Genomic DNA, 115,343 nt, shown 5'->3' with positions numbered 1-115,343 from the left:
GGCGGCTTCTACGGTTCGTAGAACACCGGGAAATGCCGGCGGGTCCTGCGTCGCATCCGGACCGACAGCCGGCCCTCGACCAGGTGCCCGCGGGCGCCACTGCACAGCTGAGGAGCGCACCTTCATGACTTCGTTGCCTGCACCCGATTCCGCCCGATTGGCGGCGTTGAACGAGCATTTCCGATTCGGGTTGTCCGCCGCCGACCTCGACGAGTTCGCCCCCGCCGTCGAGGCCACCCTCACTGCGCCGATCGCGGTCGAGCAGCTCTATCGGCGTGCGGCGTCACCGGCCCCCGAGCGATCCTGGGCGCCGCCGGCACCGGAGCACAACCGTCTCGGAGCGTGGTACGTCACGACCTCGATCGACGGCTCCTCTGGGGGTCCGCTGGCCGGCCGCACCGTGGCGGTCAAGGACAACGTCGCGGTCGCGGGTGTTCCGATGATGAACGGATCGCGCACCCTGGAGGGGTTCGTCCCGCGGCAGGACGCCACGGTCGTCCGCAGGCTGCTCGATGCCGGCGCCACGATCGCAGGAAAATCGGTATGTGAGGATCTGTGTTTCTCGGGCGGGAGTTTCACCTCGCAGCCGGGACCGGTGCGCAATCCGTGGGATACGACCCGCAATTCGGGTGGATCTTCCAGTGGCTCCGGCGCTTTGGTCGCCAGCGGTGAGGTCGATTTGGCCGTCGGCGGAGACCAGGGCGGCTCCATCCGCATTCCTGCCGCATTCTGCGGGATCGTGGGTCACAAACCGACGCACGGGCTGGTCCCCTACACCGGTGCATTTCCGATCGAGAGGACCATCGACCATCTCGGCCCGATGACCCGGACCGTCGCCGACGCGGCCACCATGTTGAGTGTGCTCGCCGGTACGGACGGGGCCGATCCGCGGCAATCACGCCAGGTCGAGCCGGTCGACTACCTGGCGGCGCTCACCGAAACCACCTCCGGGCTGCGCGTCGGAGTCGTGGCCGAGGGCTTCGGCACCGCAGTGTCCGACCCGGAGGTCGACGCCGCCGTCCACGCCGCGGTCGACATGCTGCGCAGCGCCGGACTCACGGCGGAGCACGTGTCGATTCCGTGGCACCTCGACGCGATGCACGTCTGGAACGTGATCGCGACCGAGGGTGCCGCGTACCAGATGCTCGACGGCAACGCCTACGGCATGAACACCGACGGATTCTACGACCCGGAACTGATCGCGCATTTCGCCGCTCAGCGCCTCGAGCGCGGTCACGAGTTGTCCGAGACGGTCAAGCTGGTGGGGCTGTCGGGCCGGTACACCTTCGAGGTCGGCGGCGGAAAGTACTACGCGATGGCGCGCCGACTCGTCCCGGAACTGCGCGCGGCCTACGACGCCGCGCTCACGGACTACGACGTGCTGGTCATGCCCACCGTCCCCTACACCGCGAAGAAGATCCCGGCAGCCGATGTGGCATTGGGCGACTACCTCGACGTCGCGCTGTCGATGGTCGGCAACACCGCCCCGTTCGATGTCACCGGTCACCCGGCCTGCTCGGTTCCCGCGGGGCTCGTCGACGGCCTGCCGACCGGGCTGATGATCGTCGGCAACACGTTCGACGACGCCACGGTTCTACGCGTGGCACACACCTATGAACAGGCCGTCGGCGGTTTCCCCTCCCCGCCGGCCTTGATGAGTTCCGCTCGATGACACCACCACGCTTGTCTCTGGACGACGAGATTCTCGATCTCGCCGTCATGTGGCTTCCCATCGGGGATCCACCGGCCGACAAGATCAGGCGCGACTTCGGCGTCGAGCCGGCCGAATATCGCGCGCGTCTGGCGCGCGCCATCGACCGTTACCTGCAGACCTCGAACGCGAGAACCGCCGCACCACTCGACCGATTCTTCGAGACGTCGATGCTGACAGCCCTGAGACCGAAACAGTCACCACCAGGTGACGAACGGTCCGGTCGCAACTTGTGTCAGAGGGGTGGTGGTCACCCGCTCGACGCTCGTAGCGTCGTAGGTGGGTGTACGCGAGTCGGAACGAACGAGGAGGAGACATCGTGACGATCGACAGAGGAATTCTGGCCCTGCTCGAGGCCAAGCCGGGCAAGGGCGAGGAACTGGCTGCGTTCCTGGAGCAGGGGCGCGCCCTGGCCGCGGCGGAGGAAGGCACCGTCACCTGGTACGCGTTCAAGGTCAGCGACACCACGTACGGCATCTTCGACACCTTCGACAACGAGGACGGCAGGCAGGCGCACCTGAGCGGAGCGATCCCCGCCGCGCTGGCCACCGTCGGCCCCGACCTGCTGGCCAGGGACCCCGACATTCGTCCGGTCGACGTGGTCGCCGTCAAGTAGGGCGCCCGCCGGGTTTCCTACCGTACGGTCAGTCGAATCCTGCCCGTAAACCTACCCGATCGGGTAGGGCCCCGACTGTCCGCGCCGCGGCATACTTGCCCGGCTCGGGGGTTTCCGAAAACGATACGGAGAAACTGATGCTCGACCGGCTGTACGCCGCTGTCCTCGCCGTCGCCGGCCTCGGCTACGGCGGTTACATCCTCCTCGACGAACTGACCGGAGCGTCGGACACACCCGGCGAGGACGACCATCTTCTCCACGAAGTCCCCTCGGGAGCAGGTGTCCACGCTGTGACGTCCCCCTGACACCGCCCTGAGGGCACTGACACCGCCGGCTCACTGGTCGACGGTGAGACCCTTCGCCTCGAGCACCTGGGCGAGGTTGCTGACCTGGATCGGGGTTTCGCCCTTCTTGTACCGCTCGATGTAGGCGGCCTCGGCGGCGTCCCGCTCACGGGAGGCGTCGATGGCGACCTGGACCTCGTCACGCCGGACCACGACCACACCGTCGCAGTCGCCCTTGATGACGTCGCCGGGATAGATGATCTGGCCGCCGAACACCAGCGGCTGATTGACGGGACCGAGGGATTCCTTCACCGTTCCCTCGATGCACACGTGCTTGGAGAAGACGGGGAACCCGAGTTCGCGGATCTCCCGGCTGTCCCGCACGCCACCGTCCGTGACGAGTGCGCTGATGCCCCGCGCCACACACGCATTGGCCAGCACGTCGCCGAACTGTCCCGCCGGCTGGTCGCCGGAGGACACGATGAGCACGTCACCGGGCTGCGCGTAGCTGATGGCGACCTGGAGCATGATGTTGTCGCGCGGATGGCACACGACGGTGAAGGCGGATCCGCAGAACGACATGTCGCGGTCGATGGGCTTGATCCCCGAATCCAGTGCGCCCTTGCGGCCCTGCGCCTCGTGGATGGTGGCGGCCGAGAAGGCGCCCAGGCTGTCGATGGCGGCCTTGTCGGCGCGATCGATCTTGGTCGTGACGTGAACCATGATGTCTCCGTAGTTCTGTGATGGCGGGTGGGTCAGCTGAGCGAAGCGACGGCCTTCTCGACCGCGGCTGCCGCATTCCTGAGCACGTCCTCGGACGTGGCGAAGGAGACCCGGAAATAGGATTCGGCCCCGTACGCAGAGCCCTGGATGGTGGCCACCGACGCGTGGTCGAGGAGGAACAGCACCACGTCCTGGTCGTTCTCGAGCAGTGTGCCGTCGGGTGTCCGCTTGCCCACGAGGCCGGCGCACCCGACGAACAGGTAGAAGGCGCCCTGCGGCAGTACAGGTTCGAGACCGTCTATGCCGGAGAACAATTCGAACGTGACATCACGCCGGGCGCGATAGCTCGCGACGGACGTGGTGACGAAACTCTGATCTCCGGTGAGGGCTTCGGCGGCGGCGGCCTGACTGATCGACGACGGGCAGGACGAACTCTGCGACTGCAGCTTGTTGATCGCGCCGATCAGGCCCTTGTTCCCGACGCCGTACCCGAGGCGCCAGCCGGTCATCGCGTAGGCCTTCGACACACCGTTGGTGACCAGGATCCGATCGCGCAGGTGCGGCGCGGACGACAGCAGGTTCGGAACGGGTGAATCGGTGAACACGATCTCGTCGTAGATCTCGTCGCAGAGCACGTTCACGTGCGGGTTCCGGTCGAGGACCTTCGCGAGTTCCGCCAGTTCGTGCTCGCTGTACACGGCGCCCGTCGGGTTCGACGGCGCGTTGAGGATGACCCACTTCGTCGCCGGGGTGATGGCGGCCTCGAGCTTCTCTGCGGTGAGCAGGAACCGGTCGGATTCCGGGCAGTCGACGACGACGGGTGTCCCGCCGTGCACGGTCACCATGTCGGGGTACGACACCCAGTACGGGGCGGGCACGATCACCTCGGTGCCCTCCTCCACCGTCGCCATCAGCGCGAGGAAGATGACCTGCTTGGCGCCTCCGCCGACGGTGATCTCGTTGTCCGCGAACTCCACCCCGGTGCGGGTCAGCATCTTCTTCGAGATCGCCTCCCGCAGTGCGGGAATGCCGTTGACGGGGGTGTACTTGGTGAGACCGGACTCCATCGCCGCCACGGCCGCGGCCTTGATGTGCTCCGGGGTGTCGAAATCGGGCTCTCCGACCGTCAGGTCGAGGATCTCCCGCCCCGACGCCCGGAGTTCGCGAACCCGTTGCGCGGCTGCCACACTCGGCGACTCACGCATCTGGTCGACTCGCGCTGCTGGAACGAAGGTGGACATAGTTCCTCCTGGTAGAGGGCGTGGGAACGAAAGAAGCCGGGAAGTCGGGGGCGGTATCTCCACACCCACGCTATCGGGTGGGGACCACACCTGTACAAGACCGATTGTATGTCGGGTGATAGCCGTTCGGCATGGCTGAGATCAGAACGCCAGCAACACCTTCGCGGACGCGGACGCGTCCTTCGCGACGGCGAACGCCTCGAGGCCGTCCTCGATGCCGAACTCGTGACTGATCACCGGTTCGACGTTCAGGCTGCCGTCCGCCAGAGCCTCGAGCACCGCATCGATCTCGTCGTTGAACCGGAAGGAACCGACGAGTTCGAGTTCCCGCGTGATGACGAGCGACAGCGGAGCGGGCTGAAGCCCGGTGGGGAGCAGTCCGAGCATGACGATCCTGCCGCCGCGCGTCGCGCCGCGAATGGCCGATTCGAGTCCGAAGCGGTTGCCGGAGCACTCGACGACGACGTCGGCGTCGACGGCGGCGATGCTCACGGCGTCGGCGGCGTCCAGCGTCGTGTCCGCGCCGAGCGCCTTCGCGACCGTGCGGGGATAGTCGTGCACGTCGACCGCGGTGATCTCGCTCGCACCGGCCCGGCGGAGGACGGCCACCACGAGGGCGCCGATGGGGCCGCACCCCACGACGAGCGCGCTCTTCCCTGCCACGTCGCCCGCGCGGGCCACGGCGTGCCACGCCACGGCGGCGGGTTCCGCGACGGCGGCGGTGCGCAGCGGCAGGTTCGCCGGCAGTCGCCGCAGCATCCGCGACGGCAGCACCGCGTACTTCGCGAATGCCCCCTCGGTGTGCGGGAATTGCGCCGCGCTGCCGAGGTAGGTGCATCCCGGCGAGAGGTTCGGGCGGTCGTCGGGGAACCTGGCGCCGCGCCCGCCGGGGGTCGCGGGGTGCACGGCCACGGTGTCACCCGCGGCGGGGCCGGTCCCGTCCGCGGCGGCCTGCACGACCGTTCCCACCACCTCGTGGCCGAGCAGCATGGGCGCCTTCAGGATCGACTCGCCGGCGGCGCCGTGCGTCCAGTAGTGCAGGTCGGATCCGCAGATCCCGCCGTAGGCGATCTGGACGACCGCCTCGGACGGTTCGGGCCGCCGGAGGGGCACCGATTCGATACGCAGGTCGCCTGCGGCGTGCGCCACCACCCCGAGGGTCTCGGTGGGCAGCGGGGCGGAGGAGTGGTGCGGCGCAGTGGTCACGGCCGGCCTCAGTCGTTGCGCCGGACGAAGTCGAGACCACCCGGTACCTGGAAGGTGGGCATGATCTCGATCAGGCCGAGGTTGACGTGGCGCGGGGCGTCGATCGCGAACTCGATCGTGTCGGCGATGTCCTTCGTCGTGATGGATTCGAAGCCTTCGTAATACGTCTCCCACGCCTCCTTCATCGCCTCCGGGGAGCCGCCCAGGTTGCGTCCGAAGATCTCGGTTTCGACCCGGCCCGGGCAGATCTCGGTCACGCGGATGCGCTTGCCGATGGTGTCGTTGCGCAGTTGCCGCGAGATCTGGTGCACCGCGGCCTTCGTGGCGTGGTACGCGGTGTGACCGTAGAAGTTGTACAGGCCGGCGATGGAACTGATGTTCACGATGTGGCCGAGGTCCCGCTCGACCATCCCCGGCATGAGCAACCGGCACAGGTGCAGCACCGCACGGAGGTTGACGTCGACCATGGCGTCGACCGAGTCGGCGGACGCGTCCAGGATGTTGCCGGTGGCCGAGACTCCCGCGTTGTTGATCAGCACGTCGATCTCGAGGCCCTCGACGGCGGCGCTGAGGGCGTCGATGTCGGTGATGTCGACGGCGAGCGGGATCATGCCCGTCTTCTCCGCGATCTCGTCGAGCCGTTCCTTGTTGCGGGCGACGCCGTAGACGGTGAGACCCCGCTTGGTGAGGATCTCGGTGACCGCGGCGCCCATTCCGGTGTTGGCGCCGGTGACGAGTGCGGTCCGGTAGTCGTTGAATGGCATGACGCTCCCTTGCCTTGCTGGTGGTGAAAGTTGGTGCAGCCCGGTGGTCTTCGAGTGGTCAGGAGACCACCGGGCCGAGTCTGGATCCGTCAGAGCGTGTCACGGAGCGGCACGTGCGCCCGGTCGGTGACGGTGCTGACGGCGATGAGGGTTCCCAGTGCGGTGACGACGGCATAGACCGCGGGGACGTAGATCCCGAACTGCGGAATCAGCCAGGTCATCAGCAGGGGCGCGGTGCCGCCGAACACTGCCGAGGAGATGTTGTAGCCCAGCCCGTACGCCGAGTACCGCACCCGGGTGGGGAAGAGTTCGACGATGAGGATGTGGATGACGGCGGTGTGGCCGGCGAAGATCACGGCCATGATGCAGGCTCCGAGCACCGCGAGCGCGAAGTTGCCGGTCGCGATCAGGGCGTAACAAGGGACGGCGCCGACGGCCATGGCGATCGCCGCACCGGCGATGACCCTCTTGCGGCCGACGCGGTCCGAGAGTGCGCCCATGAAGGGAATGGCGAAGCAGATCGCCACCAGGCTCGCCGCGGTCACGAGCAGTGCCGCGCCGGTGGAGAAGCCGATGTTCTCGCCCTTGAGGAACGTCGGCATGTAGGAGAAGAGCACGTAGTAGCCGGAGCCGTTCATCAATGGGATGAACAGCGCGAGCAGCATCGCCTTGCGGTGTTCGGGAGTCGCGAACGCTTCCTTCAGCGGGTTGCGGGACAGTCCGCCTTCGGCCTTGAGCTTCTCGAAGTTCGGGGTGTCACTGATCGCCCGCCGGATGTACCAGCCGATGATGCCCATCGGGATCGCGACGAGGAACGGGACGCGCCACGCCCAGCTCGCCGGTCCGCCGCCCTCGATCGCGGCCTCGTTGAGCCAGGGCGACATCGCGAACGCGACCAGCGTGCCGGTGAGCAGGGCCAGGAACGACGCGATCTGTGCGTAGCTGGTGATGAGTCCGCGCTTGCCCTCCGGTGCGTGCTCGGCGAGGAAGGTCATGGCGCCCGCCGCCTCACCGCCCACGGAGAATCCCTGCAGGATGCGCAGGAGAATCAACAGCGCGGGAGCGGCGACGCCGATCGCGGCGTACGTGGGGAGAACACCGATGCCCGCGGTGGCGACGCTGATCAGCATGATCACGAAGACGAGCATCTTCTGCCTGCCGATCCTGTCGCCCAGGATGCCGCAGACGACCGCGCCGAGCGGTCGCACGAAGAACGAGATCGCGTAACCGGCGAAGACGAGCATCAGCGCGTCGCTCGACTTGGAGACGTCGAAGAAGACGATGGCCAGGGCGGTCGCCATGAAGGCGAAGATGCCGTTGTCGTAGAGCTCGACGAAGATGCCCACGCACCCTGCGAGAACGACCTTGCGTAGCTGGCGGGGTTGCACCTCGTGTTCGGGCGTGTGCCCGGCCGTGTCGGGTGAGATCGCGTTGGTCATGCTGACTCCATCTGGGCTACAGAGTGGTGCTGGGCGGATGTCGTTTCTGGGTGAGTGGGGATCCGAAGACTGGCGAATGCGCTCGCCACGCGGGACCGCAGCAGCGCGATCGAGCGTCGTTGGCTCCGGTAACCGTCCACGGCTTCGGGGACGCTCACCTTTCGGAACCGCACCTCCTGGCCGGGGCGCGCCTGGCCGAGCTGTGACAGTGCGGTGGCGGTCACCACCGCGAGCACCGGATATCCGGCCGTCACTCCCCGGCCCCGGTGCAGGACGAGGATCTCGTTGCCTGCGGGAACCTCGACGGCGCCGATCGGTACCCCGCGGGAGAGCACTTCCGTCGACCGGTCCCGCCGGGGAACGTCGCTCCCCGGATCGGTCGGCGTCAGGCGGAGACCGATGTGGTTCGTGTCGGCACCGATGACGAAGGGGGTGTCGAACAAGCGGGCGGCGGACGCGCCGAACTCGTGCACGTCGGGACCGTCGGTGACGTCGATGGTCCAGCGGCCGGTGAAGGTCGCGGGCTCGGCGCCGAGCCGGAACAGCGGGACCCGGAAGTAGGGGTGGTCGATCGGCGGTCCGTCGACGTCGATGGCGACGGACTCGCCGACCGTCAGTTGCCGGCCGAAACCGAGAACCGAGTCGGGGGCGCAGCTGCCGAGCAGGGACGGCGCGGCGATCGCGCCGTGCACGGCGAGGTACACGCGGAGCCCGTCGTGGATTCCGCGGACGGTGAGTTCTTCGCCCGCGGTCCAGACGAACGGCTCCCACTGGGGGCGGGTGACACCCCCGACCTGGACCTCCGCCGGTGCGCCGGTCACCGCGACGAGCAGGTCGACGCTTGCGACGGCGCCGAAGTCCATCGCCACCATTTCGAGCAGCGGCGCGGTGCGGTGACTTCCGACCAGGGCGTTCGCCACGTCGGCGCTGTACTGGTCGGAGGCTCCCCCGGTCATCTGCCCGAACCGGGAGCCCCGGAGTCGTCCGAGATCCTGGATCGAGGTGAGCCCGGGTGTCGTGACGGTGATCGTCTCAGCCATGCCGGACCCCCTCGTACAGCGGCCACTCGGCCGCGGTGATCGGCACGAAGCGGAACGTGTCGCCGGGCCGGAAGTCGGACAGCGGTTCCGTCGACGGATCGACGATGGTCAGGGGCGTGCGGCCGATCACCGGCCAGCCGCCGGGCGCCGGTCGCGCCGAGATGACGGCCTGCCTGCCCGCGACCGCCACCGCGCCTGCCGGAACGTGCGGCCGCGGAATGGTGCGACGGGGAACGGGCTGCGGGAACGCGGGGCCGTCGAGCATGGGGGCGCCGCCCGGGGACCCGAAGCAGCGCATGGTCAGCGGGCGGGCGCTGTGCAGGCGGATCACCTCGGCCGGGGAGAGTGCGAGGTGTGCCGCCACGTCGTCGAGGTCGGGTCCGAATTCGCCTCCGTAGACGACCGGGATCTCGAATTGTCGCGAACCGCGCGTCGCGGGTTGCGCCGGAAGCTCGATCAGCCGTTCGACCAGCGCGCGAATGGCGTCATGCGTCGTTGCAGCACAGTCGAATTCGACCAGCAGTGAGTCGTAGGTGGGGATGATGCCGGTGACCGCGACGTCGTCGCCGCGTGCGTCGAGCGCGGCGGCGACCGTGTGGACGGCCTGCCAGCGCTCCTCCGCATCGGGGGACAGCGACGTCAGGCGGACCGCGGAGTCCCCGCAGTCCGCGAGGACGAAGTCGCGGTGCGGCCGGGTGCACGTCACGCCGGACACGACGCGGACTCCTTCTCGGCCCTGGCCTCGAGGACCTCGGTGACGGGGGCGATGACGACGCCCGCGCGCAGCAGGGCCTCCCGGATCGCCCGCGCGTTGCCTACCGCGTCGGCGCCGTCGCCGTGCAGCAGTACCGTGTCTGCCTCGATCGGGATGCGCGTGCCGTCGACGGCGTCGACGACCCCTTCGGTCACCATCTGCACCGTGCGCGACACCAGAGCGTCCCGGTCGTGAATCACGGCGCCGGCCTCGGACCGCGGTACCAGGGTGCCGTCCGCCCGGTATGCACGGTCGACGATGGCGACGATGGCAACCCGGAGCCCCCGCGCACGGGCGTGGTCGGCGAGTTCCCCGTCCTGGGCGAGCACGATGAGCCGCGGGTCGAACGCCTCCACCGCATCGACGACGGCGCCCGCGTAGTCGGCGCGGGTCGCGACGAGATTTCCCAACCGACCGTGCGGTGCGATGTGCGAGAGCGATGTGCCGTGGGCCGTCGCGAAGGCGTGCAGTGCGCCGAGTTGGTACAGAACGTCCGTGCGGACCTCGTCGGCGGTGAGGTCCATCGCGCGCCGGCCGAACCCTGCGAGATCGGGGAAGCTGGGGTGTGCGCCGATGCCGATTCCGCGGGCGACGCACCCTCGGACCGTCGCATCCATGGTCCTGGGGTCGCCGGCGTGAAAGCCGCACGCGACGTTGGCGGACGTCAGCACGTCGAGCAGTGCGTCGTCGTCGCCCATCGTCCAAGCGCCGAAGCTCTCGCCGAGGTCGGCGACGAGATCGATCTTGACAGTCACGGTGCCTCCAAGGGGGGCCTGCAGTGGAACCGCGGGTGCCGTTCCAGTGAACTTTCGATGTAAACGGACGCTACGCAGGTTCCGGTTCAGGCGGTTAATACCTGTTTTACGTGAGGCGATAACGAACGTCTATGGTGTTTGAACAGCGACGATGCAAAGACGGAAGAATCGGGCCCCGCACTTGGCTACAGCGGTGTTTCCGCCCGGCAACCTTCTCGAAACCGCGGCGTGCTTGCGTCGCCGCATCGTCAGAAAGGCAGATCGCTCGTGGATACCCGACGCTTGTTCTCATTCGTCCGCATCGTCGACGCCGGATCCATCACGCGGGCGGCGGACATACTGCACATCGCGCAGCCCGCGCTCAGCCAGCAGATGACGGCGTTGGAGACGCACTTCGGTCAGCAACTGCTGATCCGCAGCAAGCAGGGAGTGGAACCCACCGACGCGGGGCGCGCGCTGTACCGGCACGCACAGGTGATCCTGCGACAGGTGGAGAGCGCTCAGGCCGAGGTGAGCGTCGTCGGCCGGGAACTGGCGGGCGGTGTCTCCGTCGGACTCGCGCCGTACAGCACCGTCAGCTCCATCGCGCTGCCGCTCCTCACCGCGGTGCGGTCGCGGTACCCCAGCATCCTTCTGCACATCAACGAAAATTTCGGCGGTGTGCTCAGCGAGGCCATGATGACGGGCCGGATGGACATGGCCCTGCTGTACGACGCCGGGCCGATCAAGGGCGTCAACTTCGAGCGACTGCTCACCGAGGAACTGATGGTCGTCGCCCCGGCGGGCACCGGACTGCCCGGCGACACCGGGACGGCCGTCGCCATCAAGGATCTCGTCGATCTGCCACTGCTGCTGCCGGGTCCGATGCACACGATCCGCAAGGTGGTGGAGCAGGCGTACGAGCACGCCTTCGAGCACGCGCGGGTGGTCGGCGAGGTGGAATCGGTGACGCTGATGGCGCAGGCCGTCCGAAACGGTCTGGGCGCGACGGTATTACCGTTCTCGGTGGCACGCCGGATCATGAACGTGGAGAACCTGGAACTCCGCCGCATCGAACCGTCGATCGAAGTCCAGGTCTCCCTCGGGACACCCGCCAATCAGCCGCTGTCCGGACCGGCGGAGGCGGTGCGCGAGGTGCTGCGCAGTGTCGTGGCCAACTACATCAGGACCAGTTCGGAAGCCGAACGCGGCCCTCAGTAACCCCGGGCCGGATCGATCGGCGCCAGCAGGGGCGCGCCCGCGGCGAAGCGTTCGACGTTGGTCGCGACGTGATCGGCGAGCAACCCGGTCAGTCCGGTCGCGGGATTCGCGACGTGTGGGGTGATGATCGCATTCGGCAGGGTCCAGAGCGGATGCCCGTCGGGCAGCGGTTCGGGGTCGGTGACGTCGAGCGCGGCGCCGCCGATCGACCCGGCGCGCAGCGCGCGGACCAGACCCTCGGTGTCGATGAGGGAACCGCGCGCCACGTTGACGATCCACGCCGTCGATTTCATCTGTGCGAGCGCGGCCTCGTCGACGAGGTGGGCGGTGGCCGACGTCGCCGGTGCGGCGATGACGAAATGGTCTGCTCTGGACCAGATTTCCGAGGTCCGGTCGGCCGGCAGCGTCTCGGACGCACCCGGGACCGGGGTGCCCGACCGAGTGACCGCCAGCACGTCGGCGCCGAACGCGGCGAGCAGCGGGATCATCGCGCGACCGATGCCGCCGCAGCCGACGATGGCGACCCTCGCCCCGCGCAGCGTGCCCACCTGCGGGTCGAACTCGGCCTTGCGCCACGACGTCGCGCGCACCTGCTCGGTGAGGGCCCGAACCCCGGCCAGGAGCAGCAGGACGCCGTGTTCCGCGACGTTGCCGGCGTAGGCGCCGGCCGCGGACGTCCAGGCCCGGTCGGTGTCGACGATGCCCGCGGAGATCCAGGGCTCCACACCCGCCGAGGGCAGCTGCACCCAGCGCACCGAGTCCGGCAGTTCCGCCGGAAACGTGTCGGGGCCCTGCGCCCAGACGACGGCCTCTGCGTCGTCGAGCGGGGCGAGTACGCCGCCGCCCCTCTCGATCCCGCGTATCAGGGCTGCGTCGGGGTTCGGTCCGAGGTGGATGCGGGGCGTTGCAGTGTTCGGCATCTTCGTCTTTCGAGTCGGTCGGATGGGGATCAGACTACGGCGGTCAGTCCGCCGTCGACATACAGGATCTGGCCGTTCACGAAGTCCGACGCCGGCGAGGAGAGGAAGAGCAGCGCACCCACGAGTTCGTCCGTGCGTCCCCACCGTCCGGCGGGCGTGCGTTTCGTGAGCCACGCACTGAACTCGGTATCGTTCACGAGCGCCTCGGTGAGCTGGGTGTCGAAGTAGCCGGGTGCGATGGCGTTGGCCTGCAGTCCCAATGGTGCCCAGTCGGCGCACATTCCGCGGGTGAGCATCTTCAGCCCACCCTTGCTGGCAGCGTACGGGGCGATGCCCGCCCGGCCGAGTTCGCTCTGCACGGAACAGATGTTGACGATCTTGCCGTGCCCGCGTTCGACCATCGCCCGCGCGAACTCGCGGCCGACGAAGAAGGCGCTGCTGAGATTGGTGTCGAGAACACGACGGAAGTCGTCGTCGCCGAACTCGAGCAGGGGGCTGCGGTGCTGGACGCCGGTGTTGTTGACGACGATCTCGACGGGGCCGATCTCGCTCTCGACCCGCTTCGCGGCGGCGGCGACCTCCTCGGGAGCGGTCACGTCGAAGGCGCAGGTGTGGACCGTCGCGCCGGTGGCGTTCACGATCTCGTCGCGACTGCGCGCGAGGGCTGCCGCGTCGCGTCCGTTGAGCACGACCTCCGCGCCCGCCTCGGCGAGCCCGTTGGCCAGTGCGAAACCGATTCCCCGGCTCGACCCCGTGACGAGCGCGATCCTGCCCTCGACGTCGAAGCTCCGATGCGAACTCACTGTGTGGCGACCTTTCGTTCTTCGTGCAGGTATTCGACGGCGGCCCGGGCGATCAGGTCCGGTGCGGGTGCGACGTCCAGGGCGACACCGAATTCGTCGGCGTCGAGCGGTTCGAGGAGCGCGAACTGGGAATCGAGCAGTGCAGGCGGCATGAAGTGCCCGCTCCGTGCCTGCATCCGCCCGCGGATCACCTGCTGGTCTCCCGTGAGGTGCACGAACAGCACCGGGTCGGAGACGTCGCCGAGGATCGTCCGATAGCTGCGCCGCAGCGCCGAGCACGCCACCACACCGCGGCGCCCCTGCCCGGACAGCTCCTGCAGCCGGTCCCGGACGACTCCCAGCCACGGGGCCCGGTCGTCGTCGGTCAGCGGGATGCCGGCGGCCATCTTCGCGACGTTCGACTGCGGGTGCAGATCGTCGGCATCGAGGAACCGGTGGCCGGTCAGTGCGGAAAGTTGCTGCGCGACTGTCGTCTTCCCGCAGCCGGTCACCCCCATCACCACGATGTGGGGTAGCTGATCGCCACTCATGAAATGTTCCTGTCCGCCGGTGTGGAGAGATGCAGTTCGAACATGCCCGACCGCACGACGGCTTGGCAATGGCGGAGGGGATACCGGTTGACGTTGCCGTCATACCGAAGCGCGAGGGATGCCGGTGCTAGCGGCTCACGAGTGTGATCGCCGCGGCCTCGACGGTGTCCTCGGACAGCAGCACCTCGAGCGCGGCGTCGCCGAGTGGGATGAAGCTGTTCTCGCTCGTCACCCGCGCGAGCGGCCCGGTGAAGCCCTCGTCGACCAGTGCTGCGACCACGCCCTCGGACACACCCCCCGACTTGCGGGTCTCGTCGACCACGAGCACCCGGCCGGTGGCGTGCGCCTCCCGGACGACGTCCTGCACCGGCAGCGGTGCGAGCCAGCGCAGGTCCACCACCCGGGCGGCGATGTGCGCACGCTCGAGCTTTCGCGCGACTCGCAGGCTCATCCGCAGACCGTTGCCGTAGGTGACGATCGTCAGGTCGGTGCCGTCACCGTAGGTGCGGGCCGAGCCGATCGGGACGTGGTTCTCGGCCTGCGTCGCGGGGTCCGGATACGGTGCCAGCCACAGCCCGTCGCCGTCGTCGTGCAGATCCCGGATGTGGTACAGCGCAATCGGTTCCAGGAACACGCACACCGCGCCGGCGGTGCGCGCCGCCGCCACACAGGTGTGCATCATGGCCGCGGCGTCTTCGGGGCGGGACGGCGACGCCACCACCACGCCGGGGATGTCGCGCAGTGCGGCGACGGCGTTGTCGTTGTGGAAGTGCCCGCCGAAGCCCTTCTGATACCCGTATCCGGCGATCCGCACCACCATCGGATTGCGGTATTGCCGGTCGGAGAAGAACTGCAACGTCGCACCCTCCCCGCGGATCTGGTCGGCCGCATTGTGCAGATACGCCAGATACTGGATCTCCGGGATCGGCAACAACCCGGACACCCCCGCACCCAGCGCAAGACCCAGGATCGCCTGCTCGTCGAGCAGGGTGTCGAATACGCGCGCCGACCCGGCCTTCTTCATCAGACCCCGGGTCACCCCGTACACCCCGCCCTTGCGGGCCACGTCCTCACCGAACACCAGCGCCTCGGGGCAGCGGGCGAGCACGTCGAGCAGGGCACGGTTGATCGACAGGGCGAGCGTCAGCCTGCCTTCCTCCTCCGGCAGCGGCGATCCGACAAACTCCGCGCGCTCGGCCGGGTCGACGCGCTCCGGCACCGCCGCGGTCGCCTGCTCGGCGGTGTCGATGAGGGGCCTCATCACCGCCGCGGGACTGTCCAGTTGAGATAGCTCGGCGACCTCCCGGGCGAGACCGAGAACCTCCGCGCGTGTGTCCTCGTAGCGCGCGAGGATCTCGGTGGGGCCGAGGTGTCCGCCTTCGATCAGAAGTCTTGCGGTGCACAGCACCGGATCCCGGTCGAAGTCTGCGGTGATCTCGGCGGACGTCCGGTACGCGGACTCGAGATCGGATCCGGCGTGACCCATCAACCGGACGGTCCGCAGATGCAGGAACGCCGGCTTGCGGTGCCCGCGCACCCAGTCGGCGGCCCTCTTCGCGGTGGCGTACGCCGCCGGCAGGTCGGAACCGTCCGCCTCGAAGTACTCCAGACCCGCCCGCTCACCGAAATTCGCGGCGATCCATCCCGTCGGTGTCTTGGTGCTGATCCCGATCCCGTTGTCCTCGCAGACGAACAGCAACGGGAGCGGCAACCCCTGGTAGGCCGAGTGGACGGCGGTGTTGATCGCGCCGACGGCGGTGGAGTGGTTCGCCGACGCATCCCCGAAACTGCACACGGCCACCGCGTCGGCGGGCCACGGCGAGGGCAGGTGGAGCTTGTGTGCCCGGGCGATCGAGAAGGCGACACCAACTGCCCGCGGCAGATGCGAAGCGACGGTGGAGGTCTGGGGAATGATGCCGAGATCGTGGCGGCCGAACACCTTGTGCCGTCCACCCGAGATCGGCTCCTCCGTCGCGGCCACGACACCGAGGAGGACGTCGCGGAGCGGATCACTGCCGTCCACCTGCTGCGCCCGCGCGAGGAAGAATCCACCGGAACGATAGTGCAGCAGAGCGGGATCGGTCGGACGCAGCGCTGCTGCGACGGCGGCATTGCCCTCGTGCCCGGAGGAACCGATCGTGTAGAAACCCATACCCTGCGACCGCAACCACCGGGCCGCCAGATCGAGATGCCTGCTGCCGAGCTGGGCGTCGAAAAGGTCCAGAGTGCCCTGCACCGACAACGGGGACGGGGGCCGGATCGGATCCTCCGGGCGGACCCCGGTGCTGCTTTTCCCGCGGACAAGCCCCGACACGACAGAGATGAAGTAATCGTCGATCTGTTCGGCCATCCCCCGATCATCCTGTGACGCCGAGCGGCGGGCAAGGGTCACCGGACCGGAGTGTCGCGCTCCATGCCGCAGGTGACCGTCGTGTTCAGCTCACCTTCTTGATCAGGTCGGCGAGTTCGGCCAGTTCGACGGCGTCGAGGTCGGTCAACGGTGCACGCACGGGGCCTGCGGGCCGGCCGATGACCTTCATGCCGGCCTTGATGATGCTGACGGCATATCCCTGCTTCTTGTTGCGCAGGTTGCAGTACGGGATCACGAACTCGTTGAGGGCGTTGACGACGAACGCGTTATCTCCGCTGCGGAGGGCGTTGTAGAAGTCGAGTGCGAACTGCGGGACGAAGTTGTAGATCGCCGAGGAATACGTGGTGACGCCCAGGGCGAGATACGGCAGGGCGAACATCTCGGCGGTGGGCAATCCGCCGACGTAGGTGAGGCGGTCACCGAGGCTCGCGTAGATGCGCGTCATCTGCTCGATGTTGCCGACACCGTCCTTGAAACCGACCAGGTTCGGGCAGCTGTCCGCGAGTTCCGCCACGGCCGACTCGGTGTACACGGCGTTGGCGCGACTGTAGATCGTCACACCGAGAGTGGTTGCGGCACATACCCCCTTGACGTGCGCCACGAGGCCGTCCTGGCTCGCCTCCGTGAGGTACGGGGGAAGCAGCAGGATGCCGTGCGCGCCGGCGCTCTCGGCCGAGCGGGCCATCTGTACGGCGGTCGCGGTGCCGTAACCGGCGGGGGCGATGACCGGAAGTCCGTCCGGTGCCTCCTGCACGGCGGCCCGGACCACCTGCTCCACCTCGGGTGGGGTGAGCGAGAAGAACTCGCCCGTGCCACCGGCGGCGAACAACCCGGAGGCGTCGAACTGCCCGAGCCAGCCGATGTTCTCGCGGTACGCGGCCTCGTCGAACGAGTGGTCCTCCGTGAAATGGGTGACCGGGAACGACAACAGACCGGAGCCGAGCTTGTGGGCAATCTCTTGGGGCGACGCTGTGGTCATGGGTTTCGTTCTCCTCGTTCGCAATCGCGTCACTGTCGGTGCGCTGTGTTCACAAGGCTAGGAGCGCTTTCGATTCAAGTCCAACACTTGTTTGGGATCTTTCGATACCTGAACGGTATCGATGGCGCGGATGCTGCAGCGGTGGCGTGATCGTCGAAAGCCCACCAGTGTCCGTCCTTATCCGGACAAGAACGTGTTCCGGCGTGAGAATGTCAGGACGGAGGTGGGGTTCGATGGAGTTGGACGTGACCGGGGTGCCGGAACGGGTCTCGACCGGAGCTCTGCCCGGCTGGGACGACGTGGAGTCGCTTCTGCACGGCGCGTACGAGCGATCTGCCGCCGCCACCGACGGTGTCGTGGCGGATTACATCCCGATTCTCGCGGCAGTCGACCCCGACCTGTTCGGGATCTGCGTCGCCGAGGTCGACGGGGGTGTGCACGCCGTCGGCGACGCGGTGCACGAGTTCTCGATCCAGTCCATTTCCAAGGCCTTCACGTACGCGCTCGTCTGCCAGGAGATCGGCCACGAGGTGGTGGGCGTACGGATCGGGGTGAACAACACCGGCCTGGCGTTCAATTCCGTCGTGGCCCTCGAACTCAACGACGGCCATCCGATGAATCCCATGGTCAACGCGGGCGCCATCGCCACGACCGCACTCGTTCCCGGGGTCACTCCCACCGCGAAGTGGGAGTTCGTCCAGGACGGTCTCTCCCGCTTCGCCGGGCGCCGGTTGACGCTCGACGTCACCGTGTACGAATCGGAGGCGGCGACGAACCTGCGCAACCGCGGGATCGCCCAGCTTCTGGAGAGCTACGGCCGCCTGGACGTCGACCCGTTGGACGCCGTCGACGTCTACACCAAACAATGCTCACTCCGGGTGAACACCCGGGATCTCGCAATCATGGGCGCGACTCTCGCCGACGGCGGCGTCAACCCGGTGACGGGAGAACGCGTCGTCGACGAGTCGATCTGCCGCGACACGCTGTCGGTGCTGGCCGCCACCGGGTTCTACGAACGTTCCGGGGAATGGCTGTTCGAGATCGGCGTGCCCGGCAAGAGCGGCGTGTCCGGCGGCATCGTCACGATCGCCCCGGGCAAGGCCGGACTGGCCACCTTCTCCCCGCGGCTCGATTCCGCGGGCAACAGCGTTCGGGGGCAGCGGGCAACTGCCTACCTGTCCCGGACTCTCGGATTGAACGTCTTCGCGTCCGGGCCCCACCCTCCGCGTGAAAGCAGGTCAGCATGACGATCCCCGCCGATACGTCCCGCCCGCATGATCCCGGCGAGCAGGTGAAGGCGTCGTGGCGTCCGATGATCGGACTCGCCCTGGCGCAGGTGCTCATGTCGTTCAACGTCGCGGCACTGCCGGTCTCGCTGGGTGGCATGGTCGAGGATTTCGGCGTGCCCCCGACGACGGTGAGCACCGCGATCGTCACCTACGGCCTGGTGGTCGCGGCGCTGGTGATGGTGGGTGCGAAGCTGGGACAGCGAGTCGGCTGGGTGCTGATCTTCCGCATCATGGTCGCCGTGTTCGCTGTCGCGGAACTGATGATGGTTCTCGCACCGAGTATCGGCTGGGTGATCGCCGCGCAAGCGCTCGCAGGGGCCTCGGCCGCGATCATCGTGCCCGCCCTCGTCGCCCTCATCGCCGAGAACTATCGTGACACCCAGCAGGCCACCGCGATCGGATCACTCGGATCGGCACGTGCGTTCTCCGGACTGTCCGCGTTCCTGATCGGTGGCGCACTGGGAACTCTCGTCGGCTGGCGGCCCGTCTTCGCCATCCTCATCGTCGTCGCCGTCGCGGTGTTCCTGCTGAGCTTCACGCTTCGCTCCGATCGCGGCAACGACGCCATCAGCATCGATATCGTCGGCGCATTCATCATCGGTATCGCCGTCGTGTCGCTGACGCTGGGTTTCAACAATCTGAACTCGTGGGGTCTGCTGACGGCATCCCCCAACGCGCCCTTCAGCGTGCTCGGCGTCTCCGGCGCCCCGGGCTGATCGTGCTGGGAATCATCCTCGGGCAGGCGTTTTTCGTCTGGACCAGACGGCGCGCCGACAGTGGCCGAGTGCCCCTGATCAGTCTCGAGGTGGTGTCGGCGCCCACCGAGCGCGCGGCCGTGTATGCGATGTTCGTGGTCGTCGCACTCGAAGCGGCCCTGAACTTCACCGTGCCCCTCTACATTCAAATCGTCCAGGGCCGCACCCCGTTCGACACCTCGCTGGCGATGATGCCGTTCAACATCACCGTGTTCGTCACCGCCATGCTCGTCGTCCGCTTCTACGGCCGGTTCAGCCCCCGCGTCATCGCACGCTTCTCCTTCGCACTGACCACCGGTGCCTTGATCTGGCTCTCGTTCGTGGTGACCAACAACTGGGAGACCGTCCCGACCATCCTCGGGCTCATCGTCTTCGGCATCGGACAGGGCGCCCTCGTCACCCTCGTCTTCAACGTGCTGGTCACGGCTGCCCCGAAGGAACTGGCGGGCGACGTCGGGTCGGTACGCGGCACCACCCAGAACCTCGCATCCGCCGTCGGCACGGCCTTCGCCGGCGCGCTCCTGGTGACGCTGCTGTCGATCGGCGTCGGGCAGGCAGTGGCCGGCCACGTCGACCTACCCGAAGACCTCGTTGCACAGGTCGACCTCGACAACATCAACTTCATCAGCAACGACCGCCTCGAGGAGATTCTCGACGCCACCACCGCCTCCGACGTGCAGGTCGACGCCGCCGTGCAGATCAATATCGACGCCCGCCTCGACGCCCTCAAGATCGGGTTGCTCACCCTGGCAGGGCTCAGCGCGATCGCCATGGTGCCCGCGAGCCGGCTCCCGAACTACCGCAAGGACGAGATCCCCGACCCCTCCCCCCACGAGGACTAGACCCACCCGGCAACGGGGTTGTCCCCCGATCGGAGGACAACGCATTCACCCCGGAGAAGGCCCCGTCGGCGGACAGACGTCCGAGCGGCGAGAAGCCATTGTTGTCACATGCCGCGAACACCCGGACGGCGGACAACGAGGGAGCACCATGCAGAACACCCGGAAGTTCTACATCGACGGCGAGTGGGTCGAGCCGATCGGCACCGACACGCTCGACGTCGTCAACCCTGCGACGGAAATGGCCATCACCACCATTGCGCTGGGCGACGAGAAGGACGTCGATCGAGCCGTCACGGCCGCGCGCACAGCCTTCGACAGTTACGCGTCGACGACACGTGCCGACCGAATCGAGTTGCTGAGCAGAGTCATCGAGGTTTACGGGCGGCGAATGAACGACCTTGCCACGACCATCACCCAGGAGATGGGCGCACCTGCCGGGCTCGCCGCGACCGCTCAGGCACCGTGCGGCATGGCACACCTTGCCGCCGCCCTCGATGCGCTCCGCAGGTTCGAATTCGAGGAGAAGATCGGCACCACGACCGTCGTGCACGAACCGGTCGGCGTGTGCGCGTTCATCACACCGTGGAATTGGCCCGTCAATCAGATCGCCGCGAAAGTCGCGCCCGCGCTGGCCGCCGGCTGCACGATGGTGCTGAAGCCGTCCGAGATCGCGCCGCTCAATGCGATCATCTTCGCCGAGATACTTCACGAAGCGGGTGTCCCGGCCGGGGTGTTCAACCTTGTTCACGGTGACGGACCTACGGTCGGAGCCGCCCTGTCGAGGCACCCGGACGTCGACATGGTGTCGTTCACCGGATCGACCCGTGCCGGTGTCGAGGTCGCGCGGAATGCTGCACCGACCGTGAAACGCGTTGCGCAGGAACTCGGCGGCAAGTCGGCGAACATCGTGCTGGTCGACGCGGACTTCGACGAAGTCATCACCCGGGACGTGATGGGCGTGGTCGTCAACGCGGGCCAGTCCTGCAACGCCGGCTCTCGTATCCTCGTCCCGTCGGACCGCATGGACGAAGCCTGCGCGATCGCGAAGGCGGCTGCCGAGAAGATCGTCGTCGGGCCTCCCGACGCCGACGGGACCACCGTGGGTCCCCTTGTGTCACAAGCACAATTCGACAAGGTCCAGCGTCTGATCCAGACGGGCATCGACGAGGGCGGCACACTCGTCGCAGGCGGTGTCGGCCGTCCGGCCGGACTCTCCGCCGGATACTTCGTCCGGCCCACCGTCTTTGCGAACGTCACGAACGATATGACCATCGCACGAGAGGAGATCTTCGGCCCCGTCATGATGCTGATCGGCTACGAGGACGAAGCCGACGCAATCCGCATCGCGAACGACACCACGTACGGGCTCTCCGGAATGGTCTCCTCGCGCGACCCACAGCGCGCACGGAACGTCGCCCGGAAGCTGCGGACCGGAATGGTCCACCTCAACGGAGCACCGCTGGCGTTCGATGCGCCCTTCGGCGGCTACAAACAATCAGGCAACGGCCGCGAGTTCGGCAAATTCGGCCTCGCCGAATACCTCGAAGCCAAAGCCATCTTCGGCGACAACGAGAACTGAGCGGGAGCGTTCCGCATTTCTGCACGACTGCTGTACTGGAGGGACGGATCGTGAATCCGATTATGTGGATGGGCATCGCCGGGATAATCGGCACGGCCGTCTCACCGTGGATCGCGGAACGACTACGCAGCAAGAATGCGAGGAAAGACCAGCTCATGAAACTGCGGCTCGCCATCTATGCCGAGTTGCTGGGAGCGACGGCTCGCCTCGCAACACAAGCACACGCGGGGGCGCCGAATCCCGCTGCCGAGGTGGAGTCGATCGACACCGAAGAATTGGACGGCCTGCTCAGCCAGGCGAAGGTCGTCGCCGGCCCGGACGTGTTGCGACAACTCGAGGAGCTGTCGCAACACACCGAGTCGCTCAACCGAAGCGCAGATCTCGCCGAGATGGCGGGCAGCATCGCCGCAACTCGGGGAAGGTCCAGGACGCCATCCGTAGCGAGATGGTGCGCTGACCGCCTTACCTGGTGGGGGCGCCGCGCCGGGGAACGATCATCACCGGTACCTGCGTGGAACGCGGGGCACAGCCGCGTGGCGCGATTGCCCCGAAGGCAGTCCGCGCTCGATGACCGCAGCGGCGATGATCGTCACTACGCATTCTCTTCTTGTCTCACCGGCGTGGCCACCACATGGGTCACCGGGACTGCCGGGTGTTCGGCCCGTGCCCGATCGACCACATCGAAACGATGCCAAATCGACTCGTCCGGCGGCAGTGTCGCGATCACGATTCGATCGGGATGAAAGTCGTCCACGGACTCCGCGAGCGCGCGCAGCGGGCGGTAATCACCCAGTGCACCGTCGACGTCGAGATCGTCGGCACGCAGTGTGGTGAGTGTGTAGTCCAACCGGCTCTGCGCCGCCGATTGTGTTGCCGCTCGTACGTCGAGCGGACCGTGCGTTGCGGCGACTCCGGTCTCGATCGGACTCTCGGGCACGGTGACGAAGTACTTGGCCTCGCGGTCGGCGCCGATCCGGCGCAACTCGTCCAACAGTTCCGCGGAGTTCGCAGTCTCGTTGGCCATCACCAGCACTCGATGCGGCCGCGCTGTCCCGACCACTTCCTCTGCCACCGGGCGACGTGCGACATACCACTTGTTGAGGAAGTAGAAGCCGACGACGACAGCCCACGACAGCAGGCTCAGTACGAGTTGTGACCGCGATTCCTTCTGCAGGTACATCTGAAGCAGAACGCCCAGGATTGCCAGGACGGTGACGATGGACAGTACCGGGAACAGCCACATCCGAACCCGCAGGTGCGACGATCCGGACCGGAACCTCAGGATGATCTGCGATACGCCGATCAGGGCGTACACGAAGAGAATGACCGCACCACTCGAGTTCAGCAGGAACGCGAAGACCGTTTCGGGCGATATCGCTGCGGCGACGACACACAGGAAACCGACCACCGAGGAGGCGAGGATCGCGACGGCGGGTACCCCACGTCGCGTCACGTTCACCAACTTCGCAGGGGCTTCGCGTCGGGCTGCCAGCACGAACAGCATGCGCGATGCGGTGTACATCCCTGAATTGAGGCAACTCAGCACGGCCGTCAGCACCACGGCGTTCATGATGTGGTCGGCGTAGGGAATCCCCATCTCGGTGAATGCGGCGACGAACGGGGACACGGAGACGCTCTCGTCGTTCCACGGCAGAATCGTCGCCAGCAGGAAGACCGAGGTAACGAAAAAGATCGCGATACGGATGATGACAGAGTTGGCGGCCTTGGCCACGGCCCGCTCGGGATCTTGCGATTCGGCGGCCGCGATGGTCGCGACCTCGGCGCCGGTCATCGAGAAGATGACGGTGACGATACCGGCGGTGATCGCCGCGGCCCCGTAGGGCATGAGGCCACCGTGGCTGGTGAGGTTGGAGAAGTCCATCGACTTCCCGGGCCACAGCCCGAACACGAATGCGCTTCCGAGAGCGAGGAACACGATGATCGCGGCGACCTTGATGCCGGCGAACCAGAATTCGAACTCACCGAAGGAGGACACCGAGAAGAGGTTGGTCGCCGTCATGGCGATCAGCAGCACCAGGGCGCACAGCCAGAGCGGTACGCCCGGCAGCCAGTACTGGACGATCTTCGCGCCGGCGATTGCCTCGAACCCGACGATGATCACCCAGAAGTACCAATAGAGCCATCCGACCGAGAACCCTGCCCAGTCCCCCAGCGCCCGGCGGGAATAATCGGCGAACGACCCCGTCGAGGGGTTGGCGACAGCCATCTCCGCGAGCATCCGCATCACCATGATGACGACGGCCCCGCTGATCGCGTATGCGATGAAGGCCGCCGGTCCGATGTCTCGAATGGCCACGCCTGAACCGACGAACAATCCTGCGCCGATGACGCCGCCGATGGCGATCATCCTCAGCTGACGGTCGTTGAGCCCCTTCTCCAACTTGCCGGGAACACCACTCATCGCAAACCTCCAGTACTACACCGAGGGTCGCTGCGGAATATTGCGCGTGCGGTCCCCCTCAGGCCTTCCTTGGCTGGTGCACACGATCTCCGGAACATGGTGAACCTCCGTTGGCGGTAACGCACCGGCAGATGCCGGCTCTTGATATATAACTGATATAACACTCACCTGTCGGGTGTATGTCAAGAGCTGAGATGGCGTTCTCATCAGTTCGTCATCAGCAGAGGAAGATCGACCACGCTGCGGCCGTCGGGCCGGGCTGATCGGTACGACGTGGACGGGACACACGCGCGCTGGGCAGCGAGGGGGGGGCGGGCGACAGCCCGGACTCGCGATCACCGAATTGAACTCTGCAGCACTGAACTCCGCAGTGGCGGACTCCGCAGCGGCACGCCTCGGGCACGTCTGCGGTGCGCGGACGCACTGCGGTGGGGCATCGAAGGCCCGGCGTACCGACCGTCAGCCGTCGGCACTGCGAAAGGTGAGACGAAAAGCGCGACACCCCTGCAGGGGTGAGCTCCCGCAGGGGTGCCGCGCAGACTCGTCGAGGATCAGACGAGTTCGAACCGGTCGAGGTTCATCACCTTGTCCCACGCGGACACGAAGTCGCGCACGAACTTCTGCTTCGCGTCGTCGGCCGCGTAGACCTCGGCGAGGGCGCGCAACTCCGAGTTCGACCCGAACACCAGGTCGACGCGGGTTCCGGTCCACTTGACCTCACCGCTGACGCGGTCCCGACCCTCGTAGATCTCGGAACCCGAGGACGCCGGCGCCCACGTCGTCCCCAGGTCGATCAGGTTCGCGAAGAAGTCGTTGGTCAGCGCGCCGGGGTTCGAGGTGAAGACACCCTCTTCCGACGTGGTGTTGTAGTTCGCGCCCAGCACCCGCAGGCCACCGACGAGAACCGTGAGTTCGGGTGCGCTCAGGTTCAGCAGGTTCGCCTTGTCGACCAGGAGGAACTCCGCCGGCAGGCGGTTGCCCTCGCCGAGGTAGTTGCGGAAACCGTCCGCCGCCGGTTCGAGCGCGGCGAAGGACTCCACATCGGTCTGCTCCTGCGTCGCGTCCGTGCGACCGGGCGTGAACGGCACCTCCACGTCGTAGCCGGCATTCTTCGCGGCCTGCTCGACAGCAGCAGCACCACCGAGCACGACGAGGTCGGCGAACGAGACCTGCTTGTTCCCGGTCTGTGCCGAGTTGAAGGACTTCTGGATGCCTTCGAGGGTCCGCACCACCTGGGCCAGCTCGTCCGGGTTGTTGACCTCCCAGCTCGCCTGCGGCTCGAGGCGGATCCGGCCGCCGTTGGCACCGCCACGCTTGTCGCTGTTACGGAACGACGAGGCCGACGCCCACGCGGTCGAAATCAACTCTGCGACAGTCAGTCCGGACTCGAGAATCCGGCTCTTCAGGGTCGCGATGTCGCCGGCGTCGATCAGCTCATGGGTGAGCGCGGGGATCGGATCCTGCCACAGCAGCGTCTCCTCCGGCACCAGCGGGCCGAGGTAGCGCACGATCGGCCCCATGTCACGGTGGGTCAGCTTGTACCAGGCCTTGGCGAAGTCGTCGGCGAGCTGATCCGGGTTCTCGAGCCAGTTGCGGGTGATCTTCTCGTAGGCCGGATCGATCCGCAGCGACAGGTCCGTCGTCAACATGACCGGCACGTGCGTCTTCGACGAATCGTGGGCGTCGGGCACGGTGCCGGCTCCGGCGCCGTCCTTCGGGATCCACTGGTACGCACCGGCGGGGCTCTTGGACAGCTCCCACTCGTAGCCGTAGAGGGTCTCGAGGAAGCTGTTGTCCCACTGCGCCGGGGTCGGCGTCCAGGCGCCTTCGAGGCCGCTGGTGATCGTGTCGCCACCCTTACCCGTGCCGAACGCGCTCTTCCAGCCCAGACCCTGCTCCTCGAGCGGAGCGGCCTCCGGCTCGGGTCCGACCAGATCGGCCGGGCCGGCACCGTGCGTCTTGCCGAAGGTGTGACCGCCGACGATCAGCGCGGCCGTCTCCACGTCGTCCATCGCCATGCGGCCGAACGTCTCTCGGATGTCCCGTGCTGCCGCGACGGGATCCGGGTTGCCGTTCGGTCCTTCGGGGTTGACGTAGATCAGACCCATCTGGACCGCACCGAGCGGCTTGTCGAGGTCCCGCTCTCCGGTGTAGCGCTCGTCTCCGAGCCAGGTCAGCTCCGGACCCCAGTAGACGTCTTCCTCGGGCTCCCACTGATCGACACGGCCGCCGCCGAAACCGAAGGTCGTAAAGCCCATCGACTCGAGCGCGACGTTGCCGGCGAAGACGATCAGGTCGGCCCACGACACGGTCTTGCCGTACTTCTTCTTCACCGGCCACAGCAGCAGGCGCGCCTTGTCCAGGTTCGCGTTGTCGGGCCAGCTGTTCAGCGGCGCGAAGCGCTGCATCCCGCCGCCGGCACCACCGCGGCCGTCGGTGATGCGGTACGTGCCCGCGGCGTGCCACGCCATCCGGATGAACAGCGGTCCGTAGTGTCCGTAGTCGGCGGGCCACCAGTCCTGCGAGGTCGTCATGACCTCTTCGATGTCCCGCTTCAGGGCCTCGAGGTCGACGCCCGCGAATTCCTCGGCGTAGTCGAAATCCTCGTCCATGGGATTGCGCACGGCGGGGTTCTTCTGCAGGATCTTCAGGTTGAGCTGGTTCGGCCACCAGTCACGGTTTCCACCACCCCGGGTGGGATGCGCGAGCCGGCCGTGTGCGACGGGGCAACCGCCACTCTGTGCGGGCTCGGTCTGAGCCTCGGCGATCGGCGGGTGTTCTTCCGCGAGAGTTTGGGTGGAGTCAGACACGACTTTCCTTTCACAAGGGGCTGTTTCGGGCTGGGCTGTTTCACGTGTGCGTGTGAAAGTGTGGGGTTAGTTGTGAGGCGAGCAGTCGGGGCACAGTCCCCAGAAGATGACCTCGGCCTCGTCGACCAGGAATCCGTACCCCAGCGACAGGTTCAGGCACGGGGTCTCGCCGATACTGCAGTCGATGTCTGCGATGGCTCCGCAGGACCGGCAGACGGCATGATGGTGGTTGTCACCGACCCGCGACTCGTAGCGCGCCACCAAACCCGATGGCTGAATCCGCCGTACCAGGCCGGCAGCAGTCGCCGCGTGCAGTATGCCGTACACCGACTGCCGGGACACACCCGGCAGAACCGAGCGCACCTCTCCGAGAATCGTCTCCGTGTCAGCGTGCGGATTCGCCTGTACCGCTTCCAGTACCGCGACCCTGGGCCGGGTCACGCGCAGTTCAGCCTCACGCAACTGTTCTGCGTACTTCGATGTCACGGACACTCTCCTACTATTGCCTACAAATCTGGAACGAGTCAAGAGTTTGTGAAAATCTTTGCTGGATGGCGGAACTCGAGCAGTACGAGAAAGCCTCTCGAACACGTGCCGTTCGGTACCACTAATTGCCGCCGCCCGCTTCTGTTGGCACCCAATGACATAACTGAGCCGGCACCTGTCCGGTCCACACAGGCCGGCCGCAACCGATATGTCCCATTCAGCCGCCGATCGCTCCCATGCTGCGCACGGGAGGCGCGAATCCGTCGGCTTCGATGCCGTGCCCCACCCACTTGTTCCACATCGCACCACGCCACAACAGCGCCAGTTCCTCGTCGCCCGCGCCCGACCGCATCGGGCCGCGCAGGTCGATCTCGGAGTCACTGAACAAACACGACCGGACGGTACCCTCGGCGGTGAGCCGGGTCCGGTCACAGTCGGCGCAGAACGACCGCGAGACCGACGCGATGATCCCGACCGTCGACGGACCGCCGTTCACCCGCCACTTCTCCGCGGGCGCCGACGGGTCGTCCCGACCGATCTCCCCGAGGTCGAATCGTTCACCGAGCACCGCGAGGAGCCGGTCCGCCGGAACCATGTTCTCGCGCGCCCACTCGTGGTCGGCATCGAGCGGCATCTCCTCGATGAATCGCAACTGCACGCCCTCGTCCAGGCACCACTGCAGCAGATCCGGTGCACCACCGAGCGTTTCGGGCATGAGCACGGCGTTGATCTTCACCGGCGACAGCCCGGCGGCGACGGCGGCGCGGATTCCGGCGAGCACGGAAGGCAACCGGTCCCTCCTGGTCAGCTTCGCGAACTGCCCTCGCTCGACAGTGTCGAGGGAGACGTTCACGCGGGTCAGACCGGCGGCGGCGAGCCCGCGTGCCCGGTGCTCGAGACCGACCGCATTGGTCGTCATCGCCAGCGGGACACCCGGGACCCGCGCCGCGCAGCCGGCGACGATGCGCTCGAGGTCGGCGCGCATCAGCGGCTCGCCGCCCGTGAACCGCACTTCCCGGACCCCGAGGCGACGCACGGCGACGACGACGAGCCGGACGATCTCGTCCGCCGTGAGCAACCGCTCCGCCGGGATGGCGGGCAGGCCCTCCTCCGGCATGCAGTAGGTGCACCGCAACGAGCACTTCTCGGTGATCGACACCCGCAGGTCCCTGGCCACCCGGCCGAAGCGGTCCACCAGGTGCGCGACGTCCGGCCTCCCCGCCGAAGAGGCCGGCGTCCGTACCGTGGGAATGCCCATCTCCACCGTCGTCATCGCGCTGCCCTTCCCTTCATCAGGGAGCGGAACCCACGAGCGGCCTCGTCACCACGACGTCAGTGAGCGATCTTCGCGCGCAGCCAGTCGTGGAACTCGCCGATGTGATGCTCGCTGGGAACGAGCACACCGCCGTCGCGGTAGCGTCGCGAATCCATCGCAGGCTGGCACCGCTCGCAGGCGTCGAAGTCCTGCTGGTTGACGCGATGGAAGAGTTCCACGGAGCGATCGAGGTCCTTACCGGTCGCCACCACCTCGGGCAGATACAGCCAGTCGCACTCGACGATGGTGTGGTCGGCGGCGAGCGGGAACATCCGGTGGACGATCACGTGGTCGGGCACGAGATTGACGAACACCGTCGGCCGCACGGTGATCGCGTAGTACCGGCGGTCCTGCTCCTCGGCGATGCCGGGAATCACGTCGTGGCCTGCGGAGCCGTCGACGGTGAACCCTTCGACACCCTCACCGAACTCGGCCCCGTGACCGACGTAGTACTGAGCGGCGTATCCGTCGGCGAACTCGGGCAGCACCTCGGTCAGTTCCGGGTGGATCGTCGCGCAGTGGTAGCACTCCATGAAGTTCTCGATGATGAGCTTCCAGTTGGCCTTGACGTCGTACACAATTCGACGGCCGAGGTCCAGGTTCGCGATGTCGTACCGATCGATCGACTCCACGTCGCCGAGCCGGTCGCGGATGTCCTGAACGACGGTGGTGTCGAAGGACGTCGGCTCGTCGGCCAGGTTGAGCCAGACGTAGCCGATCCATTCCTGGACCGCCACGTTCTTCAGCCCGTACTCGACGCGGTCGATGTCGGGCATCTTGGTCAGGTTCGGTGCCGCGACGAGCTTGCCGTCGAGGTCGTAGGTCCATGCGTGGTACGGGCACTGGAAGGAGCGCTTGACTTCTCCGCTCTCCTCCGTGCACAGCCGGGCGCCGCGGTGGGCGCAGATGTTGAGGAAGGCCCGGATCTCACCTGTCCGGGATCGAGTCACGATGACGCTTTCCCGCCCGATCTGGACGGTCTTGAATGCGCCGGGCTTGTCGAGGTCCGCGGCCCGCACAGCGCAGAACCACATCTCCTCGAAGACCTTCTCCTGCTCGAGCTTGAAGATGTCGCTGTCGGTGTAATAGTTTCCCGGGAGCGTGGAGATGAGGCTCTCAGGCAGGTGCGTGGTTGTCACTGGGGGTCTCCCTTAGTGTGTGATCTCGTGGATCCGTGGGCTGAGAAGGTTGTTCAGATCGGGGTCGGCTGAGCGGAGATTTGGCGGCGCCAGCGGGTGAAGAGACGAACCTGATCTACGCCGAGGACCGCAACCGGGTTCCCGTCTCGCCGATAGACGGCGAGGAAACTACCCGCGTCGAGGCTGCCCTCTTCGATGGTGAATTCTGCGTCCGGTCCGGCGATTCCGGCGAACTGGATGCGCGCGCCGTACTGGTCCGACCAGAAGTACGGTGGCTTGACATGCTGGCCCTGGTACTCGCCGGAGAGGAGAGTCGACACCGCGATCGCCGGCCGTTCCGAGGCCCCGGTCCAGTGTTCGACGCGACGGTGAGCGCCCGAGGCGTCCATCCATGCCGCGCAGTCACCGACCGCGACGACATGCGGAATCGACGTAGCGCCGCCCCGGTCGCACAGCACACCGTTGCCGAGTTCGATGCCGCTTCCCTCGAGCCATTCGATGTTCGGTATGCCCCCGATCCCGACGACGACGACGTCAGCGGGAACGTGGCGACCGTCGGCGAGGTCGACGCCGGTCACCCGGTCGGTACCGGTCAACCCTGCGACTCCGACACCACAGTGGAGGGCGGTGCCGTTGTCGCCGTGGAAGCGGGCCACAGCCGTTCCCAACTGCGGACCGAGCGGGCCGATGAGCGGTGACGGAGCGGCTTCGACGACCGTGACATCCAGTCCCAGCTTGCGCGCTGTGGAGGCAACCTCGGCGCCGATGAAACCTGCACCGATGACCACCAGTCGGGCGCCGGAGACGAGGTCGGCGCGCAGCCGGTCTGCGTCCTCGATCGTACGGAGGACGTGCACACCGGCGAGATGCTCGGTCCCTGGCCACGGCCGCGCACGCGAACCGGTCGCGAGGACGAAGCCGTCGGCGCTCAGCTGGGAGCCGTCGCTGAGCGTGACGCTACGGGTGCCGGCATCGAAATTCGTTGCGGACAGTCCGAGAAGCCAGTTCGCCTGCAGGTCTTCGTCATCCGGTTCGAGAGTCAGAGAAGCCTGGTCGATGTCGCCGGCCAGATACTCCTTGGACAGCGGCGGACGATCGTAGGGCCGGTTGCTCTCCGCTCCGACGATGTTCAGCTCACCGGCGAAGCCCTGCGCGCGCAGGGCACGCGCAGCACAGAGACCGGCGAGCGATGCGCCGATGATGGCAATGCTCTTCATGCTTTCCCCTCCGCGTCGAGACGGCTCCGGATGTCGGGTGGCAGGTTGGGCGCTTCGGTGCTGAGCTCGACGTAGATCACGCCGTCCTCGATCACGACCTCATGAGTCCGCACGGGAAGCTTCGCGGGCGGCGCATCGACCGCCCCGGTCCGAAGGTTGAACTTCGAGGCATGCAGCGGGCACTCGACCTCGCAGCCTTCGAGCCAGCCATCTGCCAACGAAGCGTCCTGGTGCGAGCACGTGTCGTCGACGGCGAACACCTCACCATCGTCGGTGTGGAACACCGCGATGGGCGGGGAGGCATCAACACGGCGTGCGTCACCGCGAGGGAGGGACGCTAGTGGGCAGACCTCGAGCATTGAAAGCCTCTCTGTTGTGCAATGCGAAACACGTCGTGTGTTACGCAACAGTGTGACAATCGCCATAGGGCAGTGTCAAGTGGAGATGCACCATCGAAATCCGACGCGTCGCAGCCCTGCCCGGAGGGCGGGCGGGAAGCAGCTTCGGCGCAGCGCATCCGTCGAAGAGGTTGCGCCACAGGATCATCACTCGATCAATCCGCTCGGAAGATCCCGAGACAGACGGCTCGGCGTCGAACGAAGCAAGGCCGACCCTGACGCCGAGAAGACATCCACCCCCACTCGGCGCCCCCGGTCGCCATCAACGTCGGCAGGCCGAGAACCTTTGACCAGCCGCGCCTGGTGAACTACACTCCTTCCATTCTGATATATCAGTTGTCGTCAGACAGTTCCCCATCCTGCACAGACCCGGTTCGGGTCAGCCGTCCCGTGCTGTGACCGCAGACCTACGGCATCGGCTTACATGCACCATTTCGGCGTTCCAGAGAGGGCGTATCCCATGGCAATCGCGACGTTGATCGACGGCAAGGCCGTGAGCGAGCAGATCAAGGATGATCTCGCCGACCGAATCGCCATGCTGCAAGTGCAGGGGATTCGGCCTGGCTTGGGCACCATCCTCGTCGGCGACGACCCCGGCAGTCATGCCTACGTCGCAGCGAAACACCGCGACTGCAGGCGCGTCGGTTTGAACTCCATCCAGGTTCGCCTGCCGGCAACCGCGTCTCAGCTCGACATCGAGGCAGCTGTCCTGCGACTGAACGCCGACAGCGCCTGCACCGGCTTCATCGTCCAGCTCCCGTTACCGAAGCACATCGACACCCACCGGGTCCTCGCGCTGATCGATCCCGCCAAGGATGCGGACGGATTGCACCCGACGAATCTCGGTCGACTCGTGCTGGGGATGGCCGGACCGCTGCCGTGCACCCCGAGAGGAATCATCGAACTTCTCCGCCATCACGATGTCCCGATCACCGGCGCTCGGTTCTGCGTCCTCGGATGTGGCGTCACCGTCGGCCGGCCTCTCGGTCTGATGCTGACGCGCCGAAGCGAACATGCGACCGTGACCCTGTGCCACGAGGCCACCGTCGACACGGCCGCCCACACGCGTAACGCCGACGTCGTGATCGCTGCGGCCGGTGTCGCCCACCTGGTGCAGCCGGATTGGATCAGCCCCGGTGCCACCGTGTTGTCGGTCGGCATCACGCGCACCGTCGAGGGGATTCTCGGTGACGTGCACCCATCTGTGGACCGCGTTGCCGGGAAGATCAGCGGTGCAACCGGTGGCGTCGGCCCGATGACGCGGGCCATGCTGCTCACGAATGTCGTCGAGATGGCCGAAGAAATCGCGGGGTACTGAGGACCCTCGACGAGCTCAGGCGCTGGGTGTGTACGACTCCCGGAAGCCCATGCGTTCACTGATCTCTGCAGCCGCTGCAATGACGTCGGGTACCACGTCCCGCATGCGCTCTTCGCTGAAACGGTAGACCGGTCCGGACACGCTCAATGCTGCTGTGGTGCCGCCTGCGTAGTCCCGGATCGGTGCCGCAATAGCGTTCAACCCGTCTTCATACTCTTCGACGACCACGGCATAGCCGAGGCTCCGCGCCGCGTCCAGTTCCTCGTCGAGTCGAGCGAGCGTGGTGATCGTGTGATCGGTGAACTGCTCGAGCACCGACGAGCTCAGGATTTCGTGTCGTTGCCGCTGATCGAGGTTGGCGAGGAGAACTTTTCCACTTGCCGTCGCATGGAGCGGGGTGGGCTCGCCGATCCAGTTGTGCGTGCCGATAGCCGCGGGCCCTCTGGCCTGATCGAGGTGGACGGCAAAATGCGAACGCAGAACTGCGACGTTGACCGTCTCGCCGAGTTTCATGGCAAGCCGTTCACACACGGCGTGGCCCTGCTCCGTTATCTCGAGCCGTTCGGGCACTGCCGCGGCCAAGCGCAGGATCCCCAGGCTGAGGCGGTACTTTCCCCGGTCATAGGTTTGCGTGACCATTTCGTGCTCTTCCAGGGAGCCCAGCAGTCGAGACACCGTGGACTTGTGCACACCGATTTCGGCGGCGATCGCACTGACCCCGACCTCACCGTTGCGGGCCAGGACCTCCAGCACTCGTACCGCGCGGTCGACCGACTGCACACCGCCGTCGTTCGACCTCACTCCGTCGCCTTTGGTCATGAGGCAACTATACGAAAGTTTTACTGGCGCCGACGCCGCCCTCCGTGTAGGGCCAACGCTCCGTCAGTATCGCGTGAACATCAGTTCGACTCACTGACCCCAGGTGAGTGGCGCGGTGTGCGGGAGCACGCTGTGCCACTCACCTCAGGTGATGCGGTCGGGGTGGGTGTAGAGGTTCATGGTGGTGCCGCGCAGGAACCCGATCAGGGTCAGGCCGGTGTCGTGGGCGAGGTCGATCGCCAGCGACGACGGCGCGGACACCGCCGCCAGGATCGGGATCCCGGCCATCACCGCCTTCTGCGCCAACTCGAACGACGCCCGACCGGACACCAGCAGCACCGTCCCGCGCAGTGGGATGCGGTCCTGCTCGGTGGCCCACCCGATCAGCTTGTCGACCGCGTTGTGCCGGCCGACGTCCTCCCTGACCGCGAGCAGCTCCCCCGTGCGGGTGAACAACCCCGCCGCATGCAAACCCCCGGTCGTCTCGAACACCTTCTGCGCCGCCCGCAACCGGTCCGGCAGTCCCACGATGGTGGCCGAATCGACCCGCACCGTGTCCGCCGCCGGGGAATGCTTCGTGCGTTGCCGGATCGCGTCCAGGGACGCCTTCCCGCACACCCCGCACGAGGAGGTGGTGTAGAAGTTGCGTTCGATCCCCATGTCGGGCAGGAACACCCCGGGTGCGAGATCCACGTCGAGGACGTTGTAGGTGTTGACGCCGTGCTCGTCGACGCTGTTGCAGTACCGGATCGACGCGATGTCCGCGCGGCCGGCGATGATGCCCTCGGTCAGCAGAAACCCCTGCGCGAGTTCGATATCGGAGCCGGGGGTCCGCATCGTCACCGCCAACGGGGTGCCGTTCACCCGGATCTCGAGGGGTTCCTCCACCACCACGGTGTCCGGCCGGGTCGAGTGCCGGGTGTCGGTGATCCGGGTGACCGGGGTCCGGGTCGTCACCCGCCCCACCGGTCAGCCCCGCCTCTCGAGGCGGATCGTGACCGCCTTCGACACCGGCGTGTTCGACTTTTTCGCGACGTGATCGAGCGGGATCAGCGGATTCGTCTCCGGATAATACGCGGCCACGTTCCCGACCGGGGTGGGGTAGGGCACCAGGCGGAAATCCTCCGCCCGCCGCTCCTCCACGCTGCCGTCCGGGGTTTCCCATTCGGAGACCAGGTCCACCCGATCCCCCGCCGCGTACCCGAGGGCGGTGATGTCGAGTTCGTTGATGAACAGCACCCGCCGTCCGCCCTTGACCCCGCGGTAGCGGTCGTCGAGACCGTAGATGGTGGTGTTGTACTGATCGTGCGACCGCATGGTCTGCAGGATCAGCCTGCCGTCCGGCACCGGCACCCAGGACAACTCGTTGACCGTGAAATTGGCCTTCCCCGTGTCGGTGTCGAAGCGGCGCTCGTCGCGGGGTGGGTGCGGGAGTCCGAATCCGTCGGGTTGGCGCACCTTCCGGTTGAAGTCCGCGAACCCCGGGATCACCCGGGCAATGCTGTCGCGGATGCGGTCGTAGTCGGCCGAAAATTCCGCCCACGGCACCGCATGCTCCGGCCCGAACAACGCCTGCGCGATCCCGCAGACGATGGCGACCTCGCTGCGCAACTGCTCGCTCGCGGGGGTCAGGCCGCCGCGGGACAGGTGCACCATCGACATCGAATCCTCGACCGTCACCTGCTGCTTGCGACCGTTCTGCACGTCCTTGTCGGTGCGGCCGAGCGAGGGCAGGATCAGCGCGGCCCGCCCGGTCACCAGGTGCGAGCGGTTCAGTTTCGTCGACACCTGCACCGTCAACGCACAGTGGCGTAGCGCCGCCTCGGTGGTCTCGGTGTCCGGGGTCGCGGAGACGAAGTTGCCGCCCATCCCGACGAACACCGACGCCGTCCCGTCCCGCATCGCCCGAATCGAATCGACGGCATCGAGGCCGTGCGTGCGCGGGGACCGGATCCCGAACTCCGCATCCAACGCGGCCAGGAACGCTTCGGGCATCTTCTCCCAGATGCCCATCGTCCGGTCACCCTGGACGTTGGAGTGCCCGCGCACCGGGCACACCCCGGCCCCGGGTTTGCCGATCATCCCCTGCAACAGCAGCAGGTTCACCGCATCCTGGATGGTCGCCACCCCATGCGTCTGCTGGGTCAATCCCATCGCCCAGCAGATGATGGTCTTCTCCGATCCGATCAACGCGTCCGCCGTGGCCCGGATCTGGTCGAGCGTCAACCCGGTCGCCGCCACCACCGTCCCCAGATCGACCCGCCGCAGGTGCGCCGCGCACGCCTCGAACCCGGCGGTGTGCCGGTCGATGAACTCCCGGTCCAGCACCGTCCCCGGTGCCGCGTCTTCGGCCTCGAGCAGCAACCGGCCCAAACCTTGGAACAGGGCCTGGTCGCCGCCGATCCGGATCTGCAGGAACTCGTCCGCAATGGCCACCCCGTCCCCGACCACCCCGTGCACCTTCTGCGGGTCCTTGAACCGCAACAACCCCGCCTCCGGCAACGGGTTGATCGCGATCACCCTCGCCCCATTCGCTTTCGCCTTCTCCAGGGTGGACAGCATCCGGGGGTGATTCGTGCCCGGATTCTGGCCGGCGATCAGGATCAGATCCGCGTTCTCCAGGTCGGGGACCGACACCGACCCCTTCCCGATCCCGATCGTCTCCACCAACGCACTACCCGACGATTCGTGGCACATGTTCGAACAATCCGGCAGATTGTTCGTCCCGAACGCCCGGATCATCAACTGATACACGAACGCCGCCTCATTACTGGTGCGCCCGGACGTGTAGAACACCGCCTCGTCCGGCGATCCCAGACCCCGCAGCTCCCCGGCGATCAGCGCGAACGCCGCGTCCCACCCGATCGGCTCGTAATGCGTGGCCCCCGGCAGCAGCACCATCGGATGCGTCAGCCGGCCCTGCTGCCCCAACCAGAACTCGGTGCGGCCCAGCAACTCCTGCACCGAATGGGTGGCGAAGAACTCCGGGGTCACCGTCCGGGTCGTGGCCTCCTCCGCGACCGCCTTCGCCCCGTTCTCACAGAACTCCGCATGCTTACGGTGCCCCGGAGTCTCCGGCCACGCACACCCCGGACAGTCGAACCCGTGCCGCTGATTCAGCCGGAAGAAGGTCCGCGCCGTGCGCACCGGACCCATCTGCTCCAAACCACGCTTGAGCGAAACCAACACCGCAGGAACACCCGCCGCATAGGACTTCTCGTGCGTGACGACGACATCGTCCTCGTCGAAGGTGTACCTGTCGGTGGCCTCGGGGCGGTCGGTGGTGTCGGTCATCGAATCAGTGTCCTCGGGCAATCCACTCGGCGAGATGCGGGGCCTCGGTACCGATCGTGGTCCCGTCCCCGTGCCCGGTATGGACGAGCGTGTTCTCGGGCAACGCGAACAACCGGTCCCGGATCGACCCGATGATCGTCGGGAAATCCGAGAACGACCGACCCGTCGCACCCGGACCACCCGAGAACAGGGTGTCCCCCGAGAACAACGCCCCCACCTCCGGCAGATACAGGCACACCGACCCCGGCGAATGCCCCGGCGCATGGATCACCCGGATCTCGGTGCCCGCGATCGCGATCCGCTGCCCGTCCTCGAGGTTCCAGTACTTGCCGTCCGGGTGGCTCATCTTCCACAACACGTCATCACCCGGATGCAGCAACACCGGGGCGTGCAACCGCTCGGCCAGCTCCGGGGCGACGGTGACGTGATCGTTGTGACCGTGCGTGCAGATCACCGCGTTCACGTGCCGGCCCCCGACCGCGTCGACGATCGGCTGCGCACTGTGGGCGGCGTCCACGATCACCACATCGGTATCGTCCCCGACCAGCCAGATGTTGTTCTCGACACTCCACTCCCCACCGTCGAGGGCGAACGTGCCCTCGGTGACGACCCGCTCGATCCGCAACCGCCCGCTCACAGCACGACCACCGAACGCAGCACCTCACCGGCATGCATCCGGTGAAACGCCTCTTCGACCTCGTCGATCTTGATCCGCTCGGTCACGAACTTCTCCAACGGCAACCGGCCCTGCTGGAACAGATCCACCAGCATCGGGAAGTCGCGTTCGGGCAGGCAGTCGCCGTACCACGACGACTTCAACGACCCACCGCGGGAGAAGAAGTCGATCAACGGCATCTCCAACCGCATGTCGGGGGTCGGGACCCCCACCAAAACCACGGTGCCGGCGAGGTCGCGGGCGTAGAACGCCTGCTTCCACGTCTCCGGACGGCCGACCGCGTCGATCACCACGTCGGCACCGAAACCGCCGGTCAGCTCCCGCACCGCCTCGACCGCGTCCACCTCGCCGCCGTTGACCGTGTGCGTCGCACCCAGATCCTTCGCCCACTCGAGCTTCTTCTCGTCCCGGTCGATCGCGATGATCTTGTTCGCCCCGGCCAGCCGGGCACCCATGATCGCCGCATCCCCGACCCCGCCGCAGCCGATCACCGCCACCGAGTCGCCGCGGCCCACATTGCCGGTGTTCACCGCCGCACCGAGGCCGGCCATCACCCCGCACCCGAGCAGCCCGACGACCGCCGGGTCCGCGGACGGGTCCACCTTCGTGCACTGTCCGGCGTGGACGAGGGTCTTGTCGGCGAACGCGCCGATCCCCAGCGCCGGGGTCAGTTCGGTGCCGTCCTCGAGCGTCATCCTCTGCGCCGCGTTGTGAGTGTCGAAACAGTACTGCGGGCGACCACGCTTACACGCCCGGCACTGCCCACACACCGCCCGCCAGTTCAGCACCACGAAATCGCCGACCGCCACCGACGTCACACCCGCGCCGACACTCTCCACGATCCCGGACGCCTCGTGCCCGAGCAGGAACGGGAACTCGTCGTTGATTCCGCCGTCGCGGTAGGTCAGGTCCGTGTGGCACACACCGCACGCCGCGATATCCACCACCACCTCACCCGGACCCGGATCCGGAATATTCACGGTCGCGATCTCCACGGGGGCACCCTTGGATCGGGCGATGACGCCTCGTACCTGCTGCGGCATGGAAGGCACTCCTACATTTCTGGGCCTGTCGGCGCCACGCGGTGCGCTCCGAGGCTGTCGTACCAAGTTGTCGATAACTAATATATCAATACTCGAATGCGAACGGAAGACATTGGCGCATTTACCCGCGCGGACGCATAACCGCTGGCCAACCGGCCGGAGGCACACCTCCGTGCACGACGCGCGTCCGCCGACCACGACGCGGCGGCCCCGCCCGGCGGCGACGCGGTAACCGCACTCGGCGTCGTCGAATCTTGTTGCACAAAAGCCATATCCGCCGCAACATAGCCGACTCACACCCAGCCGGTCGACCCGCCCGGCACCTGCATGACTACGTCGATCACGGGTGGCGAAACTGTGGATATGAGCTGGAGCATTCTACCGTCAGCACTTGACATAGATCACAGTTGCGCTCACTCTTGTTCCCCGTGGAACACCTCGTTGCGTATTAAGCAACAGAGGCCAACCGGGATGATCTCCCGCACTGGCACTCCGCACTCCGTCCACACACCTACTCAGCGACACGCTGCAGGGAGACTGATGTGACAACACAAGGAAACCCAATCGAAGCGGAAACCGAAACGCGGCCTCATCAACCACCCGATCCCGACGTTACCGACCCCCTCGCCGTCAACGAATCGAAGGGCACGACCCCGCACGGTACCGATCGGGTGGTGTTCGGCGTCACGGCCGCCATCGTGGTGGCGATCCTGGCATGGGGACTGCTGTGGCCGGCGAGCCTGACCACCGCGACGTCGTCGATCCTGGACTGGGTGGTGACCAACCTGGGCTGGCTGTTCATAGTCTCCGCCACCGGGTTCGTGCTGTTCGCTGTGTGGCTGGCGCTGAGCCGGTACGGGCGAATTCCACTCGGCGGGGACGGGGAGAAACCAGAGTTCAGAACGGTCAGCTGGGTTGCGATGATGTTCAGCGCCGGCATGGGGATCGGTCTGATCTTCTGGGGCGTGACCGAACCTCTGACCCATTTCGTTCAGCCACCACCGGGAATCGGCGATTCCACGGTGGGCACCGCGATGGCGACCGCACTTTTTCATTGGGGACTGCACCCGTGGTCGATGTATGCAGTGGTCGGTCTGTCGATCGCATACGGCACGTATCGAATGGGGCGGAAGCAGCTCATCAGCTCCTCGTTCATTCCCCTCATCGGCCGCCGCGCCGAGGGACCGATCGGCAAGGTAATCGACATCCTCGCGATCTTCGCGACCATGTTCGGCACCGCGGCGTCACTGGGTCTGGGAGCACTCCAAATCGGTTCGGGAATCAAGGTTCTCGGCTGGATGAGCCAGGCCGGGACGCTTCTGCTCGTCGCGATCGTCGCCATACTCACCCTGGCGTTCGTGGCCTCGGCCGTTTCCGGTATCTCGCGCGGAATTCAATGGCTGTCGAACATCAACATGGTGCTCGCGCTTGTTCTGGCCGTCTTCGTCTTCGTCGCCGGTCCCACCGTGTTCATCTTGAATCTGCTGCCCACCACGTTGGGTGACTACGCCGCCGAAATTGCCAGTATGTCGGCACGCTCGGCTGCATCCGGCGATGCCTCGACCGAAACATGGCTCTCCTCGTGGACCATCTTCTACTGGGCGTGGTGGATTTCGTGGACCCCCTTCGTCGGGATGTTCCTGGCCCGGATCAGCAGGGGCCGGACGATTCGTCAGTTCGTCGTCGGCGTCATCCTCATTCCGAGCTCGGTGAGCCTGGTGTGGTTCGCCGTCTTCGGCGGGGCAGCGATCGGCGAACAGAGTCAGGGCACCGACCTGTTCTCCCGAGGAACCCCGGAATCGCAGCTGTTCGGCATGCTGGATCACCTGCCGCTTGCGGGCGCATCGTCGATTCTGGTGATGGCTCTCGTCGCGATCTTCTTCGTCTCCGGCGCCGACGCTGCTTCGATCGTCATGGGGACGCTGTCCCAGCGCGGCACGTTGGAACCTTCCCGCCGGACTGTCGCGTTCTGGGGTGTGGTCACCGGAGGCGTTGCGGTGCTCATGCTGTGGACCGGAGGAACGGACGCACTGAACGGCCTCCAAACCATGACCATCATCGTGGCAGCACCATTCGTGATCGTGATGATCGGCATGTGTATCTCGCTGTATCGCGACATCACCCGAGATCCCCTGGTCGCGGACAAGCAGAAGACGCCGCGGATTCCCACTTTCCGCCGGTAGCCCGAGCGACGGCGAGGTCCTGTTTCCTATCCGGTGGATATGAAGCAGGACCTCGCCGTTTTCCGCGGCCCGTCTGCGCCGACGCGGCTTTGTCCTATCGATTCAGGAAACCGCGCCGCCGCTTCCGAAGGATCGCCGTCTGCAGCCCCTGACGACGCCCGGTGGCCGGATCGATTGTTGCCGTGGTGTTTCCACCGAACTTGCGCTCCGACGCCGTCTCCGGCGCGTCGTCCGTGGTCGCCTTGAGGTACTTGTTCGGCAACGACAGCTTGGCGATGGTGCGCCACGACTTCGCGTACTGCACCAGGAACGGGCCGGTCGTGTACGGCAGGTCGTATTTCTCGCACAGCGCCCGCACCCGGACGGCGATCTCCGCGTAGCGGTTGCTCGGCAGGTCGGGGAACAGGTGGTGCTCGATCTGGTAGCTCAGGTTGCCGGACATGAAGTCCATCAGCCTGCTGCCCTCGATGTTGGCGCTACCGAGCATCTGGCGCAGGTACCACTCGGGCTGCGTCTCGTTGTCGATGTCGGCCTTCGTGAACTTCTCGGCGCCGTCCGGGAAGTGCCCGCAGAAGATGATCGCGTTCGCCCACACGTTGCGGATGGTGTTCGCCGCGAAGTTCGCCGTGATCGTGCTCTTCCATGCCGGGCCGGTGAGGGCCGGGTAGATCACGTAATCCTTGACCAGCTGCTTGCCGATCTTCGTGCCGACCTCGCGGGCCTTCTGTTTCGTCTCCGGGCTGAGGTCACCCCGCTTGACCACCTTGCCGAGCTCGAGGTGCTGCACAGCGACGCCCCACTGGAAGAACAGCGTCAGCAGGGTGTTGTAGACGAGATTGCCGGTATTGAACGGCCGCCACCGCTGGTCGCGAGTGACCCGGAGCAGGCCGTATCCCACGTCGTCGTCCATGCCGAGAACGTTGGTGTACTTGTGGTGCAGATAGTTGTGCGTCTGCTTCCAGTGCGCGGATGGATCGTGGATATCCCATTCCCACGACGTGGAGTGGATTTCCGGATCGTTCATCCAGTCCCACTGCCCGTGCATCACGTTGTGGCCGAGTTCCATGTTCTCGATGATCTTCGAGACACCGAGCATGCCCGCCCCGAGCAGCCATGCCGGCCGTCTGCGACTCCCGAACAGCACTGCGCGGCCGCCGATCTCGAGCGAACGCTGCAACCTGATGGTGTTCCGCACGTAGCGCGCGTCGCGCTCCCCGCGAGATTCTTCGATATCGCGGCGGATCGCATCCAACTCGCGCCCGAGCGCCTCGACATCGGCTTCGGTGAGATGTGCGTATTCCTTGACATCTGCAATCGCCATGGCAACCCTTCCCGGCTTGGCATGCTCGAACGACGCATGTCGCGTCGTCGGCTCTTCGCGATTCGTAACCTACGGTACCGTAGGTAAGTGTTACCTTACACACCCGAAGCCGGGATCGCGAGGGGGCGACGACGCGAATCCCGCGACCCGGCCACAGCACCCGAAGAGCATCGGAGTGTGAGATACACTGCAAAGGAACAGCTTTGATGCCGATTCGTGTGGTCCACTCCGGACGATGCAGGCCTGGCGCCGCCGCCCGCCGCACACGAGGCCAACCCGCGCCCTCCCGTCGCGGGTACAGATCAGCCTGAGCCCAGTCGGCCGACACCATCCACTACGCGTACAACTATGGAGTCGAAATGTCGCTGCAGAACTTCACGGCAGTCGTGGCACAGCCGGATGGAGTGGACTGGCGCCTACGAGCACGATGCCGATCCGAGGGCATGGACGTCTTCTTCCCTCCGGACGGCGAAAGCAAACCCCGCCGCATCGAACGCGAACGCGCAGCCAAGGACATTTGCGCCACCTGCCCGGTGATCGACCTGTGCAGAGATCACGCACTGGCATCGAAGGAATCACACGGGGTATGGGGCGGGATGTCGGAGTCCGACCGCCGCAAGAGCGCCTCCATCGGGCGAGAAATACGACGTCGGAGTCTGCAACTACTGCAGCGCTACCAGCAGGATTGACGGGCTCCGACCGGCTTCGCCCCTCAGTCGACCTCGACGACGATCTCCACCTCGACCGGCGCATCGATCGGGAGCACGGCAACCCCGACCGCCGAACGGGCATGCACCCCGGCGGCGCCGAAGATCTCCGTGAGCAACGTGTATAGCAGGTCATCGAGCGAGGGTTGACCCGCTACGTGACACACACTACAGTGCTTGATATATCAGTTGTCGACACCGCTCTTCCCGCTTGCCGATCATCCGTTCCCGCTCGCACTTGTCGCGTGTACGACCAAGGCGCAGTGTGCAATACGGACGATCCGCGGAGTGCAGGCGATCGCACATCCACTTCAGGAAGGACCATCATGGGTTCACCGCGCGTCGTGATCATCGGAGCCGGCATCGTCGGTGCGAACCTGGCCGACGAGCTCACCGCTCGTGGCTGGGACAAGATCACCGTCCTCGACCAGGGGCCGCTGCCACTGACCGGCGGCTCCACCTCCCACGCGCCGGGGCTGGTGTTCCAGACGAACGCCTCGAAGACGATGACCGAACTCGCCCGCTACACCGTCGAGAAGTTCCTCAGCCTCGACGTCGACGGCCAGTGGTGCTTCAACCAGCTCGGCGGCCTCGAGATCGCCACCACCGAGGAACGGTTGGCGGACCTGCACCGCAAGCAGGGCTGGGCCACCTCCTGGGGCATCGACGGCAGCGTCCTCGACCCGGCCGAGTGCGCGAAGCTGCACCCCCTCCTCGACCAGAAGCGGGTCCTCGGCGGCCTCTACGTGGAAACCGACGGCCTCGCCAAGGCCGCCCGCGTCGTCGTCGCCCTGGCCCGCCGCGCCGAGGCCCGCGGTGCCGTGTTCCAGGGTTCGACGAAGGTGATCGGCATCGAGCACGCCGGCGGCAAGGTCACCGGCGTCACCACCAACCACGGCGTGATCCCCGCCGACATCGTCGTCTCCTGCGCCGGATTCTGGGGCCCCGAACTCGGCGAACTCGTCGGCATGGACGTCCCCCTCCTGCCGCTGGCGCACCAGTACGCCACCACCGACCAGATCCCCGAACTCGTCGGCCGCAACACCACCCTCGCCGAGGCCGGCTTCCCGATCCTGCGGCACCAGGACCAGGACCTCTACTTCCGCGAGCACGTCGACCGCCTCGGCATCGGCAGCTACGCGCACCGCCCGATGCCGGTGAACACCCGCGAGTTGACCGACAGCGCCGACATCTCCGACTCCGCCATGCCCTCGATGCTGGCGTTCACCGAAGAGGACTTCGCACCGTCGTGGGAGCAGTCCAAGCTGCTGCTGCCCTGCCTCGAGACCGCGAAGATCGAGCACGGCTTCAACGGGGTGTTCTCCTTCACCCCCGACGGCGGCCCGCTGATCGGCGAATCCCCCGACATCACCGGATTCTGGATCGCCGAGGCCGTGTGGGTCACCCACTCCGCCGGCGTCGCCCGCGCCGTCGCGCAACTGCTCGTCGACGGCCGCTCCGAGGTCGAACTGCACGGCTGCGACGTGCACCGGTTCGAGGACATCCAACTCGACCCCGACTACGTCAGCGAAACCTCCCAGCAGAACTTCGTCGAAATCTACGACGTCATGCACCCCCTGCAACCGAAGCAATCCCCCCGTGGCATCCGGGTCAGCCCGTTCCACGCCCGCCAGAGCGAACTCGGCGCCGTCTTCCTCGAGGGCGCCGGCTGGGAACGCCCGCACTGGTACGAGGCCAACGCGCACCTGCTCGACCAGCTTCCTGCCCAGTGGCAGCCGCCGGCCCGCGAACCGTGGGCCGCGATGTTCCACTCCCCCATCGCCGCCGCCGAGGCCTGGAAGACCCGCACGTCGGTGGCGATGTACGACATGACCCCCCTCAAACGGCTCGAGGTCTCCGGGCCCGGCGCCCTGGCCCTGCTCGAACCGCTGACCACCGGCAAGATGGACAAAACCGTCGGCGCGGTCACCTACACCCTCGCCCTCGACACCGCCGGCGGCATCCGCAGCGACCTCACCGTCGCCCGCCTGGCCGACACCGTCTTCCAGATCGGCGCCAACAGCAACCTCGACCTCGACTACCTGCGCCGCCACGCCCCCACCGACGGCACCGTCCAGATCCGCGACATCACCGGTGGCACCTGCTGCATCGGCCTGTGGGGGCCCCGCGCCCGCGACCTGGTCCAGGCCATCAGCCGCGACGACTTCTCCAACGAGAACTTCAAATACTTCCGCTCCAAGCAGGTCCGGATCGGCGGCATCCCGGTCACCGCGATGCGCCTGTCCTACGTCGGCGAACTCGGCTGGGAGCTCTACACCACCGCCGACAACGGCCAACGCCTCTGGGACGTGCTCTGGGCGGAGGGACAGCAGTACGAGATCATCGCCGCCGGCCGGGCCGCGTTCAACAGCCTCCGGATGGAGAAGGGCTACCGCTCCTGGGGCACCGACATGACCACCGAACACAACCCCTACGAGGCCGGACTCGGGTTCGCCGTCCGCCCCCAGAAGGGCGACTTCGTCGGCCGCGACGCACTCGACGGTGTGTCCGACGACACCGTCACGCGGCGCCTCGCCTGCCTGATGATCGACGACCGCACCTCGGTGGTGCTGGGCCACGAACCCGTCTACCTCGACGGCCAACCCGCCGGCTACGTCACCAGCGCCGCCTACGGCCACACCGTCGGCGCCCCCATCGCCTACGCCTGGCTACCCGCCACCGCCGGCACCGGCAGCACCGTCGAGATCGACTACTTCGGCACCCGCATCCCCGCCACCATCGTCGCCGAACCCCTCGTCGACCCCGAAATGAAAAAAATCCGAGCATAAACCACACCGGTGCCGGCCCGCTCCGCGAGTGGGCCGGCACCCTGTTCGGTCATTGCAGCGCCCGCCCACAGAAGAGGAAGACCACGCTGATGCAACAGGAAACCATCAGTTCATTTCTGGACTCACTCGCCGCACGGGTTCCCGCGCCGGGTGGCGGCGCAACTGCCGCGCTGCACGTCGGGCAGGCCGCGGCCCTGGTGGCAATGGTCGCCCGATATACGACCGGAGACCGGTACGCGGAGCACTCCGCTCTGGTCGAGCGGGTGTGCACCAGCGCGGATGCGCTGCGGGGCAAGGCGTTGCAGTTCGCCGAGGACGACATGGCCGCCTTCACGTCCGTGATCGATGCTTACAAACTTCCCAAGGGCACAGACGAAGAGAACGCCGCGCGTTCCGCAGCGATCGAAGGTGCCCTGGTGAACGCGGCTCGGGTTCCCGTCGAGGTGATCGATGCAGCAGCGGCGGTGGTCACGCTCGCCGAAGAACTCGGTCCCGTCGCAAACCGCAATGTCGTCAGTGACGTCGCGGCCGCGACGGAGGCGGCCCGGGCCGCGGCCACGACCGCACGGGTCAACGTCGAGATCAACCTGCCGGGCATCACCGACCCGGCCATCCGACAATCGCTCATCGACAGCGCCGCCGGCGTCGACGCACTCGCCGACCGTGCCGACGCAGTGACTGCCCAAGTGAGAAAGCAACTGAACTCATGACCAGAATTCTGGGTGGCTCCGATCTGGCAGCCGCAATCCGCAACGATGCGTCGGTCGCGGCGGCCGCGCTCACCGAGATCGGGATCCGGCCCAAGCTGGCGGTCGTGCTGGCCACCGCCGACGAGTCCACCGCCTGGTACGTCCGATCCATCGCCGGCGCCGCCCGACGCACCGGAATCGAGTGCGACATCGTCGATTTCGGGCCGGAGGCGACGACCGAAGAGATTCACGCCGTCCTCGTCGAACTCGGCCACGACCCGGATGTGCACGGCATCATCCTGCAGACCCCGCTACCGGACGGCACCGATCTCGACCTTCTGCGGGAAGCGATCAATCCCGGCAAGGACATCGACGGCACGAACCCGGTCAGCCTCGGTCGGCTGATCGCGCACCTGCCGGCCTTCGCGCCCGCCACTGCACAGGCAGTGCTCGCGTTGCTCGACCACCACGGAATCGATCTGCGCGGCAAGACCGCCACCGTGGTGGGACGGTCGACGGTCGTCGGGACCCCCGTTGCGCATCTGCTCGTGCAGCGTGACGCGACGGTGACCGTGTGCCACCGGCACACCGCCGATCTGGTGGCGGGCACCCGTTCTGCCGATATCGTCGTCGTTGCGGTGGGGATTCCGAGACTGATCACGGCGGAGCACATCAGCGATGGTGCGGTGGTGATCGACGTCGGTACGACTGCCACCGACGACGGGCTACTCCTCGGCGACGTCGACGCAGACTCGGTGGACGGGCGCGCCGGTGCGCTGACCCCGGTTCCTGGTGGGGTGGGACCGGTGACGACGGCGCTGTTGCTCAATCACACCGTCGATGCGGCGTCGACCCAGAGCGCCGTGAGGCGAGCCGCGAGCCTCGTCGGGCTGCAGAGCAGCCGCTGAAAGTCTTGGTGGGTAATCGGTCTTTCCGGGGAGGGTTCGCCCGATTACCCACCATCCTGTCGGTGCCGCGCCGCGGCCCGGGTACTAGATGATGGTGCGTACTGCCTGCTCGAACCCGGTGACATGCCGGCGTGCGATATCCGCAGCGAGGTCCGCCTGCCCGCCGGCAATCGCGCGCAACAGTTCTCCGTGCTCTCCGACGTGCTGGGGAACCGACGGCAGCCGTTCGAGAAAGAGGCAGAAGATCCGAGTCGCGAGATTGTCGTACCGGACGAGGACATCTTCGAGGTGTGGGTTGCGTGAGGCCCGATATATGGTCCGGTGCACGGTGAGATCCCACCGCATCAGTTCGTGCCGCTCGATTCCGAGAACGTCGAGCTCGTCTGTCTTGTCGGCCATGTCGAGGAGCAACTGGCGAAGAGTCGGCGAGGCCCCTTCCGCCGCTCGGCGTGCCGCCACGGGCTCGAGGTGGGCTCGGATCTCGGAGATGTGGCCGAGGTCGGCGACGTCGACGCCGGTCGCGAAGGTTCCACGACGAGGAAATGACACCACGAGGCGTTCCGCTTCGAGTCGCTTGAGAGCTTCTCGGACCGGGGTCCGCCCGACACCGAGCTGTTCGGCGAGGTCACCTTCGACGATCGCGTCGTTGGGGCGGATGTCGAGCATGATCAGCTTGTCCTGGATCGCCGTGTAGGCGCGGTCCGCGAGAGAAGTCACGCCGTGCTCCGCTGATACCGCCTCCAGCCTCATGAGCGTCATCCTAGCGTTTCCCTTCTCCAACTCTTGACCCGTTCTTCTACACCTGAAATACTAGTACCAATCTGATATATCAGTCTAGTAGGACTGGGACTCCAGAAGAGCGCATGTGATGCTGACGTCGCCGGCAACGGAAGGTGGGGCGGCGACAGCACCGAACCGATATCCCCCGAACACCGATGCTGCCCGGCAGCGTCCAGCCCCGAGGAGACGCACATGACCGAAACCTTCACCTTGACGCTCAGCAGCGCTCAGCGCCCCGGAATCGTCCACGCCGTCAGTTCCTTTCTGTTCGAGCAGAACTGCGACATCGCCGAGCACCAGCAGTTCGACGACACGCAGAACGACGCCTTCTTCCTCCGCACGTCGTTCGTCTCCTCCGGCAATCTCGACATCGATCGACTGACGAGCGAGTTTCGCAGTGTCGCCGACAAGTTCGGCATGACGTTCAGCTTCAACGGGTGCAGCGTGCCGCGTGTTGTCGTGATGGTCTCGAAGATGGGGCATTGCCTCAACGACCTCATCTTCCGGTGGCGCGCCGGCAATCTCGGAGCAGAGCTGGTCGCTGTCGTCTCCAACCACGAGGTCCTTCGTCCCATGGCCGAAGCGGCCGGCCTGCCTTTCATCCACATTCCCGTGACGGCCGCGACGAAGCCGCAGGCCGAGGCGCAGCTCCTCGACCTCGTGGACGAGTACGACGCAGACCTGGTCGTCCTCGCGCGGTACATGCAGGTGCTGTCGAACGACGCATGCCGCAAGCTCCACGGCCGCGCGATCAACATTCATCATTCCTTCCTGCCCGGTTTCAAGGGCGCCAAGCCCTACCACCAGGCCTTCGACCGGGGCGTCAAGCAGGTCGGCGCCACCGCCCACTACGTCACACCGGACCTGGACGAAGGTCCCATCATCGAGCAGGAAGTCATCCGCATCGATCACAGCCACGACCCCGCACGTCTGGCCACCGTCGGCCAGGATGCCGAAGCACTGGCATTGTCCCGCGCCGTGCGCTGGCACTGCGAGAACCGCGTCCTTCTGCACGGGCACAGGACCGTCATCTTCAGCTGACGAGCTACCGAAAGATTCCACGATGAGACGATTGTCAGTACAGCACGGCGCGAGAACCGACGAGTACTCGACCGGTTTCACCGCTCACGTACTCGACGGCGGCATACTTCGGATCCTCGCCCCGGACAAGCAGATTTCCGCGTCGTATCCACCGGCCAGCTGGACCATTCTGGCCTGTCTGCCGGAAGTCCGTTGAAAACGCCTGCCGGACTTCGACTCGGCGGTTCACGACGGAACCAGAAATGACTGCAGGCCGCCGCTGATGTGCGGCGGCCTGCAGCGTCGGAAGTCGCCTCGTGTGCTGCCTACGTGCGGGACCCGACGAATTCCGCGGGTACGAGCGCCTGCAACCCACCCGACGGAGTGAGGGCATGGGTCATCCGGATGTCGTGCGGCTCGTCCGGAAGCGCATCGACCAGCTCGGCGTCATTGACCACTGCGATCAACGGGACGTCGCCGTCGACCATCGCCAGGCTGCGGTCGTAGTAGCCGGCCCCTCGCCCCAATCGGACTCCCCGACAGTCGACCGCAAGCGCCGGCACGATGATCGCATCCGCGCGGGCCAACCCTCCGGGCCCGAGATCCGGACCGGTTGGTTCACGCAGCCCGAACGCAGCAGGGCTCAGGTCGGCCGGTCCGGTGTACAGGGCCCACGACAGCGGGCTGTTCACGACGGTGAAGGGAAGCAGCACCTGAACCCCCGCGTCCACCAGCGCATCCAGCATCGCAACGGACCCTGGTTCGCTGTCCATCGGAACATAGGCGGCCACAGCCTGTCCCGGCCGCGCCACCTTCCCGATATGGTCGGCGATGCGCCAGCTCGCGCGGTCCCTGTCGTCGATGGTCTGTTGCTTACGCACGTGGAGAACTCGTCGCCTCCATGCGTCCTTGCCATCGATGTCGTGAAAAGTCATGTCGAATTCCACCAGTCGTAGTAAATGATCGGCCTCGGCTACGGCTTCGCCGCCCGTGCGCCTTTTTGGTAGCGGGAACAACCAGAAAGGCGCACGGGCGCGGAGCGCCTACAGCAGGTTTCGGATAGCCGCTTCGAAACCGCTGACGTGCCCGAGCGTCAACGACGTGGCGGTGTCCTCGTCGCCGTCGACGATCGCCCGCAGAAGGGTGATGTGCTCGCGGACGTGGCTGGCGACGTCGGGGAGTCGGTCGAGGAACAGGCACCAGATGCGGGTGGCGTGGGCGTCGAGGCTGACGAGGATGTCCTCGAGGTGCGGGTTGCCCGAGGCCCGGTAGATCTCGCGGTGCACGTGGACGTCCTTGCGCAGCACCTCGCGGGGGTCCTCGGTGTCGGAGATCTCGGCGATGTCGGCGGCGAGCGCGGCGAGTCGGGCCCGGGCGTCCTGGGTCGCGGAGCGCGCGGCGCGGGCGGCGGCGGTCGGTTCGAGTCGTTTGCGGATCTCGGAGATGTCGGCGAGGTCGGTCATGTCGACGGCGGTGGCGAAGGTGCCGCGGCGGGGGTAGGCGACGACGAGGCGTTCGCGTTCGAGGCGCTTGAGGGCCTCGCGCACCGGGGTGCGGCCGAAACCGAGTTCCTCGGCGAGGCGGTCGTCGTTGATCGGCTCACCCGGCCGGATATCGAGCATGACCAGGCGTTCGCGGATGATCTCGTACGCGCGTTCAGCGTTGGTGCCGCCCGCAGATGCGATCTCGATTACCGCCGATTGCGCCATGCTCATATTCGTCTCCGGAAATGTCGTTCGAGCCTTGACTGTGATCCACTACTGATCATACTCTACCTTCAGTTTGATATATCAGTAATTCGGCACTGGTCTCTCAGAAGGGCGAATCTCTTGACTCTCGACATTGACGGCCGCACCGCAGCCGCACCCGTCTCCAATCCGACGTTGACTCGGCGGTTGGTGGATCTCGATCCGGCCGTGCATGCGGCGATCGGGGCCGAGTTGGCGCGGCAGCAGGGCACCCTGGAGATGATCGCCAGTGAGAATTTCGCGCCGCTCGCGGTGATGCAGGCGCAGGGGTCGGTGCTGACCAACAAGTACGCCGAGGGCTACCCGGGCCGCCGGTATTACGGGGGGTGTGAGCACGTCGACGTGATCGAGCAGTTGGCGATCGACCGCCTGACCGCGCTGTTCGGTGCGGGGTTCGCGAACGTGCAACCGCATTCGGGGGCGCAGGCCAACGCCGCGGCGATGGCGGCGCTGCTGACCCCCGGTGATTCCATCCTCGGGTTGGATCTCGCGCACGGCGGTCACCTCACGCACGGGATGAAGCTGAACTTCTCCGGCAAGCTCTACGACGTCGCCGCGTACCACGTCCGCGAGGACGACCACCTCGTCGACATGGACGAGGTCGAACGCCTGGCCCGCGAGCACCGCCCGAAGCTGATCATGGCCGGCTGGTCCGCGTACCCCCGCCAACTCGACTTCCCCCGGTTCCGGGCCATCGCCGACGAGGTCGGCGCCTACCTGATGGTCGACATGGCGCACTTCGCCGGCCTGGTCGCCGCCGGACTGCACCCCTCCCCCGTCCCGCACGCCCACGTGGTCACCTCCACCACCCACAAGACGTTGGGCGGGCCCCGCGGCGGCGTCATCCTCACCAACGACGCGGCGCTGGCGAAGAAGTTCAACTCCTCGGTCTTCCCCGGCCAGCAGGGCGGCCCGCTCGAGCACGTGATCGCCGGCAAGGCCGTCGCGTTCAAGCTCGCCGCCGAACCCGAATTCGCCGAACGCCAGCAGCGCACCCTGGCCGGCGCGAAGATCCTCGCCGACCGCCTCCTGCAAACCGATTCGCGGGCCGCCGGGATCAACGTCGTCTCCGGCGGCACCGACGTGCACCTGGTGCTGGTGGACCTGCGTGAGTCCGAACTCGACGGCAAGCAGGCCGAGGACCGGCTGCACCGGGTGGGGATCACCGTCAACCGCAACGCCGTCCCGTTCGACCCCCGCCCGCCGATGATCTCCTCCGGGGTGCGGATCGGCACCCCGGCGCTGGCCACCCGCGGTTTCGACGAGGCCGCGTTCACCGAGGTCGCCGACATCATCAGCCACGCGCTGCGCCCGGCCACCGACGAGGCCGGCCTGACCGCGCTGCGGGCCCGGGTCGACGCCCTCGCCGCCGCGTTCCCGCTCTACCCCGACCTCACGGAGACGAACTGATGACGACCCTGAGCTCCGGCACTGCAGCGACCCCGCCCGGTGCGCACCTGCCCGATCACCCGGACTTTCTGTGGCGTAACCCGGAACCGAAGAAGTCCTACGACATCGTGATCGTCGGCGGCGGCGGCCACGGCCTCGCGACCGCGCACTACCTCGCCAAGAACCACGGCATCACCAACGTCGCCGTGCTGGAGAAGGGCTGGCTCGCGGGCGGCAACATGGCCCGCAACACCACCCTGATCCGGTCGAACTACCTGTGGGACGAGAGCACCCGCATCTACGAACACGCCCTCAAACTGTGGGAGGGCCTCGAGGAGGACCTGGACTACCCGATCCTGTTCAGCCAGCGCGGCGTCCTCAACCTCGCCCACAGCCTCCAGGACGTCCGCGACAGCGTCCGCCGCGTCGAGGCCAACAAACTCAACGGCATCGACGCCGAATGGGTCGGACCCGACGAGGTCAAAAAACTCTGCCCCCTGGTCAACATCTCCGCCGACATCCGCTACCCCGTCCTCGGCGCCACCTACCAACCCCGCGCCGGCATCGCCAAACACGACTACGTGGCGTGGGGATTCGCCCGCCGCGCCGACCAAGCCGGCATCGACATCATCCAGAACTGCGAGGTCACCGGCTTCGTCACCGACGGCAACAAGGTGACCGGGGTCCGCACCACCCGCGGCGACATCGCCACCGGGCAGGTCGCGCTCTGCGCCGCCGGGCACACCTCCACCCTCACCGACATGCTCGGCATCGCCACCCCCCTGCAGTCCCACCCGCTGCAGGCTTTGGTCTCCGAACTCCTCGAGCCGGTGCACCCGACGATCGTGATGTCCAACGCCATCCACGTCTACGTCTCCCAGGCCCACAAGGGGGAACTGGTGATGGGCGCCGGCGTCGACTCCTACAACGGCTACGGCCAACGCGGCGCCTTCCACATCATCGAACGCCAGATGGCCGCCGCCGTCGAGTTGTTCCCCGTCTTCGCCCGCGCGCATCTGCTGCGCACCTGGGGCGGCATCGTCGACACCTGCCCCGACGCCTCCCCGATCGTCGGCCGCACCCCCTACGACAACGTCTACCTCAACGGCGGGTGGGGCACCGGCGGCTTCAAGGCCACCCCCGGGCTCGGCTGGTGCCTGGCCGACACCCTCGCGAACGACGAACCGCACGACTACATCGCCCCGTTCAGCCTCGACCGGTTCGTCACCGGCGCCCTCGTCGACGAGCACGGCGCCGCCGCCGTCGCCCACTAACCCCAATGCCGCGCAGTTAGGGCGGCGGGTCTGTTGTCAAGTGTGCTGGTATGAGGATGCTGATGCTGATCTCGGCGTGGTAGTTGGTGCGGTCGATGTCGCCCTTGGCTCGGTGTTTGGAGATTGCACGCTTCACTACGCGGGGGCTGACTCGTGTTCTGCGCGTGGGCATTAGATCGGTGAGTACGGCGCGGCCGATGGCGCCGACCAGGTCGATGACGGTACCGGCGATGACGCCGGCGGCGTGGATGAGCTGGTCGCGGGCGGCGTGGAGAGCGACGGTGAAGCTGGCCCGGTCGGGGCTGGCGGTCGGGTCGGTGGCGGTGGCGTCGGCGATGGCCAGACGGAGGGCTTGGTAGGTGGTCAGCAGGGCGTAGACCTCCTGCTCGATGCCGGCGGGGGTGCGTGCGCGCAGCACCCGTCCGCCGAGGATGCTGGACTTCAGCTCCAGGTAGGAGGTTTCGATCTCCCAGCGTTGGTGGTAGAGCTCGACGATCGCCGATGCCGGAAACGCCTGGTGGTCGGTCAATGTGGTGATGAGCCGGTAGCGGCCGACTCGACGTTTGCGCTGGTGATCGCCGGTGCCGGTGATGGCGATCTCGGCGTCGATGACTCGAAGTGTCACTCCGGCGATCACCGTCAGGTAGGACCGGTCCGGGCAGCGCCCGATCCGCGGGAGTTTGCGGTTGTCCTTGCAGCGAATGAGCAGGTCAGCACCTGTGTCGGCGATGCCGGCGATGATGTTCTGTGCGGCGAAGTTGCGGTCGGCCAGTAGCAGCATGCCCGGCCGTAGGCAACCGAACAGGCGTGGTGCGTAGGTGGTTTCGCCGATGAGGGTAGAGCCGAACACGGCGTCGATGACGGTGCGGGTGCCGCACGCGACGATGGTCAACATCCGCATCAGCGGGTATCCGGAACCGCCGTGGGTGCCGCTTTGGCGACTGAAGCAGCGCAGGTTCGCCGCGCTGTCGGGCACCGACATCGTGGTGCCGTCGACCGCGCAGACCAGCAGCCCACGCCAACGCGTCGCCCCCGCCGCCGGCCCGGCGAGCAGCTCGAACAGCGCCCGCAACGGTTTGGCCCCGACCCTGCGGCGAGCCTGGGCGAGCGCGGAACTGCCCGGCCGGGCCGGCGTCAGCGCGTCCAGTCCGGCGGTCAGCCGTGCCCACACCTGCTGGTAGCCGCCCTCGGCGAACAGTCCGGCCGCGAGCAGCAGGTACACCACCACCCGCGAGGGCAGATCGCGCACCCGTTTCTGCACACTCGACGTCGACGCGAGCGCGTCGTCGACCATCTCGAACGGCACGATCTGGGTCAACTCGCCGAGGTGACCGGGCGCGAACCGGCCTACGGCAACCTCGACGGGGCGGCGGATGACAGACTGTGTGGACAGCGGAACTCCCAAGGTAAAGGGTTGTCTTGCGAGGACAAGCCCTCGATACCGGGAGTTCCGCTGTCCCACACGCACCGACACGCCCTTTCCTCACGTGTGTCCCATTTGACCCAACAGTCACACGCCTAACTGCGCGGCATTGCCACTAACCCACCCCCGCACACCAACCAGGAGTCAGCATGCAGTTGATCGAATGCCCGTGGTGCGGGCCGCGTGAGGAAACCGAGTTCCACTACGGCGGCCAGGCCCACGTCGACTACCCCCCGGACCCGGCCGCGTTGACCGACGAGCAGTGGGCGCAGTTCGTGTTCTTCCGCGCCAACCCGAAAGGCCTGTTCGCCGAACGGTGGTCCCATGCCGCCGGCTGCCGGCGCTGGTTCAACGCCGTCCGCGACACCGCCACCTACCGATTCCACAGCGTCTACCGCGTGGCCGAGCAGAAGCCGACGATATCGTGAACGCACCCTTCCGCACCCGCCAGGGCGGTCGCCTCGACCGCACCACCACCCACACCTTCACCTTCGACGGCCAAGAGTTGACCGGCCACCCCGGTGACACCCTCGGCTCCGCGCTGCTCGCGAACGGCGTCCACCAGGTCACCACCAGCATCAAACTCGGCCGCCCCCGCGGCATCACCGCCGCCTGGGCCGAGGACACCGGCGGCCTCGTGCAGATCGAGGAACCCTTCCCCGAGCCGATGCTGCTCGCCACCACCATCGAGTTGTTCGACGGCCTCGTCGCCCGCGGCATCCCCGGCCAGGGCCGGCTCGCGACCATCCCGGACTCGGCGAAATACGACGCCACCCACCACCACACCGACCTGCTGATCGCCGGCGCCGGCCCGGCCGGGCTCGCCGCCGCCCTCACCGCCGCCCGCGCCGGCGCCCGGGTGGTGCTGCTCGACGAGCAGAGCGAAGCCGGCGGCGACCTCCTCGGCTCCACGGATCTGATCGACGGCGCCCCCGCCCTGGACTGGGCCACCGCCGCCGTCGCCGAACTCGCCACCTACCCGGACGTGCTGCACCTGCAGCGCACCACCGCGTTCGGCCACTACGACGACGGCTTCGTCCTCGCCCTGCAGCGCCGCACCGACCACCTCGGTGGCCAGGCCCCGGCCGCGGTCAGCCGGCAGCGGGTGTGGCGGATCCGGGCCCGGCACATCCTCGTCGCCGCCGGCGCCCACGAGCGCCCCGTCGTGTTCACCGACAACGACCGCCCCGGCATCATGCTCGCCCACGGCGCCCGCACCTTCCTGCACCGCTACGGCGTCACCGTCGGCGCCCAGGCCGTCGTGTTCACCACCAACGACAGCGCCTACCAGGCGGCGATCGACCTGCACGACGCCGGGGTCCGCATCAACGCGGTCGTCGAGGCCCGCGACACCGCCCCCGCCCGCTGGCAGCATGAATGCGAGGCCCGCGGGATCCCGGTCCGCACCGGATCCGTCGTGTCCGGCACCCGCGGCAACGGCCGGGTCAGCCACGCCCTCGTCACCCAACGTGACACCACCGGGGAGACGGCCATCCCGCTGGCGTGTGACGCCCTGCTCGTCAGCGGCGGCTGGAACCCGGCCGTGCACCTGTTCTCCCAGGCCCGCGGCACACTGAAGTACGACGACACCCTGGGTGCGTTCGTGCCCGGCGAGACCCTCGACGGCGTCACCGTCGCCGGCTCCGCCAACGGCATCTTCGACCTGGCCGGGTGTCTGCGCGACGGGCAGGTTGCTGCGGCCGCCGCCCTCCGCGATCTCGGATTCACCACCCCCGCAACCGATATCAACCCTGCGGAGGTTGGTGCCGACAATGCGGGTGGTCTGGCGCCGCTGGTGCTGTGGCGGGTCCCCGACCCCGCCGGGCAGGACACCCAGTTCGTCGACGTCCAACGCGACGCCACGGTCGCCGACCTCGCCCGCGCCGTCGGCGCCGGCATGACGTCGATGGAACACATCAAGCGCTACACCACCATCGGCACCGCCCACGACCAGGGCAAAACGTCCGGGGTCATCTCCTCCGGCATCACCGCCGAACTCCTGCACCGCCCGATCGAAACCCTCGGCACCACCACCTTCCGGCCCCCCTACACCCCGGTCCCGTTCGCGGCCCTCGCCGGCCGCGCCCGCGGCACCCTCTTCGACCCCGAACGGGTCACCGCCCTGCACGACTGGCACCTCGGCCGCGGCGCGGTGTTCGAGGACGTCGGCCAATGGAAACGCCCCCGCTACTACCCGCACCCCGGCGAGGACATGGACACCGCGGTGCTCCGCGAATGCGCCGCCGTCCGCGCCGGCGTCGGCATCCTCGACGGCTCCACCCTCGGCAAGATCGACGTCCAGGGACCCGACGCCGGGGTGCTGCTCGACATGCTCTACACCAACATGATGAGCACCCTCAAGGTCGGCATGGTCCGCTACGGACTCATGTGCGGCGTCGACGGCATGGTCATCGACGACGGCACCATCATGCGCCTCGCCGAGGACCGCTACCAGGTGTTCACCACCACCGGCGGCGCCGCGAAAATCCTCGACTGGATGGAGGAATGGCTCCAAACCGAATGGCCGCACCTGCAGGTCCGGCTCACCTCCGTCACCGAACACTGGGCCACCTTCCCCGTCGTCGGACCGCGCTCCCGCGACGTGATCGGGGAGGTCTTCGGCGACCTCGACGTCACCAACGACGCCTTCCCGTTCATGGCGTGGCGCGACACCACCCTCGCCGGCGTGCACGTGCGCATCGCCCGGGTCAGCTTCTCCGGCGAGCTCGCCTACGAGGTCAACGTCGGCGGCTGGCACGCCCCCGCCATCTGGGCCCGCCTCATCGCCGCCGGCGACAAACACCACATCACCCCCTACGGCACCGAAACCATGCACGTCCTGCGCGCCGAAAAGGGCTACCCGATCATCGGGCAGGACACCGACGGCACCGTCACCCCCCAGGACCTCGGCATGAGCTGGGCGGTATCGAAGAAGAAGGCCGACTTCATCGGCAAACGCTCCTTCACCCGGCAGGAAAACCAGAACCCGCTGCGCAAACAGTTCGTCGGCCTGCTACCCCTCGACCAACACACCGTCCTGCCCGAGGGCGCGCAGATCATCGAACACCGCCCCGACGGCACCCTGCCACCGCCGCCCGTCCCGATGCTCGGGCACGTCACCTCCAGCTATATGAGTGCCGAACTCGGCCGCCCGTTCGGCCTCGCCCTCGTCAAGGGCGGCCACACCCGAATCGGCGACACCCTGCACGTCCCCGTCGACGGAAACCTCGTCGCCGTGCAGGTCACCGGCACCGTCCTCGTCGACCCCGAAGGAGCACGCCGCGATGGCTGACACCCTCACCCCGCTGAGCCCCCTGCACAGCTGGAACCACACATTCTCCCACCTCCCCGAGTCGGTGCGCATCACCGAGGAACCCTTCGCCACCATGATCGACCTCTGGGTGAACCCCACCGGACCCGGTGCCTCCGCCGCCGCCGCCGTCCTCGGCGTCGACCTGCCCACCACCGCATCCACCGCCACCACCGGGGACACCGCCACCGCGATCTGGCTCGGCCCGGACGAATTCCTGATCACCACCCACACCCAGGCACCCGAAACCCTCGAGGAGACGCTCCGCAAAGCGGTGACCCCGCACGGCGGCGCCGCCATCGACGTCTCCGGACAACGCACCACCCTCCGGCTCACCGGAGCGCACGCCCGCGACATCCTCGCGAAGGGCTGCTCGATCGACCTGCACCCCACCGTGTTCCGCCCCGGAACCGCCGTGCAGACCATGCTCGGACTCGCCGGCGTCGTCCTCACCGCGCTCGACGACACCGGCACCGACTACCGCATCCTGGTACGAGCCTCCTTCGCCCGCTACCTCGCGGCGTGGCTCATCGACGCCGCCGAGGAATTCGGCGTCGATCCCGTGTAACGCGACAGTTCTCGGCCCCGGGGGACGACATGACGGCGTCCCCCGGGCCGATCTCTGCAATAAGGTTCGCACCACCTCACGTCCCGAGGTGATGCGCGAGGCAGTGACGAGCGCGTTCACACAAGAATTCCGACGGACTGCCGATCCTCGACTCCGAGTACCTTGCACGACGACGCCGCCTTGACCAAGATCTCTTCGTACTCCTCCGCCGGATCGGACAGGGCGGTAATCGCTCCGCCGACGCCGAAGTGAACGTGCGTGTCGGTGACGACCATCGTTCGGATCGCCACCGACAAATCGGCGGTACCCGACAACGAGAGATATCCGATCGCACCGGAATACACTCCGCGCGCGGTCCCTTCGAGTTCGTCGATGATCCCCATGGTCCTGATCTTGGGGGCTCCGGTCATCGATCCCGCCGGAAACAGCGCCCGAATCGCGTCGACGACAGTCGCATCTCGGCGCAGACTGCCCCGAACCGTGGACACCATCTGGTGCACCGATGTAAACGTCTCGATTCCGAAGAGGATCGGTACGTGGACTGTCCCCTGCTCGCACACTTTCGAGAGATCATTGCGAACCAGGTCGACGATCATCAGATTCTCGGCCCGGTCCTTCTCGCTCCGGGCGAGAGCACGGAGCAGTGTGTCGTCCTCGTCGGCCGTGGCGCCGCGCGGGCGTGTTCCCTTGATCGGTTTCGATTCCACTGTCCGGTCGGCCCCGACCCGGAGAAACCGCTCCGGGGAGGCGCTGACCACCGACAGTTCCGGGAACGACAGCAGAGCAGCATGCGGCACCGGGTGTAGTCGCTTGATATTGGTGAAGATTCGTGGTGCATCGACGCCGAACTCGACGGTTGCCCTATTGGTGAGACATACCTCGTACGTTTCGCCGGCGCTGATGAGTTCGAGGCACTCGCCGATCAGCGACTGGTACTCCGCCTCGCTGTTCCTCAGTTGGAATTCCGCTCCCGTCGGCCGCTCCGAGACAGCCGGTGGGCACACCGGGTCGACGGCCGCGTCTCGGCTTTCGATTGCGGCGGTGGCAGTCTCGAACCACGCATTGCTGCGCTCGTCGTTCGGGGCGGTGCTCAAACTCATGACGTACACACACCGTTGATCGTGATCGATCACCACGGCCCGGTCGGCAAAGATCAGGGCCGCATCCGGATGCCCGGACCGGTGTGCGCGAACTCCGCCGGTCTCCCCTTTCAGCTCGTAACCGAGGTAGCCGACGTAGCCGAGGTTGAAGTCGAAGGGAAGAGTGCGGTCCGGTTCCACCGCGCGAAGGCGCAGTTGTGCGTCGAGGTAGTCGAAGAGCGATCCCGCAATCTGCTCGTCGGGCAGCGACTTCCGGCTGATGCGCACTATCGAGGCGTCGACGTCGTAGGTGATGTACTCGGCGTGGGGACCGGAACAGTCCCCCATGATGGTGAAGCGGGAGCCCGGTTCGGGTTGGGCGCTGCCGTCGAGCCAGAAGGTTCCCGAACCGCTTCCGAACAGGGCATGGAACAGTTGTTCGGGGTCCGGGTAGCGGTCTATCCGTCGATACTCGACGGCAAAGCACGGCTGGTGGCCGCGAGGTGGCGGAAGCTGTTCGCGTTCCCCGCACTGGGTGTGCGGTTCGACCGCACTCGGTGCCGTGAGATCCCGGAAATTGGCGAACAGTTCCTTCCCGTATTCGCTGGAGATCGATTCGGGATGGAATTGGACTCCCCAGAGCGGCCTGCTCCGGTGCCGCACCGCCATGACCAGACCGTCTGCCGTCGATGCCAGCACCTCGAGGACGTCGGGCAGGTCCACCGCAACGAGCGAGTGATATCGCACCACGTTCATCGGCGACGGGAGTCCGCGGAATAGGTCGTGGCCGGTGTGCACGATCGGCGAGAGTCTGCCGTGCACGGGCTGCGGCGCCCGCACGATGTCGGCCCCGAACAACGCGCACAGGCCCTGGTGTCCGAGGCAGACCCCGAGGACCGGCAACCCTGCCTCGGCGATGACGCGGGCGCCGATCCCGAAATCGGACGGCTCGGTCGGCGTGCCCGGACCCGGCGAGATGACTACGTTGTCATAGGCCGAGAAGTCGATCGATTCCCACGGCGCATCGTTCGGTACCACGGTCGGACGCACCCCGTTGACGGCAGTGAGTAGTTCGACCAGGTTGTATGTGAAGGAGTCGTAGTTGTCGACCAACAGGGTTCTGACAGACTGCACCATCCATACACCTCCGCTTTCGATGCGACGGACGGATCGCTGGAATACTTTTAGTATACCGTGTATTAACTACTAGTATATCACTAGTTGGGAGTACGGCCATGACCCACTCGATTCCACGTCTGCATCCCGGACGCTCCTTCCGTGACGCCACCGACTACCTCTACCGACTGCCCCGGGGAGCAAAGAGCAGCGGCCTCGCCCGCGCAGGCGAGTTCTACGACCGGTTGGGGACGCCTCAGGATGCGGTGCGCACGGTGCACGTGGCGGGGACTGCCGGTAAGGGCTCGGTGAGCACCTTCCTGGCGTCGATCCTGGACGCCCACGGCTGGCGGGTCGGCGCGCACCTGTCGCCGCATGTCCGTTCGATACTGGAGCGTTTCCAAGTCGCCGGCGCACCGATCACCGAGTGCGCGTTCCTCGACCTCGTCGACCGCATCGCCCCGGTCGCCGAGGGCATGGCCGATTCGGACGTCGGGATGCCGACATTCTTCGAGGTGGCCAATGCCATTGCGTTCGCCCACTTTGCGAGCGTGCCAGTGGACTACGCGGTCATCGAGACCGGTATCGGCGGACTGCTCGACGCCACGAACACCATCCGCCGACCCGACAAACTCGCCGTGATCACCCGAATCGGGTTGGATCACACCGACATGCTGGGAGACACCGAATCCGCGATCGCCCGGCACAAGGCCGGCATCCTTCCGCGCGGCGGTCACGGCATCGCCCTGCGCCACCCCTCCCGTGAGGTGCGGCGCACAATCGCCACCGTGGCGCAGGAGCGTCGGTGCGTGCTCGATCAGCTCGACGATCGGGCGATCTCCTGCGACATCTCCGCCGCAGGCACGCACGTTCGATTGCACGACAGCGAGCCGATGAAACTCGGCCTGGAGGGCCGCCACCAGGGCGTCAACGCCGCTCTCGCGCTACGCGCCGCCGAGTTCCTCGCGGCCCGCGACGGCTGGTCTCTCGACCCCGCCGGGGTTCGAGACGGCTTGGCCGATGCCACCCTGCCCGGCCGGTTCGAGCGACGCACGACCGTCGACGGACAGCAGCTCGTGCTCGACGGTGCCCACAACGCGGTGAAGCTTGCCGCCCTCACGTCGACGCTGCAGGACCTCTATCCGGGGCAGCGCTCGACCTGGGTCCTCGCCTTCAAGGACGACAAGGATATCGACGCCGCTCTTGCCGCACTCGCGCCCTCTGCGGCAGGGATCGTGGCCACCGAGTTCCGCGAGACCGGCGGCGGAACCGGCGCGGCCTCCTGCATGCCCGCACGGAAAGTGGCGGAACGCGCTCGCACGCACGGCTTGCGCTCCATCGCCGTCGAATGCCCCATCGAGGCGGTGACGATGGCGAGACTGGTCGCGGGCGACGCACCGGTGGTCGTCAGCGGCTCGTTCCTTCTTCTCAGCGCCGTCACGTCGGTGCTCGAACCGGCGCGGAGCGCACACCGCTGACACCGTCGACGAACACTTTCCGGAAGTTATCCGGACAATACTTGACCACACCCCCAACCTGACCTACCGTGGTGCACATCACTGATATATCAATCTGCTGATTTGCCACTCCGGTGGGTCGGCTTTGTCCTGCGAAGACCGCCTCACTCCCGCTCAGTACACCGAGGAACTCGGCGAAGCGGTATGAGCGCGCAGTCTTCCTGCTGCCTCCGCTGCTTCCACCGCGTGCCCTCGAGGTGCACAGACACAGGATTGTGATTCCATGACCATCAGCGTGTTCGACCTGTTCTCCGTCGGCGTCGGCCCGTCGAGTTCGCATACCGTCGGACCCATGCGAGCCGCCGCGCGATTCGTCTCCGACCTCCACACGCTCGGCGCTTTCGATGAAGTCGTCGACGTGCGAGTGGACCTGTACGGATCACTCGCGGCGACCGGCGCCGGGCACGGGACGATGTCGGCCGTGCTGCTCGGACTGGAGGGCTACCGTCCCGAGGAGATCGAGACCGAGAAGATGGAACAGCGGCTCGAGATCATCCGCAGCACCCGCCACATCTCGCTGGGCGGATCCCGCGACATCGCGCTCGCCGAGGACGAAATTGTTCTGCGCCCGTTGACCGTTCTTCCGTTCCACCCCAACGGGATGACCCTGACCGCCTACGCCGGCGGGAACGTCGAGGTCCACAAGGAGACCTACTTCTCGGTCGGCGGCGGCTTCGTCGTCACGGAGGCGGAGAGCACCGCGACCACCACCGCCGAGTCCCGTGGCCTGACGTACGGGTCCGCGAAGGAACTCCTCCAACTCTGCGACCGCTACGGATACAGCATCAGCGAACTCATGCTGTCGATCGAACGGGAGTCGCGGTCCACCATCGAAATTTACGACGGGTTGCTGCACATCCGCGACGTGATGGTCGAGTGCGAGCAGCGTGGCATCTCCCGCGACGGATACCTGCCGGGTGCACTGCGGGTTCGCCGACGCGCCCGCGACTGGTTCCTGCGTCTGGATGGCGAAGATCCGGATCGTGCACCGGAATTCGCGGAGGACTGGGTCAACCTCGTGGCGCTTTCGGTCAACGAAGAGAACGCCTCGGGCGGCCGGATCGTCACCGCGCCCACCAACGGCGCCGCGGGCATCATTCCCGCCGTGTTGCACTACGCCGTGCACTACACCCCGGCGGGTAAGGCCGACCCGGACGGCACCGCGATCCGGTTTCTCCTCACTGCCGGTGCCATCGGGTCGCTGTACAAGGAGCGGGCCTCGATCTCAGGCGCCGAAGTCGGGTGCCAGGGCGAGGTGGGTTCGGCGGCGTCGATGGCCGCGGCAGGTCTGGCCGAGATCCTGGGCGGCACACCGGAACAGGTGGAGAACGCGGCGGAGATCGCGATGGAGCACAGTCTCGGCCTGACCTGCGATCCAATCGAAGGTCTGGTGCAGATTCCGTGCATCGAACGGAACGCGATCTCGGCGGGCAAGGCCATCAACGCCGCCCGGATGTCGCTGCGCGGTGACGGGACCCACCGGGTCAGTCTCGACCAGGTGATCGAGACGATGCGCTCGACCGGCGCCGACATGCTCTCGAAGTACAAGGAGACCTCCACCGGCGGCCTCGCGGTCAACGTTCCCGTCAACTATGTCGAGTGCTGACCGGAAGGCAAGTTGCTTCACCCGTTCCGCGTTGACGAACCTGCTCATCACGCTCGACGCAGTTCTGTATCACCAGAACGCGACCCGGGCCGCCGAGCAACTCGGCGTCTCGCAGCCGGCCATCTCGGCAGCCCTTAGCCGACTGCGCAGGCACTTCGACGACGAATTGCTGCGGCGGGTCGGAGATCGGTTTCAGCTGACGCCCCTGGGAATGGAACTGCGCCTGCACACTCGACTCGTGCTGGACGGCGCCGAACGCGCGATTGCGGTTCGTCCCTGCCGCACCGGATCATCTGCCGCCGGCGGAGCAGATCTTGACCGCACTGGACTTGATGCTGGTGCCGGAAGACCTCGGTCGAGACCTGCCGAGTGAGGAATTGTTCCACGACGAATGGGTGATCGTGATGGACCGGCACCACCTGTCCGCACCGCACGGACCCTCGATCGACGACCTACAGGCCCTCCCGTGGGTGCTCGTCCGGCACAGTCGGACCCCGGCAGATTCCGCGGCGCAACTGTTGCGACTGAGGGGGATCGAACCCTGGGTGCAGGTCAGCACGGAGACGTATCTGACGGTGCCGCCTCTGGTTGTCGGCAGCGACCGTCTGGCACTGGTCCCCACACGCCTGTTCGACGCCGCCGTCGACAGTCGTGGGCTGGTGAGCCGCCCGTGCCCCGTCCCCCTCGCACCCCTGGTCCAGCGCATGTGGTGGCATCGGTCCACAACTACAATCCGCAACACCGCTTCCTCCGGCACGTCGTCATGACGACTGCGCAGGAGATGGGTGGTGGCCGTCACCCGCGCATCTGCGGGTGACGGGCACGGGGGGCCGGCGGTCGCCGGTGCTCACATTCGCGGGGAGCCGTCGCGGATTGCCCGGTACCACTGCACGATCGCTTCGGTGGAACTGTCCACTCCCTCGGCGACCCCGTCCCCACCGACTGCCCGGTGTAGTTGCAGGGCTTGATCCTTGCCGAGTTCGACGCCCCACTGGTCGAACGAATTGATGTTCGACAGCACACCTTCGGTGAAGACCTGGTGCTCGTAGAGCGCGATCAGCTGGCCGAGCACGCCGGGACTCAGTTCAGGGGCGAGAATCGTGGTCGACGGACGGTTCCCCGCCATCACCTTGTGGGGAATCAGGTCTTCGCGGATCCCGTCGGCGGCGAGATCCGCCGGGGTACGGCCGAATGCGAGCACTCTGCGCTGGGCGAGCAGATTGCTGACCAGAACGTCGTGCATGCTGCCGCTGCCGTCGCTCAGCGGCAGGTCGGCGGCCGGTGCGGCGAATCCGAGGAAGTCGACCGGGACCAGGCGGGTGCCCTGGTGCAGGAGCTGGTAGAAGGCGTGCTGCCCATTGGTGCCGGGCTCACCCCACCAGATCGCCCCGGTGGAGACGTCGGTCGGCGTCCCGTTCAGCTGCACGGACTTGCCGTTCGATTCCATCGCCAGTTGCTGCAGATACGCCGGCAGGGCTGCGAGGTCGTTGGCGTAGGGCAGGACCGCCCGGGTCTCGGCGTCGAAGAAGTTCGCATACCAGAAACCCAGCAGAGCGAGCAGGACCGGTGCGTTCGACTCGAGCGGCGCCGTCGCGAAATGCCGGTCCACGGTGTGCATGCCGGCGAGGAAGTCGCCGAACGCACCTCGTCCGATCGCGAGCATCACCGGCAGGCCGATCGCCGAGCCGATCGAGTAGCGGCCACCGACCCAGTCCCAGAACTCGAACATGTTGGCCGGGTCGATGCCGAACTCGGCCACCTTCGCCGCGTTGGTGGACACGGCCACGAAATGCCGGTCGACCGCGTCCTCCCCGAGCGCGCCGGTGACCCAGGACCGGGCCGCGGTGGCGTTGGTGAGGGTCTCGATCGTCGTGAAGGTCTTCGACGCGACGACAAACAGGGTGGTCGCCGGGTCGAGGCCGTCGAGGGCAGCCAGCAGGTCTGCCGGATCGACGTTGGAGACGAACCGCACCGACAGTTCGGGGTGGGAGTAGGGGCGCAGCGCCTGGCACACCATCCGCGGGCCGAGGTCGGATCCGCCGATCCCGATGTTGACGACGGTGGTGATGCGCCGGCCGGTGGCTCCCCGCCACCGGCCGCTGCGCACCCGGTCGGTGAAGGTGGCCATCCGGTCGAGCACGCGATGCACGTCGGCGACGACATCGTGCCCATCCACAGACAGTTCCGCAGATGCGGGCAGCCGCAACGCGGTGTGCAGGGCGGGCCGGTTCTCCGTGGTGTTGACCGGGTTTCCGCGAAGCATGCAGTCGCGGTGGTCCTCGAGGCCGGCGGCACGGGCCAGCGCGACGAGCAGCGGCAGCGTGTCGCGGTCGATGCGGCTCATGCTGTAGTCGATGGACAGATCACCGGCGGTGACCGTCAGATCCCTGCCACGCCGGGGGTCGGCGCCGAACAATTCCCTCAGATGCACCGAGGCGATGTCACCGTAGTGGTCCTGCAGGCGCTGCCATTCGAGAAACGCTGTGATGCTCGGTGATACGGACGTCGCGGTCACGGGTTACGCGACCTCGACAGGCTCGGCGCTGCGGACGGCGTGCCCTCCGAACTGCCGGCGCAGCGCGGAGACCGCCTTCATCGCCGGGGAGTCGTCCTGACGGGACGCGAACCGGGCGAACAGAGCCGCGGAGATCACGGGGGCGGGGACGGCGTGGGCGATCGCTTCCTCGACCGTCCACCGGCCTTCACCCGAGTCCTCGGTGTACCCGGAGATCGAGCCAAGCCCCGGGTCTTCGGACAGGGCTTGGACGAGGAGGTCCAGCAGCCAGGAGCGCACCACGGTGCCCTGCGACCAGGCCCGCAGCACCGCCGGGACGTCCGCGATGGACTCCTCGGCCGCGAGGAGTTCGTAGCCTTCGGCGTACGCCTGCATGAGCCCGTATTCGATCCCGTTGTGCACCATCTTTGCGTAGTGCCCGGCTCCGATGCCGCCGGCATGGACGAACGAGTACGCACGGTCCCCTTCGGGACGGAGGGCGTCGAAAATCGGTAGCAGCCGGGCGATGTCGTCTTCGTGGCCACCGGCCATGAGCGCGTACCCGTTCTGACGTCCCCAGACGCCGCCGGAGACGCCGCAGTCGACGTAGCGGACGTCGTGTTCGGCGAGCAGGGCTGCGTTCACCTTGTCGTCGGTGAACCGGGAGTTGCCGCCGTCGACGACCACGTCGCCGGGGGCGAGGAGCCGGGAGAGTTGCTCGATCACCTGGCGGGTGGGCGCGCCGGCGGGCACCATCACCCACACCGCCCGCGGTGCGGGAAGGGCCTCGACGAGGGCCTCGAGGCTGCGGACGTCGCTGACATCGGGATTCGGATCGTAGCCGACGACGTCGTGCCCCTTCTCACGCAGACGTTCGCGCATGTTCGATCCCATCCGACCGAGCCCTACCACACCGAGTTTCATCGTCACCGTTTCACTTTCGCCGTCGATCCGTCGAGTACCTGCTCTATGTGTAGTGCCGCGCGACGCCTGGTTCACCTGACCGGATGGGGAGCCGCTACTGGTCACCCGGCCAAGTGCTTTCGCCGCTCGCCGCTCCGACACTGATAGCCGACGCATTGTCCGAATGCGCCTGTCGAGGAGCGAATGTACGGAGTGCAGCAGAAGTGACCGTGTCTGAAGTGCAGCAGAGCGTCCCGCTCACAAGCGAGGTCGGTGGCCGCGTCGGCGGGGAACTGGTGATCGGTGACATCGGCCCGGTGGCCGACTTGTCTTCGCTGGTGATCTTCGGCATCACCGGTGATCTGGCCCGCAAGAAACTGGTTCCCGCAATCTACGATCTCGCTCATTGTGGTCAGCTACCCGCGGGGTTCGATCTCGTCGGATTCGCCCGCGACGCCGCGAACAGCGAGCCGGTGTTGCGGGAGTCGGTGATCGCCCACGCCCGGCGGCCGTTCGACCCCGCGGTCTGGCAGGCCCTGACGCAGCGCATCCACCTGGTCGAGGGGTCGTTCGACGATCCGGGCGGGTTCACGCAGCTGGCTTCGCTGTTGGCCGTCCTCGATCAGCGCCGCGGCAAGCCGGACAATTACGTCTTCTACCTGTCGGTCCCGCCGTCCGCTTTCGCCACCGTGTGCGGCCGGCTCGCGGTCGTCGGGTTGAATCGTCCCGCACGCGGGTGGCGACGGGTGGTGGTCGAGAAGCCGTTCGGTCACGACCTGCCGAGCTCCCGTGCACTCGAGGTCGTACTGGCACAATATTTTCCACCGTCGTCGATCTACCGGATCGACCACTATCTGGGCAAGGAAACGGTACAGAACATTCTCGCGCTGCGGTTCGCGAACGGGATGTTCGAACCACTCTGGAACAACCGGCACATCGACCACGTGCAGATCACGATGGCCGAGAGTGTCGGGGTGACCGGACGGGCCGGGTATTACGACGGCGTCGGCGCCGCCCGCGACGTCATCCAGAACCACCTGCTCCAGTTGCTGGCGCTGATCGCCATGGAGGAACCCGTCGGCTTCGACGCCGACAGCATCGCCGCCGAGAAGGTCAAGATCCTCTCCGCCACCGAACTACTCGGACCCCTGGATCAGACGTCGGCCCGCGGCCAGTACGGGCCCGGCATCGACGACGACGTTCGGCTGCCCGGACTGACGGAGGAGGACGGGTTCCCTGCCGACTCGTCGACGGAGACCTTCGCCGCCCTGACCGTCGGAATCACCACTCGCCGCTGGGCGGGAGTGCCGTTCTACATCCGCACCGGAAAACGGCTGGCGCGCCGGACCACCGAGATCGCGGTCACGTTCACGCCACCCGCTCACGGGTCGCCCGCGGCCCGCGCCGCCGGGGTCTCGAACGTCCTCGTCTTCCGCGTCCAACCCGACGACGGGATCGAATTGCACATCGGCGCCAAGCGCCCGGGGGGTGGCATGCAGATCCAGCCGGTGAGTTTGGGCATGGACTTCCGGTCGGTGTTCGACCCGGCGCCGGAGGCGTACGAGCGGCTGATCGGTGACGTCCTCCGCGGGGACGGGACACTGTTCCCCCGCCGCGCGGAAGTCGAGCACTCCTGGCGGATCATCGACCCCCTCCTACAGCACTGGGCCACGGCCGGCCGGCCGGGCACCTACCCGGCAGGCACCTCGGGCCCCGCGTCCGCCGACGACATCCTGAGCCGCTCCGGCCGGGTGTGGCGCACGCTCTAGTTTCAGCCCCACGTGAGTGCCAAAGTGTGCCCCGGCACGCTTTGCCGCTCACCTGTCCCCCGCAGTTCCCGGACACGCGAAATACCCTGAGCAGCGATCCTGCTCAGGGTATTTCGGGTGCCGGAAGACTACTTGACGAGTGCGTCCTTGAGGGCCTTCGCTGCAGCGGCGGGGTCGGCGGCGCTGTAGATGGCGCCACCGGCGACGGCGACGTCGGCGCCGGCGTCACGGACGGCGGTGATGGTGTCGACCTTGACGCCACCGGCGATCGAGAACGGGACGCCGGCGATCTTGCCGTCGTCGAGGAGGGTCTGGATCGAGTAGCCGGGCTGGGCCTGCTCGTCGAGACCGGCGTGGATCTCGACGAACGCGACACCGAGCTTGGCGATCTCGCGGGCCCGCTCGACACGGTTCTCGACACCGATCAGGTCGGCGACGACCTTCTTCCCGTGCTTCTGACCGGCCTCGACGGCACCCTTGATGGTGGCGTCACCGGCGGCACCGAGGACGGTGACCAGGTCGGCGCCGGCCGCGAACGCGAGGTCGGCCTCGAGGAAGCCGGCGTCGGCGGTCTTGAGGTCCGCGAAGACCTCCTTGTCGGGGTGCGCAGCCTTCACAGCGCTGATCACACCGAGGCCGGCGCTCTTGATCAGCGGCGTGCCCAACTCGATGATGTCGACGTACGGGGCCACCTTGTTGGTCAGCGCCAGCGCGTCCGCGGTGGTGAGAAGGTCGACTGCTACCTGCAGCTTCGTCATGTATTTCTCCTGTTTCTTTCTTGGGGGGTTCAGGGGTGGTGCTAATTCAGCCGATGTTGGCGTGGCGTTCCCACAGCCGTTCGGCGGTCTGGTCCGCGTGCGACCACAGCGCCTGGAACAGCGCGTCGAAGGCGAGGAGGACGGACTGCTCGAACAGGCTGCCCGCGTACTGCGCGGTGATGGCGGCGCTGTGGTCCTGTTTGTCGGCCGCCGGGAGCACGAGGATCTCGTCGGCCCGCTGCGCGAGCGGCGACTCGGCGGCGGTGGTGACCGCGACGACGGAGGCGCCGACCTTCCGGGCGGTGTCGGCGGCCCCGATCACCGAGGCGGTGGTCCCGGATCCCGACACGGCGATCAGGACGTCGCCCGATCCGACGGCGGGGGCGGTGACCTCGCCGGCCACGTGGACGCGCAGGCCGAGGTGCATCAGGCGCATCGCGGCCATCTGCACGGCCAGGCCGCTGCGTCCGTTGCCGATCACGAACACCGCGCGGGCGGAGGTGATCAACGCGCCGGCACGGTCCCACTGTTCGGCGGCAACGGAATTGAGCAGCCGTTCGTTCTCGTCCAGCACGATGCGACGCCCATCGTCGAACCGTGTTCGAGTGTCTTCGATGGTGACGGTCATGATCCTCCTCGGTATAGCGGGTCCGGTCGTGGAGACAAGATTGCCGAGCCCGCACCCCGACGGCACCCGGTCGCTCGACGAGTGCGCGCTGGCCGGATGGCCAGTGCCGCCCCGCACCGATCGGCCCTACGGTGGATGCCGTGGTAAGCGTCGAGGACACCGATCGGAAGCAAGCGCAGTCGTGGGCGGACATGCGCGCCGTGATCGCGGGCCCGCTGCCGGACATCGCGACGCGCTTCTCCCGGTATCTGACCTCACTGTGGTCGCATGACGCGCTGGTGATCTTCACGTGTGAATGCACCGGGCGACCACGGAAGGTCGCCGGGAACCGGGAGATCGTCGACCGCGTCACCATCGACGAACTCGACGCCCTGAAGAAGTCGGCCGACCTCGGCACGGTTTTCGACGGGGTCCAGATCCTCGGAGGGGCCCGGCGCCCGCTCTGGGTGGTACGCGATGCCACCGACACCCTGCTGGTCGTCGTACCCAAGCGGGTCCAACCCGAGCCGCCCGACCCGGACCTGATCGTGGCGCTGTTCGGGATCGTCGCCACCTCGATCCGTCAGCAGGTCGCCCAGGCCAGCCCCGACTACCTCGCCGAGTCCCGCGCCGCGTCCAGTGAACGGGCCCGCACCATCGCCGAACTCACCGAGATTCACGACGCCACCCTGTCCTCGATCCTGGGGACACTGCGATCGAACGACCTCGACGATCGCCGCTCCCGCATCACCGCCAGCGAGACGGCGTCGGCGGCGTTGATCGCGCTGCGATCGGCGGGCGATGCCGACCGCGCCCTCTCCGAGGAGGCGGTCACCACCGCGTTCGCCCGGCTACAGGGAGAACTACGTCCGCTGCTGCGGCATTGCGAGGTCGAGATCGACTACGTCGAACCCCCGGCGGACGGGCGACCGCTTCCGGGCGAGATCGCGCATGCGGCCAGGGCGATGGTCCGCACCATCGTCCTGGCGTTCGGGGCGCAACCGGTGCTGGCCCGGCTGCGGGTCGCGTGGGACTGCGACGGCGACAACGTGCTGCTCGAGGTCCGAGATCAGGGCTCCGGAGCGATCGACGGCAGCGCCCTCACCAGGCAACTGGCCGGGCGGCTGCACACCCTGCGCGGGCGCGTCGACATCGAAAGCATCGCCGGATGGGGTAGCCGGGTGTCGCTCGTGATTCCGCTGGATCCCCCGGCCGCACGCCCGGACGAGCACCTGCTGTCCACCCTCAATCCCCGGGAACTCGAGGTCCTCGCGCATCTGACGGTCGGCAAACGCAACAAGGCCATCGCCTCCGAACTGGGCATCAGCGAGAGCACGGTCAAGTTCCACGTCGCCAGCGTCCTGCAGAAACTCGACGTCACCAACCGCGGCGAAGCCGGTGCGATCGGAATTCGCGCGGGCATTTCGCCCGACGCAGCGATGGTCACCGGCGCGCGACGGTAGCGGGAGGCGCTCCCACCTCGGGATCGGAAAATCCGGATCGGCGGTCGTCCGTCTCGGGTCGCCGCGCGGGTTGGCGGACTATCCTGGGTGAAGCGTGTCAGAGGTGGTGCAAGCCTATGGCGGATGATCGGTGGGCCACGCAGCGCGAGCCGGATATCGCGGTGGAACTGTCCGCCGCCGGCTTCGACGACGCCGTGGAGATCGGACGGGGCGGGTTCGGGGTCGTCTATCGCTGTGTGCAGGAAGATCTCGACCGCACCGTTGCCGTCAAGGTCCTCACCACCGACCTCGATCGCGAGAATCTCGCCCGCTTCGTGCGCGAGCAACGCGCGATGGGCCGCATGTCCGGGCACCCCAATATCGTCGATCTGTATCAGGTGGGCATCACCCGGAGTGACCGCCCCTTCCTGGTGATGCCGTACCACGAACACGGATCCCTGGACGCACAGATTCGCACGACGGGTCCGATCGGGTGGGAATCGACCGTTCGGCTCGGGGTGAAGATCGCGGGCGCACTCGAGACCGCTCACCGTGCGGGCACGTTGCACCGGGACGTCAAACCGGCGAACATCCTGCTGACCGAATACGACGAACCGCAACTGACCGATTTCGGTATCGCCCGGGTGTCCGGTGGCTTCGAGACCGCCGCCGGGTCGATCACGGGTTCCCCGGCATTCACCGCGCCCGAAGTGCTCGAGGGCCGCCCGCCCACCGTCGCCTCCGACGTGTACAGCCTCGGAGCAACACTGTTCTGCGCACTCACCGGACATGCCGCGTTCGAACGCCGCAGCGGTGAACAGGTCGTCGCCCAGTTCCTCCGGATCTGCTCGCAGCCGGTCCCGGACCTGCGCGACACCGGCATCCCGAACGACGTGTGCGGAGCACTGGAACGGGCGATGTCCCGGTCCGTGGAGAAACGTCCCGGCAGCGCCGCCGAATTCGGCGACGAACTACGCGTCACCGAACGCAAACACGGGATGGCAGTCGACCACATGCATGTGCCCGCCCAGAGAACCCCGCGACAGCCACCCGGCCAGAACGCCGAGGCCACCGAGGCCGCACCGTCGCGCGCACCGAAGCCGACACCGCGTCCCTACCCGGTGCAGACGCCACGGACGCCACCGGTCCCGCTGACCAAGTTCCGCCCACCGACGACCACCCGGAAACTGGTGCGGCGCCACCGCCTGCTCGACGAACTCCGCGCGGGCCGCGGCTGCCGGCTGACCCTGGTCCACGGTCCCGCCGGGTTCGGCAAGAGCAGCCTGGTCGCGCAGTGGCGGGACGAACTCGTCGCCGGCGGAGTCGCTGTCGCGTGGCTGACCGTCGACTCGGACGACGACAATGCGGTGTGGTTTCTCTCGCACCTGATCGAAGCGATCCGGCGGGTGCGGGCGGAAGTGGTCGGCGATCTCGGGCAGGCACTCGAGGAGCAGGGGCAGTCGGTCGAGCGATTCGTGCTCACCTCGCTGATCAATCGACTGCACGAGAGCGGGGATCCACTCGTCGTCGTGATCGACGACTGGCATCGGGTCACCGCGCCGACATCGATCGCGGTGATGGAATTCCTCCTCGACAACGGCTGTCACCACCTGCAGATCATCGTGGCCAGCCGCAGCCGGTCCGGACTGCCGTTGAGTCGCATGCGCGTGCACGACGAACTGAAGGAAATCGATTCCACAGCACTGGGATTCGACTTCGCCGAATCCAGGGACTTCTTCGCCGAACGAATGCAGACACCCCTGACCGACTCCGACGTCGAGGAGCTCCGCGCCTCGACCGACGGATGGATCGCGGCGCTCCAATTGGCGTCGCTGTCCCTGCGGGAATCCGGCGGCCCGGACACTCTGCTCGAACGGTTCCGCGCCGGAACCGACACCCTGGGTGAGTATCTCGCGGAGAACGTCCTCGACGCACTCGAACCCGACCTCCTCGATTTCGTTCTCGCAACCGCAGTTCCGGAACGGGTGTGCGGCGAATTGGCGTCGGCCCTCGCCGACGTCCCCGACGGCGCAGCGCGGCTCGAGCAGGTCGTCGCCCGCGACCTGTTCCTCGGCCGGGCAGCGGAGGACCGCAGGTGGTACCGCTATCACCACCTCTTCGCTCAGATCCTGCGCCAGCGTCTCGAGCGCGATCACCCCGACCGGATCGCGGCGCTGCACCGCAGAGCAGCCACCTGGTTCCGGGAACGGCACCTCCTCGGAGAGGCCCTCCACCACACACTCGCGGTCGGTGACCGAACCGCCGCGGTCCAGCTCCTCGAGGACGACAGCCTGTACCTCCTCGACCGGTCGCAGATGTCGACGCTGCTCGGCCTGATCGACAAGCTGCCCGCCGATTGGGTGCTGTCCAGTCCGCGATTGCAGCTGACGATCGGGTGGGCGAACACCGAGCTGCAGCGGCTCGATGTCGCAGCGAAGGCACGGCGCCGCACGCTGGAGCTCCTCGACACTCTCGACCTTCCCGACGACGAGCGTGCCCAGCTCCACGTGGAAGCCAACGTCCTGCAGGCCGATATCAGGATCACGGCCGATCACGCGGCGGGAGTCAAAGACCTTGTCGCCGAATGCCTGACCCACGCCCACGACCATCATCCGTTCGTGGTGTCGATGGCGGCACTGATCGCCACCATCGTCGACACGTACGAATTCCATTTCGACGAAGCGTACGACAGGCAGACGTGGGCTGCCCCGTACCACCGGAAGGCCACCGGGCCCTACTCCGTGGCGTACGGGTACTGTTTCGCCGGCATGGCGAGGGCGGAGCAGCTCGATATCGCCGGGGCGAGCGATCTGTATCACCGGGCGTTCGATCTCGTACGGGAGGCCGGCAACACCCAATCCCAGCACGCGCGACTCACCCGTGCGCTGCTCGCCGAGGAACTCTATCTGCAGGACAGGATCGAGGAGGCGGCCGAGCTACTCGGCGAGACCTCCGACGCCGCGTCACTGGGTGGTGCGTCCGACTTCATGATTCGCCATTACTGCCTGGGCGCACGGATCAGATCGGTACGCGGCGACCACGCGAGCGCGGGATCCCTACTCGACGAAGGCATCCGCACCGCGCACATCCTGTCCCTCCCCCGACTGCGCGCAGCGGTGGACGGTGAACGGGTGCGGCTGGGATTGCCGCCTCGGCCCCGTTTCGTCCCGGTCACCCGCGGAACGCGCCGGGAACCGGTGGACGGCATCGAACGCGTCACCGCCGAACTGGAGGACGAGTCCGCAATCCTGCTACTCGTCCGCAGTGGCGACGCCGAGCAGATCCGTATCTCCTGCGAGTGGGCCGGCGACTGGTTGCGTGCCCTCGAAGGAACCGAACGCGCCATGGCGCGACTCCATGCCGGCCGGCTGCTCGCCACGTGCCTGTGGGCGGCCGGGCGGGCGGATGACGCCCACGAGGCGCTACTGCCCGTCGTTGCGCACTGTGCCCGGCACGGCCTGATCCGCTTCCTCCCCGACGGCGGACCGGAGACGGTCACCGCGCTCCGATCCCTCCGTGAACGACTGAGTACGGTTGGTGTGGAAGAGCATCCGGAGATCACACCGAGTTTCGTCGACAGAGTACTCGGCTCGTTCGGCTGACGGAGCGCATCACGGGTCGGCGGTGAGGCGCGGAATCGGGTTCAGTCGGCCGCCGACGCAACCAGATAGCTCGGCGGCGCGATTCCGTCCAGCGCCAGCGCGACCGCGGCCCGGGCGGCCACGGGCCCCACCAGGTTGCCGGTTCCGTTGTACCCTCCGACCGCGAAGACGCCGGGCCGCACCTCGCAGCACAGGGGGCGACCGTCGGGAGTGAAGCCGACGGACGCCGCCCATCTCCGCGTCACCGACACCGGCCGCCCGGCCATCCGTTCGGCCACCCTCTCGATGTGGGACTGCACCGGTCGGGTCGGCTCAGTGTCGGACGTCCACTCCGCGTCGGCGAACAGGTCGCGGCCACCGCCGACCAGCAATCGGCCGTCGGCGGATTGCTGCGCGTAGTCGTAGCCCCACCGCCCGTACACCGGGCACGGCAGCCGCGGCGGCAGTCCGGGTGCGGTGCCGAGCATCTGCAGTCGCGCGGTGCGGACTCGGCCGGCCAGCTCCGGAAGTACCTGCTCGAGTCTCCCGTCCACGGCGACCAGAATCACCGGTGCGCTCACCGTGCCGTGCCCGGTGTGCACGACTCCGGGCTCGAGCGAGGTGACCGGCGAATTCTCGTACAGACTGGCCGAATTGCGCAGTATCGACGCGAGACCCAATGCTCGGCGCGACGGATTCGTCGCCGCGTCGTCGGGCAGGAATATCCCCTGCCCCAGCTCCCCGTCGTAGGGTTCGACGGCTATCGCATTGTCCCGCAGTGCCTGTGCGAGCGCGTGACAATCCTCCAGTTCTGCTGCCCGCTCGGCGGCTTCGGCGTCGCCGACGGGATCGCCGGGAAGTCCGGCCAGCCGAATCGACCCGGTTCGCGTGATCACGTCCGTACCCAGCATGTCGGCGAGGTGGCCGAGTTCGGCGAGCGTCGCCCGGTACAGATCCACCGACACCGCACCCCACGCGGCGACCGACGAATGCAGGAACGCCGCCGGACCACCCAGCAGGAATCCGCCGTTCCGTCCCGCCGCGCCCGAGGCAACGCGACCCGAATCGAGGCCGACGACGGTGAGCCCGCGGGCCGTCAGTTCCTCGACAGCGGCGAGACCGGAACCGCCGAGTCCGACGACGCACGCATCCGCGGTCAGGCGTGATTCCAACCGCGGCAACCCCGACCATGCCGCCACTACCGGGTCGTCATCCCACGCGCACCGTGAATCCATGACGGACACGGCAGCTTTCAGTCGGTGAGGTCGAGGGCGGCGCGGACGATGCTGTCAGTGTCGATGCCGTGGTAGCGGTAGACGTCGTCGAGGGACCCGACCTGCCCGAATTTGCTGACCCCGAGCGCGGCACCGGGCACGTTGTTGATGCCGGTCAGGAACGCGAGGGTGTGCGGGTGCCCGTCCAGGACGGTCACCATGGGTGCCGCCCGGTCGGCGGGGAACACCTGGTCGAGGATCCACGAGGGACCGTCGGCGAGTCCGCGGCGGGCCTGGACCGCCTCGAACAGCAGTCCGGGGCTGGTCACACACACCACATCCGCGGCAATCCCCTGCTCGGCCAACCGGTCTGCGGCGGTGAGGGTTTCGGTGATCATCGCACCGACCCCGACCAACGTCACCACCGGCTTGTCGGTGTGCCGCAGCGTGTAGGCCCCCGCGACGACCTGCCGGCGGCGACGCTCCCGCGCCGCCGGATCCGACGGCACCGCGGCGAGGGTCTGATCCACCGGGCGGGTCGACAGCCGCAGGTACGACGAGGAACCTTCCGGACGGCCCAGCCGGGAGATGCTGTCGAGCAGGGTCCATTCGACGTCGATCGCGAAGGCCGGTTCGTAGCTCACGCACCCGGGCTGCTCCAGCCCGATCGACGGCGTCTTGATCGACTGATGCGCCCCACCCTCCGCGGCAAGGGTGACGCCGGAGGGAGTGCCGACCAGGATCGACTGCCCGCCCGCATAGATCCCGTACGACCACGGCTCGAGGGCACGTTCGACGAACGGGTCGTACATCACCCCGATCGGGAACAGCGGCTGCCCCCACCGACTCCAGGTGGCACCGAGCTCCCCCATCAATCCGACCAGATTCGTCTCCGCGATGCCGAGTTCCATGTGCTGCCCGGTGGGCTTCTCCCGCCAGTGCATGATCGTCTCGGCGTCGTCGTCGAACCAGTTGCGGCGCTCGTTCGGCGACCACACCCCCACCTTGTTCAGCCAGCCCGCCAGATTCGTCGTCGACGAGACGTCGGGGCTGACCGTGACCACCCGCTTCGCCGCGTCCGGGGCCTGACGCGACAGATCCAGCAACGCCCGCCCGAGCGCCGCCTGGGTCGTGGACGTCCCGGACGGGGTGCGCCCGATGTCGGCGGGGACGGCGGGCGGTGTGGCGAGTTCGACCTTCTTGCGCGTCAACGTCTCCGCGGTGGCCGCGCACACCCGGCCCGCGGTGCTGTCCGCGGCGAACCGTGCCCACGGATCGTTCGGATCCATCCCCAGTTCGGTGGCCAGCTGTTGGTACTGCTCCACCGTCAGCAACGACGAATGATTCTGCGGGTGCCCCTGCGTGGGCAGGCCGCGGCCCTTGATGGTGTAGGCGATGATCACCGTCGGCCGGGTGTCGTCGATCCGCGCATACGCAGCCCGGAGGGCATCGAGGTCGTGCCCACCCAGATTCCTGATCGCCCGCAGCAGGGTGGCGTCATCCAACTCGGCGATCAGCGAGGTGATCGCCGCGGCGTCGGGGCCGTCGCCGGGCAAACGACGACGCAGCTCCTCGGCGCCGCAGCGCAGCAGCCGCTGGTATTCGGGGTTGGGCATGTCCAGGATCCGCGACCGCAGCGCCGGACCACCCGCCCGGGTGAACAGCGACTCCAGCAGTGTCCCGAACTTCACGGTCAGCACCTGCCACCCGGCGGCGGAAAACATCGCCTCGAGCCGGCCGGCGGCGATGTTCGGGACCACCCGGTCCAGGGACTGCCGATTCAGATCGACGATCCACACGATCTCCCCGAGCTCGGACACCGAAGTGTCCAGGATCGCCTCCCACACCGCACCCTCGTCCAGTTCGGCGTCGCCGACGAGGGAGTACTGCCGGCCCGTCCCGGCGCCGCCGATGGTGGTGTCGACGTAGCGTCGGGCGATGGCACCCCAGATCGGGGCCGTGGCACCGATCCCGACGGACCCGGTCGAATAGTCCACCGGATCCGGATCTTTCGCCCGACTGGGGTAGGACTGCAGGCCACCGAACTCCCGCAACGTCGTCAGATACTTCTCGTCCAACTCCCCCAGCAGGTAGTTGATGCCGTGCAGCACCGGCGAAGCATGCGGCTTCACCGACACCCGATCCCCCGGCCGCAACTGCTCGAACCACAACGACGTCATGATCGACACCATCGACGCACACGACGCCTGATGCCCACCCACCTTCAACCCCGTCGGATTCGGCCGAACCCGGTTGGCGTGATGGATCATCGACGTCGCCAACCACAACACCCGCTGCTCGATCTCCACGAGTGCTTCCGGAGTGCTCGAGCGCGGGGCGAGTTGGTTCGTGTGGGCATCGATCGTGCGGGCGTCGTTCATGGTTTCGTCCTTGCCTGTGAGTTCCGGGCACCGAATCCGATCCTCCTCGGCCCAGTTCGTGAGCGAGGCGGATCGGCGGTGACGGGCAGGCGGACCTGTGGGAACCGGCCTCACCGCATCTTCGAGGTCTCATGTGCAGATCTCTCACAACAGTCGACCATCGGAACGCACTTTGAGCAATACCGGTGACCAAAGTTAAGCATCCTGCGCATTCACAGAGCGGACGCCGCGGTCGACGGTTGGCAAAATGCCCAGCACGACCGCCGTCGCCACCGCCCGGCGCTACCCTGACCGGAAGGGCTGTTCACCGCGCACACCAACTCAGGGGGATCGATTTGACCACCACACCAGACCGCGTTCGCACGGCGTTCCCGGACATCAGTTCGCGTGCGTGGGAGCACCCCGCGGACCGGGCGGCGCTCGTCACCCTGCGCACGCTGAAGGGGTTCGACACCGTTTTCCGGACCATCTCGGGTCTGCTGCAGGAGCGCCAGCACCGGCTGATGTACCTGGCCACGTCGGTGCGCGTCGACGAACGGCAGTTCAGCGATCTCCACGACCTCCGCAGCGACTGCGTGCGGATCCTGGGTGCCGACGAGACACCTGAGCTGTTCGTGCTGCAGACCCCGGTGGTGAATGCCTTCACCATCGGCATGGACCGGCCGTTCATCGTGGTCACCACCGGGTTGCTCGACGTGATGAACTACGAAGAGCAGCGGTTCGTCATCGGTCACGAACTCGGTCACGCCCTGTCCGGGCACGCGGTGTATCGCACGATCCTCATGCACCTGATGCGGCTGGCCGGGACCATCGGCTGGATGCCCATCGGCGGGTGGGCGCTGCGGGCGATCATCGCCGCGCTCATGGAATGGCAGCGTAAGTCCGAACTGTCCGGCGACCGTGCCGGATTGCTGTGCGGTCAGGACGTCCACACCGCCCTCCGCGTGCAACTGAAGCTGGCCGGCGGTTCCCGGGTGAGTGAGATCGACACCGACGCCTTCCTGGCCCAGGCCGCGGAGTACGACGCCAGCGGTGACCTCCGCGACGGCGTCCTCAAGCTCCTCAACATCGAACTGCTCGCCCACCCGTTCTCGGTGCTGCGGGCCGCCGAGTTGAAGAAATGGGTGGACAGCGGCGCCTACGCGGCAATCCTGCGAGGAGAGTACCCACGCCGGCACGAGGACGACGACGCCAAGATCAGCGAAGAGTTCCGCAAGGCCGCGAAAACGTACAAGCAGAATTTCGACGCCTCCAACGACCCGCTGATCCGCATGCTCCGCGAGATCGGCAGCGGACTGGGCACCACCGTCGACGCCGTCGGCAATGGTGTCGGCGACGTCGCGGCGGACATCAAGGAACGCTTCACTCACTGGCGCCGGAACTCCGACGGCAAGAAGGATTCCGAGGGCAAGCGGGATTCCGACGACAAGAGCGACGGCGACAACTGACCGGAAGCCGACGGTAGGCCGGGCGCCGCAGCCCGCGCCCGGCCTTCCCGTCAGTCGGCCATTGCCTCGGCCAGCTCCTCGACCTCCTGGATGACCGGTTCGGGTACCCGCACCGGTCCGGGGGTGTAGGTGACCGACCGCAGTCGGCCGGTGAACCGGAAGGTCCCTCGCCGTTCCCGCAGATCCCACACCACCGGTCCGCGGGCGTCGACGCCCACCGAGATCCCTGTCCACGGCGCCATGCCGACGAGCTGGAACTGGTCGTCGAGGGTGGCGACATCGGTGGTCACCCCGGCCCCATCGGTGAGCGCGACGGTGAAGTTCCACCGGACGGATTCGGTGGCCTCGGCCCGCACCTGCACACCGACAACACCCTCGCCCAGGGGCGCCGACGTGTGTGCGACACGGCCGTAGCTGTTGACCGCGAACATGATCCGGCCGTCCTCGACGTAGAGCACATAACCGCCGTGCGGATCGCCGTGCGCGACGAGCACTCCCTCGTCGCCTGCGGCGATCTCGTGGGTGGCGACGTCGATGGTGAAGTCGCGGTACTGGATCAGCACACTGGACCGATAGCGTTCCAGCGTGGGTGTGCCCGCGAGGATCTTCACCGGTTCCGCGAGCCGGCGCTCGTCGGGCCGGCGCTGCACGGCCTTGCGGTCGTTGAGGATCGGGAACACGGTGTTGTGCCAGGCCGCGCGATCCCATGCCTCGGCCAGTTCCTGCACCTTCTCGGGGAAGAGGTGTGCGACGTCCGTGGTCTCGGCGGGGTCGGATTCGACGTCGAACAGTTGCCACTGCGGATCGTCGACCCGGGTCGGATCCGTGTGCAGCGACAGCAGTTTCCAGCCGTCCCGGTAGAACCCGCGGTGACCGCCGAACTCGGCGTACTGCTCCGTGTGCGGGGTCGGCTGCGTCGCGTCGCGCAGGACCTCGGCGATGCTGACGCCGTCGCGCTCCTGCGCGGGAAGCCCGTTCCGATGGGTCGGCGTCTCGAGTCCGGCGAGGTCCAGGAGGGTCGGGGTGATGTCGGTGACGTACGAGTAGTGCTTGCGCAGCCCGGTGTCGCCGTCGGCGCGCCGGAGCCCGGCAGGCCAGGACAGCAGGAACGGCACCCGGACACCGCCGGCGAACGTCTGCCCCTTGTAGAACCGGAACGGCGTGTTGGACGCCTGGCCCCAGCCGCGCGGGTAGTGGACTCCGATCTTCTCCGAGCCGATCAGTTCCTCGTCGTGCGGGACGTCGCGCACCCAGTCGGACGGCACCGGCCCGTGCACGAATTGACTGAAGTACGAACGGGTTCCCACCGCACCACCTTCGGCCGTGCCGCCGTTGTCGGAGGTGAACACGATGATGGTGTTGTCGGTTTCGCCGAGTTCGTCGAGGGTGTCGAGGACCCGGCCCACGCTCTGGTCGATGCTGTCGACCATGGCGGCGTAGACCTCCTGGTACCGGGCGAACCGTAACTGCTCCTCTTCGGTGAGCTCGTCCCACGGCGGGGCGTCGTAGCCGGGTTCGGTGTTCCGCTCGGCGATCGGCGTGCCGGGAGGGAAGAAACCGGACTCGACCTGGGCATCGAACCGGTTGCGTCGCACGGCGTCCCAGCCCTCGGTGTAGCGGCCTCGGTACTTCGCGAGGTCTTCGGGCTTGGCCTGGTGCGGCCCGTGCATGGCGATGTGCGAGAAGTACAGGAAGAACGGCTTGTCGGCGTCGTGTGCGCGCAGGCTCTTAATGCGGGCGACGGCCTTGTCGGTGATGTCGTCGGTGACGTAGTAGTCCGACGGGTACTCCTCGACGTCGACCACCGAGTTGTCGGAGATCAACTCGTTCGGGTAGTAGAACGAATTCAGCCCCTCGAGGGATCCGTAGTAGCTGTCGAAGCCGCGTTGCAGCGGCCAGGAGTCGCGGGTGCGCCCCGGCGCGAGGTTGGTGTCGCGCGCGAGATGCCACTTCCCCACCGCGTGCGTGGCGTACCCATTCGCGCGGAGGATCTCGGCGAGGCTCAGCGCGTCGTCCGCCAGTTCCATCCGCAGCCCGGGGAAACCGGGATCGAAGTTCGCGACGCTGCCGTACCCGGCGCGGTGCGGGTTCAGCCCGGTGAGCAGCGCAGCGCGGGCCGGTGAGCAGACCGAGGTGGTGTGATAATTCGACAGCCGGTAGCCGCTGTCGGCGAGCCGGTTGAGGTTGGGGGTGTCGATTTCGGAGCCGAACGGCCCGATGTCCGAATAGCCCATGTCGTCGATGAGGATCACCACGATGTTCGGCGCGCCGGCCGGGGCCTTCGTCTCCGGCTTCCACCACGGCGTCGACTCCGCGCTCGTCCGCCCGATGCGCCCGCCGAATCCGTCGTACCCTCGCGCGCCCGACGGGATCTGCTGCTGACCGTCGACACCACCGGTTCCGTTACTTCCCACTTCGGGCACGCGCGCAATCCCTTCACTCACGGAGAATGGATTTCCCCGCACATGTGGGGGAATCGTACGGATGCTCACGACCCCGGCGAGTGGTTTGAATCACGAAGATTCCAAACCGCGTTCACCCGCTGTGACCTGCATCGCCCGAAACCGGTGGCAGAACGTGATCTGCGCAATGAAAGGGGCCACTTTTACACGCGCGTAAGAATTTCAGGACAGGATTTGCGGTGAACGTGCTCCTGCCCGCGTGTGATCGTCCAGAAAGCTGTACCACTGTGCTCCAGCTCATCTCGATACTCGGCCTCCTCCGACGTGCCGGCTCCACCGCGTGGCCGTCGCTGCGCACCGCGTTGCTTCGCTTCGCGGGGTACCTGGTACCGATTGCGCAGACGGCGGTCACCGCGGGGGCGGCGTGGTGGGTGTCGGTCGAGGTGGCCGGTCACGAGCAGCCGTTGCTGGCCCCGCTGGCCGCGGTCGTGTGCCTGAGCGTCGCGCGTGGCGCCCGCAGCCGCCGCGCCGGTGAACTCATCGCCGGTGTCACCATCGGAACGATCGTGTCGGACGTAGTCGTGCGGTATATCGGCAACGGCCCGTGGCAGATCTGCCTCGTGGTGGCGGTGGCCATGTCTTTCGCGGTGCTCCTCGACGGTGGCTCGGTGATCGTGCTGCAGTCGGGTTCGTCGGCGGCGTTGGTCGCGGCGATGGCGTCCGCGACCGCCGCGCACCCGTTCGATCGGGTCGTCGATGCGTTGATCGGGGGTGCGCTCAGTCTGGTGGCGCTGTCCGTGTTGCCCACCGACCCCGTGCGACGGACGCGCCGGTGTGCCGCCGCGGTGCTGGACAGCGTGTCTGCGGCCCTCCGGCAGACGTCGAAGGGGCTGGCCGACGGTGATGTCTCCGCACTGGAGGACGCTCTCGCGCTTGCCCGTTCGACGCAGTCGACCATCGACAGCATGCGCGTCGAACTCCGTTCGGGTTCCGAGGTCGCACGCATCTCGCCGATTCACTGGCGGGGACGTCGCCGCATCGGCCGGCTCGCGTCGATCGCGGACCCGATCGACAACGCCGCACGCAACACCCGGGTTCTGGTGCGGCGAGCCCTGATCGCCACGTACGACGGCGAGCGGGTGGACCCGCAGTTGGCGGACGCCGTCTCCGAACTGGCGCACCTCGCCGACCGGATGCGGCTCATGATCCTCGCGACTCCCGCGACGAAGCCCAACGAAATCCAGCTCAGCGACGAACTCGAACGGTTCGCACGCGCACTGCCGCAGCAGGAGATCTCGGCCGGGTTCTCCGCGGCGGTCGTGTCCGCACAGGTCCGATCGATTGTGATCGACTTCTTCGAGGTGTGCGGCATCCCGCGCGCCGTCTGCCGGCCGATGCTGCCCCGCCCCGCCCAGTACGCGAAAGCCGCGTAGCCCGGTAGCTCAGGACAGGTCGAGCCGGCACTCGTCGGGCGCACGCGAGTTGTCCATGACGCAGAACCGGTTGCCCTCGGTGTCCGCCAGCACGACGAAGTCCGAATCCTCCGGATACCGGTCCCACGGCACCCGCTGCGCGCCGAGACCGACGAGCCGTTCGATCTCGGCGGCCTGATCTTCGCTGTCGCGGGCGTGCAGGTCGAGGTGCAGCCGTGGCTCGGGTTCCGCGTCGTGTTCGCTCTGCTGGATCGCGAGCACCGGCCGGCCGTCGGGCCGGGTCAGGTTGGTGAAGCCGTTGTCGCCGACCGGCGGGCGCGCGGTCAATCCGAGTGCCTCGGTCCAGAACCTGACTGCGCGGTCGACGTCGCGTGCCCCGATCACGGTCGTTCCCAGGATGAGCATGATCCGAACTTATCCGCTGCGCCGGGCCGGGGTGGACGATGTGGGGTGTGGAATTTCAGGATGCGGTGTTGCGGCCCCTCGCCGGGCGGTTGTGCCTCGTCGACGGCGTCGTCGGCGTCACCCTCGGCGGCAGCCGCGCCCGCGGCACGCACACGGCGGAATCCGACTACGACCTCGGCGTCTACTACCGCGGGGCGCTCGACACCGACGGGTTGACCGCGCTCGCGCAGAAGTGGGCGGGCGCCGGGGCGTCGGCGACCCGCACCGGCGAATGGGGTCCGTGGGTCGACGGCGGGGCGTGGCTGTCGTACGACGGCCGGGCGGTGGACTGGCTGTACCGCGACCTCGACCGGGTGGCCTCGGTCTGGCAGGACTCGCAACAGGGGGTGTACGGGCTCCACGCCCAGACCGGTCACCCGTTCGGGTTCGCGGACTTCGCGTACGCCGGCGAACTCGCGTCGGCGGTGATCCTCGTCGATCCGTCCGGACAGCTCGCTGAGTTCCGAACCGCCATGCAGCACTACCCGGACGCGCTGCGCGACGCCCTGGTGCGGCGGGGGCTGTGGGAGGCGGAGTTCGTCACCGCGCTGGCCCGCAAGGCAATCCCGCGAGCCGACACCACGTACGTGGCGGGGTGCCTGTTCCGCGCGGTATGCCTGTGCGCCCACGCCCTGCACACCCACGCCCGGCGCTGGCTCATCAGCGAGAAGGGCGCCGTAGCCGCCGCCGGCGCCCTGCCGAACGCACCGGCCGACTTCGGCGCCCGCGCTCACGCCGTCCTCGGCCGGCTCGGCGCGACACCAGACGAATTGACCGCCGCTCTCACCCTGGCCGAACAGCTCGCCGCGGACACCCGCGACGCCTGCCCGCTCACCTGAGCACGCGCACCCTCAGCCGTCCGCCCCGAACCGCCCGCGGGCCTCGACCGGAATCAGCGGCTTCTCCGCCCGCGCCCTGATCTGCTGGACCGCCCATGTATTGCCGTCGGGATCGGCGAATCCGAAGAACGTTCCCCCGTCACGCTCGTCGAACACGGTGATCTCACTGACCTCGACATCTCGATCGAGCAACTCCTGGCGGGCCGCGGCGGCGTCGGCGACCACCAACTGCAGTCCCCTCATCGACCCCGCCGCCATCTCCGTGTGCGACGGGAGGTCGCCGATCACGATCGAGCAGCCCGAACCGGTGGGGGTCAGCTGAACGACGTGCATGTGCTCGTTGGTGGTGTCGTGATCGAGATGAAAACCGAGCTTGTCGCGGTAGAACGCGACGGAACGATCGATGTCACCGACGGGCAGAACGACCACTTCGAGTGTCCAGTCCATGATGCGAGTTCCTCCGTAGCTGGGCGGTGTACCTGGGGAGCGAAACTGCTCCGCATCAGATAGTGGCACCGTTCCGCATCGCGTGGTGGCGCATCGACGACGCCGCGCTCAGCCGTGCGTGTGGAGCGGCTTCCCCGACAGCGCGAGCATCGCCTCGCCCAGCGCCTCGTTCTGCGTGGGGTGCGCGTGGACGAACGGCGCCACGTCGGTGGGCAGGGCTTCCCAGGCGACGGCCAGTTGGGCCTCGCCGATCAGTTCGCCTACGCGGTCGCCGACCATGTGCACACCCACCACCGGGCCGGTGTCCCCGGCCCTGACGACCTTGATCCCGCCCGACGTTCGCAGGATCTGGCTCTTGCCGTTGCCCGCGAGGTCGTACACCACGGACGTCGCGTCGCCGTGCCGTTCGCGGGCGGCGGCCTCGGTGAGACCGACGGACGCGACCTCCGGGTGCGAGTACGTCACCCGCGGAACGAGATCCTCGGCCACGGGGACCGGATCGAGGCCGGCGATCTCCTCGGCGACGAAGATTCCCTGCTGGAAACCGCGGTGCGCCAATTGAAGTCCGGCCACGATGTCCCCGACGGCATACACGCCGTCGACGGGAGTGCGGAGCCGGTCGTCGGTGACCACGAACCCGCGGTCGAGGGCGATGCCGTGTTCGGCGAATCCGCAGTCTCCGGTGCGCGGTCCCCGCCCCACCGCCACGAGCAGGATGTCCGCCTCGGGGGTGTCGCCGCCGTCGAGTTCCACGAGGACGCCGTCCGCGGTCTCCTTCGCCGCGGCGACCGTGACGCCGGTTCGGGTGGAGATACCGCGTTTGCGGAACGCGCGTTCGAGTTGCTTCGAGCACCAGGGATCCTCCGCCGCGACCAGGCGAGGAAGTGCCTCGACGATGGTCACGTCCGCGCCGAACGACGCCCAGACACTGGCGAACTCGACACCGATCACGCCGCCGCCGAGGACGATGGCCTTCTTCGGGACGAACCCGAGGTTCAGGGCGTCGTCGCTGGTGACGATGCGCTCACCGAGCTCGATGGACGGAACGGTCCGGGCGTAGGAGCCGGTGGCGAGAACCACGGACGTTCCCGTGTAGCGGGTGCCGTCCACCTCGATCGTCCTGTTCCCGAGATACTTTCCGTGACCGGTCACGACGGTGATCTTGTGGTGGGCGACCAGGCCTCGGAGCCCCTTGTGCAAGCGATCGATCGTGCCGTTCTTGTACCAGTGCACCGCGTCGATGTCGATGCCGTCGAACGTCGTTCGCACCCCGAACTCCACACCGGTCCGCGCGGCGTCGGCGATCCCGGCGGAGTGCAGCAGCGCCTTGGTCGGGATGCAACCCCGGTGCAGGCAGGTTCCGCCGATCTTGTCCGCCTCGATCAGCGTGACCGACAGCCCGAGTTGCGCGGCCCGGAAGGCGCAGGCGTAGCCGCCGGAGCCGCCGCCGAGGATCAGGACGTCGCTGTGCGCGCCTGTCATCTACAGCCTCCCCAGGACGGTGATCGGGTTCTCGATGTAGTCGGCGAACAGCCGGAGGAATCCTCCGGCGACACCGCCGTCACACACCCGGTGATCGAAACTCAGCGACACCTGCATCACCTTCCGAACGGCCAACTGCCCGTCCACCACCCACGGTTTGTCGACGATACGACCCACACCGAGGATCGCCGCCTCGGGATGGTTGATGATCGGGGTCGAACCGTCCACACCGAACACACCGTAGTTGTTGAGGGTGAACGTGCCCCCGGTCAGCCGCGACGGCGGGAGTGCTCCCTCGCGGGCCAGCGCCGTGGTGTCCCGCAGTTGCCGGGCAAGGTCGACGGTCGTGAGCGAGTCGGCCTTCTCGATCACCGGGACGACCAGCCCGCGTGGGGTTTGCGCCGCAATGCCCAGGTGCACATGACCGTAGCGCACGATCTCGTTGCGGTCGGTGTCAACTGTGGAGTTCAGTTCCGGGTACCGCGCGAGCGCCGCGAGCGCCAGGCGGGCGAGCAGGGCCATCAGACCGACCTTGTCGTCCTCGGGCAGTGCGGCGTTGATCGTGCGGCGGGCCTGCACGACGTCGGTGGCGTCCACGTCCACCCACGTCGTGGCGTCCGGAATTTCGCGGCGGCTCGTGGACAGCTTGTCGGCGACCGCCTTGCGCACGCCCTTGATCGGTATCCGCTGCACGTCAGTGGAGTCGGGCGTGGTGTCGAGCGCCCGCTCGACGTCGGCGCGGGTGATCACACCACCGGGACCACTGCCCGGCAGCCGCGACAGGTCGAGGTCGTTCTGCCGCGCGAGGTTGCGGACGACCGGCGAGATGACCCGCGTCGCAGAAGCCTTGGGGGCCTGCGCGATTTCGCGGTTCGCGGCGACACGACGCCGGCGCCGACCGGTGTCCTCACTGGTGCCATACCCGATCAGGACGTTGCCGCTTCCGGACTGTTCCGCCTCGCGGTACTGCTCGTGCGCGGCGGGGGTACCGCTCACGGTGATCAGTGGGGTGCCGACCTTCAGTGTCGAGCCTTCGTCGCCGTGCAGGGAGATCACCGTACCCTCGAACGGAATCGGCACCTCGACCGCGGCTTTGGCGGTCTCGACCTCGACGACCACCTGGTCGATGGTGACGGTGTCGCCGACGCGGACTCGCCACTCGGCGATGTCGGCCTCGGTGAGTCCCTCGCCGAGGTCGGGGAGCAGGAAGACTTGGCCGCTCATGCTGTCACCGCCCAACGGGTGTCGGCGGAGTCGTTCCACTGCAACCGGTCGACGCTGTCGAGGACGCGGTCGATGTTCGGCAAGTGCAGGCGTTCGAGTTTCGGCGCCGGGTACGGGATGTCGAATCCACTGACCCGCAACACCGGGGCGTGCAGGTGATGGAAGCAGCGTTCCTGGACGCGGGCGGCGATCTCGGCGCCGACACCGGCGAAACCCTGCGCCTCCTGAATGACGATGCACCGTCCGGTCTTCCGGACCGACGCCATGACCGTCTCGTCGTCGAACGGCACGATCGACCGCAGGTCGATCACCTCGAGGTCGTGACCCTCCGCCGCGGCGGCCTCGGCGGAGTCGAGCGCGACGGTCACCGACGGACCGTAGGCGACGAGGGTCGCGTCCCGGCCGGCACGCCGGACGGCCGCCTTCCCGATCGGCGCGCCCACCGCGAGATCGACGTCGGCGCGGGAGAAGTACAGCCGTTTCGGCTCGAGGAAGATCACCGGGTCCGGGTCGTCGATGGCGGCGCGCAGCAGGGTGTAGGCGTCCTCGACGGTGGACGGGGCCACCACCTTCAGCCCCGGGGTGTGCGCGTAGTAGCCCTCACTGGAATCGCAGTGATGCTCGACGCCGCCGATGCCGCCGGCGAACGGGATCCGGATGACGATCGGCACCGACAGCGCGCCCTTGGTGCGGTTCCGGATCTTCGCGACGTGGGAGACGATCTGCTCGAACGCCGGGTACGCGAACGCGTCGAACTGCATCTCGACGACCGGCTTGAACCCGGCCATCGCCATGCCGATGGCGAAACCGATGATGCCGGATTCGGCGAGCGGGGTGTCGAAGCAGCGGTCGTCGCCGAAGTCGCGGGTGAGTCCGTCGGTGACCCGGAAGACGCCGCCGAGCGTGCCGACGTCCTCACCGAAGACGACGACGTTCTCGTCCGCGGCGAGCGCGTCGCGCAGTGCGGTGTTCAGGGCCTGAGCCATGGTGAGTGTGGGCATGATTCAGTGCTCCTCGGATTCGGCGGCCAGTTCGGCCTGCACCTGGGCCTGCTGTTCGCGCAACTGTGGGGTGGGTTCGGCGAAGACGTGCCGGAACAGATCGAGCGGGTCGTGGGGCCGGTCGACGTTCATTCCGGCGCGCAGGGCCGCGGCGGCGGTGTCGGCCTCGGCGGTCAGGGCGTCGACGGACGCGTCGTCGAGCAGGTCCCGGCCGCGCAGGTACTTCTCCAGCCGGGTCAGCGGGTCGCGTCCGAGCCACTGCTCCACCTCGGACGAGTCGCGGTAGCGGGTGGCGTCGTCGGCGTTGGTGTGCGCGTCGATCCGGTAGGTGTGGGCCTCGACGATGACCGGCCCGTTGCCGGCCCGGACGAAGTTCGCTGCCTCGTCCATCACGGCGAGCATGGCGACCGGGTCGTTGCCGTCGACCTGCTCGCTGCCGATTCCGTAGCCGACGCCTTTGTGCGCCAACGTGGGTGCGGCGCTCTGCCGGGCGAGCGGCACGCTGATCGCGAATCCGTTGTTCTGCACCAGGAACACCACCGGGGCCTTGAACACGGCCGCAAAGTTGAGGGCCTCGTGGAAGTCGCCCTCACTGGTCGCGCCGTCGCCGCAGAACGCCAGCGCGATCGCGTCTCGGCCCCTGCGGTGTTCGCCGTACGCCACACCGGTGGCGTGCAGCAATTGGGTGGCCAGCGGGGTGCACTGGGGTGCACTGCGGTGCCGCGCCGGGTCGTAGCCGCAGTGCCAGTCGCCGGCGAGCATGCTGAGGATCTCGACCGGCTCGATACCGCGGGCGGCGAGCGCCACCGAGTCGCGGTAGGTGGGGAACATCCAATCGGTCGGTCGCAGGCTCATCGCCGCCGCGATCTGGCAGGCCTCCTGGCCACGCGAGGACGGATACACCGCCAGCCGGCCCTGCTTGGTCAGGGCCGTCGCCTGCTGATCGAAGCGCCTGCCCAGCACCATGTTCCGGTGCATCTCCACCAGACGGTCGTCACTCGGCCTCGGGTACCGGGCCTCGCTCTCGGTGAGCGCGCCCGCCGAATCCAGATACTGCACCGCACTGTCGGCGGGAAGGAACTTCCGATACGGCCTCGCCGGGGGCTGCTCTACGAGCGTCACGTCTACCTCCATATGCATTGTGTTCGTCAATGCTCGCAACTGAACGACCTATCGACAACGACTGGGAGGAATCAGAGACAAATGGCCTAGAATCGGCCTGTCGGGGGCAGAATGTCTCACCGAAGTGTGAGCGACCACAGCAGGGATGGACAGATGGCCGAGGGCACAACGGACACGTACGAACTCGACGCGATCGACCGACGCATCATCAAGGAACTCGTCGCCGACAGCCGCATCTCGATGCGAGCGCTGGCGGAGAAGGCGCACATCTCCCGCGCCCACGCGTACGTCCGCATCGAACGGTTGCAGGAAGCCGGGATCATCGAAGGATTCACCACCCGCATCTCGCACTCCAAAGCGGGCCTGGGCTCCTCCGCGTTCATCGCCCTGTCGATCAGGCAGGACTCGTGGCGGGGAATCTCCACCCAGCTGCGGACATTGCCGTTCGTCGAGCACTTCTCACTACTGGGTGGCGATTTCGACGTTCTCGTCCTCGTCCGCGCACCGGACAACAGCGCACTGCGTCACGTCGTCCTCGAACGGTTGCAGAGCCTCGAAGGTGTGCAGGCGACCAAGACGTGGCTGATTTTCGAGGAAGCCAGCGGGCCCGGTCCGGAATGGGTTCGTTGACGCGGCGGATACGATCGCAGCATGCGCAGCGACCTGATGAAGAACGCGGAACGCAATGGACTACCGGGCACCTTCGTGCTCCAGAATCCCCGAATGCTCAAGGTGGACTTGACCGGAACCGGCGGCCACTTCTTCGCCCGGCAGGGAGCGATGGTCGCGTACCAGGGTGACGTCGACTTCTCGTACGAGGGCAGCGGCGGCGTCGGGAAGTTCTTCAAGAAGGCGTTCACCGGTGAGGGCATGTCGCTGATGAAGGTGTCCGGCAGCGGCGACGTGTTCCTCGCCCGCGACGCCGACGAGATCTTCCTGCTCGAACTCGAGGACGAGTCGGTGACCGTCAACGGTTCCAACGTCCTCGCGTTCGACAGTTCCCTGAGCTGGGATATCCACCGCGTCGAGGGCGCGTCGATGCTCAGTGGCGGACTGTTCAACACCACGTTCACCGGGCGCGGCGTTCTCGCCGTCACCGTGTACGGCACCCCCGTCGTCCTGAACGTGGACACCCCCACGTACGTCGACATGCAGAGCGCAGTGCTGTGGTCGACCGGCCTGCACTCGTCGATCCGCAAGACGGCGAAGATGGGCGCTGCGATCGGCCGAGGATCCGGTGAGGCATATCAGCTGTGCCTCACCGGAAACGGATTCGTCGTCGTGCAGGCCTCGGAGGGGCACCCGGTTCCCAAGCCGTGACCGCGCGGGTGCCCCTGTCGATCACCCCGCCCGGGTACGGCCGAGGGCACCGACCGCGACGTCGACGAGCAGGAACGCGACGAGGCTCAGTCCCAGAAGCGGGACGAACCAGCCGACGAGGACGACGCAGGCGACTCCGGTCACGGCCGCGACCGGGTGGATTCGACGCCACGTGCCGCGCGCCGGCGGCCTGCCCACCGCCCGGGCAGTGCCGCGGGTGGGCCTGCGCCGCCACCAGAGGACGTAGCCGCGGACGATGACGGCGAGCAACGCCACCGCGAGAGCGGCCAGGATCAGCTGGTTGAGCAGACCGAACAGCAAACCCATGTGCAGGGCGATGCCCCAGGACGTCAGCTTCGCGGCGAGCGGCCAGTCGGCGAATCGCGACACGTCCGTCACGGTGCCCGTGGCCCCGTCGACGGCGATCGAGTCGTTCGAGAACTGCCATGGTTCGCGGGTCTGGGTGACGGTGAACGCGGTGCCCGTGTCCGCGGGAACGGTCGCCTCGACGGCGCCGGTGACACCGCTGCGCCGGGCGACGTCGAGGACGGTGTCGAGTTCGCCCACGTTCGTGTCGAGGATTCCCGGATCCGACGCGGGAGTGTGCCCGGCGCCGTGCCCGTCGTGACCGCCCGAGGCAGCGCCGCCGGTGTTCGGAGCCGAGTCCAGTTTCTTGTCGATCTTGGGGGTGGTCCAGCTCAGGGCGGTACGGAGTTCGCCGACGTTCTCGCCCGCGTACCGCGACCAGGTCAGGCCCGTCGCCGAGAGGAACACCAGACCGACCGCGATCCAGACCCCGACCACCCCGTGCCAGCTCAGGGTACGGTTGCGGCCGCGGCTCGACCGGTCGAGCGTCCACAACCTGGCGGCGTCCGCGTTCCGGGCGCGGGTCGTGCGATACCGCTGCACCCACAGGTACACGCCGCCGAGCGCGATGACCCACAGCCACGACGCGGCGAGCTCACTGTAGATACGTCCAGGCTCACCGAGGTGCAGGTGCCGGTGCAACTGCGAAATCCAGGTCCGCATCGGCAGCGCCCCACTGCTGCCGTACACCACCAGTTCGCCCTTCGACTGCGCGGTGGCGGGGTCGACGAAGACCGCGAGTCGTTCGGATTCACCCAGCCCGGGGTCGGTGAACATCACCTGCGTCGTCTCACCCGGTTCGGTCGCCGGGCGCACGGCCGCCACGGCGAGGTCCGGGCGAACCTGCTGCGCGGCCCGCACCTGTTCGGACATCGGCAGATCGGGCCCGGTCGAGTCGACATGCAGGTAGTCGCGGTAGACCAGCTGCTCGACGGACGGCGCGAGGGCGTAGAGGCCGCCGCTGACGGCGGCGATCACCAGGAACGGGGCCACCAGAATCCCCGCGTAGAAGTGCAGACGCAGGATCAGTGGCCGGAGACTGCGCGGCGGCGACGCCGACGAGGACGGGGCGGGCGCGACGGGTTTGTCGCGTTCGAGTTCGGGAATGGACATGACGGTCTCGATTCGAGTTCGGGTGAGGCGGGCACCCAGCGCCGTCGAGGCCGCGCACGTCAGGGGTGCGCTGGGCAACGCGAGGTCAGGGATGTTCCGACTCGGGAAGGGATCGGCACCGGGACTCGCCGGGAGTCTGCTGGTGCCGTGTGAGAACACGCCCGACCGGCGAGCGACACGTCTTTCCGTGTGCGCCGGGAGGGCGGTGAGAGGTTCGACTAGACGAGTGCGGGTGGTCCGCGGGTGCCGGCGCCCGCGGCGACCAGCAGCCACAACGACAGCTTCGCGCGGTAGACCGGGGTCGCCGACCAGGTGCCGGTATCGACCTGCAGCGGGGCCAGGACGGCGAGAACGATGCGCGTCAGCGCCGCCAGGGCGCGCAGACAGGCGCGTTCGGCCGATCGGACCAGCACCGCGGCCACCGCAATGGCGGCGATGTGCGCGGCGATCATCGGAGTGGACAGTCCCAGGCCGTGCGCATGATCGGCCGCCAACGCCAGCGTGGTGTGGCCGATCAGCTGGCCCACTGCGAGCACCGACAGCACGAACAACCATTCGCGGCTGGCCACCCGGATGGCGGCGACCGACGCTCCGACGGCGGCGCACGCCGCGAGAAGCAGCACCACCGAACCGTCGCTCGGGGGCATTCCGCCGCCGGCGATACCGTGCGCGGCGATGCTGACCGCGCCGGACAGTGAACCCACGACGGAGCCGCGCACCCGCGCGACCACATCCAACCGTGAATTCACCCCGCGAGGGTACCGCTCCCACGATCCCGGCACCGGCCGCGGTATGCGAAACGGGTCAGGCGGACGCCCCCGCCGCCGGACGCAGACGCGCGAGGACGTCCGTCAGCGTGACGACACCGATCAGCTGCCGGCCGTCGGTGACGATCACGAGATGGCTACGGGTCTCGCGCATCGTGTGCAACGCCTCGTACACGGCGGCGTCCGCGTCGAGGGTCAGCACCGGGCGCATCAGGTCGGCGGCAGTGACTCCCGCGCCTGCCCGCAGACTGTCCCGCGCGTGCACCACGCCCCTGATCCCGTCCTCGTCGCGCACGAGCAGCCGGAGGTGGCCGCTCCGATCCGCGGCCGCTTTGATCGCCGCGGCGGTCGCATCCGGGGCGACGCTGCTCGGGGAGGTGTTCGGCCGCACCATGTCCCGCACGGTGAGCGACTGGAGTGCCAGGGCACTGGTCAGCTGGCCGTGGTACCGCTCGTCGAGCGTGCCGACGGTCGCGGAGTGCTCGACGAGGTGACGCAGCGCGTCGGGATCCTGGCCCGCCCCGACCTGGTCGACCGGTTCCACGCCGAACAGTCGCAGGCACCGGTTCGCCATCCGGTTCAGCACCAGCAGCAGCGGGCGGGTGGCCCACATGAACGCGCGCATCGGGATCGCCAGCAGGGTCGCCGATTTCTCCGGGTGCGCGATCGCCCACGACTTCGGTGCCATCTCGCCGACGACGAGGTGCAGGAACGTGACGATGATCAGGGCGAGGACGAATCCGAGGACGTCCGCGAGCCACAGCGGCGCACCCCACCCTTCGAACGCCGGGGTGAGCCAGTGATGCACGGCCGGCTTCGTGACGGCACCGAGTGCGAGGGTGCACACGGTGATGCCCAGCTGGGATCCCGCCAGCAACACCGACAGCTCGGATGCGCTGCGCAGAGCGGCCCGCGCCGCCCGACTGGTGGGGGCGGCGTCCTCGAGCCGGTGGCGACGGGCGGCGATCAGTGCGAACTCGATCGCCACGAAGAACGCGCTGGCCGCGATCAACCCGACGGTGACCACCAGAACGACCCAGGGATTACTCATCGGTCGAGTCACTCTCCACGATGCGGAGCCTCACGAACAGCGAGGACGGAACGTGCTTGTCGACCGCCCGCACCTCGGCGTCGAGGTTGCGGACGGGCGGGTCGGCGTCGGCGATCAGGTCGGCCGGATCCGGGTTCAATCGGATCGCGACGACATCCCCGACGACGGGGAGACCACCGAACTCCGCGATGACGGCGCCGGCGAGCGTCTCGAAGTCACCGGACGGGAGGTCGTGTCCGAGAACGCGCTCCACCTCGTCGATGTGCAGGTCGCCGGGCATCGTCCAGCCCTCGGACTCCGAGCCCGTCACCGACGCCTCGCCGTCGGGATCGTGTTCGTCGGCGATCTCACCGACGAGTTCCTCCGCGAGATCCTCGATCGTGATGACCCCGGCGAAACCGCCGTACTCGTCGACGACGAGGGCCATCTCGTCCCGGGCGGCTGTCAGCTGTTCCAGCACGTCGGGCAGCGGCAGCGACGTCGGCACGACGACGGCCGCGCGGGCCCGGGACGCGGCCACCCCGTCGGGTTGTTCGCCGAGCAGGTCGTGGAGGTGGATGACGCCGCGCAGGTCGTCGGAGGAGGTCCCGACGACGGGGTAGCGGGTGTGTCCGGCGCCCATCTTCTCGAGCACGCTGCTCAGGGGTTCGTCGGCCCGGACGGTGTCGACGTGGGCGCGGGGAATCATGGCGTGCCCGGCGGTGCTGGTGGGGAAGTCGAGGATCCGGTCGAGCAGGGTCGACAGTTCCCGCGGCAGCTCACCGGCGTCGCGGGACTCGGCGACGATGTGCTCGAGGTCCCGTGCGGTCGCCGAGTGCTCGACGTCGTGGACCGGCTCGATCCGCAGCGCGCGCAGCAGCAGGTTCGACGACTGGTCGAACAACCAGATCAACCAGCCGAAAAGTTTCAGGTAGACGGTGGTCGACAGCGCGAGCCATCGCGCCACCGGTTCGGGACGGGCGATCGCCAGGTTCTTCGGGAACAGTTCACCGAACAGCATCTGGACGAAGGTGGAGAACAGGACGGCGAGGACGGCACCGACACCGACCCCGACCGCGGTCGGGATGCCGACGCCGCCGAGAAGTTCGCCGAGACCGCGCCCGATCAGGGGTTCGGCGACGTAACCGACGAGCAGACCGGTGACCGTGATGCCCAACTGGGCGCCGGAAAGCATGAACGAGGTGCGGCGCGTGACGGCCAGCGCGCGTGCGGCGCCCATGTCTCCCGCCTCGGCCCTGGCCTTGAGCCGCGAGCGGTCGACCGACATGTACGCGAATTCCTGCGCGACGAAATAGCCGGTCAGGGCGGTGATCAGTAATACGACGACGACGCCGAAGCCGATGCTCAGGACGGTCACCACGGTGTCACCCGCGTCGTGCGTCCGGGACTGCGGTGACCACTCTGGGGCGGGCTGGGTCTTCGGGGGCGCGAAGCGCTGGTCATGGCTCTCTCTGTAATCGGAGTACGAGCCACCCATAGTAAAGGACTCTTTACCTTTTCGGACGATGGGTGCGCAGGGTCACGCTCTCACGGCGGATGAGCCGCCGAGAACGCGCGCATCACCGCTGCCGGGATCCGCCCCTTCTCCGACACCTCGATCCCCTGAGCCCGAGCCCAGTCGCGGACGACCGCGGGGCGCTGCACGTCGACTTTCGCGGGCACCACGGACGGGGCCGTCGCGAACGTCGTTTCGAGATCGCTCGTCGCCCGAGCCGATTCCCACTCGTGCAGGCAGGCGCCCAGCCAGCGATAGGTCCACTCCTGGCCCAGTTGCCGCGTCTCGCAGAACGTCACCGGCAGCGCCGGAAACCGGGCCTGCAATTCGGCCAGCGCCTCGGCGACCCTGGCTCCACTGACGTGTTCGAGCTTGAACAGCCGGCTGTACCGGTCCTCGACCACCACGGCGGCCCGAGGCAGTGCGCTCAACTCGGCCGCCGCGTATGTCATCCGCCCGGACAGCAGGCTCGCCGCAAGATCCTCGAGCGTCTTGCGTTCCACCACCGCCACGATCTCGTCGCCGACCTCGACCGCGTAGTCACCCGCGGACAGCCGTCGGCGAACCGTGGTCGCCTGCTGCTTCCCGAACGTGTACGGATATTTTTCGGCGGTGTCGACGACGATGTCGAACACGCGGCCGTGGGCCCGCGCCGTCGGCACCGTGACCGCGGGCCTCGCCTGCTTCGCGGTGCGCGGCGACTGCCAGAAGATCATCTCCCGGCCCCGCGCACGGGTCATCACCAACTGGGAGCGGTTCTCCCGGGCACGGGTGAGCACCAGGTCGATCGCGGGGCCTCGCCGGGTGCACGAACGAACCTCGAGCCGCTCCAGGATCTCGGCGTCGGCGGGCCATTCGTCGGCCCGGTGGCAGTAGACCTTGGATTCGCGGGGCCAGGGCTGCTTCGCCTTGACGACGATGCCGCCCGGTCCCAGCGGAACCCGCACCAGATAGGGAAGCGTCGAGCCGGCTTCCGGATTCCGCGCGATCAGCAGGTCGTCGGGCATATCGCCAGAATAGGGGACCAGACGCGGGACACACCCGATTCGCGGCCGGTCAGTCAGCGCTCTTGATGGTCTTCATCGTGATCAGCGACGTCACCCGCGACACCGCCGGGAGCCCGCTGAGCTTCGTGGCCATGAAGTTTTCGTACGTCGCGAGGTCGCGGACCGCGACCCGGATGAAATAGTCGGGGATCCCGAACAGCCTCCGGCATTCGATCACCTCGTCGAAGGCGGCGACCCGGGACTCGAACTGTTCGATGGTCGCCTGATCGTTCACGCCGATCTCGGCGGTGACGATCACCTGGAATCCCCGATCCAGCGCCTCCTGGCTGACGATCGCGCGGTAGCCGGTGATGACGCCGTCCGCCTCGAGTTTCTTGACCCTGCGCAGACACGGGGAGGGAGTCAGACCCACGAGATCCGCCAATTCGGTGTTGGTCAGACTGGAGTCGTTGCGCAGGTGGTCGAGAATTGCGTGATCGATATCATCCATCGCACTATTATTGCGCACAGGGCCAATTATGGGCATTCGCTCGCAATCGCGCACCGGGATAGTTGCTATAAATTTGCGTGGTGATCGATCCAGCCCCCTTTGCCGCGACCGCAGTCGTCGACCCCGACCACCGGCACACGCCGGAATGGCGTCGGGCCCTGCAGGCATCCCTCCCCGTCGGGATCGGACTGATTCCGCTGGGGATCGCCCTCGGGGTGCTCGTGGTCCAGCAGGGACTCAACCCCTGGTGGGCGATGGTCTTCACCTCGCTGATCTACGCCGGTTCCCTCGAATTCATCGCGGTCGGCATGGTCGCCACCCTGACGCCCCTCCCTTACATCGCGCTGACCGCGCTGCTGGTGAACTTCCGGCACGTGTTCTACGCCTTGAGCTTTCCCCTCGACAGGGTCAAGGGCCGGCTCGCCCGGTTCTACAGCATGTTCGCGCTGACCGACGAGGCGTACGCCATGTCGGTCACCGGCGACCGGAGGTCGATGACCGGACGGGTCATGGTGTACTCGCAGCTGTACCTCCACGCGTACTGGATCGGCGGGGCGATTCTCGGAGCGACTGCAGCGCAGTGGATCCCGGAGAACATCGTCGGACTCGACTTCGCGCTGACCGCACTGTTCGTCGTGCTGTCCATCGAGGCGATCCGGGCCCAGAGCGGTTTCGCGGTTCCCACGATCGCCGTGGCATGCGCCCTGACCGCGCGACTCGTCGACGCCGAACACATGCTGCCGATCGCGATGGGCGCATTCGTGAGCCTGCTCGTCGTCCGATACTTCGTCACGCGGAGAAAGGTGCCCGCCGATGCCTGACCCCGGTTACATCCTCGCGGCCGTCGCGATCATGGCGGTGGTCACGTTCGCCCTGCGGGCGGTCCCGTTCGCGATCGTCATGCCGTTGCGGTCGTCCGCACTCGTCGGCTACCTAGGTGTTTACATGCCTGCCGGGATCATGCTGATCCTGGTGGCGTACTCGCTGAAGAACGTCTCCGTCACCGCGCCGTCGCACGGGATCCCCGAATTGATCGCGGTGGGGGCCACGGCCGCGGTACAACTGTGGCGTAAGAACGCGGTGCTCTCGATCGTCGTCGGGACCGGTCTGTACGTCGTCCTGATGAACTGGGCATTCGCCTGAGCCCGGCGCGCCTCACGTTCTACGATGCAACCACACGGGTAGGCAGGAACCACAAGACAGTCGGCCGTTTCTCGGGAAGGACGCACTGATGAGTGAACAAGAAGTTGGTTCGGTGACGGGTCTACGGGACAAGGACTACAACCTGATCTGGTTCGTCGAAGCGTCACTGAGCAACGCTCTGCGTCTCGAGGGCTACATCTCCGACGCCGACATGGACGGCGATGCCGAGTTGGCCGACTTCTTCCGCCGCGCCCAGGCCGTGAGCCGGAAGGGCGGCGATCTGGGCAAGGCGATGCTCGCCGCCCGCCTCGGGAAGGAAAAGAAGGAACAGTAAGGTCCACCGCACAACGAAAACCGCCGGCACCCGAGGGTGCCGGCGGCTTCTGCGACGGTGCCGTCATATCGCCTCTCGGCAAGTGGTCGCTCTCGGCGACGAATTTAATGTGGTACCCGGGGTATGTCCGACACCGTCAGCGTGTTCAACAGTACCGTCCTCGGAGATATTCCGCGATATTCCGCGCCCCCGGAATCACCCCGACTCCGGAACAAGCGTCCGACTACCCGAACCGGGAGCGAACCATGGTCATCGTCGCCGGACACATCACCGTCGAACCGGAGCAGCGCGAGTCCTACCTCGCAGGCTGCGTGAGCGTCGTCGAACAGGCGCGCGGCGCGGCCGGCTGCCTCGACTTCGCCATCTCGGCCGACCTGATCGACCCTGGCCGCATCAACATCTTCGAGCGCTGGGAGTCGCAGGCGGCGGTCGACGCCTTCCGCAGCAGCGGCCCCAGCGACGAGCAGGGCGCGGCAATGCTCACGGCGTCGGTAGCCGAGTACGACGTCGCCGACGAGCGGGCGTTGTTCGGCGAATGATCGCGCATGATCGCGATCCGGCAGTCGTCGCGGCGTAGACCTGGCACGATGGCGGGGTGACCGATTCCGATCGCGTCCTCGTCCTCGTCCTCGGCTCGGGGTTCGCCGGTTTGTGGGCCGCGCTGGGAGCCGCGCGGCGGCTCGACGAACTCGGCGCAGCCGGCACCGTCGATGTCACGGTGATCAGCGCGACGTCCTTCCACGACATCCGGGTCCGCAACTACGAGGCGGACCAGAGCGCGTGCCGCATCCCGCTGAGCGACCTGCTCGACCCCGTCGGCATCGGGGCATCGCCGCCGAGGTGACCGCGATCGACACCGCGGCGCGCACCGTCACCGTCTCGGGCGACGGGGCAGGGGCACGCAGCGGTACGACCGCCTGGTCCTGGAGCTGGGCTGTCGGGTAAGGAAGCCCGACATCCCCGGTCTGCGGGAATTGGACTTCGACGTCGACACGTACGACGGCGCGATGAAGTTGCAGCGCCACCTGGCCACACTGTCCAACGGCCGAGCGGGCGTGGGCGCGGCGACCGCGGCGGTCGACGACTATCTGCGCGTGATCGGCTCGCCCGGAGTGTTCGCCGCCGGTGACGTCGCCGCGGCGCGGGTGGACGAGGGCCACCTGTCGGTGATGTTGTGCCAGCACGGGCGCCCGATGGGCCGCTACGCGGGCTACAACGTCGTCAGCGATCTACTCGGGGAGCCGATGTTGCCGCTCCGGATCCCCTGGTACGCCACGATTGATTCTCGACCTCGGACCGGCCGGCGCGGTGTACACCGAGGGGTGGGATCGCCAGGTGGTGACGCGCGGCGCGCAGGCCAAAGCCACGAAGATCACCATCAACACCCAACGCGTCTATCCCCCGTTGAACCGCGACCGCGACGCGCTGCCGGCCGCCGCCGCGCCGACGCTGCAGGCACGGCCTGATCCCGGACAGTGACCGTCCGGACCTTCCGAGGACTTCGCCGCAGCCATCGCCGATTGACCCGGCCGCTTCCTGACCAGCAGCTTTTCAGTCGATAGCCACTGCATGGTGCCGCGCCATCCCCGTGGTGAGCCACTTAGGCCTTGCGTTGATGCCATCATGGTGCCATAGTGGTGCCATGCACTTGATCTCGTATGAGAGACATCGCGACCGCACCACCGGCTGAGCCGATCGAGGATGCGGCCAATGCATCCCGCTACACCACGTCCCCGACCTGCGAGACGTGCCACCTACCCACGACGAAGGGGACAACCATGCCCAATTTCGAGACACCCGAACCGATTTCCGTCACGCTCGGCCTCGGCGTCGGCAATGTGCGGATCACCGCGAGCGACCGGACCGACACCGTCGTCGATGTGCATCCGAGCGACGACTCCGACGAGTCGGACGTCCAGGCCGCCCAGCACGTCCGCGTCGACTACGCGGACGGCGTTCTTCAGGTCACGGGACCGAAGGCGCGCGCCTTCGACTTCTCCCGCAAGACCCGGTCGGTGAACGTGTCGATCGAATTACCTAGCGGTTCACGGGTATCCGGCTCGTTGCAGGTGGGAAACCTCAGTGGCACGGGCCGGCTCGGGGAGTGCACGTTCAAGACCTCCGCCGGGAACGTCCGACTCGAGCGGACCGGTTCCTTGCGCGTGAACACCGCGGCCGGTGACGTCACCGCGGACGGCGTCGCGGGCAACGCCGAGATCCGCACCGGCTCCGGGAAGGTACGCATCGGCGAGACCGCGGGCTCCGTGGTCGTGAAGAACTCCAACGGCGACACCACGATCGCCGCGGTCACCGGGGACGTCCGCGTGCGCTCGGCGAACGGCGCCATCTCCGTCGACCGGGCCGGCGCGAGTGTCGAGGCGAAGACGGCCAACGGCAGCATTCGCATCGCCGAGGTGGCCCACGGCTCGGTCGAGGTCGGGACCGCGATGGGCGACCTGGAGATCGGCATCGCCGAGGGCACCGCCGCTCGGCTGGACGTGAAGTCCAAGTTCGGGCGGGTACACAACGCGCTGGACGACATCACCCGGCCCGCGGCGTCCGACAGGACGGCCGAGGTGCGTGCGCACACCTCGTTCGGCGGCATCACGATCCGCCGTTCCTGATCCATTTCCGACCCTGGAGTACAGGAGAACCCATGACCGTCAAGCACACTCACCCGGCACGAGAAGGACATCCGATGAGCCGAACCGTTCCCGTCCCGCACGGCCTCCCGATGGATCGCGATGCGGGACCGTTCGACCCGCCCAGCGCAATCACCCGGCTGCGCGACGCTCGACCCGTCAGTCCGCTGGTCTTCCCCGACGGTCACGAGGGCTGGCTCGTCACCGGCTACGACGCGGTCCGCCGGCTTCTGGCCGACACCCGGTTCAGCTCGCGCCCGGACATCGGCATTCTGCACGTGCCGTACGAGACGCCCGGCATGCCCGCCGCCACCGAGCCGTCCCCGCAGGTCCCGGGGCTGTTCATCGCGATGGACCCGCCGGACCACACCCGGTTGCGGCGCAAGCTCACCGGCGCCTTCACCGTGCGACGCATGAAGCAACTCGAGGAGCACATCGTCGACGTCGTCGAGCGGCAACTGGACGAGATGGCGCGCCTGACCCAGCCGGTCGACCTGGTCAAGGAGTTCGCACTGCCGGTGCCGTCACTGGTGATCTGCGAACTGCTCGGCGTCCCCTACGCGGACCGGGAGACTTTCCAGGTCAACACGGCCAAGTTCCTGGTCAAGGACCAGGCGCTCGACGAGAAGATGGCCGCGTACGGTGCGCTGACCACGTACCTGGCCGAACTGGTCGCGCTCAAACGTGCCGCACCCGGCGAGGACATCCTGTCCGACCTGGCCCGCGACGACGACCTCACCGTCGAGGAGCTGATCGGCATCGCATTCCTGCTGCTGCTCGCGGGCCACGAGACGACCGCCAACATGCTGGCACTGGGCGCCTTCGCGCTCCTCGAGCACCCCGAGCAGCTGGCCGAACTCCGCGCCGACCCGGAGTTGATGTCCGATGCCGTCGAGGAACTCACGCGCTACCTGGCCGTCGCCGACATCTTCTACCGCTACGCCACGGAGGACATCGAACTCGGCGGCGAGACGATCGGGAAGGGATCGACCGTCGTCGTCTCCCTGCTGGCCGCCAACCGCGACCCCCTGCGTTTCGACAACCCCGACGCCCTGGACATCCACCGCAAGGCCCGCGGTCACCTGTCCTTCGGCCACGGCGTCCACCTGTGCCTGGGCCAGCAACTGGCCCGCCTCGAGATGCGCGCCGGCTTCGAGGGACTGCTGCGCCGCTTCCCGAATCTCGAACTCGCCGTCCCGGCGGGCGAGGTGAAGCTCAAGTCCGACATGAACATCTATGGCGTGCATGAACTTCCGGTGTGCCTTCGGCCCGTGAGTACTTATTAACGTCGGGCGGTTAATAAGTACTCACGGGGGATGCGCGCTACAGCGAGCGCGATCGCGTGTGGAGCGGAGAACCCAACGGCGCACTCGTCGACGAGATGACCGGCGCACGCCCGGGACGCGCCCTGGACGTCGGCTGCGGTGAAGGCGCCGACGCACTCTGGCTCGCCCGCCAGGGATGGGCCGTCACCGCGCTGGACATTTCGCACATCGCCCTCCACCGGGCCCGGGCCCACGCAGACAGGGAAAACGTGGACATCACCTGGGTGCTGAGCGGACTGCTCGATGCCGAGTTACCCCCGGGTGGTTTCGACCTGGTCTCAGCCCAGTACCCCGCCCTGCGCAGAACCGCCGACCGTGCCGCCGAACGCGCACTGATCTCCGCCGTCGCACCGGGCGGCACCCTGCTGGTCGTGCACCACGACATCCGCGACGCGGCCGCGGCACGCGAGCACGGCTTCGAACCCGATGAGTGGGTCACACCCGGTGACGTGGCAGCGCTACTCGATGACAGCTGGCACACCGACGTCAACGAAGTGCGGGAACGCTCGATCAGCGGCGGCGCGGGCGCACACCACACCCACGACGTGGTCCTACGCGCCCACAGGCTAACGCCCCACCGCAGCCCTTCCATCAGGCATTGGACAGCCAGCGGGCGCTCACACGATCGCACCCGCTACTGGGACCACCGACAGGCGCGGTGGGCAACCATCACACCAACCAGCCCCGAGACCAAAGGTCATCATCACTTGAATCTCGAAACCTGAGGTCCACGAACATATCCGACGCATTCGAACAGCCCGAACAGGTTCAGTCGGAGCGAAGAACGACTCCGAGGGGGTCGGCGTACCTGAGCCCGGACATCGATAGGCCGGCTGGATTGACATCATGTTCGGCCATTCTCAGTCGGTAGACTTCACGCAAGCCGTGGGCTGCCACCACCCCGGACTCGATGGCGTCGATTCGCCCCATTCAGTTGCTCAGCAACATTATTCAGTCTGCTTGGGATGTCCAGTACCCGCGTGCTTCAGCCACAAGGTGCGGTGCTCGATGTCCACTACGTACCAGACCCGACCACCGGAGGTGACCTCGTACTGCCACTGCTCCATCTCAACACCGTTGTGCACCCCGGTCGCGAGCTTGCCCTTCAACTGGTGATGGCGTGTGGTCGACTCCTGCGCGACCGCGCGGCGTCGCATCTCCTCGTACGCCACCAGCGTGTTCGCCGGCGCCTGCCGGCACAGCTCGTCCCACCCCTTTGCCGCATCGCTAGTTGCGAACCGCAGGTCCCACAACTCTCCGGCCGCCGGCGGCGCGACTCGCTCGCCTCGCTTCGGGCTCACAGCTCCGGCACCGGCACGGCCCCGAAGTCACCCTCAGTCGACGCCGACAGGATCCGGGCCAGCTCCGGATCGGCATACACCTCCGCCGTGTGGCGCCACGTCTCGATCGTGCGGGCCGGCGGAGCCGGATTATCCAGCGATGAGCCTGCCCGCAGCGAGGCGATCAGCTCGTCGACGAAGTCGGCGACCTCCTCACCCGAGAGGTAGCTCACCCACGGGAACGCCGCCGCAACTACCTTGCGCACCAGATCACGGTCATCCGAGTGCAGCAGGGCGTCGACCATCGCCGTCGCCGCCGCGAGCACCTCCCGTGCCTGATCCGCCCGCGCCGCCGTCATCAACACCAGATCCTCATCGTCGCGGCGCGTCACCCGCAGCGGCCGCGCTCCCGACCGCTGCCATTCCGACAGTGTCGCCTTCCCCTTGTTCTGGATATCCGAGAACGGCACCTCACCCACAGACATACTTTCAATGTACTTTTAAAGTGTGTGGTCGGCAAGATATGGGCAGGGGCTCCGCTGATCAGATTCGTCCAGGATCCGAATCGGTGAACCGTCGTATTTCACCTGTCTCATCGGAGCCATCGCTGTCGCGGCGTGGCCGCACCGCACACCCGGATACCCGGACTGCGCGCCCCGTCGCGCGGCCGCTGACTTTGCCGGCTCCCGGGTGACCGTGACCAGGGCACTTGTTGCCGCGATCGCGACCACGAGAGTGATGACCAGGGTCACCGAGACCTCCGAGGCGGACGTGCCCACGAAGGCGAGCGCGGCGAGTACCCAGAGGGCGCGGGCCGCCGCTGCGTGATGGGTGCTGACGACGCCGATACGGGTGGCCCACCGCAAGAAAGGACGGCCAGCGGGGGAACTGAAATACGCCGACTGCCGTCAGACGCGTTCGGCGGCGTGCTCGCGCAGGTACTCGCGCAGATACGGCATGGTGAGGTCGAGCATCCCGTGACCGACCGACGCGATCAGCTCGGGCCGTCATCCTGCGACATCACGACGAGGAAGCTGCGATCGAATCGGAGATCCCCGCGAGGCCCTACCCCCAACCGAGGGGCCGGCAGCAGGTCAGCGGCAGCTCTCATCCCCGAGCTCACGACGCCGGGGGCGACCTGCGTGGCGACGGAGCCACGCCCATGTCGAGCGGCGATCGCGTGCGCGCTCGGGCCACCCCCACCAGCGCAGTGGGCTTGGTGTCACGCGGGTCGTCCCGCCGATGTGTTACCCCATTAGCCTCTGGCGATGACCGGGTGGGTAGTGCTTTGGTGGATTAAAGGGGGGCAGACCCGATCGATCGAGGAGCCGGTCATGGCCAAGCCGTTCAGAGGTGTCGTCAATCTCGATATTCGTGATTCGATCCCGGACTGGGGTCCGTACGAGCAACCGAAGGCGCCGCCCGGTTCGCCGAACGTCCTCTACATCGTGCTCGACGACGTCGGCTACGGCGCCCTGGGCTGCTACGGCGGCCCGATCGAGACCCCGAACATCGACAAGATCGCCGCGAACGGGCTGCGGTACGGGCAGTGGCACACCACCGCGCTGTGTTCCCCGACCCGCTCTTGCCTGCTGACCGGCCGCAATCACACCACCAACGGGATGGGCTGCATCAGCGAGGCCGCCAGCGGTTTCCCAGGCGCGAACGGGCACATCCCACCCGAATGTGCCACCCTCGCCGAGATTCTGGTCGAGCACGGCTATTCCACCGCGATGGTCGGAAAGTGGCACCTGTGCGCCCAGGACGAGATGAACGCGGCGTCCACCAAACGGAACTGGCCGATCGGCCGTGGCTTCGAACGCTTCTACGGCTTCCTCGGCGGGGAGACCAACCAGTGGTACCCGGACCTGGTGCACGACAACCACCCGGTTCAGGCTCCGACCACCCCGGAGCAGGGGTACCACCTCGGCGTCGACATCACCGACCGGGCCATCGAGTACCTCGACGACGTCAAGGCGATCGCCCCTGACCGCCCGGTGTTCCTGTACTACGCGCCGGGCTGCGCGCACGCCCCGCATCACGTGCCCCGCGAATGGGCCGATCGCTACCGCGGGAAGTTCGATACCGGGTACGAGGCGATGCGCGAGCAGATCCTGGCCCGGCAGAAGGAAATGGGTCTGGTCCCGCAGAACACCGAGCTGCCCCCGCTCAACCCGGTCGGCACCCCCGAGAACCGCACCGGCCTCGACGGTCAGCCGTTCCCGCCGCTGGACTTCACCCGCCCCTGGGACACCCTGTCCGACGACGAGAAGCGCCTGTTCGCCCGGATGGCCGAGGTGTACGCGGGATTCCTGTCGCACTGCGACGACCAGATCGGCCGCCTGCTGGCCTACCTCGAGGACATCGAGCAACTCGACAACACCATCATCGTGCTGGTCTCCGACAACGGCGCCAGCGGCGAGGGCGGACCCAACGGCTCGGTCAACGAGAACAAGATGTTCAACGGCGTGCCCGACGACCTGGCCGAGAACCTGATGATGCTCGACGAACTCGGCAGCACCAACACTTACAACCACTACCCCAACGGGTGGGCGATGGCCTTCAACGCCCCGTTCAAGATGTGGAAGCGCTACACCTTCAACGGCGGCACCTGCGACCCGTGCCTGATCTCCTGGCCCGCCGGGATCACCGCCCGCGGCGAGACCCGCGACCAGTACCACCACGCCATCGACCTGGTCCCGACCCTGCTCGACTGCCTCGGCCTCGAACTCCCGGACACGATCAAGGGGTACGCCCAGCACCCGCTGCAAGGGGTGAGCATGCGGTACAGCTTCGACACCGGCACCATCCCCACCGCCAAGCACACCCAGTTCTACTCGATGCTCGGTAGCCGGGGGATCTGGCACGACGGCTGGAAGGCCGTCACCACCCACCCCACGATCAGCGGCTGGAGCCATTTCCCGGACGACACCTGGGAGCTCTACCACACCGATGTGGACCGCGCCGAGCTCCGCGACCTCGCCGCCGAGGAGCCCGGCCGACTGGCCGAGCTGGTCGGGCTGTGGTTCCACGAGGCCGGCGCCAACCAGGCGTTGCCGCTCGACGACCGCCAGCCCGTCGAGATCCTCACCACCCCACGCCCGCAGCCGGTGGCCCCACGCAACCGCTACGTCTACCGTCCGGGCGGCGCCCCGGTGCCCGAGTCGGTCGCGGTCAGTGTCCGCAACCGCTCCTACTCGATCGGGGCACTCGTCGACATCCCCGACCCGGGCGCGTCCGGGGTGCTGTTCGCCCACGGCGGCCGGTTCGGCGGCCACACCCTGTACGTCAGGGACAACCGGCTGCACTACGTCTACAACTTCCTCGGCAGCGAACAGCAGAGGATCGACGCCACCGAAGACGTGCCGACCGGTCACAACGTAATCCTGGCTGCCTCCTTCGACAAGGACGGTGAAGATCCGCCCGGCACCGCCCAAGGCGTGCTGAGCCTGTACTACGGCGACCGCAAGGTCGGCGAGGGCCGGATCCGGACCCAACCCGGCCCGTTCGGTCTCGGCGGCGCAGGCCTCACCGCCGGCCGCGGGGGCGCCGAAGCCGTCACCGACGACTACCCCGGAACCACACCCTGGGCGTTCACCGGCGGCACCCTGAACCGGGTCGCCGTCGACGTCAGCGGCGAACCCTACGTCGACCTCGAACGCGCAGCCGCCGCCATGCTCTCCCGCGAGTAGCAAGATCGAGACGACGAGGCGTCGGGCTCTGCCGACATGATGTGCTCGGCGGAGCCCCCGCTTTCCGTCGGCCATGTCCACCGATCAGCGTTCCTGTTGGGCCCCACCAACTCCGAGATGTGGGCGTCAGCGTCCTGATCGGCCGTCGCGGTATTGTCTGCTGCGCGCCTCGCCGGCCAGCGGCCCGCGCGGCTACCAGCGAGAGACGACACTCGGGTTCGGCTCGTCGCTGCCCCGAATCGCGACCGGAGTCGCCGGCGTAATCAGGAGGCGAACCGTCGAGTTCTGGCTGACGAAACCGACGAATCCGCCATTGCCGTGGTCTTCGAAGATGCCCCTGATGGCGTCCTCGAGGCCGTGGGCGGCGGCCGCATCGGCGAGCGGATAACGGACCCCGTCGTAGATCGCTTCGTAACTCATGATCCTTCTCCCGCTGGTGTCGTGGTCCTCCCAGCGTAAGAGCGCCGGGCGAGCAAGATCTCGATCGGCGAGAGTCGCTCGAAAGGCTCACACCGACGACAGTGTTTACCGCGTGTTCAATCCGTGCGGGCACGCTCTCTTCCATGAGTACTCGCCAGCAGCCGCCCCCGGAGGACCGTCCACCGAAGAGATCGACACCGACACGTCGAACCTGCCCGGATCTCACTAACCGCTCGGGCACCGACCACCGATGACGCAACGCCACCCGAACGCCCTCCGCTACTACTCCACACGAAAGGACGCCATGACCGACGGACCGGCCGAGTACACGCCCCCAGGTTCCGCACGGACACACACCACCGAGTGGATCAAGGCCCATCTCGAGCGGATGGACCGTCCCGACCCGCAGGCGGCACCGATCACCGGCGGGACGACCACCGAGCCGACCTGACTCGCACGGCCGACCACGACCAGCGGGGCCAGCAACGGTACCGCCCCGCAGGGTGGGTCAGCGCGCGAGACGCGCGGCGTCCGCCCGGGCACCGAGAGCACCCCGACCGATCTCGCGGACCACAGAGATTTGGAACCCGAATATCCGCACACACCGCCACCGGCGCACGGCGGTGGCGCTGAGCGGCGAGGAGTGCGGTACCTGTTGGCGCGCAGCCTTATTCCGATGCTCATGCACGACCAGTCACGCCTGCTCGACGTCAATCAGACGTTCGCGACACTGCTCGGATACGACCTGCCCGAGATCGCCGGCCTGCACGTCCACCAGGTGATCCACCTGAATGACACCGCCATCGGCTCGCCGCGACCGTTCGACGCACATGAGAACGCACCCATACTGTGAGAGCCCCGGAACGGCAATGCGGAAACACTGATAGGCGAAATCCAAGTGAGGACAGTCCCCGACCCGAGGCCGGGGACTGTCCTCGCGTTTGAGGGCTCGCGCGTCAGTTACCGAACCGGAACCAGAATCGGATCACCCGGCCGAGGGCGACGATCACCTTCGCGAAGTCGCGGAGACCGGCGGTGCTGCCGGTGAGGATAACAATGAGGATGGCGGTGACCAGGCAGGCGGTCACGAAGAAGACAAAGCACGCGGCAATCACCAAGGCGATCGAGACGAGAATTTCGGGTTGGGCCATGTGGACCTCCGTCTGTTGGCGGACACGCGACGACAGCGACCGTTGTGGTGCTGCCCAATGAGTGATCTCCAACAGAGGGACGGGCCCTCCCCACCCGCAGGTGGGATACCTAAATCATCGCTTGGACCTGGCACTTCCGTCAATAGAGGCATCGAAAAACGGTACGCGAGGTTGACACAGGCATGCATCACGCTCCGCGACAACTCAGGAGATGACCGAGGACGCAGTCCGCCGGTTTGCTCACGTCGTGCGGTGAGAGCGACGACGAGCCGCTGCACTGTCTCGCCGAACGCGCAGCAGATGGCTCCGCCGATACCCCGGTCCCCGCGGCGGCATCCCCGCCGGGCCGGATCTCGATTCACCGGCGACCACCCCGACGGCCGGGGAATACTGGAGGGATGCGGATCGTGTTGATTCTCGGCGCCGTCGGGTTGGTACTCGAAGAATTGGAGTCCGCGTGATCCTCGACGACATCGGTGCGCCCGTCGTTCTTGCCCCGATGGCCGGCGGACCGTCCACGCCAGAACTCACCGCGGCCGTCACCGAGGCGGGCGGGTTCGGCATCCTCGCGGCCGGATATCTGAGCGCCGGCACACTGGCACAACGGATTGCACAGACGCGGCAGCTCACCTCGGCGCGGTTCGGTGTGAACCTGTTCGCGCCGGGAAAGCCGACACCGGTCGAGCAGATCGCGCCGTACCTCGACGAGCTCGCCGCGACCGGAGCCGAAGTCGGCGAACCGCGTTTCGACGACGACGACTGGTCCGCCAAGCTCGACCTCCTCGTCGCCGATCCCGTTGCGGTGGTGTCGTTCACGTTCGGCTGCCCGTCGCCGACAGAGATCGAGCGACTGCACGCCGTCGGGTCCGAGGTGTGGGTCACCGTCACGTCGACCATCGAGGCGCAGGTCGCCGTGACTGCGCGCGCGGACGTGTTGATCGCGCAAGGAGCCGAAGCCGGCGGTCATCGTGCCACCTTCCTCTCCCGTCCGGGCGACGATCTCACCGACCCGATCGGCCTGATCGCGTTGATGCAGTTGTTGCGCGGCACCGTCTTCCCGGTCCCCCTGGTGGCCAGCGGCGGCATCACCACCGGCGCTGGGCTGGCCGCGGCGCTGGCAGCTGGTGCAGCCGCCGCGCAGCTCGGATCGGTCTTCATGCGCTGCCCGGAGGCGGGTACCTCGGCGGTGGTGCGCGACGCACTCACCAGGGGCCGGCCGACCGCGCTCACTCGTGCGTTCACCGGACGGTGGGCGCGTGGCATCCGCAACCGATTCCTCGACGAACACACCGCCACCGCACCCGCTGCCTACCCGGAGATCCATTACGCGACGTCGCCGCTGCGCCAGGCCGCGCGTGAGAGCGGAGACGGCGAAGCGGTGAATCTCTGGGCCGGGCAGTCCTACCAGCTCGTTAAGGATCGGCCCGCCGCCGAGGTGGTGCAGCGCCTGGTCAAGGGGTGCCGCGTATCGCTCGAGGCTGCGGCGAAGCGGATCTCACCGCCGTGACCTCAGTGTCGGGTCCGCGCCGAGCCACCGTCGTGTACAGCAGTTGCCACCCCGTATTTCATCGCTGAGTTAGAGCCGGCATCGCCGTGTTTCATATGCCCTTGGGCGGGTCGCGATCAGAAATGTGCTGCTCAGGCTTCGGGAGAACGCCGGCAGGCACCACGGTCACCGGATCGGACGGGGCGCACCCGCCGTTTGCTCCCCGCGCGGCGTCGGCGACGGTAGATTCACGTATCGCTGCTCCCGCAAGATTCCCGCTCGTCGAAGGGATCGTCCGTTATGAGTAAGCCGACTCACCGGTGGATGCGCGGTGCATCCGCCGCCCTTGCCGTCGCCATCGGATTCGCCACCCTCTCCTGCGGATCGGATGACACCAGCGGCGGTGGGACGGAGTCGACAGTCCCGGAATCGCCCGACGTCGCCAAGATCGAACAGATCGTCCAAGGCAAGATGACCGAACTCGACCTCTCGTCCGCCGTGTTCGGTGTGTGGCGCGGCGACGAGCAGGTCACCGTCGGCGCGCTGGGCGGATCCCCGATCGGCGTCCCCGCGACGCCCGACATGCAGCTGCGGGTGGGTCAGCCGATGGAGCCGATGCTGTCGACGGTGCTGCTGCAACTCGACAAGGACGGCGTCGTCCCCCTCGACAAGCCGATCGCCGAATGGGTCCCCGACTTCCCGCGCGCCGACAAGATCACCCCGCGGATGCTCGCCAACAGCACCACCGGCATCGCGGACTACGTCACCGACCCCGAATTCCTGAAGCAGTTCTACGCCAACCCGATGGCGGGCTTCACTGCGCAGCAGATCTTCGACCTCGCCAACGCGCGGCCGCCGCTGTTCGAACCCGGCACCAATTGGGCGTACGCCCACAGCGATCTGTGCCTGCTCGGCGTGGTCCTCGAGAAGGCCACCGGCACGACCCTCCACGATTTGATCCAGCAGCGCATCCTGGACCCGCTCGGCATGAACGACAGCGTCGTCGTCCTCACACCCCAGATGACGGAGCCGACGCTGCACGGCTACACGAATGAACGTGGCGTCTTCGAGGACTCCACGTTCTGGAACCCCACCGCATTCCTCAACAGCGGCAACATGAACTCCACCCTGGCCGACGTCTCCGTGTGGGTGCGTGCGCTCGCCGCAGGCAAGTTGCTCTCCGAGGAGCAGTTCAAGGAAATGATGGCCCCCAGCACCGCCGGCCTCGGCCCCATGACGGCGCAGAAGTACTTCGCGTTCGGGGTCGTCCACATCGACGACTGGCTCTACATGAACCCAGCATTCGGCGGCTACAACGGCGTCGCCTTCTACGACACGAAAACCGACACGACGATCGTCGTCTACTGCACCCTCGGACCGAAAGCCAACTCCGACACCAACAACGCCGTCCCCATCGGCAAAGACATCGGCGCTCTCCTCGTCCCCGACCGACCCCCGAACGTCTGATCTCCGCTGTGGTGCGTTCGGTGAGCCTAACGCGCCGGCAGGCGATACACCCGCCGCGCGGTTTCGCCGAAGAACAGAGCCTGTTCCGCCGACGACAGGTCGTCGAGGGCTGCCTGCACGGTGGACACCATGGTGTCGCTGTCCCACAGCAGATGGTCGATCGGGTAATGGGAGGCGAACATGCATCGTCCGGCGCCGAAGATTCTGAGCGCCGTCCGCACCCAGCTCCCGATCGCGTCCAGCGAAGTTCCGAAGATGAGGGCGATTCCCTGAAACTTGAGGACGACGTTCGGAAACTGACTCACCGCACCGAGGCGTTCTTCCCACCGGGAGAAGCCGTCGGCAGTGAGGTCGACGGGCCAGCCGACCGCCTCCAACACGAAGGTGGTGTCGGGAAACGCAGCAATGAGTTCGTGCGTGTCGGGTAGCTGCTCGTCGTATACGAGCAGCTCCCACACCAGCCCCGCGTCGGCGACCTTCTCGAACCCGTGCAGCCAGGCCGGGTCCGACAGGTAGTCGCCCCGCGCACCCAGACGCTTGACGGGGTCTTCCGCCCAGTACAACGGCTGACGCACCGCCTGGACCACCGGCAGATCCCGGTATCGCGCGAGAACATCTGCCAGACCATCCGATTCGAGCTGCGCGGCCGCGATGAAGGCGTTCGGAACGCCGACACGATCGGCGCACTCCTGAATCCAGAGGGCCTCCGCGACACCGTCCGCTGCTCCGAACTCACACGCGACCGAGGCCGCGACGGGTATCCCGTCGACCTGTGCCCGGTAGTCGTGCGGCAGGTATCGGCGTGCCGCGTCATAGTAATTCGACAGCAGCGCGGTCAGCGCGGGTGGGCGATTGTCGATCCACGGGTACGCGAGGTCGGGCAGATTCAAGAAATGATGGTGCGCATCGACAATGTCCACCTCACACAGCATATTTCACTTCTGCACGACCGGCCGAGACTTGGTTGAGCTCAACTCGCGTTGAAACTATCCACGGCGGCGGTGACTGCGGCGGCGAATCCTTCTCCCCCGTGCCCGGCGTCGTCGAGCACGACCAACTGGCTGCCGGGCCAGGCCCGCGCGATCTCCCACGCGGTGTCCAACGGCCCGGACACGTCGTAACGTCCGTGCACCAGGATCGCCGGGATGCCGGCGAGGGCACCCATCCCGTCGAGGATCTCGTTCGGGGCGAGGAAGCAGTCGTGTGACCAGTAGTGCGTCACCAACCGCGCGAACACGCTCCGGAATGCGGGATCGTCGTAGCGCGGGTTCGGCTGCCACCCCGGCATCAGCGAAACATGCGTGTCCTCCCACGCACACCACCTCATTGCCGCCGTCCGGCGCACCTCCGGGTCCGGGTCGGCCAGCAGGCGGGCGTAGGCGGCCGGGAGGTTTCCCGCCCGTTCACTATCCGGCACCGCCGCGACGAACTGTTCCCACTGCTGCGGGAACACGCGCCCCATGGCGCGGGTGATCCAGTCGATCTCCCGCCGGGAACCCGTGGTGACCGCACCGAACACCGCCGCAATCACCTGCTCCGGGCACTTCTGTGCGTATGCCAATCCCAGGCTGACGCCCCACGAGACGCCGGTGACGATCCACCGCTCGATCCCGAGATGCTCACGCAGGCGCTCGATGT

Annotated in this window: 101 protein-coding genes and 3 pseudogenes (1 of these 104 cut by a window edge); 46 read left to right on the top strand and 58 right to left on the bottom strand. The window is 67.3% G+C overall.

Annotated elements, in window-relative coordinates; translation table 11 throughout:
* Positions 1 to 124: 124 nt before the first annotated feature.
* The 3 genes from BLV94_RS30605 to BLV94_RS49690 all read left to right on the top strand — a co-directional run bounded on the left by BLV94_RS30605 (position 125) and on the right by BLV94_RS49690 (position 2,632).
* Positions 125 to 1,672 carry an amidase gene (locus BLV94_RS30605; protein WP_072944361.1) on the top strand — a complete coding sequence of 516 codons (1,548 nt, stop codon included), beginning with the start codon at positions 125 to 127 and terminating at the stop codon, positions 1,670 to 1,672.
* 358 nt (positions 1,673 to 2,030) lie between these two features.
* Positions 2,031 to 2,327, top strand: coding sequence for a putative quinol monooxygenase (locus BLV94_RS30595; RefSeq protein ID WP_072944358.1), 297 nt, complete (start codon positions 2,031 to 2,033; stop codon positions 2,325 to 2,327).
* A gap of 137 nt (positions 2,328 to 2,464) precedes the next feature.
* On the top strand, positions 2,465 to 2,632 hold the full coding sequence (locus tag BLV94_RS49690; RefSeq protein WP_167372195.1) for a hypothetical protein: 168 nt from the start codon (positions 2,465 to 2,467) through the stop codon (positions 2,630 to 2,632).
* Between the two features lie 30 nt (positions 2,633 to 2,662).
* Here BLV94_RS49690 and BLV94_RS30590 read toward each other — a convergent pair whose 3' ends face one another.
* From BLV94_RS30590 to BLV94_RS30555, 8 genes are all read right to left on the bottom strand, one after another.
* Complete coding sequence (locus BLV94_RS30590) at positions 2,663 to 3,334, bottom strand: 4-carboxy-4-hydroxy-2-oxoadipate aldolase/oxaloacetate decarboxylase (RefSeq protein ID WP_072944356.1); 672 nt, start codon at positions 3,332 to 3,334, stop codon at positions 2,663 to 2,665.
* A gap of 32 nt (positions 3,335 to 3,366) precedes the next feature.
* On the bottom strand, positions 3,367 to 4,575 hold the full coding sequence (locus BLV94_RS30585) for an aspartate transaminase (RefSeq protein WP_072944354.1): 1,209 nt from the start codon (positions 4,573 to 4,575) through the stop codon (positions 3,367 to 3,369).
* A 141-nt stretch (positions 4,576 to 4,716) separates the two neighbouring features.
* Entirely contained in the window at positions 4,717 to 5,781 is a 1,065-nt protein-coding gene (locus tag BLV94_RS30580; protein WP_072944353.1) for an L-idonate 5-dehydrogenase, read from the bottom strand.
* 8 nt (positions 5,782 to 5,789) lie between these two features.
* On the bottom strand, positions 5,790 to 6,545 hold the full coding sequence (locus BLV94_RS30575; RefSeq protein ID WP_072944351.1) for an SDR family oxidoreductase: 756 nt from the start codon (positions 6,543 to 6,545) through the stop codon (positions 5,790 to 5,792).
* An 89-nt stretch (positions 6,546 to 6,634) separates the two neighbouring features.
* Positions 6,635 to 7,984, bottom strand: a complete 1,350-nt coding sequence (locus BLV94_RS30570) for an MFS transporter (RefSeq protein ID WP_072944350.1) — start codon at positions 7,982 to 7,984, stop codon at positions 6,635 to 6,637.
* Positions 7,981 to 9,024 (bottom strand): 5-oxoprolinase subunit C family protein, encoded by a 1,044-nt coding sequence (locus BLV94_RS30565; protein ID WP_072944348.1) that lies wholly within the window; start codon positions 9,022 to 9,024, stop codon positions 7,981 to 7,983. Before BLV94_RS30565 ends, BLV94_RS30570 begins: the two co-directional genes overlap by 4 nt.
* Positions 9,017 to 9,739 (bottom strand): 5-oxoprolinase subunit B family protein, encoded by a 723-nt coding sequence (locus tag BLV94_RS30560; protein ID WP_072944346.1) that lies wholly within the window; start codon positions 9,737 to 9,739, stop codon positions 9,017 to 9,019. Before BLV94_RS30560 ends, BLV94_RS30565 begins: the two co-directional genes overlap by 8 nt.
* Positions 9,727 to 10,533 carry a LamB/YcsF family protein gene (locus BLV94_RS30555; RefSeq protein WP_072944344.1) on the bottom strand — a complete coding sequence of 269 codons (807 nt, stop codon included), beginning with the start codon at positions 10,531 to 10,533 and terminating at the stop codon, positions 9,727 to 9,729. The genes BLV94_RS30560 and BLV94_RS30555 overlap by 13 nt, the downstream gene beginning before the upstream one ends.
* A 282-nt stretch (positions 10,534 to 10,815) precedes the next feature.
* Between BLV94_RS30555 and nac the strand changes: the two genes are divergently transcribed.
* A complete protein-coding gene (gene nac, locus BLV94_RS30550; RefSeq protein ID WP_072944342.1) occupies positions 10,816 to 11,733 on the top strand; it encodes a nitrogen assimilation transcriptional regulator NAC in 918 nt (305 codons plus the stop codon).
* Here nac and BLV94_RS30545 read toward each other — a convergent pair.
* The 5 genes from BLV94_RS30545 to kdgD form a co-directional block, all read right to left on the bottom strand.
* The gene (locus BLV94_RS30545; RefSeq protein WP_072944340.1) at positions 11,727 to 12,653 is read right to left on the bottom strand and encodes a D-isomer specific 2-hydroxyacid dehydrogenase family protein; all 927 of its coding nucleotides are present in this window, start codon (positions 12,651 to 12,653) and stop codon (positions 11,727 to 11,729) included. The genes nac and BLV94_RS30545 overlap by 7 nt on opposite strands.
* 29 nt (positions 12,654 to 12,682) lie before the next feature.
* Positions 12,683 to 13,456, bottom strand: a complete 774-nt coding sequence (locus BLV94_RS30540) for an SDR family oxidoreductase (protein WP_072944338.1) — start codon at positions 13,454 to 13,456, stop codon at positions 12,683 to 12,685.
* Positions 13,453 to 13,986: a gluconokinase gene (locus tag BLV94_RS30535; RefSeq protein ID WP_072944336.1), complete on the bottom strand. Its 534-nt coding sequence runs from the start codon at positions 13,984 to 13,986 to the stop codon at positions 13,453 to 13,455. The genes BLV94_RS30540 and BLV94_RS30535 overlap by 4 nt, the downstream gene beginning before the upstream one ends.
* A 127-nt stretch (positions 13,987 to 14,113) precedes the next feature.
* Positions 14,114 to 16,336, bottom strand: a complete 2,223-nt coding sequence (locus BLV94_RS30530) for a thiamine pyrophosphate-dependent enzyme (protein ID WP_072944334.1) — start codon at positions 16,334 to 16,336, stop codon at positions 14,114 to 14,116.
* Between the two features lie 85 nt (positions 16,337 to 16,421).
* On the bottom strand, positions 16,422 to 17,336 hold the full coding sequence (gene kdgD / locus BLV94_RS30525) for a 5-dehydro-4-deoxyglucarate dehydratase (RefSeq protein WP_072944333.1): 915 nt from the start codon (positions 17,334 to 17,336) through the stop codon (positions 16,422 to 16,424).
* A gap of 233 nt (positions 17,337 to 17,569) precedes the next feature.
* Here kdgD and glsA point away from each other — a divergent pair, with 233 nt between their 5' ends.
* The 4 genes from glsA (at position 17,570) to BLV94_RS30510 (ending at position 21,801) form a co-directional block, all read left to right on the top strand.
* The gene (gene glsA / locus BLV94_RS30520) at positions 17,570 to 18,583 is read left to right on the top strand and encodes a glutaminase A (protein ID WP_072944331.1); all 1,014 of its coding nucleotides are present in this window, start codon (positions 17,570 to 17,572) and stop codon (positions 18,581 to 18,583) included.
* A complete protein-coding gene (locus BLV94_RS51080) occupies positions 18,580 to 19,341 on the top strand; it encodes an MFS transporter (RefSeq protein ID WP_244163693.1) in 762 nt (253 codons plus the stop codon). The genes glsA and BLV94_RS51080 overlap by 4 nt, the downstream gene beginning before the upstream one ends.
* 68 nt (positions 19,342 to 19,409) lie before the next feature.
* Positions 19,410 to 20,222 (top strand): MFS transporter, encoded by an 813-nt coding sequence (locus BLV94_RS51075; protein ID WP_244163692.1) that lies wholly within the window; start codon positions 19,410 to 19,412, stop codon positions 20,220 to 20,222.
* A gap of 148 nt (positions 20,223 to 20,370) precedes the next feature.
* The gene (locus tag BLV94_RS30510) at positions 20,371 to 21,801 is read left to right on the top strand and encodes an aldehyde dehydrogenase family protein (protein ID WP_072944329.1); all 1,431 of its coding nucleotides are present in this window, start codon (positions 20,371 to 20,373) and stop codon (positions 21,799 to 21,801) included.
* A 592-nt stretch (positions 21,802 to 22,393) separates the two neighbouring features.
* Here the strand turns inward: BLV94_RS30510 and BLV94_RS30500 are convergent.
* The 7 genes from BLV94_RS30500 to BLV94_RS30470 form a co-directional block, all read right to left on the bottom strand.
* Positions 22,394 to 24,223 (bottom strand): amino acid permease, encoded by a 1,830-nt coding sequence (locus tag BLV94_RS30500; protein WP_072944325.1) that lies wholly within the window; start codon positions 24,221 to 24,223, stop codon positions 22,394 to 22,396.
* A gap of 551 nt (positions 24,224 to 24,774) precedes the next feature.
* A complete protein-coding gene (gene katG / locus BLV94_RS30495) occupies positions 24,775 to 27,033 on the bottom strand; it encodes a catalase/peroxidase HPI (RefSeq protein ID WP_072944323.1) in 2,259 nt (752 codons plus the stop codon).
* 66 nt (positions 27,034 to 27,099) lie between these two features.
* On the bottom strand, positions 27,100 to 27,525 hold the full coding sequence (locus BLV94_RS30490; RefSeq protein ID WP_072944321.1) for a Fur family transcriptional regulator: 426 nt from the start codon (positions 27,523 to 27,525) through the stop codon (positions 27,100 to 27,102).
* A 211-nt stretch (positions 27,526 to 27,736) separates the two neighbouring features.
* Complete coding sequence (moaA, locus tag BLV94_RS30485) at positions 27,737 to 28,792, bottom strand: GTP 3',8-cyclase MoaA (protein ID WP_072944319.1); 1,056 nt, start codon at positions 28,790 to 28,792, stop codon at positions 27,737 to 27,739.
* A gap of 59 nt (positions 28,793 to 28,851) precedes the next feature.
* On the bottom strand, positions 28,852 to 29,973 hold the full coding sequence (locus BLV94_RS30480; RefSeq protein WP_072944317.1) for an aromatic ring-hydroxylating oxygenase subunit alpha: 1,122 nt from the start codon (positions 29,971 to 29,973) through the stop codon (positions 28,852 to 28,854).
* 53 nt (positions 29,974 to 30,026) lie between these two features.
* On the bottom strand, positions 30,027 to 31,190 hold the full coding sequence (locus tag BLV94_RS30475) for an NAD(P)/FAD-dependent oxidoreductase (protein WP_174705522.1): 1,164 nt from the start codon (positions 31,188 to 31,190) through the stop codon (positions 30,027 to 30,029).
* A complete protein-coding gene (locus tag BLV94_RS30470; protein WP_072944315.1) occupies positions 31,187 to 31,549 on the bottom strand; it encodes a bifunctional 3-phenylpropionate/cinnamic acid dioxygenase ferredoxin subunit in 363 nt (120 codons plus the stop codon). The genes BLV94_RS30475 and BLV94_RS30470 overlap by 4 nt, the downstream gene beginning before the upstream one ends.
* A 499-nt stretch (positions 31,550 to 32,048) precedes the next feature.
* Between BLV94_RS30470 and BLV94_RS30465 the strand changes: the two genes are divergently transcribed.
* Positions 32,049 to 32,906 (top strand): bifunctional methylenetetrahydrofolate dehydrogenase/methenyltetrahydrofolate cyclohydrolase, encoded by an 858-nt coding sequence (locus BLV94_RS30465; protein ID WP_072944314.1) that lies wholly within the window; start codon positions 32,049 to 32,051, stop codon positions 32,904 to 32,906.
* A 15-nt stretch (positions 32,907 to 32,921) separates the two neighbouring features.
* On the opposite strand, the gene BLV94_RS30460 is transcribed toward BLV94_RS30465, so the two are convergent.
* The 5 genes from BLV94_RS30460 to BLV94_RS30440 form a co-directional block, all read right to left on the bottom strand.
* Positions 32,922 to 33,725: an IclR family transcriptional regulator gene (locus tag BLV94_RS30460; protein ID WP_072944312.1), complete on the bottom strand. Its 804-nt coding sequence runs from the start codon at positions 33,723 to 33,725 to the stop codon at positions 32,922 to 32,924.
* Positions 33,726 to 33,869: 144 nt separating this feature from the next.
* The gene (gene fdhD / locus BLV94_RS30455; RefSeq protein ID WP_072944311.1) at positions 33,870 to 34,691 is read right to left on the bottom strand and encodes a formate dehydrogenase accessory sulfurtransferase FdhD; all 822 of its coding nucleotides are present in this window, start codon (positions 34,689 to 34,691) and stop codon (positions 33,870 to 33,872) included.
* 3 nt (positions 34,692 to 34,694) lie between these two features.
* Positions 34,695 to 37,019 (bottom strand): FdhF/YdeP family oxidoreductase, encoded by a 2,325-nt coding sequence (locus BLV94_RS30450; RefSeq protein ID WP_072944309.1) that lies wholly within the window; start codon positions 37,017 to 37,019, stop codon positions 34,695 to 34,697.
* Positions 37,020 to 37,023: 4 nt separating this feature from the next.
* Positions 37,024 to 37,656: an MBL fold metallo-hydrolase gene (locus tag BLV94_RS30445; protein WP_072944307.1), complete on the bottom strand. Its 633-nt coding sequence runs from the start codon at positions 37,654 to 37,656 to the stop codon at positions 37,024 to 37,026.
* Positions 37,653 to 38,738 (bottom strand): S-(hydroxymethyl)mycothiol dehydrogenase, encoded by a 1,086-nt coding sequence (locus BLV94_RS30440; RefSeq protein ID WP_074933850.1) that lies wholly within the window; start codon positions 38,736 to 38,738, stop codon positions 37,653 to 37,655. Before BLV94_RS30440 ends, BLV94_RS30445 begins: the two co-directional genes overlap by 4 nt.
* A 674-nt stretch (positions 38,739 to 39,412) precedes the next feature.
* Between BLV94_RS30440 and BLV94_RS30435 the strand changes: the two genes are divergently transcribed.
* Entirely contained in the window at positions 39,413 to 40,921 is a 1,509-nt protein-coding gene (locus BLV94_RS30435; RefSeq protein WP_072951665.1) for a BCCT family transporter, read from the top strand.
* Positions 40,922 to 41,015: 94 nt separating this feature from the next.
* On the opposite strand, the gene BLV94_RS30430 is transcribed toward BLV94_RS30435, so the two are convergent.
* On the bottom strand, positions 41,016 to 42,242 hold the full coding sequence (locus tag BLV94_RS30430; RefSeq protein WP_072951663.1) for a fatty acid desaturase family protein: 1,227 nt from the start codon (positions 42,240 to 42,242) through the stop codon (positions 41,016 to 41,018).
* Positions 42,243 to 42,601: 359 nt separating this feature from the next.
* On the opposite strand from BLV94_RS30430, the gene BLV94_RS30425 reads away from it, so the two are divergent.
* Complete coding sequence (locus BLV94_RS30425; protein ID WP_072951661.1) at positions 42,602 to 42,931, top strand: WhiB family transcriptional regulator; 330 nt, start codon at positions 42,602 to 42,604, stop codon at positions 42,929 to 42,931.
* Between the two features lie 23 nt (positions 42,932 to 42,954).
* Here BLV94_RS30425 and BLV94_RS30420 read toward each other — a convergent pair.
* Positions 42,955 to 43,068: pseudogene (locus BLV94_RS30420) on the bottom strand (RidA family protein); the annotation flags it as partial.
* Between the two features lie 207 nt (positions 43,069 to 43,275).
* Here BLV94_RS30420 and BLV94_RS30415 point away from each other — a divergent pair.
* The 3 genes from BLV94_RS30415 to BLV94_RS30405 all read left to right on the top strand — a co-directional run bounded on the left by BLV94_RS30415 (position 43,276) and on the right by BLV94_RS30405 (position 47,335).
* Positions 43,276 to 45,738, top strand: a complete 2,463-nt coding sequence (locus tag BLV94_RS30415) for a GcvT family protein (protein WP_074933846.1) — start codon at positions 43,276 to 43,278, stop codon at positions 45,736 to 45,738.
* A gap of 89 nt (positions 45,739 to 45,827) precedes the next feature.
* Positions 45,828 to 46,448, top strand: coding sequence for a cyclodeaminase/cyclohydrolase family protein (locus tag BLV94_RS30410; protein WP_072951710.1), 621 nt, complete (start codon positions 45,828 to 45,830; stop codon positions 46,446 to 46,448).
* Positions 46,445 to 47,335, top strand: a complete 891-nt coding sequence (locus BLV94_RS30405; RefSeq protein ID WP_072951709.1) for a bifunctional 5,10-methylenetetrahydrofolate dehydrogenase/5,10-methenyltetrahydrofolate cyclohydrolase — start codon at positions 46,445 to 46,447, stop codon at positions 47,333 to 47,335. The genes BLV94_RS30410 and BLV94_RS30405 overlap by 4 nt, the downstream gene beginning before the upstream one ends.
* An 84-nt stretch (positions 47,336 to 47,419) precedes the next feature.
* Here BLV94_RS30405 and BLV94_RS30400 read toward each other — a convergent pair whose 3' ends face one another.
* Positions 47,420 to 48,094, bottom strand: coding sequence for a GntR family transcriptional regulator (locus tag BLV94_RS30400; RefSeq protein ID WP_072951708.1), 675 nt, complete (start codon positions 48,092 to 48,094; stop codon positions 47,420 to 47,422).
* Between the two features lie 213 nt (positions 48,095 to 48,307).
* Between BLV94_RS30400 and purU the strand changes: the two genes are divergently transcribed.
* Together purU and BLV94_RS49685 are read left to right on the top strand one after the other, a co-directional pair.
* On the top strand, positions 48,308 to 49,156 hold the full coding sequence (gene purU / locus BLV94_RS30395) for a formyltetrahydrofolate deformylase (protein WP_072951706.1): 849 nt from the start codon (positions 48,308 to 48,310) through the stop codon (positions 49,154 to 49,156).
* A gap of 22 nt (positions 49,157 to 49,178) precedes the next feature.
* Positions 49,179 to 49,352, top strand: coding sequence for a hypothetical protein (locus tag BLV94_RS49685; RefSeq protein WP_167372194.1), 174 nt, complete (start codon positions 49,179 to 49,181; stop codon positions 49,350 to 49,352).
* 109 nt (positions 49,353 to 49,461) lie between these two features.
* On the opposite strand, the gene BLV94_RS30390 is transcribed toward BLV94_RS49685, so the two are convergent.
* Both BLV94_RS30390 and BLV94_RS30385 read right to left on the bottom strand, forming a co-directional pair.
* Positions 49,462 to 50,070 carry a 5-formyltetrahydrofolate cyclo-ligase gene (locus tag BLV94_RS30390; protein ID WP_072951711.1) on the bottom strand — a complete coding sequence of 203 codons (609 nt, stop codon included), beginning with the start codon at positions 50,068 to 50,070 and terminating at the stop codon, positions 49,462 to 49,464.
* Between the two features lie 108 nt (positions 50,071 to 50,178).
* Positions 50,179 to 50,850, bottom strand: a complete 672-nt coding sequence (locus BLV94_RS30385; RefSeq protein WP_074933844.1) for a GntR family transcriptional regulator — start codon at positions 50,848 to 50,850, stop codon at positions 50,179 to 50,181.
* A 126-nt stretch (positions 50,851 to 50,976) separates the two neighbouring features.
* Between BLV94_RS30385 and glyA the strand changes: the two genes are divergently transcribed.
* Both glyA and BLV94_RS30375 read left to right on the top strand, forming a co-directional pair.
* Entirely contained in the window at positions 50,977 to 52,293 is a 1,317-nt protein-coding gene (gene glyA / locus BLV94_RS30380; RefSeq protein WP_371851627.1) for a serine hydroxymethyltransferase, read from the top strand.
* Positions 52,293 to 53,546 carry a sarcosine oxidase subunit beta family protein gene (locus BLV94_RS30375; protein ID WP_072951635.1) on the top strand — a complete coding sequence of 418 codons (1,254 nt, stop codon included), beginning with the start codon at positions 52,293 to 52,295 and terminating at the stop codon, positions 53,544 to 53,546. Before glyA ends, BLV94_RS30375 begins: the two co-directional genes overlap by 1 nt.
* Positions 53,547 to 53,562: 16 nt before the next feature.
* Here the strand turns inward: BLV94_RS30375 and BLV94_RS30370 are convergent, their stop codons facing one another.
* Complete coding sequence (locus tag BLV94_RS30370) at positions 53,563 to 55,008, bottom strand: IS4 family transposase (protein ID WP_255315071.1); 1,446 nt, start codon at positions 55,006 to 55,008, stop codon at positions 53,563 to 53,565.
* Positions 55,009 to 55,118: 110 nt separating this feature from the next.
* On the opposite strand from BLV94_RS30370, the gene BLV94_RS30365 reads away from it, so the two are divergent.
* Genes BLV94_RS30365 through BLV94_RS30355 form a run of 3 tightly spaced genes read left to right on the top strand, consistent with a single transcriptional unit; the run spans position 55,119 to position 58,847 of the window.
* Entirely contained in the window at positions 55,119 to 55,397 is a 279-nt protein-coding gene (locus tag BLV94_RS30365) for a sarcosine oxidase subunit delta (RefSeq protein ID WP_072951638.1), read from the top strand.
* Positions 55,394 to 58,261, top strand: a complete 2,868-nt coding sequence (locus BLV94_RS30360; RefSeq protein WP_074933841.1) for a 2Fe-2S iron-sulfur cluster-binding protein — start codon at positions 55,394 to 55,396, stop codon at positions 58,259 to 58,261. The genes BLV94_RS30365 and BLV94_RS30360 overlap by 4 nt, the downstream gene beginning before the upstream one ends.
* Positions 58,254 to 58,847 carry a sarcosine oxidase subunit gamma gene (locus tag BLV94_RS30355; RefSeq protein ID WP_072946772.1) on the top strand — a complete coding sequence of 198 codons (594 nt, stop codon included), beginning with the start codon at positions 58,254 to 58,256 and terminating at the stop codon, positions 58,845 to 58,847. The genes BLV94_RS30360 and BLV94_RS30355 overlap by 8 nt, the downstream gene beginning before the upstream one ends.
* 116 nt (positions 58,848 to 58,963) lie before the next feature.
* On the opposite strand, the gene pabB is transcribed toward BLV94_RS30355, so the two are convergent.
* Positions 58,964 to 61,063, bottom strand: coding sequence for an aminodeoxychorismate synthase component I (pabB, locus tag BLV94_RS30350; RefSeq protein WP_072946771.1), 2,100 nt, complete (start codon positions 61,061 to 61,063; stop codon positions 58,964 to 58,966).
* Positions 61,064 to 61,161: 98 nt separating this feature from the next.
* Here pabB and BLV94_RS30345 point away from each other — a divergent pair, with 98 nt between their 5' ends.
* From BLV94_RS30345 to BLV94_RS30330, 4 genes are all read left to right on the top strand, one after another.
* Positions 61,162 to 62,520, top strand: coding sequence for a bifunctional folylpolyglutamate synthase/dihydrofolate synthase (locus BLV94_RS30345; protein WP_072946770.1), 1,359 nt, complete (start codon positions 61,162 to 61,164; stop codon positions 62,518 to 62,520).
* Between the two features lie 262 nt (positions 62,521 to 62,782).
* The gene (locus tag BLV94_RS30340) at positions 62,783 to 64,165 is read left to right on the top strand and encodes an L-serine ammonia-lyase (protein ID WP_072946769.1); all 1,383 of its coding nucleotides are present in this window, start codon (positions 62,783 to 62,785) and stop codon (positions 64,163 to 64,165) included.
* Positions 64,152 to 64,538: a LysR family transcriptional regulator gene (locus BLV94_RS52205; protein WP_072946768.1), complete on the top strand. Its 387-nt coding sequence runs from the start codon at positions 64,152 to 64,154 to the stop codon at positions 64,536 to 64,538. The genes BLV94_RS30340 and BLV94_RS52205 overlap by 14 nt, the downstream gene beginning before the upstream one ends.
* On the top strand, positions 64,480 to 64,932 hold the full coding sequence (locus tag BLV94_RS30330) for a LysR substrate-binding domain-containing protein (RefSeq protein ID WP_143051436.1): 453 nt from the start codon (positions 64,480 to 64,482) through the stop codon (positions 64,930 to 64,932). Before BLV94_RS52205 ends, BLV94_RS30330 begins: the two co-directional genes overlap by 59 nt.
* An 80-nt stretch (positions 64,933 to 65,012) precedes the next feature.
* Here the strand turns inward: BLV94_RS30330 and pgi are convergent, their stop codons facing one another.
* Positions 65,013 to 66,680: a glucose-6-phosphate isomerase gene (gene pgi / locus BLV94_RS30325; protein WP_072946766.1), complete on the bottom strand. Its 1,668-nt coding sequence runs from the start codon at positions 66,678 to 66,680 to the stop codon at positions 65,013 to 65,015.
* 3 nt (positions 66,681 to 66,683) lie between these two features.
* Positions 66,684 to 67,589, bottom strand: a complete 906-nt coding sequence (gnd, locus tag BLV94_RS30320) for a phosphogluconate dehydrogenase (NAD(+)-dependent, decarboxylating) (RefSeq protein ID WP_255315014.1) — start codon at positions 67,587 to 67,589, stop codon at positions 66,684 to 66,686.
* A 197-nt stretch (positions 67,590 to 67,786) separates the two neighbouring features.
* Here gnd and zwf point away from each other — a divergent pair, with 197 nt between their 5' ends.
* Positions 67,787 to 69,331 (top strand): glucose-6-phosphate dehydrogenase, encoded by a 1,545-nt coding sequence (gene zwf, locus BLV94_RS30315; protein WP_167372193.1) that lies wholly within the window; start codon positions 67,787 to 67,789, stop codon positions 69,329 to 69,331.
* Positions 69,332 to 69,459: 128 nt separating this feature from the next.
* Here the strand turns inward: zwf and hxlA are convergent, their stop codons facing one another.
* Together hxlA and hxlB are read right to left on the bottom strand one after the other, a co-directional pair.
* Entirely contained in the window at positions 69,460 to 70,089 is a 630-nt protein-coding gene (gene hxlA, locus BLV94_RS30310; protein WP_072946764.1) for a 3-hexulose-6-phosphate synthase, read from the bottom strand.
* A gap of 46 nt (positions 70,090 to 70,135) precedes the next feature.
* The gene (gene hxlB / locus BLV94_RS30305; RefSeq protein WP_072946763.1) at positions 70,136 to 70,717 is read right to left on the bottom strand and encodes a 6-phospho-3-hexuloisomerase; all 582 of its coding nucleotides are present in this window, start codon (positions 70,715 to 70,717) and stop codon (positions 70,136 to 70,138) included.
* 191 nt (positions 70,718 to 70,908) lie between these two features.
* Between hxlB and BLV94_RS30300 the strand changes: the two genes are divergently transcribed.
* On the top strand, positions 70,909 to 72,159 hold the full coding sequence (locus BLV94_RS30300) for a helix-turn-helix transcriptional regulator (protein ID WP_072946787.1): 1,251 nt from the start codon (positions 70,909 to 70,911) through the stop codon (positions 72,157 to 72,159).
* A 116-nt stretch (positions 72,160 to 72,275) separates the two neighbouring features.
* Complete coding sequence (locus BLV94_RS30295; RefSeq protein ID WP_072946762.1) at positions 72,276 to 75,740, top strand: serine/threonine-protein kinase; 3,465 nt, start codon at positions 72,276 to 72,278, stop codon at positions 75,738 to 75,740.
* A gap of 41 nt (positions 75,741 to 75,781) precedes the next feature.
* Here BLV94_RS30295 and BLV94_RS30290 read toward each other — a convergent pair whose 3' ends face one another.
* Together BLV94_RS30290 and BLV94_RS30285 are read right to left on the bottom strand one after the other, a co-directional pair.
* Positions 75,782 to 76,954, bottom strand: a complete 1,173-nt coding sequence (locus BLV94_RS30290; RefSeq protein WP_072946761.1) for an NAD(P)/FAD-dependent oxidoreductase — start codon at positions 76,952 to 76,954, stop codon at positions 75,782 to 75,784.
* 17 nt (positions 76,955 to 76,971) lie between these two features.
* A complete protein-coding gene (locus BLV94_RS30285) occupies positions 76,972 to 79,428 on the bottom strand; it encodes a transketolase-like TK C-terminal-containing protein (RefSeq protein WP_072946760.1) in 2,457 nt (818 codons plus the stop codon).
* A 221-nt stretch (positions 79,429 to 79,649) separates the two neighbouring features.
* Between BLV94_RS30285 and BLV94_RS30275 the strand changes: the two genes are divergently transcribed.
* A complete protein-coding gene (locus BLV94_RS30275) occupies positions 79,650 to 80,762 on the top strand; it encodes a M48 family metallopeptidase (RefSeq protein ID WP_072946759.1) in 1,113 nt (370 codons plus the stop codon).
* A gap of 50 nt (positions 80,763 to 80,812) precedes the next feature.
* Here the strand turns inward: BLV94_RS30275 and BLV94_RS30270 are convergent, their stop codons facing one another.
* On the bottom strand, positions 80,813 to 83,176 hold the full coding sequence (locus BLV94_RS30270; protein WP_371851584.1) for an arylsulfatase: 2,364 nt from the start codon (positions 83,174 to 83,176) through the stop codon (positions 80,813 to 80,815).
* Positions 83,177 to 83,451: 275 nt separating this feature from the next.
* Here BLV94_RS30270 and BLV94_RS30265 point away from each other — a divergent pair, with 275 nt between their 5' ends.
* Complete coding sequence (locus tag BLV94_RS30265) at positions 83,452 to 84,597, top strand: FUSC family protein (protein WP_072946757.1); 1,146 nt, start codon at positions 83,452 to 83,454, stop codon at positions 84,595 to 84,597.
* Positions 84,598 to 84,606: 9 nt separating this feature from the next.
* Here the strand turns inward: BLV94_RS30265 and BLV94_RS30260 are convergent, their stop codons facing one another.
* Positions 84,607 to 85,002, bottom strand: coding sequence for a VOC family protein (locus BLV94_RS30260; RefSeq protein ID WP_072946756.1), 396 nt, complete (start codon positions 85,000 to 85,002; stop codon positions 84,607 to 84,609).
* Positions 85,003 to 85,040: 38 nt separating this feature from the next.
* Between BLV94_RS30260 and BLV94_RS30255 the strand changes: the two genes are divergently transcribed.
* Positions 85,041 to 85,880: a nucleotidyltransferase domain-containing protein gene (locus tag BLV94_RS30255; RefSeq protein ID WP_072946755.1), complete on the top strand. Its 840-nt coding sequence runs from the start codon at positions 85,041 to 85,043 to the stop codon at positions 85,878 to 85,880.
* Between the two features lie 12 nt (positions 85,881 to 85,892).
* Here the strand turns inward: BLV94_RS30255 and BLV94_RS30250 are convergent, their stop codons facing one another.
* From BLV94_RS30250 to pdhA, 5 genes are all read right to left on the bottom strand, one after another.
* A complete protein-coding gene (locus BLV94_RS30250) occupies positions 85,893 to 86,327 on the bottom strand; it encodes a VOC family protein (RefSeq protein WP_072946754.1) in 435 nt (144 codons plus the stop codon).
* Positions 86,328 to 86,435: 108 nt separating this feature from the next.
* On the bottom strand, positions 86,436 to 87,809 hold the full coding sequence (gene lpdA, locus BLV94_RS30245) for a dihydrolipoyl dehydrogenase (protein WP_072946753.1): 1,374 nt from the start codon (positions 87,807 to 87,809) through the stop codon (positions 86,436 to 86,438).
* A complete protein-coding gene (locus BLV94_RS30240) occupies positions 87,810 to 89,033 on the bottom strand; it encodes a dihydrolipoamide acetyltransferase family protein (protein ID WP_072946752.1) in 1,224 nt (407 codons plus the stop codon).
* A complete protein-coding gene (locus tag BLV94_RS30235; protein WP_072946751.1) occupies positions 89,030 to 90,034 on the bottom strand; it encodes an alpha-ketoacid dehydrogenase subunit beta in 1,005 nt (334 codons plus the stop codon). Before BLV94_RS30235 ends, BLV94_RS30240 begins: the two co-directional genes overlap by 4 nt.
* Positions 90,035 to 90,037: 3 nt before the next feature.
* Complete coding sequence (pdhA, locus tag BLV94_RS30230; protein ID WP_072946750.1) at positions 90,038 to 91,174, bottom strand: pyruvate dehydrogenase (acetyl-transferring) E1 component subunit alpha; 1,137 nt, start codon at positions 91,172 to 91,174, stop codon at positions 90,038 to 90,040.
* 135 nt (positions 91,175 to 91,309) lie between these two features.
* Here pdhA and BLV94_RS30225 point away from each other — a divergent pair, with 135 nt between their 5' ends.
* On the top strand, positions 91,310 to 91,786 hold the full coding sequence (locus BLV94_RS30225) for an Lrp/AsnC family transcriptional regulator (RefSeq protein WP_072946749.1): 477 nt from the start codon (positions 91,310 to 91,312) through the stop codon (positions 91,784 to 91,786).
* Positions 91,787 to 91,807: 21 nt separating this feature from the next.
* On the top strand, positions 91,808 to 92,476 hold the full coding sequence (locus tag BLV94_RS30220) for an AIM24 family protein (protein ID WP_072946748.1): 669 nt from the start codon (positions 91,808 to 91,810) through the stop codon (positions 92,474 to 92,476).
* 21 nt (positions 92,477 to 92,497) lie between these two features.
* On the opposite strand, the gene BLV94_RS30215 is transcribed toward BLV94_RS30220, so the two are convergent.
* The 6 genes from BLV94_RS30215 to BLV94_RS30190 all read right to left on the bottom strand — a co-directional run bounded on the left by BLV94_RS30215 (position 92,498) and on the right by BLV94_RS30190 (position 98,765).
* Positions 92,498 to 93,955: a PepSY-associated TM helix domain-containing protein gene (locus BLV94_RS30215; RefSeq protein ID WP_072946786.1), complete on the bottom strand. Its 1,458-nt coding sequence runs from the start codon at positions 93,953 to 93,955 to the stop codon at positions 92,498 to 92,500.
* Positions 93,956 to 94,173: 218 nt separating this feature from the next.
* Positions 94,174 to 94,704 (bottom strand): hypothetical protein, encoded by a 531-nt coding sequence (locus BLV94_RS30210; RefSeq protein ID WP_174705544.1) that lies wholly within the window; start codon positions 94,702 to 94,704, stop codon positions 94,174 to 94,176.
* A gap of 55 nt (positions 94,705 to 94,759) precedes the next feature.
* Positions 94,760 to 95,773, bottom strand: coding sequence for a CNNM domain-containing protein (locus tag BLV94_RS30205; protein ID WP_072946746.1), 1,014 nt, complete (start codon positions 95,771 to 95,773; stop codon positions 94,760 to 94,762).
* Complete coding sequence (locus BLV94_RS30200; RefSeq protein WP_072946745.1) at positions 95,766 to 97,133, bottom strand: hemolysin family protein; 1,368 nt, start codon at positions 97,131 to 97,133, stop codon at positions 95,766 to 95,768. Before BLV94_RS30200 ends, BLV94_RS30205 begins: the two co-directional genes overlap by 8 nt.
* A gap of 167 nt (positions 97,134 to 97,300) precedes the next feature.
* Entirely contained in the window at positions 97,301 to 98,275 is a 975-nt protein-coding gene (locus BLV94_RS30195; RefSeq protein WP_072946744.1) for an ERCC4 domain-containing protein, read from the bottom strand.
* A gap of 49 nt (positions 98,276 to 98,324) precedes the next feature.
* Positions 98,325 to 98,765, bottom strand: a complete 441-nt coding sequence (locus BLV94_RS30190; protein ID WP_005254660.1) for an Lrp/AsnC family transcriptional regulator — start codon at positions 98,763 to 98,765, stop codon at positions 98,325 to 98,327.
* An 80-nt stretch (positions 98,766 to 98,845) separates the two neighbouring features.
* On the opposite strand from BLV94_RS30190, the gene BLV94_RS30185 reads away from it, so the two are divergent.
* The 8 genes and pseudogenes from BLV94_RS30185 to BLV94_RS30150 all read left to right on the top strand — a co-directional run.
* Positions 98,846 to 99,586 (top strand): AzlC family ABC transporter permease, encoded by a 741-nt coding sequence (locus BLV94_RS30185; RefSeq protein ID WP_371851583.1) that lies wholly within the window; start codon positions 98,846 to 98,848, stop codon positions 99,584 to 99,586.
* Positions 99,579 to 99,908 (top strand): branched-chain amino acid transporter permease, encoded by a 330-nt coding sequence (locus BLV94_RS30180; RefSeq protein WP_072946742.1) that lies wholly within the window; start codon positions 99,579 to 99,581, stop codon positions 99,906 to 99,908. The genes BLV94_RS30185 and BLV94_RS30180 overlap by 8 nt, the downstream gene beginning before the upstream one ends.
* 88 nt (positions 99,909 to 99,996) lie before the next feature.
* Positions 99,997 to 100,242 carry a hypothetical protein gene (locus BLV94_RS30175; RefSeq protein ID WP_072946741.1) on the top strand — a complete coding sequence of 82 codons (246 nt, stop codon included), beginning with the start codon at positions 99,997 to 99,999 and terminating at the stop codon, positions 100,240 to 100,242.
* 245 nt (positions 100,243 to 100,487) lie between these two features.
* A complete protein-coding gene (locus tag BLV94_RS30170) occupies positions 100,488 to 100,781 on the top strand; it encodes a putative quinol monooxygenase (protein ID WP_072946740.1) in 294 nt (97 codons plus the stop codon).
* A gap of 56 nt (positions 100,782 to 100,837) precedes the next feature.
* A pseudogene (locus BLV94_RS30165) lies at positions 100,838 to 101,721 on the top strand (FAD-dependent oxidoreductase).
* Between the two features lie 299 nt (positions 101,722 to 102,020).
* Positions 102,021 to 102,866: a DUF4097 family beta strand repeat-containing protein gene (locus BLV94_RS30160; protein WP_072946739.1), complete on the top strand. Its 846-nt coding sequence runs from the start codon at positions 102,021 to 102,023 to the stop codon at positions 102,864 to 102,866.
* Between the two features lie 74 nt (positions 102,867 to 102,940).
* Entirely contained in the window at positions 102,941 to 104,170 is a 1,230-nt protein-coding gene (locus BLV94_RS30155) for a cytochrome P450 (protein ID WP_072946738.1), read from the top strand.
* A gap of 29 nt (positions 104,171 to 104,199) precedes the next feature.
* Positions 104,200 to 104,900 (top strand): annotated as a pseudogene (locus BLV94_RS30150) (class I SAM-dependent methyltransferase); the annotation flags it as partial.
* 256 nt (positions 104,901 to 105,156) lie between these two features.
* Here BLV94_RS30150 and BLV94_RS30145 read toward each other — a convergent pair.
* From BLV94_RS30145 to BLV94_RS48895, 3 genes are read right to left on the bottom strand one after another with little or no spacing between them, the layout of a single operon-like run.
* A complete protein-coding gene (locus BLV94_RS30145) occupies positions 105,157 to 105,510 on the bottom strand; it encodes a hypothetical protein (protein WP_072946737.1) in 354 nt (117 codons plus the stop codon).
* The gene (locus BLV94_RS30140; protein ID WP_083395717.1) at positions 105,507 to 105,968 is read right to left on the bottom strand and encodes a hypothetical protein; all 462 of its coding nucleotides are present in this window, start codon (positions 105,966 to 105,968) and stop codon (positions 105,507 to 105,509) included. The genes BLV94_RS30145 and BLV94_RS30140 overlap by 4 nt, the downstream gene beginning before the upstream one ends.
* A 21-nt stretch (positions 105,969 to 105,989) precedes the next feature.
* Positions 105,990 to 106,355 carry a hypothetical protein gene (locus BLV94_RS48895; RefSeq protein ID WP_072946735.1) on the bottom strand — a complete coding sequence of 122 codons (366 nt, stop codon included), beginning with the start codon at positions 106,353 to 106,355 and terminating at the stop codon, positions 105,990 to 105,992.
* Between the two features lie 468 nt (positions 106,356 to 106,823).
* On the opposite strand from BLV94_RS48895, the gene BLV94_RS30130 reads away from it, so the two are divergent.
* Positions 106,824 to 109,181 carry an arylsulfatase gene (locus BLV94_RS30130; RefSeq protein ID WP_072946734.1) on the top strand — a complete coding sequence of 786 codons (2,358 nt, stop codon included), beginning with the start codon at positions 106,824 to 106,826 and terminating at the stop codon, positions 109,179 to 109,181.
* A 192-nt stretch (positions 109,182 to 109,373) separates the two neighbouring features.
* On the opposite strand, the gene BLV94_RS30125 is transcribed toward BLV94_RS30130, so the two are convergent.
* Positions 109,374 to 109,601: a hypothetical protein gene (locus BLV94_RS30125; RefSeq protein ID WP_072946733.1), complete on the bottom strand. Its 228-nt coding sequence runs from the start codon at positions 109,599 to 109,601 to the stop codon at positions 109,374 to 109,376.
* 250 nt (positions 109,602 to 109,851) lie between these two features.
* Here BLV94_RS30125 and BLV94_RS48890 point away from each other — a divergent pair, with 250 nt between their 5' ends.
* Positions 109,852 to 110,052, top strand: a complete 201-nt coding sequence (locus BLV94_RS48890) for a hypothetical protein (RefSeq protein ID WP_072946732.1) — start codon at positions 109,852 to 109,854, stop codon at positions 110,050 to 110,052.
* Between the two features lie 225 nt (positions 110,053 to 110,277).
* Positions 110,278 to 110,454 (top strand): PAS domain-containing protein, encoded by a 177-nt coding sequence (locus BLV94_RS48885; RefSeq protein ID WP_244163690.1) that lies wholly within the window; start codon positions 110,278 to 110,280, stop codon positions 110,452 to 110,454.
* Between the two features lie 103 nt (positions 110,455 to 110,557).
* Here the strand turns inward: BLV94_RS48885 and BLV94_RS30120 are convergent, their stop codons facing one another.
* A complete protein-coding gene (locus tag BLV94_RS30120; protein ID WP_005565087.1) occupies positions 110,558 to 110,752 on the bottom strand; it encodes a hypothetical protein in 195 nt (64 codons plus the stop codon).
* Between the two features lie 457 nt (positions 110,753 to 111,209).
* Between BLV94_RS30120 and BLV94_RS30115 the strand changes: the two genes are divergently transcribed.
* A complete protein-coding gene (locus BLV94_RS30115) occupies positions 111,210 to 112,259 on the top strand; it encodes an NAD(P)H-dependent flavin oxidoreductase (RefSeq protein WP_174705543.1) in 1,050 nt (349 codons plus the stop codon).
* Between the two features lie 279 nt (positions 112,260 to 112,538).
* A complete protein-coding gene (locus BLV94_RS30110) occupies positions 112,539 to 113,705 on the top strand; it encodes a serine hydrolase domain-containing protein (protein ID WP_072946731.1) in 1,167 nt (388 codons plus the stop codon).
* Positions 113,706 to 113,731: 26 nt separating this feature from the next.
* Here BLV94_RS30110 and BLV94_RS30105 read toward each other — a convergent pair whose 3' ends face one another.
* A complete protein-coding gene (locus BLV94_RS30105) occupies positions 113,732 to 114,637 on the bottom strand; it encodes an amidohydrolase family protein (protein WP_072946730.1) in 906 nt (301 codons plus the stop codon).
* Positions 114,638 to 114,675: 38 nt separating this feature from the next.
* Positions 114,676 to 115,343, bottom strand: the 3' portion of a protein-coding gene (gene pip / locus BLV94_RS30100; protein WP_072946783.1) for a prolyl aminopeptidase. It continues 289 nt past the right edge of the window; 668 of the gene's 957 nt are visible here — the last part of the coding sequence; the start codon falls outside the window, past its right edge — the gene reads right to left on this strand; its stop codon occupies positions 114,676 to 114,678.

Origin of the sequence: Rhodococcus koreensis (assembly GCF_900105905.1) — a bacterium.
Lineage (GTDB): Bacteria > Actinomycetota > Actinomycetes > Mycobacteriales > Mycobacteriaceae > Rhodococcus_F > Rhodococcus_F koreensis.
This window is presented reverse-complemented; position numbering and strand designations above follow the sequence as displayed.

What these genes read in the sequence shown, in the direction of transcription:
- BLV94_RS30605 (WP_072944361.1), top strand. Translation starts at nt 125, where the DNA reads ATGACTTCGTTGCCTGCACCCGATTCCGCCCGATTGGCGGCGTTGAAC.
- BLV94_RS49690 (WP_167372195.1), top strand. Translation starts at nt 2,465, where the DNA reads ATGCTCGACCGGCTGTACGCCGCTGTCCTCGCCGTCGCCGGCCTCGGC.
- BLV94_RS30590 (WP_072944356.1), bottom strand. Translation starts at nt 3,334, where the DNA reads ATGGTTCACGTCACGACCAAGATCGATCGCGCCGACAAGGCCGCCATC.
- BLV94_RS30585 (WP_072944354.1), bottom strand. Translation starts at nt 4,575, where the DNA reads ATGTCCACCTTCGTTCCAGCAGCGCGAGTCGACCAGATGCGTGAGTCG.
- BLV94_RS30575 (WP_072944351.1), bottom strand. Translation starts at nt 6,545, where the DNA reads ATGCCATTCAACGACTACCGGACCGCACTCGTCACCGGCGCCAACACC.
- BLV94_RS30570 (WP_072944350.1), bottom strand. Translation starts at nt 7,984, where the DNA reads ATGACCAACGCGATCTCACCCGACACGGCCGGGCACACGCCCGAACAC.
- BLV94_RS30565 (WP_072944348.1), bottom strand. Translation starts at nt 9,024, where the DNA reads ATGGCTGAGACGATCACCGTCACGACACCCGGGCTCACCTCGATCCAG.
- BLV94_RS30545 (WP_072944340.1), bottom strand. Translation starts at nt 12,653, where the DNA reads ATGCCGAACACTGCAACGCCCCGCATCCACCTCGGACCGAACCCCGAC.
- BLV94_RS30535 (WP_072944336.1), bottom strand. Translation starts at nt 13,986, where the DNA reads ATGAGTGGCGATCAGCTACCCCACATCGTGGTGATGGGGGTGACCGGC.
- BLV94_RS30530 (WP_072944334.1), bottom strand. Translation starts at nt 16,336, where the DNA reads ATGGCCGAACAGATCGACGATTACTTCATCTCTGTCGTGTCGGGGCTT.
- kdgD (WP_072944333.1), bottom strand. Translation starts at nt 17,336, where the DNA reads ATGACCACAGCGTCGCCCCAAGAGATTGCCCACAAGCTCGGCTCCGGT.
- glsA (WP_072944331.1), top strand. Translation starts at nt 17,570, where the DNA reads ATGGAGTTGGACGTGACCGGGGTGCCGGAACGGGTCTCGACCGGAGCT.
- BLV94_RS51080 (WP_244163693.1), top strand. Translation starts at nt 18,580, where the DNA reads ATGACGATCCCCGCCGATACGTCCCGCCCGCATGATCCCGGCGAGCAG.
- BLV94_RS30510 (WP_072944329.1), top strand. Translation starts at nt 20,371, where the DNA reads ATGCAGAACACCCGGAAGTTCTACATCGACGGCGAGTGGGTCGAGCCG.
- BLV94_RS30500 (WP_072944325.1), bottom strand. Translation starts at nt 24,223, where the DNA reads ATGAGTGGTGTTCCCGGCAAGTTGGAGAAGGGGCTCAACGACCGTCAG.
- moaA (WP_072944319.1), bottom strand. Translation starts at nt 28,792, where the DNA reads ATGACGACGGTGGAGATGGGCATTCCCACGGTACGGACGCCGGCCTCT.
- BLV94_RS30475 (WP_174705522.1), bottom strand. Translation starts at nt 31,190, where the DNA reads ATGAAGAGCATTGCCATCATCGGCGCATCGCTCGCCGGTCTCTGTGCT.
- BLV94_RS30470 (WP_072944315.1), bottom strand. Translation starts at nt 31,549, where the DNA reads ATGCTCGAGGTCTGCCCACTAGCGTCCCTCCCTCGCGGTGACGCACGC.
- BLV94_RS30465 (WP_072944314.1), top strand. Translation starts at nt 32,049, where the DNA reads ATGGCAATCGCGACGTTGATCGACGGCAAGGCCGTGAGCGAGCAGATC.
- BLV94_RS30460 (WP_072944312.1), bottom strand. Translation starts at nt 33,725, where the DNA reads ATGACCAAAGGCGACGGAGTGAGGTCGAACGACGGCGGTGTGCAGTCG.
- BLV94_RS30450 (WP_072944309.1), bottom strand. Translation starts at nt 37,019, where the DNA reads ATGACCGACACCACCGACCGCCCCGAGGCCACCGACAGGTACACCTTC.
- BLV94_RS30440 (WP_074933850.1), bottom strand. Translation starts at nt 38,738, where the DNA reads ATGCCGCAGCAGGTACGAGGCGTCATCGCCCGATCCAAGGGTGCCCCC.
- BLV94_RS30430 (WP_072951663.1), bottom strand. Translation starts at nt 42,242, where the DNA reads ATGGCGATTGCAGATGTCAAGGAATACGCACATCTCACCGAAGCCGAT.
- BLV94_RS30425 (WP_072951661.1), top strand. Translation starts at nt 42,602, where the DNA reads ATGTCGCTGCAGAACTTCACGGCAGTCGTGGCACAGCCGGATGGAGTG.
- BLV94_RS30415 (WP_074933846.1), top strand. Translation starts at nt 43,276, where the DNA reads ATGGGTTCACCGCGCGTCGTGATCATCGGAGCCGGCATCGTCGGTGCG.
- BLV94_RS30410 (WP_072951710.1), top strand. Translation starts at nt 45,828, where the DNA reads ATGCAACAGGAAACCATCAGTTCATTTCTGGACTCACTCGCCGCACGG.
- BLV94_RS30405 (WP_072951709.1), top strand. Translation starts at nt 46,445, where the DNA reads ATGACCAGAATTCTGGGTGGCTCCGATCTGGCAGCCGCAATCCGCAAC.
- BLV94_RS30400 (WP_072951708.1), bottom strand. Translation starts at nt 48,094, where the DNA reads ATGACGCTCATGAGGCTGGAGGCGGTATCAGCGGAGCACGGCGTGACT.
- purU (WP_072951706.1), top strand. Translation starts at nt 48,308, where the DNA reads ATGACCGAAACCTTCACCTTGACGCTCAGCAGCGCTCAGCGCCCCGGA.
- BLV94_RS49685 (WP_167372194.1), top strand. Translation starts at nt 49,179, where the DNA reads ATGAGACGATTGTCAGTACAGCACGGCGCGAGAACCGACGAGTACTCG.
- BLV94_RS30390 (WP_072951711.1), bottom strand. Translation starts at nt 50,070, where the DNA reads ATGACTTTTCACGACATCGATGGCAAGGACGCATGGAGGCGACGAGTT.
- BLV94_RS30385 (WP_074933844.1), bottom strand. Translation starts at nt 50,850, where the DNA reads ATGAGCATGGCGCAATCGGCGGTAATCGAGATCGCATCTGCGGGCGGC.
- BLV94_RS30375 (WP_072951635.1), top strand. Translation starts at nt 52,293, where the DNA reads ATGACGACCCTGAGCTCCGGCACTGCAGCGACCCCGCCCGGTGCGCAC.
- BLV94_RS30365 (WP_072951638.1), top strand. Translation starts at nt 55,119, where the DNA reads ATGCAGTTGATCGAATGCCCGTGGTGCGGGCCGCGTGAGGAAACCGAG.
- BLV94_RS30355 (WP_072946772.1), top strand. Translation starts at nt 58,254, where the DNA reads ATGGCTGACACCCTCACCCCGCTGAGCCCCCTGCACAGCTGGAACCAC.
- pabB (WP_072946771.1), bottom strand. Translation starts at nt 61,063, where the DNA reads ATGGTGCAGTCTGTCAGAACCCTGTTGGTCGACAACTACGACTCCTTC.
- BLV94_RS30345 (WP_072946770.1), top strand. Translation starts at nt 61,162, where the DNA reads ATGACCCACTCGATTCCACGTCTGCATCCCGGACGCTCCTTCCGTGAC.
- BLV94_RS30340 (WP_072946769.1), top strand. Translation starts at nt 62,783, where the DNA reads ATGACCATCAGCGTGTTCGACCTGTTCTCCGTCGGCGTCGGCCCGTCG.
- BLV94_RS52205 (WP_072946768.1), top strand. Translation starts at nt 64,152, where the DNA reads ATGTCGAGTGCTGACCGGAAGGCAAGTTGCTTCACCCGTTCCGCGTTG.
- hxlA (WP_072946764.1), bottom strand. Translation starts at nt 70,089, where the DNA reads ATGACGAAGCTGCAGGTAGCAGTCGACCTTCTCACCACCGCGGACGCG.
- hxlB (WP_072946763.1), bottom strand. Translation starts at nt 70,717, where the DNA reads ATGACCGTCACCATCGAAGACACTCGAACACGGTTCGACGATGGGCGT.
- BLV94_RS30300 (WP_072946787.1), top strand. Translation starts at nt 70,909, where the DNA reads ATGCGCGCCGTGATCGCGGGCCCGCTGCCGGACATCGCGACGCGCTTC.
- BLV94_RS30295 (WP_072946762.1), top strand. Translation starts at nt 72,276, where the DNA reads ATGGCGGATGATCGGTGGGCCACGCAGCGCGAGCCGGATATCGCGGTG.
- BLV94_RS30290 (WP_072946761.1), bottom strand. Translation starts at nt 76,954, where the DNA reads ATGGATTCACGGTGCGCGTGGGATGACGACCCGGTAGTGGCGGCATGG.
- BLV94_RS30260 (WP_072946756.1), bottom strand. Translation starts at nt 85,002, where the DNA reads ATGCTCATCCTGGGAACGACCGTGATCGGGGCACGCGACGTCGACCGC.
- BLV94_RS30255 (WP_072946755.1), top strand. Translation starts at nt 85,041, where the DNA reads ATGTGGGGTGTGGAATTTCAGGATGCGGTGTTGCGGCCCCTCGCCGGG.
- BLV94_RS30250 (WP_072946754.1), bottom strand. Translation starts at nt 86,327, where the DNA reads ATGGACTGGACACTCGAAGTGGTCGTTCTGCCCGTCGGTGACATCGAT.
- lpdA (WP_072946753.1), bottom strand. Translation starts at nt 87,809, where the DNA reads ATGACAGGCGCGCACAGCGACGTCCTGATCCTCGGCGGCGGCTCCGGC.
- BLV94_RS30240 (WP_072946752.1), bottom strand. Translation starts at nt 89,033, where the DNA reads ATGAGCGGCCAAGTCTTCCTGCTCCCCGACCTCGGCGAGGGACTCACC.
- BLV94_RS30235 (WP_072946751.1), bottom strand. Translation starts at nt 90,034, where the DNA reads ATGCCCACACTCACCATGGCTCAGGCCCTGAACACCGCACTGCGCGAC.
- pdhA (WP_072946750.1), bottom strand. Translation starts at nt 91,174, where the DNA reads ATGCATATGGAGGTAGACGTGACGCTCGTAGAGCAGCCCCCGGCGAGG.
- BLV94_RS30225 (WP_072946749.1), top strand. Translation starts at nt 91,310, where the DNA reads ATGGCCGAGGGCACAACGGACACGTACGAACTCGACGCGATCGACCGA.
- BLV94_RS30220 (WP_072946748.1), top strand. Translation starts at nt 91,808, where the DNA reads ATGCGCAGCGACCTGATGAAGAACGCGGAACGCAATGGACTACCGGGC.
- BLV94_RS30215 (WP_072946786.1), bottom strand. Translation starts at nt 93,955, where the DNA reads ATGTCCATTCCCGAACTCGAACGCGACAAACCCGTCGCGCCCGCCCCG.
- BLV94_RS30205 (WP_072946746.1), bottom strand. Translation starts at nt 95,773, where the DNA reads ATGAGTAATCCCTGGGTCGTTCTGGTGGTCACCGTCGGGTTGATCGCG.
- BLV94_RS30195 (WP_072946744.1), bottom strand. Translation starts at nt 98,275, where the DNA reads ATGCCCGACGACCTGCTGATCGCGCGGAATCCGGAAGCCGGCTCGACG.
- BLV94_RS30190 (WP_005254660.1), bottom strand. Translation starts at nt 98,765, where the DNA reads ATGGATGATATCGATCACGCAATTCTCGACCACCTGCGCAACGACTCC.
- BLV94_RS30180 (WP_072946742.1), top strand. Translation starts at nt 99,579, where the DNA reads ATGCCTGACCCCGGTTACATCCTCGCGGCCGTCGCGATCATGGCGGTG.
- BLV94_RS30175 (WP_072946741.1), top strand. Translation starts at nt 99,997, where the DNA reads ATGAGTGAACAAGAAGTTGGTTCGGTGACGGGTCTACGGGACAAGGAC.
- BLV94_RS30170 (WP_072946740.1), top strand. Translation starts at nt 100,488, where the DNA reads ATGGTCATCGTCGCCGGACACATCACCGTCGAACCGGAGCAGCGCGAG.
- BLV94_RS30160 (WP_072946739.1), top strand. Translation starts at nt 102,021, where the DNA reads ATGCCCAATTTCGAGACACCCGAACCGATTTCCGTCACGCTCGGCCTC.
- BLV94_RS30155 (WP_072946738.1), top strand. Translation starts at nt 102,941, where the DNA reads ATGAGCCGAACCGTTCCCGTCCCGCACGGCCTCCCGATGGATCGCGAT.
- BLV94_RS30130 (WP_072946734.1), top strand. Translation starts at nt 106,824, where the DNA reads ATGGCCAAGCCGTTCAGAGGTGTCGTCAATCTCGATATTCGTGATTCG.
- BLV94_RS30125 (WP_072946733.1), bottom strand. Translation starts at nt 109,601, where the DNA reads ATGAGTTACGAAGCGATCTACGACGGGGTCCGTTATCCGCTCGCCGAT.
- BLV94_RS48890 (WP_072946732.1), top strand. Translation starts at nt 109,852, where the DNA reads ATGACGCAACGCCACCCGAACGCCCTCCGCTACTACTCCACACGAAAG.
- BLV94_RS48885 (WP_244163690.1), top strand. Translation starts at nt 110,278, where the DNA reads ATGCTCATGCACGACCAGTCACGCCTGCTCGACGTCAATCAGACGTTC.
- BLV94_RS30120 (WP_005565087.1), bottom strand. Translation starts at nt 110,752, where the DNA reads ATGGCCCAACCCGAAATTCTCGTCTCGATCGCCTTGGTGATTGCCGCG.
- BLV94_RS30110 (WP_072946731.1), top strand. Translation starts at nt 112,539, where the DNA reads ATGAGTAAGCCGACTCACCGGTGGATGCGCGGTGCATCCGCCGCCCTT.
- BLV94_RS30105 (WP_072946730.1), bottom strand. Translation starts at nt 114,637, where the DNA reads ATGCTGTGTGAGGTGGACATTGTCGATGCGCACCATCATTTCTTGAAT.